We start from the raw sequence: 113,197 nt of genomic DNA, 5'->3' as shown, positions 1-113,197 counted from the left end.
GGCGGTTCTGGTCGGCGGGCGCGGCGTTCACGCGGCAGGGCTCCTGTTGAGTTGGTTCGGCGGGAGGTCAGGGGGCGTACGGCATCGGCGCGTGCGCCGTCCACGGGTCGGTGACCCGGGTGGAGACGCGGGTCTCCAGCGGCCAGCCGCGGCTCTCGGCGCGGCCGGTGAGCTCGCGGGCGGCGAGGGTGAGCCAGGGCCACTCGGTGGCCCAGTGCGCGGCGTCGACCAGGGCGACCGGGGCCGCCTCGGTGGCTTCGGAGGCCGGGTGGTGCCGCAGGTCGGCGGTGACGTACGCGTCGACACCGGCCTTGCGGGCCTCGGCCAGGAAGGAGTCGCCGGAGCCGCCGCAGACCGCGACCCGGCGGACGGGCCGCTCCGGGTCGCCCGCGGCGCGCACGCCCGCGGCGGTGGCGGGCAGTCCGGCGGCGACCTGGGCGGCGAACGCGGCCAGTGTCATCGGCTGCGGGAGTTCGCCGATCCGGCCGCTGCCGCGGCGGCCCGCCGGGTCGGTCGGGTCGGCCACCAGCGGGCCGGTGACCTTCAGGCCGACGGCCTCGGCCAGGGCGTCCGAGACGCCGGGGTCCGCGTGGTCGGCGTTGGTGTGCGCGACGTGCAGGGCGATGTCGTGCTTGATCAGGGTGTGCACCACCCGGCCCTTGAAGCCGGTCGCGGCGACCGTGGTGGTGCCGCGCAGGTAGAGGGGGTGGTGGGTGACCAGCAGGTCGGCGCCCCATTCGACGGCCTCGTCCACCACCGCCTGCACCGGGTCGACGGCGAGGAGCACCCGGCGCACCGGGGCCTCGGGGTCGCCGCAGACCAGGCCCACCGCGTCCCAGGACTCCGCCCACTGCGGGGGGTAGACCTCTTCGAGCACGGCGATGACGTCGGAGAGTTTCGGCACCTGTCGAGACTACCGCGTGCCGCGGCCGGGCCCGGTCCCGCTCCCGGCGGGCGGACCGGGCCCGGCCGTCGTACACGTGCACGTCAACCCGGCGGACGGGGGCCCGGCGGGCGTCCCGAGGGCGCTCCGACCGGCCCCGGGAGCGGAAACGGCCGGTGGCCGCGCGGGGGGCCCTGGTCACACGCCCCGGGGCGAACGCATTCGAAAACGAAACCGGATCACCCTTACGGGTGAAGTGACCCGGCCGGTGTTGAGTCACACCCTCCCCGAAAGTAACTTCTAGTCCTGCGAACGAGAGTTGCCTCGACCAGGGGGGTCGAAAAAGGCGACCGGCCGGAATTCCCGCGTCACGGCGCGTGGAACCCCACGCGGAGGGCGTGGAATTCGGCGGGCGCCGCCGAGGCTCTCGTGACTTCCGCAGACCGTTCGGTCGAGTCCACCGCGAAGGGGTGTGAAGCAGATGGGGGCGGGCACACCGCTGCGCAGGACAGGGGGGCCGGGTCCGGTCGACGACGAGCCGGGTGTGGACGGCACGTTGGTGGAGGTGGCGCGGGCGGCCGTGACCGGCAGCAGGGCCCGGGGAGGCGGCGGCGACTGGACGGTCGCGGTCGAGGGCTTCTGGTGCACGGTGCGGCCGCCCGGCCGCGAGCTGCCCGCCCAGGGCTGGAAGCTGCACGTCAGCGCGGCCTCCTCGGTGGCGGTCGAAGTGCTGTCCGCGGTCGCCGCGGTGGTCGCCGACGACCCGTGCGCGTTCAAATTTACCGCCGACCGGCAGAAACTCCACGAAATCAATTCCCGGAACAGCGAACGGGGATCGTCCGGGAAATTCGTCACCGTCTACCCGAACGACGACGAGCAATTCCGGCGGCTCGCCGAGGAACTCCACCTCGCGACCGCGGGAATGCCCGGTCCGGTGATTCTCTCCGACCGTCCGTACCGCCCCGGCAGCCTGGTGCACTACCGCTACGGCGCGTTCGCCGGGCGGTCGGTGCTCGGCAACGACGGCGCCTACCGCTCGATGCTGCGCGCCCCCGGCGGCGCCCTGGTCGAGGACGTCCGCACCGCCGCCTACCGCCGCCCGCCCTGGGTGGTCGACCCCGTCGAGGGGGCGGGATCGACCACCGCGGGAGCGCACGCCGCGGGAGCGGGACCAGGAGCGGGAGCGGCGGTCGGCGGCGCACCGGCCACCGTCGGCACCGGGCGGCCGACGGCCGTCCGGGTGCCCGCCCAGCCCGGCCCCGGCGCCCGGCGCTCCGGCGGCGTGCTGCTGGACGGCCGCTGGGCGCTGACCGCCGCGCTGCGGCACAGCGCCAAGGGCGGGGTGTTCCTGGGCAGCGACCGCACCACCGGCGCGGAGGTGGTGGTCAAGCAGGCCCGGGCGCACATCGAGGTCGACCGGGCCGGGACGGACGCCCGCACCGCCCTGCGGCACGAGGCCGAACTGCTCGACCGGCTCGCCGACAGCGGCCTCACCCCCCGGGTGCACGCCCTGGTCGAGCAGCAGGACTCGCTGTTCCTGGTCCAGGAGCGCGTCCCCGGCCAGGCCCTGGGCAGCTGGGTCGCGGCCCGGCTGCGCCGCGACGGCACCCCGGACGTCCGCTGGGCCGAGGCCGGTCCGCTGGCGCTCGCGCTGCTCGACCTGGTCGAGCGGGTGCACCGCCGCGGGCTCGTCCTGCGCGACCTCTCCCCCGGCAACGTGCTGGTCGCCCCGGACGGGAGCGTCCGCCTGGTCGACCTCGAACTCGCCGTCCCCGCCGGGGTGCTGGCCGGTTCCGCGGGCACCCCCGGCTACCGCGCACCCGAGCACTCCGGCCCGCACCGCACCGGACGGGCCGCCCGCAGCACCGACCTGTACGCCCTCGGCGGCCTGTACTTCCTGCTCGCCACCGGCCACGACCCGCTGCTGCCGGACGACCTGCCGCAGGCCCGCCCGGTCGCCGACCGGCTGGGCCGCTGGCTGGCACTGGCCGCCCGCGAGGGGGAGACCGCCCGCCGGCTCGCCCCGCTGGTGCTCGGGCTGCGCGCCGAGGCCCCCGACCGGCGTTGGAGCCTGGAACGCGTCCGCACCGCGCTCGCCGCCGAACCGGCCACCGCCACCGCGTCCGACACCGCCGCCGCGCCCGTCGCCGCACCGCCCGTCGCCCCGTCCGCACTGGACCGGCTGCTGCACGACGGCCTGCACGACCTGGCCCGCAGCGCCACCCCGCAGCGCCGCGACCGGCTCTGGCCGACCGTCCCGAACGGCCTGCTCACCGACCCGTGCAACGTCCAGCACGGCGCCGCGGGCGTCCTCGCCCTGCTCGCCCGGGCCGCCCTCGCCCCGCTGCCCGACCCCGTCCGGGAACGCGCCCGCAGCACCGCCGCCCTCGCCACCACCTGGATCGAACGCCGCTGCGCCGCCGAACCCGTGGTCCTCCCCGGCCTGCACTTCGGCCGGGCCGGAACCGCCTGGGCCCTGTTCGACGCCGCCGACGCCCTCGGCGACCCCGGCCTCGCCGAACGCGCCGCCGGACTCGCCGCGAAACTCCCGCTCGACTGGCCCAACCCCGACGTCTGCCACGGCGCCGCCGGAGCCGGCCTCGCCCAGCTCCGCGCCCACCGCGCCACCGGCGCCCGCACCTACCTCGACCGCACCGCCCGCTGCGTCCGGCACCTGCTCTCCGCCGCCCGCGAGGAACCGTACGGGACGGTCTGGCCGGTGCCCGCCGACTTCGACTCCGCCCTCGCCGGGGCCACCCACCTCGGGCACGCCCACGGCGTCGCGGGCATCGGCACCTTCCTGCTGGCCGCCGCGACCGCCCTCGCGGACAGCGGCGACCCCTCGTTCGCGGACACCGCGGCGGGAGCCCGCGCCGCCGCCGACCGCGCCGCCCGCACCCTGGCCGCCACCGCCCGCCACGAAGGTCCCGCCGCGTGGTGGCCGCAGAGCCACGGCGACCCCGACCACGTCCGCCTCGCCCACTGGTGCAGCGGCTCCTCCGGGGTCGGCACCTTCCTCGTCCGGCACTGGCTGGCCACCGGCGACGGGACGTCCCGCCGACTCGCCCTGGCCGCCGGCCAGGCCGTCCTGGACGCCCGCTGGCACGGCGGCGTCAGCGCCTGCCACGGCCTGGCCGGGAACGGCGAGTACCTCCTCGACCTCGCCGACGCCACCGGCGAGGCCCGCTTCCGCCGGGGCGCCCACGAACTCGCCGCCCTGATCGCCGCCCGCACCTCCCTGCGCGAGGGCCTGCTCGTCCTCCCCGACGAGACCGGCACCACCGCCACCCCCGCCTACGGCACCGGCACCGCGGGCCCGCTCGCCTTCCTCCTCCGCCTCCGCCACGGCGGCCCCCGGATGTGGCACGCCCCCGCACCGGCCCCGCCGGCGGCCCCGTCAGCGCCCCCGTCAGGGGCCCGGGGAACGGCGGGTCCGGGCTGCTGACGGCCGGAGCCCACCGAAGGTCCGAGCTGCTTCGGACCGTGGTGAGGACCGTGGTGACAGCGCCCGGAACCCATGCGCGCCCGTGAGCAGCCCCGGCCCGCCGCCCCCGGCCCCCGATCGTTCCGACCCGTCTGCCGAAAGGTGGTCCCCGATGAGCACGCAGACCGTGCACCTCGCGTTGCGGCGGCTCAGCTTCACCTTCGCCGGCGACGGCTCGCACGCCGCGTGCCTCGCCGCCGGGGCCGACGGCGGGTGGTACGCGGAGAGCTGGCGCCTCCCGGCGGACGGTCCGGCCGTGCCGACCGCGCTGCCGTCCGAGGAGAGGCTGCGGGCGCAGCTGCTGGCGCTGCCGGACGGCCGGGTGCTGGTGTGCCGGCACGACGGGGACCGGCACGCACTGGTGCTGCTGGCGGCCGGGGAGCCGGAGGTGCCGTTGGCGGCGTTGCGGCTGCCGGGGCTGCGGATGCTGGCCGTGCCGGGCGGGGCGGCGGGCGGCGCCCCGGTCGCGGTGCTGCTGGGGACGGACACCCGTCCGGTGACGACGGTGTGGCTGCTGGCGGCGGACGGGTCGGCGCCGCGGGAGGTCGCACAGCTGCCGGGGTTGCACGGCGGCGGGGTGTGGCTGGACGCGGCGGGGCGGCTGCTGGCGCTGGACCGGGTGGTCGGCGGGATGGTGAAGACCGTCGTGCTGGATCTCGAACTGGGCACCACCACACCGCTGTTGGAGTTGGGCGAGAGCAGCAACGACCGGCTGGTGCTGTTCGATCCGGCGACCGGTTTCGGGATGCTGCGCAGCGACGCGCCGGGGGTGGACCGGCTCGGCTGGGCGCTGATCGGCGGCGGCGAGCCGGTGCGGTTCCCGGACTGCCTGCACCAGCCGGGGCGGCTGCTGCGCCCGGTGGCGGCGGCGCCCGGCCTGGCGCCGGGCGCGGAGCCGCAGGTGGTGCTGCAGGTGGACCACGGGGCGGCGTCGGCGCTGGTGCTGTGGCGGGCGGGCGAGAAGCAGGTGCGTCCGCTGCCGGTGCCGCCGGGCCGGTTGGGGGCGGTGGGGCACTGGTCGGCGGCGGGGCTGCGGATGCCGTACTCGGCGCCGGACCGTCCGGCGGCGCTGGCCACGCTGGACGTGGCGGCGCTGCTGGCGGCGGAGCCGCTCCCGGCGGGCGTTCCGGTGGCGCTGCCGCTGCCGCTGGCACCGCTCAACTCCCCGTCCCCGCCGCCGTCCCCGCAGTCCTCACAGCGCACGTCCCCGGCGGGCTCGGCGTCCCCGGCGGGCTCGGCGTCCCCGGCGGGCTGGCGGCTGGACGGGTCGGCGGAGCCGGGGGACGGCGGCCGGTGGCGGTCGGCGCAGTGCCTGGAGCTGGCCGGTCCGGCCGGTCCGGTGGAGGCGGTGGTGTACGGCGGCGAGTCGTGGCTGTCGGCGCCGCACCTGGTGCTGGCCCTGCACGGCGGTCCGGCGGACGCCTGGCGGCTGGAGTTCGACCCGGCGCTGCAGCGGATGTCGGCGGACGGGCTGGCGGTGCTGGCGCCGAACCAGCGCGGTTCGACGGGGTACGGGCCGGAGTTCGCGATGGCGATCCGCGGCGCGTGGGGCGGGCCGGACCTGGAGGACGTGCTGGCGCTGCTGGAGGGCGTGGCGGGGCAGCGGGCGGCGCTGGGGCTGGAGCCGCCCGCGCTGTTCGGGGTGAGCTACGGCGCGTTCCTGGCGCTGCTGGCGGCGGCGCACGCCCCGGTGGGGTCGGTGGCGCGGTGCGCGGTGGTGGCGCCGTTCCTGTCGGGCGGGCGGCTGCTGGCGGAGGCGGCGGCCCCGGTGCGGGCGCTGACCACCCGGCTGGGCGGCGACCGGGAGCTCGACGACGCCCGCGGTCCGCGCGACGTGCTGCGGGTGGCGCACCGGCTGCACGCGCCGCTGCTGGTGGTGCACGGGGACCGGGACGAGGTGGTGCCGGTGGGCCAGTCCCGTGCGCTGCGGCACGAGTTGCTGCGGCTGGGGCGGGTGGAGGGCGTGGACTTCCGGTACGTGGAGGCGGCGGGAGCGGGGCACGAGGTGCTGGCCGAGGAGGGGGCTGCGGCGGTGCACGAGCTGCTGGCGGGCTTCCTGCGCACCGGCCGTCCGACCTGACGGCCCGGTCGTCGAACGCACAGACTTCCCGGCGCCCCGTGCGTGCGGGAGACGGACCTGCGGCGGTGCGCCGTCGCAGTCGCCGGGCGCGTCCGCGTCCGGTGGAACCCCCAGGGAGGGAAACACCATGGAGAACACGTTCTCGTTCGAGACCGACCTCGCGGCCCTGCAGGAGCTGCCGGAGCTGGAGACCGTGGAGCTGGGCGGCCACGGCGGCGGGTGCCAGTACACCTGTCTGATCCTGACCTGCCTGATCTTCACCGTCAGCTGACGTCGGGGCGCCTCGCCCGGGCCGTGTCCGTCCCCGTCCGCGGGGGCGGGCACGGCCCTCCCACCTGCCCGTCCCACTTGTAGACCAGGAGTTGCCGTGCGTGGGTGGTCGGTCGCGCTGACGGTGTCGGTGCCGCTGGAGGCGGCGGCGACGCTGGCCCTGCCGGGGGTGGCGGGGGTGGTGCTGGACGCGGTGCTGGCGGGCCGTCCGGCGGGGTGGGCGGTCGGGGGGCTGGCGGCGCTGCTGGCGGTGGGGGCGGCGGCGTCGGCGCTGGCCGCGGTGGCGGGTCCGGCGTGCACGGCGGCGGACACGGTGGCGTTGCGCGGGTCGCTGGTGCGGCGGGTGCTGTGGCTGCGTCCGTTCCCGTCGGCGGTGGAGCGACTGTGCGGGGAGCGGCCGGGTCCGGGTGACCTGACGGCCCGGCTGGTGGGTGCGGCGGCGGACGCGGGGGCGGTGCGGACGGCCCGGCTGGCGGCGGTGACGGCGCTGGTGACGTCGGCGGGGGCGGTGCTGGGGCTGGCGGTGCTGTCGCCGTGGCTGGCGGCGGCGTTCTTCGCGGGGGTGCTGCCGGGGGTGGTGCTGGTGCGGTTGTTCATGCGGACGGCGGAGGACGTGTTCGTCCGCTACCAGGAGGCGCAGGGGCGGTTGGCGGACCGGCTGGCGGACGCGCTGACGGGGGTCCGGACGGTGCGGGCGGCGGGGGCGGAGCGGCAGGAGGCGGCGCGGGTGCTCGGCGTGCTGCCCGAACTCGGGGAGGTGGGGCGGGCGTTGTGGCGGGCGCAGCGCCGGACGGTGGGTCAGGTGACGCTGCTGGTCGCGGCGGTGGAGCTGACGGTGCTGGGGACGGCGGGGCAGTTGGTGGCGGCGGGGCGGCTGCCCGCGGGGGCGTTCGCGGCCGCGGCGGGGTGGGCGGCGTTGGGGCTGGGGTTCTTCGAGCAGGTGGAGGCGCTGGTGGGGGTGGCGCACGCGCGGGCCGGGTCGGCCCGGGTGCGGGAGGTGGAGGAGCTGCCGGGGCCGGGTGCGGGTGGGCGTGAACTTCCGGACGGGCCGGGCGAGTTGGTCTTCCGTTCGGTGCTGGTGCGGGACGACGAGGGGGCGGTGGTGTTCGGCCCGGTGGAGCTGACGGTGCCGGGCGGGGCGACGGTCGCGGTGGTGGGGCGCTCGGGTGCGGGCAAGTCGCTGCTGGCCGCACTGGCGGGCGGGTTGCGGCTGCCGGACGGCGGCGAGGTGCTGGTCGACGGGGTGCCGGTGGCGGCGCTGTCGGTCGCGGAGCGGCGCCGCGCGGTCGGTTACGCCTTCGAGCGCCCGCTGCTGATCGGGCCGTCCCTGGACGAGGCGCTGGAGGGCGCGGACCCGGCGGCGCTGGCGGCGGCCCGGGCGGACGGCTTCCTGGCCCGGCTGCCGCACGGCGGCCGTACGCCGGTGGGTGAACTCCAGCTCTCCGGTGGCGAGTTGCAGCGCCTGGGGCTGGCCAGGCTGCTGGCCGGGAACGCCCGGGTGGTGGTGCTGGACGACGCGACGTCCAGCCTGGACGCGGCGACCGAGCACCAGGTGGACCGGGCCCTGCACGAGTCCACCCGGGGCCGCACCCGCCTGGTCGTCACCCACCGCGCGGCGGTCGCGGCCCGGGCCGAACGGGTGGTGTGGCTGGACGGCGGCCGGGTCCGCGCGGTCGGCACCCACGCCGCGCTGCTCGCCGACCCGGCCTACCGGGCGACCCTGTCGGGCGCGGCCCCGGACGGGCGGCGGGACGGGGGACGCCGGGGGCCCGGGGAACGGCGGGCACGGGCCCGCTGACGGTGCGCTGCCGTCGGGCGCCGACGGCTTCGGGTTCCGTGCCCCGGGCGTCGGCGGCACGGGCCCGCCGTTCCCGCGCCCCCGAAGGGGCTCGCGGGCGTCAACACACAGCTGGGAGGAGCGGTTTCGTGGGGCGGCATCGGCGGGCGCCGGGCGGGCGGGGGCTGCGGGAGTTGGCCGCGGTGGTGCCGCGGCGGGCGGTGTGGCGGTTGGCGGGGTGGTCGGCGGTGGAGGCGCTGCCCGCGCTGTGTTCGGGGCTGCTGGTGGCGGCGGCCGCGGACCGGGGGTTCCTGGCGGGGCGCCCGGGGACGGGTTTCGCCTGGCTGGGGGTGCTGGGGGCGGTGACGGCGCTGCGTGCGCTCGCGGCGCGGGCGGTGTTCCCGCACCTCGCGGAGGTGGTGGAGCCGCTGCGGGACGCCCTGGTGGCGCGGGTGGTGCACGGGGCGCTGTCGCGGCCGGATCCGGACGGCCCGGCGGAGATCGCCCGGATCACCGAACAGGTGGAGTCCGCCCGGCAGTTGACCGCCACGCTGCTGCGCAGTGCGCGCGGGGTGGGATTCGGGCTGGTGGCGGCGCTGCTGGGGCTGGGGCTGCTGGCCCCGCCGGTGCTGCCGCTGGTGCTGCTGCCGCTGCTGCTGTCGGGGGTGCTGTTCGTCCGGCTGCTGGGGCCGCTGGTGGCGCGCCGCCGGGCGGTGGTGCTGGCGGACGAGCGGATCGCGGCCGAGGCGGGCCGGGCGTTCGCCGGGCTGCGGGACGTGGCGGCGTGCGGGGCGCAGCAGCGGGTGTCGGCGCACCTGTCGGCCCTGGTGGAGGCGCAGGGCGAGGCGCTGCGGTCGGTGGGTCGGGCGGCGGCGGCCCGGTCGCTGACGGTCGCGGTGGGCGGGCGGCTGCCGCTGCTGGCGGTGGTGTGCGCGGCGCCGTGGCTGGTGGGCCGCGGCTGGCTGACGGCCGGGCAGGTGCTCGGCGTGGCGACCTACCTGCTGCAGCAACTGGAGCCTGCGGTACGGGCGTTGGCGGGCATGCTGGGCAGCTGGCTGCTGGACCTCGCGGTGGTCCTGGACCGGCTGACGGCCGCCTGCCCCGCGCCACCGCCCGCTCCCGTCCCCGCGCCCGCTGCGGCCTCTGCGGGGGCCGCGGAGGCCGCGAGGGCCGCAGGGGCCGCGGGCGGCGACGGTTCGTTGCGCGTCGAAGGGTTGCGGTTCGCCCACCCCGGGAGCGCCGAACCGGCGCTGGAGGGCGTGCAGTTCGAACTCCACCCGGGCGCGCACCTGGCCGTGGTCGGCCCGAGCGGCACCGGCAAGTCGACGCTGGCGGCGCTGCTGGCCGGGGTGCTCAGCCCGGACGCGGGCCGGGTCCTGCTCGGCGGCCAGGACGCGGCCGCGCTCCCCGCCCCGTCCCGGGCCGCCCGGCTGGCGCTCGTCCCGCAGGAGGCGTACGTCTTCGCGGGCACCGTCCGGGAGAACCTGTGCTGGCCGTCCGGGGCGCACTCGGACGCCGAACTCGCCACCGCCGCCCACCGGGTGGGCTCCGCGCGCCTGCTCGCCCGCCTCGGTGGCCCCGACGGCCGGATCGCCGCCCCGGCCGCCCTGTCCGCGGGCGAGCGCCAACTCCTGGCCCTGACCCGGGCGTTCCTCTCCCCGGCCCCGGTCGTCGTCCTGGACGAGGCCACCTGCCACCTCGACGCGGAAGCCGAACTCCGGGCCGAGGAGGCGTTCGCCGCCCGTCCCGGCACCCTGGTCGTCATCGCCCACCGGATCGGCTCGGCGGCCCGCGCCGACCGCGTCCTCCTCCTTGACGCCCCCGGCCCGCTCCTCGCCTCCCACGCCGACCTCCAGGTCCTCTCCCCCTTCTACCGCGCCTGCTCGGGGGGCTCTTCGGCGGACGAGCACGCGCCGTCAGGGGCCCGGGGAACGGCGGGCCCGAGCCGCTGACGGCCGGAACCCACCGGAGGTCCGTGCTGCTTCGGGCCGCGGCGGCAGAGCCCGGAGCCACCGCGCGCAGCAGCGGTGGACCGCCGACGGGTTCGGTAGGCTCCGCCGGTGTTCGGCCGTTGTCGTGGTTCCCCACGGGCCACCGCGAGGACGGCCGGTTGCGTGCTGCCCGGGTTCCTTCGGCGGCACGGCCACTGACCGTTTCCTTCGCACGGAGAAGACCGACCTGATGTCCGAGTCCATCGACGACAGCACCGAGCACGGCCACCGCACGCCGGGCGCCGACGAGACCGCCGACGGCGGGGCTCACGGACGGCACCGGGGCACCACCGCCGGCGACGACGCCCCGGAGGCGGACCCGCACGGCCGCCACCGCCGCTGACCGTCCCGCAGGCCGTCCCGCAGGCCGTCCCGCCAGCCGTCCGCAGGGCCTCGCGGGAGGGACCGCACCGCACCGGTCGGCGCCCCGGCCCCGTCACCGTCCTGACGGGGCCGGGGGCGCCGCGCGTCAGTCGGTGAGCAGGACGGTCCGCAGCGCCTCCCCGGTCCGCATCTGGGCGATCGCCTCGTTGGCCCGGGCCAGCGGCAGCTGGTGGGTGATCATTCCGGCGAGGTCGAGTCGTCCGGCCCGCCAGAGGTCGATCGCGAGGCCGACGGTGCGGCGGACGTCGCCGCCGCCGTACATCGAGGGCAGCAGGCGCTTCTCGTTGAAGAAGAGTTCGCCCATGCTGAAGGAGACCTTGTCGTCCTGGGCGCCGGCGCCGATCACCACCACCGCACCGCCGCGGCGGGCCGCGTCGTAGCCGGCCCGGACGGTGGCGGCGCGGCCGACGGCCTCGAAGACGTGGTCGTAGCCGCCGGCGGGCAACTCGCGGGCGGCGTGCTTGAGTTGTTCGGGGGCGATGGCGTCGGTGGCGCCGAAGCCGAGGGCGCGTTCGCGGCGGGAGGCGACCGGGTCGACGACGGTGATGCGGGCGGCGCCGCTGATCCGGGCACCCTGGACGGCGGCGATGCCGACGCCGCCCGCGCCGATCACGGCGACGGTCGAACCGGCCTCCACCCGCGCGGTGTTGACGACGGCGCCGAGTCCGGTGGTGACGCCGCAGCCGATCAGGGCGGCGAGTTCGTGGGGCAGGTCGTCGGGGACCGGGATGACGGCGTCGGCGGCGACGACGAGTTCCTCGGCGAACGCACCGGTGCCGTAGAAGCCGTACGCGTCGGTGTCGCCGCTGATCCGGAAGGCGGGGGTGGTGAGGCGCCGGATCGAGGCGGTGCACAGGTGGGTGCGCCCGGCCCGGCAGGCGGGGCAGCGGCCGCACGGCGGCATCCAGCAGAGCACCACCCGGTCGCCGGGGGCGAGGCCGGTGACGCCCGGGCCGACCTCGACGACGTCTCCGGCGCCCTCGTGGCCGGGCACGAAGGGGGCGGGTTGCGGCAGGACCCCGGCCATCGCGGACAGGTCGGAGTGGCAGAGGCTGGCGGCCCGCACCCGGACCCGGACCCGGCCGGGCCCGAAGCCGACGGCTTCGACGTCGTCGCGGACGTCCAGGGCGTCCTGTCCGGTCTGCTGCAGGATCGCTGCGCGCACGGGCTGCTCCCGGGGTGTTCGGCCGCCGGTGACGGCGGGATGTTCGGCCGCCGGTGACGGCGGGATGTTCGGCCGCCGGTGACGGCGCCCGGTGGAACGCGTTCCACCACGGCCGCCCCTGTATAGCGCATCCCCCGCACCCGCCGAGCGGTTCGGACGCAAACCCGCTTCCCCGGGCCCGTCGGCTGTGGCAGGATCCGCCGCCGTGTCGACTGCCGAAACCCCGGCCTCCGCGGCCCCCGCCGCCCCGGCCCCCGCCGCCCCGGCCCCCGCCGTCCCCGTCCAGGCCGCCCCGGCCGCCGAGCGCTGCCCGCAGTGCGGTGCGCCGGTGGCCCCGCAGGAGCGCTTCCCGACCTGGTGCCCGTCCTGCGAGTGGAACCTGCTGCCGCCCGAGCCGTCCCTCGACGGCCTGCCGCCGCGGGCCCGGCGCCGGGCCGAGCGGGAGAAGCGGCGCGAGGAGAAGCGCCGCCGTGAGGTCAGGGCCCGCACCGAGGAGGTGTTCCGGCTGGTCGCGGAGGGCGGGTCCGACCTGGAGCACGGCGCGTCGGTGGGCGCGTTCCTGCTCGCGGGGGCGGTGCACCTGGTGTCGCTGGCGGTGCTGCTGACCGGCGTGTCCCTGGTCGCGGGGTGGCCGCTGGGCGGCTGGCCGGCCCGGGTGCTGGGCGTGATCGCGCTGGCGGTGGCGTTCCTGCTGCGTCCGCGGCTGGGCCGCCCGGAGCGCTCCGGGGTGCTGACCCGGGAGGCCGCGCCGACCCTGTACGGGCTGGTCGACCTGGTCTCGGCGGAGTTGGGCGCGCCGAAGGTGGACTCGATCGTAGTGACCTCCGCGTTCAACGCCTCCTTCGGCACGTACGGGCTGCGCCGCCACCGGCAGTTGGAGATCGGCCTGCCGCTGTGGACGGTGCTCACCCGGCAGCAGCGGGTCGCGCTGCTCGGGCACGAGATCGGGCACTGCGTGAACGGGGACTCCCGGCGCGGCGTGTGGACGGGTTCCGCCGTCAACGCGCTGGACGAGTGGTACGTGCTCACCTACCCGGCGCGCGACAACGAGACGAATGCCAACCTGTTCGTCGCCATCGCCTCCACCGTCACCGTCCTGGTGCTGGGCGTGCTCAACCTCGGGGTGCGGGCGCTCAGAGGGCTGATGCACCGCCTGCACCTGCGCAGCGGGCAGGCCGCCGAGCACCGGGCCGACCTGATGGCCGCGCGGCTGGCGTCCCCGCGGGACGCGCGGGGCATGCTGGTGGCGCTGTTCAACAAGCCCACGCTGGACGTGGTGCTGACCCGGCAGCGGGCCCTGCCCCGGGCCGGCGGCCGGGCGGCGCGGGCGGCCGGGCCGCTGCCGGGGCTGTGGGAGGCGCTGGCGGAGGCGGCCCGGTCGGTCCCGCCGACCGAGGTGGAGCGCCGGGTGCGGCTGTCGGAGCGGGAGGTGTCCACCACCGACGCCTCGCACCCGCCGACCTACCTGCGGCTGCGGCTGCTGGCCTCGGCTCCCCCGGCCGACCGTCCCCCGCTGGTGCTGGACGCCGGACGGGACGCCCTGATCGAGGCGGAGCTCGCGCCGAGCCGGCGGCGGGTCGCCGCCGCACTGCTGTAGCCGCCCGCACGGCCCCGCCGCGAGCCGCACGGCCCGCGGCGGGGGCGTTCCTACCATCCAGTAGGGTCCTGGGGCAGCCACCCCCGGCCCGGCAGGAGCGCCCGATGACCGACCCCACCCCCGCCGCCGCGTCCGCGCAGCCCGTACCGGACCCGCAGGTCCTGGCCGCGTTCCGGGCCGCGACCGGTTTCATGCCGGAGGACGAGGGCCTGGCCCTGTACGCGGCGGCGCTCGACGCGGCCGGACGCACCGGGCTGCCGCTGCTGGAGATCGGCACGTACTGCGGGCGCTCGGCGATCCTGCTGGCGGACGCGGCCCGCCGGGCCGGGACGGTCGCGCTGACCGTCGACCACCACCGCGGCTCGGAGGAGCAGCAGCCGGGCTGGGAGTACCACGACCCGTCGCTGGTCGACCCGGAGGTCGGCCTGATGGACACCCTGCCGCGGTTCCGCCGCACCCTGCACGCGGCGGGCCTGGAGGAGCACGTGGTCGCGCTGGTCGGCCGCTCGCCGCAGGTCGCGGCGGTGTGGCGGGGCCCGCTGGCCCTGGTGTTCGTGGACGGCGGGCACACCGACGAGCACGCGACCGGCGACTACGAGGGCTGGGTGCCGCACCTGGCCGCGGACGGCCTGCTCGTGGTGCACGACGTCTTCCCCGACCCGGCGGACGGCGGCCAGGCGCCGTACCGGGTGTACCTGCGGGCGCTCGCCGAGGGCTTCGAGGAGGTGTCGGTGACGGGCTCGCTGCGGGTGCTGCGCCGCACCGCCGCGGCCTCCGGCTGACCCGTTCCGGCCCCGATCCGGCCCGCACCCGACCCGCGCCGGACCCGTCCGTTCCCGTCCGGGAGCGAAATTCCCGGGCCCGGAGGGGAACGATCAACGCCGCTGCAGCGTCGTCCCCACCGCGACGCGTTGCCGGTCCGCCGTGACCGCGCGCACCGGCGGCCGGTACGGTGTCGGCGGCAGACGACGAACGGTCCGGACGGGGAGCGGCCCGTGCGGAGCACCGGCACCGGTCAGTTGGGGGCGAGGGCAGGGCATGACGGAACAGGGCAGCGCCGCGAGGGCGGTCTGGGACCCGACCGCGAACAACGGTGCGGGCGGCTGGGTCCGTCGGCCCGTGGCGGCCGACCCGGCTGCGGCGGGGCCGCCCACCACGGCGATCCCGCTGCCGCCGATCCCGTCCGGTCCGGCGGCCCCGGCCGCGCCCGTCCCCCCGCAGAGCGGCCAGCAGCCGCCCGCCGCCCCGTCCCCGCAGCAGCAGCCGGCCCCGCCGCAGGCGCCCCAGTCGCAGCCGCAGCCGCAGGGCTACGGGTACCCGCAGCCGCAGCCCCCGCAGACCTTCGGCGGCCAGCAGCCCGGCTTCACGCCGCCGCCCGGCCCGCCGCAGGCTCCGCAGCCGCAGCCGCAGGGCTACGGGTACCCGCAGCCGCAGTCCCCGCAGACCTTCGGCGGGAACCAGACCTTCGGCGGCCCGCCGCCGGGCTTCGGCGGTCCTCCGCCGGGTTTCGGCGGCCAGCAGCAGCCGGGCTTCACCCCGCCGCCCGGCCCCGGTGACCAGAGCTTCGGCGGGAACCAGACCTTCGGCGGCCAGCAGCAGCCGTTCAACAACGGCCCGGGCGGCTACGGCGGCTACCAGGAGCCGGAGTTCGACTACGAGGACGACCCGCGCCGCCGCCGCACCCCGCTGCTGATCGGCGTGGCCGCGGGGCTGGTGCTGCTGATCGGCGGGGCCGTGGTGCTGGTGCTGCAGAACAGCGGCTCGAACGACTCCCCGTCCGCCAAGGGCAGCGCCAACCCGACGGCGGCGCAGCCGAGTTCGGGGAAGAGCGGGACGGGCACCGGCAGCCAGGACGCTTCTCCGGCGGCGTCCGCGTCGCCGTCGGCCTCGGCGTCCGCGTCGGCCTCGCCGTCGGCGGGCCCGGAGGCGCAGGCGCAGGCGAAGGCGCTGGACGCGCTGCTGAGCGAGGGCGAGGGCGCGAAGGCCCCGATCGGCAACGCGGTGGCGAAGGTGCGCAGTTGCCCGGCGAAGGCGGAGGTCGACGGCGCGGCCCAGGTGTTCGACACCGGCGCGCAGCAGCGCGACGCGCTGCTGACCAAGCTGGCCGACCTGAAGACCGACAGCCTGCCGGGCGGCGACGCGGCGGTGGCTTCGCTGCGGACGGCCTGGCAGACCTCGGCGGACATCGACCGGGCGTACGCGGCCTGGGCGCGCACCGTCTCGGAGAAGGGCTGCACCAACAACCAGGCGCCCACCACCGCCGACCTGGCCCGCGCCAACGACCTCAACCCGAAGGCCACCCAGTCGAAGCAGGACTTCGCGGCGAAGTGGAAACCGATCGCCCAGGCGTACGGGCTGACGCCCCGTACCGGGGACAGGATCTGAGGAACACGTGACTGGCCGTACCACCCCGTACCGCGACCGCCCCGACGGCCCCGAGGAGCCGGACCCGTACGCCGGTCCGTACGCCGACCCGGCGCGGCGGCCCGCCCGCTGGCGGCCGGCCGCGAAGGCGGCGGCCGTGGTGCTGCCGGTGTGCCTGATCGGCTGGCTGGGCTGGCAGGCCGTGGCCAACAGCTCGCGGGACGTCACCTCGACCGCCTCGGCGCCGCGCACGCCGAGCTACGCGGAGGGCGACCGGGTGGGCGGCGCGGCCGAGGACGACGGCTCCCCGGCTTCCCCGCCCGCGGGCCCGTCCGCGGCAGGCCCGGGAGCGGTCCCGTCCCCGGCGGCCGCGGCCCCGCAGAGCGGGGGGTCGAAGCCGCTGGCCGGGCGGACGGTGCTGCTCGACGCGGGCCACAACACGGGCAACGCCGGGCACACCGCCGAGATCAACCGCACGGTGGACATCGGCAACGCCCGCAAGGAGTGCGACACCACCGGCACCTCGACCGACGCGGGCTACCCGGAGGCCGAGTTCACCCTGGACGTGGTGCACCGGGCCCGGCAGATCCTCCAGGACCGGGGCGCGACCGTGGTGCTCACCCAGGACGGCGACCGCCCCTGGGGGCCGTGCATCGACGAGCGCGCCCGGATCGGCAACGACGCGAAGGCGGACGCGGCGGTCTCGGTGCACGCGGACGGCGCGCCGGCCTCCGGCACCGGCTTCCACGTGATCATGCCCGCCCGGGTGGTCGCCGGTCCGGCCGACACCTCGGCGATCGTCGACCCCTCGCACCGGCTGGGCGTGCTGCTGCGCGACGCCTTCAGGGCGGGCACCGGGGAGCCGTACTCCAGCTACATCGGCCAGCAGGGCCTGGACACCCGCAGCGACCTGGGCGGTCTCAACCTGTCCAAGGTGCCGAAGGTGTTCATCGAGTGCGGGAACATGCGCAACTCGGGCGACGCCCGGCGGATGACCGACCCGCAGTGGCGGCAGAGCGCCGCCCAGGCCCTGGCCGATGCCCTGACCAGCTATCTCACCGGGTGAGCCGACCGGCCCGCCCCCACCTCCACCCCGATTCCCGGCGCCCCCTCCCGTACCGATTCGGTGCGGATCCGGAGGGCGCCGTGCACGCGGCGTCGCCTTGGCTCTAGGCTTTTGCCCCGTCGTACCGACCCGGTACCACGGGGGCCCGGTCAACCGCCCGCCGACCACGACTACACCAATGAGGGGAACGTCAGTGAATCTGCGCGCTCTCACCAGGGGAGACGCCGCCGTCGCCGGTGCGGCCGTATTGCTCCTGATTTCGTCCTTCCTGCCCTACCGGAGCGCGGACTGCGGTTCGTACTGCCGGGGCAACGACTCCTTCAACTCCTGGAAGTCGGACTACTTCCCGATCCTCCAGTCGGTCTTCCTGCTCGGGATCATCGGCGCCGTGCTGATCGTGGTCGCGGCCCTGCAGAAGGCGACGCTGGGCAACAAGGAGTTCGTCGGGCTGCGCCTGGACCAGTGGGGCAAGGCCTCGGTCGTCATCGCCCTGTGGGGCATGCTGTGGTCCTTCGGCGGCCTCAGCGACACCGGCATCAACTACGGCGGCGGTGCCTGGCTCGGCCTGGTCTCGCTGCTGGTGATGGCCGGCGTCGTGATCGCGGGCGGCGCGCTGCCCGCGCTGCAGGCCCCGCTGAGCAGCGGCACCCCGGCCGTCGGCCAGCAGTACCCGCAGTACGGCGGCCAGCAGCAGCCGGGTGCGCCCGGCTACGGCTACCCCGGCGCCCAGCAGCAGCCGTTCCCCGGCCAGCCGCAGCCCGAGCAGGGCGGCGCCCAGCCGTTCGGCCAGGCCCAGCCGGCCCCGGGCGGCTACGGCTTCCCGCAGGCCGCCCAGGCCGCCCCGTCCCCGGCCGCCGCTGCGGCCGCGCCGCTGCCCACCGCGGTGCAGCCCGCCGTCCAGGAGCAGGTCCCGGCGCAGGGCGGCGCCCCGTTCGCCCCGTTCTGGTTCGCCGTCCCGGCGGTCCGCCAGCTCGCCAACAAGGACAACCCGGCCGCCCCGGCGGTCGGCGAGCTCGTCCCCGGCACCTGGTACCTGGCCGTCGACCAGCGCGGCAGCGCCCTGGTCGCCCAGCTCCCGGACGGCACCCACGGCGTCCTGAACGACACCACCGGCATCCAGCGCGGCTGACCCGGTGCACCGCACGGAGCGGTGAGCACAACGGCGAAGGTCCGCCCCGAGGAGGGAACCCCCCTCCCCCGGGCGGACCTTCGCCGTCCTCCCCACCCACCCCGAACGCCCCACCAGGGGCGCGGGGAACTGCGCACAGCGGAAGACACCGAACGCGAAGGTCCGCCCGAGGAGGGAACCCCCTCCCCCGGCGGACCTTCGCGTTGCGTCCCCGCCCCACCGGGCGGCCCGGGCGGCCCGGGCGGCCCGGGCGGCCCGACGCCGGAACCGCTAGCAGCAGTCGTTGACCACCAGCCCGCCCGGCAGGTGCTCGCCGCCGAAGACGCTGACCGTCGCGTGGTCGCCGCCGAGGGCCGCGACGGCGAGCAGCAGCGCACCGGCCGTCCAGGTGGTGCGCTCCTCGGGCCAGATGGCGTGGTCCTCGTAGACGTAGCCGGTCCAGTAGGAGCCGTCCCGGTGCCGCAGGTGCTGGATCCAGCGGAGGATCTCGACGGCCCGGTCGGACTGCCCGGCGGCCCACAGGGCGAGGGCGAGTTCGGCGCTCTCGCCGCCGGTGACCCAGGGGCGGTCGCTGACGCAGCGGACGCCGAGGCCGGGGACGACGAAGCGGTCCCAGTCGGCGGCCAGGCGCCGCGCCGCGTCCTCGCCGCGCAGGGCGGTGCCGAGGACGGGGTAGTACCAGTCCATGGAGTAGCGGTCCTTGTCGAGGAACCGCTCGGGGTGGTGGGCGATGGCGTGCCGGAGGCGTCCGGCGGCGAGCTCCCAGTCGGGTTGCGGCCGGTCGAGGTGGTCGGCGACGGCGAGTCCGCAGCGCAGGGCGTGCAGGATCGAGCAGGAGCCGGTGAGGAGGGCGTCCTCGGCGGCCGTGCCGTCCTCGTCCTGGCGCCAGGCGATGGCGCCGCCGGGGAGGCTGAGCCGGACGGTGTGGTCGAGGGCGCGGCTGACGGTGGGCCAGATCCGTTCGAGGAAGCGGTCGTCGCCGGTGGCCAGGTGGTGGTGCCAGGCGCCGACGGCGACGTACGCGCAGAAGTTGGTCTCGCGGGCGCGGTCGGTGGCGGTGCCGTCGGCGGTGCCGGGCTGTCCGTAGGCGTAGGCGGCGTACCAGGAGCCGTCGGGGTTCTGCCGGTCGGCGAGCCACTGGTAGGCGGCTTCGGCGGCGGCGTGCTCCCCGGCGGTGTCGAGGGCCATGGCGGCCTCGGTGTGGTCCCAGGGGTCGAGGTGGCCGCCGTGGAACCAGGGGATCGCGCCGTCGGGCTGCTGGTGGGCGAGGATCGAGCGGACGGTGTCGGCGGCCTGCGCGGCGTCCAGGACGCCGTCGAGCAGCAGGGCGGCGGGGACGGCGGCCGTCACGCGCCGCTCCCGGGCAGGTGGGGCTTGCTGGCGTAGACGACGAAGGACTTGCCGAGGACGGGGTTGAGGGCCTTCTCGGCGGCCCTGGTGAGGGTGGAGATGACGGGGGTGCCGACGATGTCCCAGACCAGCAGCTGGTGGTAGGCGCGCACCGGCAGGGCCTTGTCGTTGTCGACGCCGACCGCGCACTTGATCCACCAGTAGGGGGCGTGCAGGGCGTGCGCGTGGTGGGTGCCGTACGGGGTGAGGCCCGCGCCGCGGACCTTCTCGACGAGTTCGTCGCCCTTGTAGATCCGGATGTGGCCGCCCTCGACCTCGTGGTACTCGTCGGACAGCGCCCAGCAGATCTTCTCGGGCAGGTAGCGGGGCACGGTGACGGCGAGCAGTCCGCCGGGCTTGAGGACGCGGACCATCTCGGCGAGGACGCCCTCGTCGTCGGGGATGTGCTCCATCACCTCGGAGATGATGATCCTGTCGAAGGTGGCGTCGTCGAAGGGCAGGTTCAGCGCGTCGCCCTCCATCGCGGTGGCGCTGGCCCCGGCGGGGGCCTCGCCGGCCTGCTCCATGGCGGCGAACCACTTGCGGACCTCGGCGATCTCCTCGGCGTTCCGGTCGAGGGCGACCACGTTGGCACCGCGCCGGTAGCACTCGAACGCGTGCCGGCCGCCGCCGCAGCCCAGGTCGAGCACCCGGTCGCCGGGGGCGAGCGGGAAGCGGGAGAAGTCGACGGTCAGCACTGCGGGGCTCCCATTCGCGGAGGGGGTGGTACTTCGGAGTTGACGGTTCGTCACCCGACGAAGTGTCGTCGGCGCGACGCCGACCGGCACGACGCCGGGCGGCGGACGGCGGACGCCGACCGGCGCGGCGTCAGCCGACGTAGCGCCAGCCGGGGCCGGACCGGGCGGCGGCACCGGCGCCGGTGGCGATCGCGGCCCGGTAGCGCTCGACGGTGAGTTCGGCGGCCCGGGCCCAGGTGAACCGGGCCAGCACGCGTTCGCGCCCGGCCGCGCCGAGCCGGGCGCGCAGGTCGGGGTCGTCCAGCAGTCGGCCGAGCGCGGCAGCGAGCGCGCCCGCGTCGCCGGGCGGCACCGCGAGGCAGGTCTCGCCGTCCGGTCCGGCGACCTCGGGGATGGCGCCGCCGGTGGTGGCGACCAGCGGGGTGGCGGTGGCCATCGCCTCGGCGGCGGGCAGCGAGAAGCCCTCGTACAGCGAGGGGACGCAGGCCGCCTCGGCGGAGCGGTACAGGTCGACGAGGTCGGCGTCGCTCAGCCCGGTGCGGAACTCGATGTGCTCCTCCAGGCCGAAGCGGCGCACCGCCTCGGTGACCGGCCCGTCCTCCTTCTGCGGCTTGCCGACCACGACCAGGTGGGCGTCGCGTTCGGTGCGGACCTTGGCGAGCGCCTCGACCAGGTGCACCAGGCCCTTGAGCGGGACGTCGGCGCTGGAGGTGGTGACGATCCGGCCGGGGACGCGGGCGACGGCGGCGGAGGGCGACCACAGGTCGGTGTCGGCGCCGACCGGGACGACCGAGACGGCGCCGGGCGCGGTGCCGAGGTGTTCGGCGATCTCGGCCTTCGAGCTCTCCGAGACGGTGAGGACGTGCTCCAGCCGGGCGGCGACCCGGCGCTGCATCCGGGTGAAGGCGTACCAGCGGCGCTTGCCGAGCCGCTCCAGCCGGGTGCGGGCCGCGTCGATCTCCAACTGCCGGTCCACGGTGACGGGGTGGTGGACGGTGGTGACCAGCGGGAAGCCGTGCCGGGCCAGGCCGAGCAGGCCGTAGCCGAGGGTCTGGTTGTCGTGGACGACGTCGTAGCGGCCCTTGTGCCGGGCCAGGTGGGCCCGGGCGCGCAGCGAGAAGGTCAGCGGTTCGGGGAAGCCGCCGGTGCGCATCACCGCGTACTCCAGCAGGTCCACCGGGCCGCGGAACTCGGCGGCGGCGGGGGTGCGGAACGGGTCGTCGGCGCGGTACAGGTCGAGCCCGGGCAGTTCGACCAGGCGGACGGTGCCGGGGCCGTCGACCTGGTCGAGCACCGGGTACGGCTGGGCGCCGATCACGTCGACGTGGTGGCCGAGCCGGGCCAGTTCGCGCGACAGGTGGCGCACGTACACGCCCTGACCACCGCAGAACGGGTCGCCGCGGTACGACAGCAGGGCGATCCGCAGCGGCGGCGGCGACACAGCGGTCATCCCCAGTCCCCTTCCTCGCTACTCACCGGGACCGGCGACGGAGGCGGCCGCCGACCGGTAAAGTAGATCACGTTTCACAGTGGTGCGGGCTCGTCGTTGGAGAAAGTGAACAACGAGGGACCTCGAAGATTACCGGCCCGTAGCTTGTCGTCAGGAGCCGCGGCGGGTGATTCGCACCACGCCGTGCCCGCCTCCCCGCGACCTCGTTCCTGGAGCGCCCGTGACCGCCACCGCCGCCGACGGGCCGCTGACGCCGCGCCAGGCCGAGCGCCGCCGGGGCATCCTGCGCTCGGCCACCGCGCTGGCCGAGCGGGGCGGCTACGAGGCGGTGCAGATGCGCGAGGTGGCGGAGGGCGCGCAGGTCGCGCTCGGCACCCTGTACCGGTACTTCCCGTCCAAGGTGCACCTGCTGGTCGCGGTGATGCGCGAGCAGTTGGAACGCCTGCACGAGCAGGTGCGACGCCACCCCCCGGCCGGGCCGGACCCGGCGGCCCGGGTCGCCGAGGCGCTCACCGCCGCCTTCCGCGCCATGCAGCGCGAACCCCGGCTGGCGGAGGCCATGGTGCGGGCGCTGTCCTTCGCGGACCGCTCGGTGGGCTCCGAGGTCGACGAGGTCGCCCAGGCCACCGGCGCCATCGTGCTGACCGCCGCCCGGCTGCCCGGGCCGCCCACCGCCGAGCAGCAGGCGGCCCTGCGGGTGGTCGGCCACACCTGGCACGCCACCCTGCTGGCGTGGCTGTCCGGCCGGGCCTCGCTGGCCGAGGTCCGGGCCGACCTGCACACCGCCGCCCGGCTGCTGGAGCCCGTCGCCGCGGTCCCCGCCGCCCGGCCGGAACTGCAACCCGTTCCACCACCTGCCGCCGGGGTGTCCGGGGCCGAGGGCTAGAGTCTTGGGGTCGCGGCCCGGCCCGCCGGACCGCGCGACAACTCCACATCCGCCTCCGAGGCCGGGGGAAGCCGGTGCGATTCCGGCGCTGACCCGCAACCGTGAGCCGCCCCCGCGGGGCGCGGCGCAGTCGGACTGCCCGGCCGGAGGCGAGCGGCCCTCATCCGTCGTGGGTCTACGGGCGAAACCGGGGTGTGCCCCGGCCCGCTGCGACCGCTCACCGAAAGGCTTCCCCCCTCATGCCGACCGCTGCCCGCCTGGGCGCCGCCGCGCTCGCCGGCGCCCTGCTCGCCGGTGCCGCCGCCGCGCCCGCGCTCGCCGACACCGCCTCCCCCGCCCCGTCCACGGCCTCCGCCGCGTCCTCCGCCACCCCCTCCTCGGGCGTGCCCGCCGGGCTGTACGGCAAGGGCGACCCGCAGTACGACGGGGTGTGGCGGCAGTCGCTGGCCCTGATCGCGCTCCGGCAGGAGCAGGTCGAGCCCGCCGAGGCCGCCGTGCAGTGGCTGCTCGGCCAGCAGTGCGAGGACGGCGGCTGGCCGTCCTACCGGGCCGAGGGCACCCCGTGCACCCCCGCCACCGAGGACACCAACGCCACCTCGATGGCCGTCCAGGCGCTCACCGCGCTCGGCGGCCACCAGCAGCCCGTGACCCGCGCCACCGACTGGCTGCGCGCCCACCAGAACCCGGACGGCAGCTGGGCGTACAACCCGGGCGCGCCCGGCGACGCCAACTCCACCGCGGTCGTCCTCAACGGCCTGCTCGCGGCCGGCCTCGACCCGGCCCAGGTCGCCGTCGGCGGCCACAGCGGCTGGGACGGCCTGGCCTCCTTCCAGCTCGGCTGCGCCACCGCCGCCGACCAGCGCGGCGCCTTCCTCTACCAGCCCGCCGCGGGCGTCCCCGCCGCCGCCGACACCATCGCCTCCGCGCAGGCCCTGCTGGCCGCCGCGGGCGGCCACCTGCCGGTCACCACCACCGACCGCAGGGACGCCCCGCCGAAGGCCCTCGCCTGCGACGGCGGCCAGGCCGCGGGGCCGGTCGCCCACGCCGACTCCGCCGAGGCCGACGCCGCCTGGCTCACCGCCCGCCTCGCCGCCGACGGCCAGCGCCTGCTCGCCAAGACCCCCGGCTCGGACACCGCCGCCCCCGCGTACGACTCCACCGCCTGGACCGTCCTCGGCCTGGTCGCCGCCGGGCACTCCGCCGAGGCCGCCAGCGCCGCCGACTGGCTCGCCGGGAACGCCTTCCCCTGGGCCGCCCAGGGCAAGGACGGCACCAACCCGGCCGCCACCGCCACCCTGGTGCTCACCGCCCGCGCCGCCAAGCTCGACCCGTACAACTTCGGCGGCGCCAACCTGGTCCAGCTGCTGATCGCCTCCGGGCCCGCGCCGAAGTCCGCCCCCGCGGTCGGTGACCCGCAGGCCACCCGCGCCCCCGGCTCGGCGATCACCGAACCCGACGAGAACAGCGGCTTCTCGGCCGGCTGGCTGATCGGCGTCGGCCTCCTGGTCGGTGTCGGCGCGGGCCTGCTGCTCAGCCTCAACCGCCGCCGCCACAAGCCGGCCTCCCCCGCCGACGCGCCCGCGGACGGCACCTCCGGCGACCGGCCGGAGCAGGACCGATGACCGGCCGGGCCCCTCGCGCCCGTCTCCTCCTGCCCGCCCCCCGCGTCCGTCTCCTCCTCACCCTCCTCGCCGCCTGCACCGTGCTCCTCGGCCCGGCGGCCGGAGCCTCCTCGGCGGCCGAGTACCGGTACTGGTCGTTCTGGAAGGGCGGCGCGGACGGCTGGGCCTACCAGCAGGTCGGCCCGGCCGGGAACGTCCCGGCGGACGGGGCGGTGGACGGCTGGCGTTTCGCGCTGAGCCCGGACGGCGGCCAGGACGCCCCGCGGCCCGGCCCGGCCCCCGACTTCGCGGCGGTCTGCGCGGACACCGCGCCCGGCGGCGGCCACAAGCGGGTCGCCGTGGTGCTGGACTTCGGCACCGCGCAGGACGCCCCGGGCGGCGAACAGCCGCCCGCGGTCCGCTCGGTGTGCGCCTCGGTGCCGACCGCGGCGAACTCCGCCGAGGTGCTGGCCGCGGTCGCCGCGCCGCTGCGCTACGACTCCGGCGCGATGCTGTGCGCCATCTCGGGCTACCCGCACGCGGGTTGCGGCGAGCAGGTCGCGGCAGGCGCGAACGCCGGTTCCACCGGCGGAAGTTCGGGTGGCAGCACCTCCAACAGCGGCCCGTCCCTGGGCCTTTACGCCGGTGTCGGCGCGGTGGTCCTGCTGGGCGCCGGAGCCGTCTGGCAGGCCCGTCGCCGCCGCACCACCCGCTGACCGTGTCCGTCCACCGCCTGCTCCGCGCAGCCCCCGCCCCCGCCGACTCCACTCTCCCGCACGCCCGTTCGGCCGCCGCGCACAGCCGGGCGCTGGCCCGGCAGCTGCACCCGGGGGCGTGGTGGCTGTGGTCACTGGGCCTGGCCGCGGCGGCCAGCCGGACCACCAACCCGCTGCTCCTGCTGCTGATCCTGGCGGTGGCGGGCTACGTGGTCGCGGCCCGCCGCGGCGACGCCCCGTGGTCGCGCTCCTACGCGGCGTTCCTGCGGCTGGGCCTGCTGGTGCTGGCCGCCCGGATGGTGTTCGCCGTACTGCTGGGCTCCCCGGTCGGCGGCACCCACGTGCTGTTCACGCTGCCCCAGGTCCCGCTGCCCGCGTGGGCGCAGGGCGTGCGGCTGGGCGGTTCGGTGACCCTGGAGGGGGTGCTGTTCGCGCTGTACGAGGGGCTGCGGCTGGCGGTCCTGCTGGCGTGCGTGGGGGCGGCCAACGCGCTGGCCTCGCCGTCGCGGCTGCTGCGCTCGCTGCCCGGGGCGCTGTACGAGGCGGGCGTGGCGGCGGTGGTGGCGATGACCTTCGCGCCGAACCTGGTGGCGGACGTCCGGCGGCTGCGCGCGGCCCGGCGGCTGCGCGGGCGCTCGGACCGGGGGGTGCGGGCGGTGCTGTCGGTCGGACTGCCGGTGCTGGAGGGCGCGTTGGAGCGTTCGGTGGCGCTGGCCGCGGCGATGGACACCCGCGGCTTCGGCCGCACCGCCGCCGTCCCGCGCCGACTGGTGCGCACCGCGGGGGCGTTGACCCTCGCGGGACTGCTGGCGGTGTGCTCGGCGACGTACGGGCTGCTCACCCCGGGCGCCCACCCGTGGGCGCTGCCGGTGCTGCTGGCGGGGGCCGGTGCGGCCGCCGCGGGCCTGGTGCTGGGCGGCCGCCGCACCGTGCGGACCCGCTACCGGCCGGACCCGTGGGCACTGCCGGAGTGGCTGACGGCCGCCTCGGGGACGCTGGTGGCGGCCGTGCTGATCTGGTACGCGGGCCGCTGGCCCGGGGCACTGGCCCCGAGCGTCGTCCCGCCGACCGCGCCGTCCCTGCCGCTGCTGCCCGCGCTGGCCGCCCTGGTCGGCCTGCTGCCCGCCTTCGTCACCCCCGAGCCGCCCCGGAGCACCCGGTGATCACTTTCGAGCAGGTCGGCGTGCAGTACGCCGACGCTTCCGCCCCGGCCCTGTCGGGTGTCGAACTGACGGTCCCCGAGGGCGAGTTGTGCCTGCTGGTCGGCCCGTCCGGCTCCGGCAAGTCGACGCTGCTGGGCACCGTCTGCGGGCTGGTCCCGCACTTCACCGGCGGCACCCTGACCGGCCGGGTCACGGTCGCCGGGCGGGACACCCGCACCCACCGGCCGCGCGACCTCGCGGACGTGGTCGGCACCGTCGGACAGGACCCGGCGGCGCACTTCGTCACCGACACCGTCGAGGAGGAACTCGCCTACGGCATGGAGTCGATGGGCCTGGCCCCGGCCGTGATGCGCCGCCGGGTCGAGGAGACGCTCGACCTGCTGGGCCTGGCCGAGCTGCGCGGCCGGGCACTGTCCTCGCTGTCCGGCGGGCAGCGCCAGCGGGTGGCGATCGGCTCGGTGCTGACCGTCCACCCGAAGGTGCTGGTGCTGGACGAGCCGACCTCGGCGCTCGACCCGGGCGCCGCCGAGGAGGTGCTGGCCGTGCTGCAGCGCCTGGTGCACGACCTGGGCACCACCGTGCTGCTGTCCGAGCACCGGCTGGAGCGGGTCGTCCAGTACGCCGACCGGGTGCTGCTGCTGCCCGGCCCGGGCGAGCCGCCGGTGCTCGGCGACCCGGCCGCGCTGATGGCCCGCTCGCCCGTCCGGCCGCCGGTGGTCGACCTGGGGCTGCTGGCGGGCTGGACGCCGCTGCCGCTCACCGTCCGCGACGCCCGCCGCCGCGCGGCCCCGCTGCGCGCACAACTCCCGCCGCCCGCGCCGCAGTCGGCGCCCGCACCGGCCGAACCGGTCGCCACCGCGAGCCGCCTGGTGGTCTCCCGGGGGCGCGTCCCGGCGCTGCGCGGCGTCGAACTCGCCCTCGTCCCGGGGCAGATCACCGCGCTGATGGGGCGCAACGGCGCCGGGAAGTCCACCCTGCTCGGCACCCTGGTCGGCCTGCACGCCCCCGACTCCGGCACCGTCCGGGTCAACGGCCTCGTCCCGCACAGGTCCCGCCCCAAGGACCTGATCCGCTCCGTCGGTCTCGTCCCGCAGGACCCGCGCGACCTGCTGTACGCCGAGACCGTCGCCGAGGAGTGCGCCGCCGCCGACCGGGACGCCGACGCCGAACCCGGCACCTGCCGCGCCCTGTTGGCCGCCCTGCTGCCCGACGTCGCCGACGACCGGCACCCCCGCGACCTCTCCGAGGGCCAGCGCCTCACCCTCGCCCTCGCCGTCGTCCTGACCGCCCGCCCGCCCGTCCTGCTGCTGGACGAGCCCACCCGCGGCCTCGACTACGCCGCCAAGGCCCGCCTGGTCACCGTCCTGCGCGCCCTCGCCGCCGACGGCCACGCCGTCCTGCTGGCCACCCACGACGTCGAACTCGCCGCCGAACTCGCCCACCGCACCGCCGTGCTGGCCGAGGGCGAGATCGTCGCCGACGGCCCCACCCCCGAGGTCGTCCTCGCCTCCCCGACCTTCGCCCCGCAGACCGCCAAGATCCTCCCGCCCTACCTGACCGTCCCCGAGGTCGCCGCCGCCCTCGACGCGGAGCCGCCCCGATGACCCGCCCCTCCCCTCCCCCGCCCTCACCGTCCTGCCCGTCCTCCCCTCCCGCCCTCGACCGCCCCGTCCCGCTCGGCCGCCGCTCCGCCCTGCTGCTCGCCCTGGTCTCCGCGATCGGCGCCGCCGCCTTCGGCTGGCCGCTGCTCGCCGCCCGCAGCTCCGACCTGGTCGGCCACTCCGCCGACGCGCCCTGGCTGTTCGCCCTGCTGATGCCGCTGCTGCTGGCCGTCGCGGTCGCCCAGCTCTCCGAGAACCGCGACGCCACCGGCGCGCCCGGCCTCGACGCCAAGGCCGTCGCCATGCTCGGCGTCCTCGCCGCGGCCGGTGCCGCCCTGCGCCCGCTCGGCGGTGGCACCGCGGGCCTGGAGCCGATGTTCTTCCTGATGGTCCTCGCCGGTCGCGCCCTGGGCCCCGGCTTCGGCTTCGTCCTGGGCGCGCTCGCCATGTTCGCCTCCGGCCTGCTCACCGGCGGCGTCGGCCCCTGGCTGCCGTTCCAGATGCTCACCATGGGCTGGGTCTGCCTCGGCGCGGGCCTCCTCCCGGGCGCCGCCCGCCTGCGCGGCCGCGCCGAACTGCTCCTCCTCGCCGCCTACGGCGTCCTCGCCTCCGTCGGCTACGGCACCGTCATGAACCTCCAGGGCTGGCCCTACATCGGCGGCCTCGGCCTGTCGATCTCCTTCGTCCCCGGCGACCCGCTCCCCGCCAACCTCACCCGCTTCGTCCTCTACTGCCTCACCACCTCGCTCGGCTGGGACCTCTCCCGCGCCGTCCTCACCGCCGTCCTCTGCCTCACCGTCGGCGGCGCCCTGCTGCGCACCCTGCGCCGCGCCACCCGCCGCGCCGCCTTCCGCTGAAACGGGAGCGGGACCGGCCTCCCCGCGACCGGTCCCGCTCCCCCGCGCCCTCCGCTACGCCTTCGGGCCCGCCTGCTGCACCACCTCGAACGACCACACCTGCGACCCGCTCGCCGCCGGCCGCGGCCGCTCGCCCCCGCCCTGGTGCGCCTCCTTCATCGGCCCCTCCATCCACGCCCGGAACGACTCCTCGTCCCGCCACCGCGTGTACACCAGGTACTGGTCCGTCCCCTCCACCGGCCGCAGCAGCTCGAACCACTCGAACCCGTCCGACCCCTCCACCGCCCCGGCCCGCGAGGCGAACCGCTGCTCCAGCACCTCCCGCTGCTCCGCGGGAACCGTCAGCACGTTGATCTTCACTACGCTCATGCCCCCATCCTCCCCCACCTCACGCCCGCCGCCCCGGACCCCGGCCGCCCGGGGTCAGGCGGTGCGGCCGGAGAGGGCGAGGGCCCAGGTGAGGCAGCCGAAGGCGGCGGTGGAGGCGAGGGCGCGGACGAGGTTCCAGCGGACCCAGACCTCCTCGAAGGCGGCGCGGACGGCGGCCGGGTCGGTGAGGGAGTCGGGGGAGCCCGCGGCGGCGAGCCGGTCGTTGAGCGGGACGTTGACCGCCCCGGTGACGACCAGCACCACGAGGTGGAGGACCGCGGCGGCGGCGATCCACAGCAGGACGGTGCGGTCGCCGCCGCGCCACCGGAGCAGGCCCGCGGCGACGGTCAGCACCAGCGCGCCGAGGAAGCTGAGCATGAACCAGCCGTTCAGGATGGCCGTGTTGATGCGCTGCATGGTGTCGACGAACGCCCGGTCGCCGACCTGCGCCAGGCCCGGCATCACCGAGCAGGCGTAGGAGTAGAAGAGTCCGGCGCCGAGCCCGGTCAGCAGGACCGCGCCGACCAGCGTCACCGTACGGAGAACTGCCATGGCGGGAACCCCCGTTCGTGTCGTCATGACCTCCAGTCAATCCGTCCGCCGGGCCAGGATCCATGGCCCGGGCGCTCGTTGGCATGCGCGAGCGTCCACCGCCCGGCCCGCTCCCGCGCCCCGGCCGTCTACCCTGGCGGGCATGGACGCGCTCACCGCCCTGCTGACCGGTCCGCGGGCCCGCGGGGCGTTCCTGCTGCGGTCGGTGTTCGACCCGCCGTGGTCGCTGCGGATCGAGGACCGGGCGCCGCTGACGGTGCTGACCACGGTGCGCGGCAGCGGCTGGGTCGTCCCGGACGGCGCGGAGCCGGTGCCGCTGCACCCCGGCGACCTGGTGATCGTCCGCGGCCCCGAGCCGTACACGGTGGCGGACCCGCCGCGGACCCCGCCGCAGGTGGTGGTCCACCCCGGGCAGGTGTCCACCACCGTCGACGGCGAGCGGATGTGCGAGACGCTCGACCAGGGCGTCCGGACCTGGGGCACCGGCCCGGACGCGGCGACGGTGCTGCTCAGCGGCACGTACCAGTTGCACGGCGAGGTCAGCGGACGGCTGCTGCGGGCCCTGCCGCCGGTGCTGCGCCTGGACGCCGCGGAGTGGGGCTCGCCGCTGGTGGCGCTGCTGGAGGCGGAGATCGGCCGGGACGAGCCGGGCCAGGACGCGGTGCTGGACCGGCTGCTGGACCTGCTGCTGATCTCCGCCCTGCGCTGCTGGTTCGCCCGCGCCGCCGACCGGGCCCCGGCCTGGTACCGGGCCCACTCCGACCCGCTGGTGGGCCGCGCCCTGGGCCTGCTGCACGCCGACCCGGCCCGCGCCTGGACGGTGCACGAGCTGGCCGCCGAGTGCGGGGCCTCCCGGGCCGCCCTGGCCCGGCGCTTCACCGAACTGGTCGGCGCTCCCCCGATGGCGTACCTCACCGACTGGCGCCTCGCCCGCGCCGCCGACCTGCTCGCCGAACCCGACGCCACCCTGGCCGCGGTCGCCCGCCGGGTCGGCTACGGCAGCGGCTTCGCCCTGAGCGCCGCGTTCAAACGGGTCCGGGGCGTCAGCCCGCAGCAGTACCGCGAGCGGGCCGGAGCAGCGACGGACGCCTGAGGTCCGACCGCGGCGACCCGCCCGCAGCCCGGCACCCGAACACGGCGAACGGCCCCGACGCGGCGGGAACGGCCCCGGCTCGGCGGGAACCCCCGCGGTCGCGCCCCCGACCACGGCCGGAAAACCGCCGAAACTCCGGCATACCGGGCGGGAAGCGGGCCCGGCCCAGGGCGTCCCTGTTGCCCCGGGGCGTGCTCCTGCATAATCACCCCGTTCGATTCCGACCCGAGGAGGACCGGCCCATGCCGGCAGAGCGCTGCCCCCGCTGCGGCACCGCACGCACGGCCGGTAGCTGCGCGTGCAACGCCGCCTCCCCGGTCGAGGACACCGCGGTCCTGCCCCACCTGGAGGGCCCGCCGCTGGTCCGCCCGTACGTGGCCGGGGCCTCCGTGGTGGAGCCCGGCGACCCGGCGGCCGACCCGTTCGCCACCCGGGTCGGCCCGCCGCCGGTGCAGCCGGTCGCCCCGCCGCCCGTCGCGCCGGCCCCCGCCGCCGCTCCCCCGGTCGCCGTGCCGACCACCGCCCCGCAGCCGCCCGCGGTGCAGCCGATCACCGGCCCGCCCGGCGCCGCCGGTCCGCCGCCGCCGGGCCGGCCCCCGCACGTCCCGCAGGCCGCCAGCCCGTTCGGACCGCCGCCGGACGTCCCGCCGCAGCCCGCCGCCCCGGCCCAGGCGCACCCGGACACCGCCGCGACCCAACTGCTGCCGCCCGTCCCCCCGCAGGACCTCCCGCCGCAGGGCGCCCCGGGCCGTTTCGTGCCGATCCCGCCCCCGGACCGGCCCTCGGACCAGCCCCCGGCCCAGGCGCCCGCCGAGCAGACGATGCCGCTGACCCTGGGCCCGGTCGTGGCACCGCCGCCGCCCTCCCCGATCGCGGCCTCGTACCCGCCCGTCACCGCGGCTCCGTCCGGAGCGGGGGAGGCCGAGGACGCGACCCAGCTGATCGACCTCGACGGCTACGACCGGGCCCGGGCCACCGCGTCCGACCACCAGCACGCCCCGCAGCCCGCGCAACCCCCGCAGTCCCCGCCCGAGGACGAGGACGGGCGGTGGCCCGCGGCGCCCGGCGCCGACCTCGGCATGTTCACCTTCCGCGAGGACGACGCGGACGGCCCGGTCAGCCGGGCCGACCGGCGCGAGCGGCGCCGGCAGAGCGCCGACCGCCGTCGGCTGGTGATCGCGGGCGGTGCGGTCGGCGTGACCGCACTGGGCGCGAGCCTGGCGATGCTGCTGGCGTCCTCGCCGTCGCCGGTCGACCACGCGCTGCCCGCGCCGACCGGCCCGGCGGTGTCCTCCCCGGCCGAGGTGTCGCCGGAGCCGACCGGCCCGGCCCCGACCGCCGTCTCCTCCGCCCCGACCGCGGAGCCGAGCGCGTCGCCGTCCCGCACCACGGCCCGCCCGACCCAGGCGGTGACCACCAGGGCCGCAGCTCCCCCGAGCAACGAGGCCCCGGCCGCGCCGAGCAGCCCGGCCGCCCCGTCCAGCACCCCGCCGCCGACCGGCAAGGTGCTGAAGTTCGGGGACACCGGCCCGGAGGTGACGCAGATGCAGCAGGCGCTGATGGCCTACCGGTGCAACCGGATCGGACCGCTGACCATCGACCGCACCCGCAACGGCCAACTGGGCTTCGGCGACTGGACGCGCCAGGTCCTGCAGGGCGTCCAGCAGGACCTGTTCGGCAACGGCAAGCCGCGGCAGCAGTACCAGGACGGCGTCTACGACGCGGCCACCCAGGCCGCGCTGGCCCGGACGCCGCAGGGTCCGGACTGCTGAAACCCCGGCCCCGCCGACCGGTTCCGCCGATCGGTTCCGCCGATCGGTGGGCGGCCGGTGGGCGACCGTCAGCCGGTGACCGCCTTGAACAGGCTCCACCCCGCCAGCACGATCATCGCCAGCGCGGCGACCCGCACGATGACCTTCATCGGCACGTGCCGCAGCAGCTTCTGCCCGCCGACGATCGCGAGGCCGCCGACCGCGCACAGCGCCAGCCAGGCACCGAGGCCGACGGCCAGCGGGTCGTCGTACTTGGCGGCGAGGTTGGCGGTCATGATCTGGGTGAGGTCGCCGAACTCGGCGACCGCGACGATGGCGAAGCTGGTCCCGGCGACCTTCCAGAAGGAGTGGTTCGCGGGCTCCCGGCCCTCGGCGCCGTCGTCCTCCTCCTCCTTGTGCCACAGCAGCATGGCCGCGCCGCCCAGGAAGAGCAGCCCGGTGATGCCCTCGACCCAGCGCTGCGGCAGCAGGGCGAGCAGGCTGCCCGCGACCAGGGCGAGGCCGACCTGGAGGGCGAACGCGGCGGCGATGCCCGCGAAGACGTAGCCCGCGCGGTACTTGGTGCCGAGGACCAGGCTGGCCAGGGCGGTCTTGTCCGGGAGTTCGGCGAGGAAGACGATGCCGAACGTCAGCGCGGCGATGGTCAGGCTGTTCATCGGTGGTGGGGTCTCTCCGTCTCGGGGCCACCGACCCCGGAGCCACCCGCAGCAGGGGACGCCTCGGCCCGGCAGCACTGGTTCATGGTCACAGCACTGCGGCCGAAGGTCTCGCCGACACCCCGCAGGGTGCCCCGGGCGCCGGGCCGTCCCGCGAGGGGCCGGCCAGCATGTCGACGGTCCGGTGGAGGGCTACTCCCCTTCAACAACGCGCAGAGCCTACCGGACGCCGGGAGCGGCCCCCACCAGCCCCCGCCCGACCAGTTCCAGCACCGCCGTCACCGCGACCGCCTCCACCGCGAGCAGCGCCACCAGCACGAACAGCTGCACCGCCCCGGCCTGGACGGGCGTCGCCCCGCCGAGCAGCATGCCGACGAACGCGCCGGGCAGGGTGACCAGGCCGACGGTGCGGGTCTGGTCGAGGGCGGGGACGAGCGAGGTCGCGGCGGCGGTGCGGCAGATCTCCAGCCGGGCGTCGCGCTCCTCGAAGCCCAGCGCCAGCGCGGCCTCCACCTCGCCGTGCCGCAGCCGCAGTTCGTCCAGCGCGCGGCGCCCGGCCAGCGAGGTCGCGGTGAGCGCCCCGCCGATCAGGATCCCGGCGACCGGGATGACGGTGATGCCCTTGGCGGGCAGCAGCCCGGTCGCGGCGAGCAGCAGCAGGACGGGCAGCACCCCGGCGGCGATCGGCACCGCCGCCCACGCCCACTCCCACCTCCCCGCGGAACCCCGCCCCGCGGAGCCGCTCCCCCGCCCCTCGCCGATCCGGCCCTCGCCGATCCGTCCCTCGCCGATCCGCCGCCCGGCGGTCCGCACCGCGACGGCGAACATCAGCAGCACGAACAGCGCGGACGTCCACAGCGAGCGCACCACCCAGGCGATCACCAGCGCGACCAGGGCCAGTTGGACGGCCGCCCGCAGCCCGGCGCGCAGCACCGCCCGCCCGTGCCCGAGGCCGCCGCGTCCGGCGACCAGCGCGGCGACGGCGAGCAGCAGCGCGCAGGCGACGCCCAGCGCCGGGGTGACCGGCAGCAGTGGGGCGCCGCCCGCGGCGAGGGAACGGCTCATCGCGGCCTCGGACCCGACGCCGTTCCCCGGTCCGACCGCGGCCTCAGATCCAACTGACGAACCACATCCGGGCGTGCCAGTCCGACATCGGGATCACCTCCGCGGTGTACAGCGGGAGGAAGAACGCGAAGCACCCCATGACCGCGAGCACGACCAGCCCGGCCCCGGCCGCGCCCCAGCGCCGCCGGGCCGGTGTGCTGCCGGCCGGGCCGAGCATCGCGCCGAGCATCTGGGCGACGGCCAGGCACAGGAACGGCACCAGCACGACCATGTAGAAGGAGAAGACGGTGCGCTGCTGGTACTGGAACCAGGGCAGGTACACCGCGGCGACCGCGGCGAGGATCGCGCCGGAGCGCCAGTCCCGCCGGAAGAACCAGCGGTAGAGCGCGTACGCCAGCGCGAAGCAGGCGGCCCACCACAGGAAGGGGGTGCCGAGCGCGAGGATCTGGCTGGCACAGCCGTCGGGCGCGGTGCAGCCCTTCTCGCCGGTCTTCAGCTGCTCCCAGTACATGGAGACCGGGCGGCCCTGGACCAGCCAGCTCCACGGGTTGGACTGGTAGGTGTGCGGGGAGGTCAGGGTGGTGTTGAAGTGCCAGATCTCGGAGTGGTAGTGCCACAGGCTGCGCAGCGGCGCGGGCACCCAGCCGAAGGCCCCGGAGCGCCCGTCCGCCCAGTGCCGGTCGTAGCCGCCGTCGGTGGCCAGCCAGCCGCTCCAGGACAGCAGGTAGGCGGCCAGCGCGGCGACGGGCATCGACAGCGCGGCGGGCCACAGGTCGCGCCGGAGCATCGAGCGCCAGGGCCGGCGGGCACCGGCGGCGCGGCGTCCGGCCTGGTCCCAGAGCAGGACGAGGACGGTGAACACGGCGAGCACGGGCGCGCCGGTCCACTTGACGGCGCAGGCGGCGCCGAGCAGGACGCCCGCGGCGAGCCGCCAGGGGCGCAGGCCGAGGCGGACCTCGTCGGCGGCCCGGCCGCCCTCGGCGCGGGCGGCGCGCAGCAGGTCGCGGGTGCGGTCGCGGTCGACGAGCAGGGCGCCGAAGGCGGCGAGCACCAGGAAGGCGGAGACGCCGTCGAGCAGGCCGACCCGGCTCATCACGAACTGCAGGCCGTCGACGGCCAGCAGCAGTCCGGCGACGCAGCCGATCAGGGTGGAGCGGAACAGGCGGCGGCCGATCCGGGCGACCATCAGCACGCTGAGGGTGCCGAGCACGGCGACGGCGATCCGCCAGCCGAAGGGGTGCAGGCCCCAGAAGTGGGTGCCGAGGCCGATGACCCACTTGCCGAGCGGCGGGTGGGCGATGAACGCGGCGGCGTGGCTGAGCGGGACGACCTGCGGGTCGCCGAGGATCAGCTGGTTGGCGTTGTCCGGCCAGGCGGACTCGTAGCCCTGCTGCCACAGGGACCAGGCGTCCTTGGGGTAGTACGTCTCGTCGAAGACGAAGGCGTGCGGGTACCCGAGGTTCCACAGCCGCAGCACCCCGGCGAGGACGGCCACCGCCAGCGGGCCCCACCACCGGTACCTGTCCTTCGCCGGTGCGGCGTGCACCGTCTCCCGCTCCTGCCGCCGCTCCGCTACCGCCAGCGCCATGCCCTCCCCGTTCGACCGCAGTTGACGACTTGTCCGCAATGTCCGCATCCTAGCCTGCACCCGCGGGCGCCCGCGGGTGCCGGTGCAGGGCGCCCGGAGCATTCTCCCCCGCGCGCCCTCCCCCGTTACGGTTGACCCTCGACCAGGTCGAGGGACCAGGGTCAACCCCGTGGAGAGCACCATGCGCAGCATCGGCGAGATGGCCCGGGCCAGCGGCCTGAGCCCCGGCACCCTGCGGTTCTACGACGGCGCGGGCGTCTTCGTCCCGGCCGAGGTGGACCGGCACACCGGGTACCGCTGGTACGCGGACGAGCAGCTGCCGGACGCCCGGCTGCTGGCCCGGCTGCGCCGGGTCGGGATGCCGCTGGCCGGGATCAGCCGGGTGCTGACCGGCTCCCCGGCCGAGGCCCGGGCCGAGCTGGACGCGCACCTGCGCCGCCTGGAGGACGGTCTGACCGACGCCCGCCGGGAGCTCTCCACGGTCCGCGCCCTGCTCGACTCACGGGAGTTCCCCATGCCGCCCACCCGCCTGACCGTCCCCGCCCCCGCGCTGGCCGCCGCCCTGGACGCGGTGCGCTTCGCCGCCCCGGCGGACGCCGCGCTGCCCGCCGTCGCCGGGATCTTCCTGGACGCGGAGGACGGCGCCCTGCACCTGGTCGCCACCGACCGCTACCGCCTGGCGGTCGCCGACTGCCCGGCCGCCCTGGACGGCCCGCCCGTCTCCGCCCTGCTGCCGACCGCCCTCGCGGACGCCGCCCGGGCCCTGCTCGGCGACGCCGAGGAGGCCGAACTCATCGTCGACGGGAACCGGTTCACCATCCGCGCGGCCGGTCGCGCCCTCTCCGGCGAACGCGTCGAGGCGGACTTCCCGGACTACCGCCGCCTGCTGCGCCTGGAGCCCACCCACCGCATCACGCTGACCGCCGCCCAGCTGCGCGCCCTGCCCGAGGACACCGGCGCCGACACCCCCACCGCCACCCTGACCGCCACCCCGGCCGACGCCCTCCCCGACGCCCCCGCCCCCACCGACCTGCTGGTCCACGTCAACCGCGACTTCCTCCTCGAGGCCGCCGGCAGCGCCGAACAGCTCGTCCTCGAACTCGGCGGCCCGATCGGCCCGCTGGCCATCCGCTTCCCCGCCCGCACGGACACCTTCTCCCTGCTGATGCCGATCGCCCGTTGACCGGACGCGGGCGCGGACGGCCGGGTACGGTCGGCGCCATGACCGCCGTCGACTGGCCCGCCGTCCGCACCCGCGTGCTCGCCCTGCTGGAACGCGACCCCGAACAGGGCCCCACCGCACCGCCGTTGTCCGCGCAGCAGGTCGCCGAGGCGGAGGCCGACCTCGGCGCCCCCTTCCCGCCCGACTACCGCGACTACCTGCTGCACGTCAGCGCGGGCGGCTGGTTCCTCGACGAACTCCACCGCACCGAACACGGCTGGGGCTGGGGGGACAACCAACGGGGAGACCTGACCCGGCCGTTCCCCGGCCCCTCGAACGAGCCCGACCCCGACGCCGCGCCTCCGCCGGGCGGGTGGATGGCCTGGGAATGGGCCCGGATCGCGGGCCTGGCGCTCATCGCCGAGCGCGGCTGCGGGACGGCCGTGGGCCTGGCGTTCACCGGCCCGTGGCGCGGGACGGTGTGGATGGACAACCGCCCCGCCTGCGACGAGATCCACCCGTTGCTCACCGCGAACGACCGCGAGGCGACCTTCACCGAGTGGCTGCTCGACTGGCTCGCCCACATGGAGGAACTCGCCGGAGCCACCCCCGAGCAGCGCGGCCGGATCGCCTACTGCTGGCACATGGGCGTGGAGACCCCGATCGACTGGTGCCCCTCCCCGAGCCTGCGGGGCCCCCGCAAGCACTGAGGGGCCCCCGAACCCGCGCTACGCCGCCGTCTGCAGCTCCCGCGCCGCCCGCGGCTCGCGCTGCGCGACGGCCAGCACCCGGACGTTGTCCTGCGCGGGCGTGAGGTGCTCGCGCAGCCGGACCGCGAGGGCGACGATCAGCAGCGTGCACAGCGCCATCGCGGCGAGGTACAGCGGCCACGTCCCCGAACCGACCAGCAGCACGCCGACCGCGGGGCCGACCGCGACCGCGATCTGCTTCACCAGGGCGTACCCGGCGTTGTAGGTGCCGAGCAGTCGGCTGGGCGCGAGGTCGGCGACGATCGGGCCCATGGTGGGGGCGAGCAGCGACTCGCCGACGCCGAACAGGGCGTAGACGGCGACGATCGCCACCGTCGCGGCCACCGCCTCGGTGCGGATCAGCCCGGCGACCACGGCCATGCCCCAGGCGCCCAGCCAGACCAGCCCGGCGGCGGCCATCGCGGTGGTGCGGCGGCGGCGCTCGGTGATCCGGACGACGAACATCTGCAGCAGCACGATGGTCAGCGCGTTGGCGCCGATGGCCAGGCCCAGGGTGGACGGCGCGGTGCCGACGGTGTCGGTGGCGAACGCCGCGACGCCGGACTCGAACTGCCCGTAGCAGGTGAAGAAGATCAGCCCGGCGAGGGCGCACAGCCGCAGCATCGCCTTGTCGGCGACCATCGCCCGCAGCCCGCCGCCCCTGCCGGTCGCCCCGGCGGGGGCCGGTTCGACGGCCGCCGGGGGCATCTTCGCGGTGCCGGTGACGGCGGCCAGGCCGAGGAAGGTCAGGGCCTCGATGGTGAACAGCCTGGTCAGGCTGGCCGGGTCGGAGGTGTCGACGATCTGGCCGCCGACCAGGGCGCCGATGCCCATGCCGAGGTTGACCAGGGTGAACTGGAGCGCGAAGGCGCGGGAGCGCTCGGTGCGCCCGGTGCAGCGGACGATCATCGTGGCGAGCGCGGGCTGGCAGGTGGTGACGCCGGCGCCGAACAGGAAGGAGGAGAGCAGCAGCCCGGCGGTACCAGCGGCCTGCCCGAAGGCGAACGCGCCGACGGCGGCCATCGCGGTACCGGCCAGCAGCACCGGCCTGGGCCCGTACCGGTCGATGCCGCGGCCGGTGAACGGCAGCACGGCCAGCGCGGCGAGCGCGAACACGGTGAACACCGCGCCCGCGGCCGCGGCGCCGAGGCCCCGCACCTGGTCCACGTACACGAACATGTACGGCAGGGTGAAGCCGCTGCCGAAGGCGCTGAGCGCGTTGCCGATCTGGACGCGGCGCAGTCGGCCGCCCCACTCCTTCACTGCACACCCCTTTTCGTGCGTCGGGCCGGGCGACTCGCCTCGGCCTTTACTCCGTAAGATTTCAGACCTAAAGTCTTACCATCCGAAGCTTAAGTCGTCAAAGGCTTAACGGCTGCACCCTGCGTGGGAGAATGACCGCATGAGCACACGCAGAGCGGAGCCCCCGACCGCCACCGAGCTCGGCATCGCCGAACAGGTGGCCGTCTACCAGCGGGAATTCCCCACCGTGGACCCGCAGGTGGAGACGATCGTCTCCACCCTCTCCCGGCTGGCCCGCCGGATGAACGTGGCGTACGGCCGCCAGCTGGCCACCCTCGGCATCACCTCCGCCGAGTGGGAGGTGCTCAAGGCCCTGGTGTTCGCGGGCGCCCCGTACCGGCTGGGCCCGGGCGAGCTGGCCAAGCGGCTCGGCCTGACCCCGGCCGCGATGACCCACCGGATCGACCGGATGGTCGCCGAGGGCCTGGTCACCCGGGACCGCGACGAGGCCAACCGGGTCCGGGTGATCATCGAGCTGACCGCCGAGGGCCGCGACAAGTGGCTGGAGCTGATGCGGATGGCCGCCGTCTTCGAGGCCGACCTGCTCCAGGACGTGACCGGCGAGGCCCGCCCCGAACTGGCCGCCGCGTTGACCAGGATGCTGCGCCGGATCGAGGAGACCCAGCCGGACGCCCTGGGCCGCACCGACGACCTGACCTGCTGACCGGCCGACCGCACGCACCGCCCGGCCCACCGCCCGGCCCGCCGCCCGGGAAAAGCGGACGAGGGGCGCGAGGAGAGAGATCTCCTCGCGCCCCTCGCGGGGTTCAACTCAGCCGATCAGTGATCAGCAGGCGCCGTTGTCGGTCCAGACGCCCCACTGGCCGCTCAGGCTCGGGTCCTCGTTGGTGGTCCACCACTTGTTGGTGTAGTAGTGGCCCTTCCAGGAGACCTTGGTCGGGGTGGCGTACACGGTGGCGGCGTTCCAGCTCGGGGCACCGGAGCAGGTGCCGGTCGAGGCGGAGGCCGAGGCCGACGGGGAGGCCGACGCGGAGGTCGAGGCGGAGGCGGAGGCCGACGCGGACGGGCTGGCCGACTGCGAGGCGGAGGCCGAGGCCGACGGGGAGGCCGACTGGGTCGGGGCGGCCGGGCAGGACGCGGCGGAGCCGTTGGTGGCGGTCACCGTCTTGTCGAACAGCGCGGTCTGGGTGCCCAGGTCGTACATCGAGAACATGAACGAGCCGCCGAGGCCGTTGCAGTGCGCGTAGTCGAGCTTGGCCTGGATGGACTGCGCGTTCTCGCCGGACCAGAAGGTGGTGCCGTCGTAGAAGTAGGCGGCCTTGGCGGCGTCGTCCCAGTAGGTGTAGCTGGGGTTGTCGACGAAGCCGTTCAGCTCCTTGTACATCTTGATGCCGGCGACGCCGCCGGAGTAGGTGCCGCCCGGGGCCGGGGCGGACGCCTTCTGGAACAGGCCGTGGGTGGTGCCGGCCGAGACGCCGGTCCAACCGCGGTAGTAGAACGGGATGCCGACGTTGATCTTCTTCGCCGGGAAGCCGCCGGGGATGCCGTACTGCGGGTCACCCACGGTGTACGCCTTGACCGCCGCGTCCACCGAGTACTTGCCGTTGCCGCCCGGGACGGGGTTCATCGGGTCGTTCGGGTTGGTGTAGATCGGGGCCTGGTGGTTGGTCGGGCCCTGGGCCTCCCAACCGCCGTGCATGTCGTACGTCATGATGTCCAGGAAGGTCAGGTACTGACCGATCTTGTCCGTCTCGACGTTCTTGATCTTGTCCTGGCCGGCGCCGACGGCGGCGGCGAGGCCGTAGGTGCGGCCGTCCACCTTGGTCTGGGCGTCCAGCTGGCTGCGGAACTCGGCGAGCAGCGCGGTGAAGTTCTGCTTGTCGTTGGGCGAGGCGTGGTTGCCGGTGTGGCCGCCGCCGCCCGGGTACTCCCAGTCCAGGTCGAAGCCGTCGAAGATGCCGGCCGCGGTGCCCGGGCCGCCGTAGCCGCCCTCGACGGGCAGGTTGCCCTTGATGAACATGTCGACGCAGGAGGAGACGAACTTCTTGCGCGCGGCGTCGCTGGCCGACACGTCGGAGAAGTACTTCGAGTAGGTCCAGCCGCCGATCGACATCAGGACCTTGAGGTTCGGGTTCTTCGCCTTCAGCTTCTTCAGCTGGTTGAAGTTGCCGACGATCGGCTGGTTCCAGGTGTCGCCCACGCCGTCGACCGAGATGTCGGCGCCGAAGCTCTTCTGGTAGTCGGCGAAGGAGTCGCCCGCGCCGTCACCGGCGTTGGGGTCGTCCTCGTTCTGCGACGCGGCCTTGTTGGCCTCGAAACAGGTGCCGTTGGTCGGGTGGATGTTCGCGAAGTCGTAGATGATGTAGTCGAGCTTCCCGGCGGCGCCCGTGTCCTGCATCGTCTTGAGGTAGTACGCGTTCGAGTAGATCGACCACTGGTCGAAGTACGCGACCTTGATGCCGCCGCTGGTGGCCGGGGCGCCGGTCGAGTTGGTGGGGGCCGCCTGGGCGGTGCCGCCGGTCAGCGCCAGGGTGCCGCCGAGCAGCAGGGAGGCCGCGGTGCCGGCCGCGAGGGCGGCCCAGCTCTTCGGCCGCCGCCGCGAAGGCGACGGGGAGGAAACGGAACGAAGCATGGCTGCGTGACTCCTGGTTGTGGGGGTCCTGTCAAGACCGGGCACGAACCGTGCGAGGTGGGGTCACACGGCCTGGGCATGACAGGGGAATCGAGCTTTGGCCTGCACAAACACCAGGTGCGGGTAAGCCGAACCGGCGCCGGTGGTGTAGACCACCGGCGCCGGCCCAGGGGCTCCCTGCACCTGCCAAGTAAAATGGACTAGACCAACTCGGCCGTCAAGAGCGGGATCTGACGCTTACGCCACGCTTAAGGTTCGGTGTCCGGTCAGTACCGCAGCGCGTTGGCCACCACGGGAGTCACGCTCCCCTCCAGCGAGCGGTTGCTCTCCGCCGTGGCCTGCGCGGACGCCCCCGCCGCCACCTCCGGCACGTTCACCACCACCGCGTCGAGCAGGTTCCCCGACGCGTCGTCGAAGTTGACCTGAATCGTGTACTTGCCGGACTGCGAACCGTGGTTGGTGACCGTCAGCGGCACCGACAGCTTCCCGTCCGAGCCGGTGGTGGCCTTGCCGAGCTCCACGTCGTCCTTCGCGTCCAGCCCGCCCTTCACGCTCGCCAGCGCCGAGGAGGCGGCGGCCTGCGCCGAGGCGCCCAACGAGGCGGCGGCCGAGCCGATCGCCGCCGTGGCCGAGGAGGCCGCCGAGGCCACCGCCGACTTCGCGCCCTCCAGCGCCGAGGACGCCGCCGGGGACGGCGAACCGTCCGAGGAGCAGCCCGCCAGGGCCGCGCCGCCCAGCAGGACGGCGGCCGTCCAGCCCGCGGCCGCCCGCATCGATCGCTTCATCAGTGGTGATCCCTTCGCTCGTGAACGTCCGTGGGTGCTCGTGGGAGCGGTGTGCAGCCGGGCGGGACGGGTGGCCACGGGCGGGCTCAGGAGAGCCCGGTGCCGTCCTCCCGGGCCGCCTCGTCCGCGGCCCGCGCCTCCCGTCGGCGCACCTCGTCCTGGCGGCGCGCCACCACCGCGGCGGCGCCCACCGCGCTCGCCGCGAAGGCCAGCGCGCCCAGCCACGGGCGGGCCAGCCGGTGCCCCAGCGCGGCGTCCAGCGAGTAGCGGCCCGCCCCGGCCACGCCCAGGGCCAGGCCGCAGGTGCCCAGCAGGGCCGGGTACTCGTAGCCGCCGCCGTGCGCGAAGAAGCCCGCGGGGGCGTGCACCGCGATCGCGCCCGCCATCGTCCCGGCGACGACCGCGCCGGCCGCGGGGGTGGCCAGGCCGACCGCGAGCAGCGCGCCGCCGCCCGCCTCGCCCAGGCCGGCCGCCCGCGCGCTGCGCTCGCCCGGCAGGAAGCCCATGTGCTCCATGGCCTGCGCGGTGCCCTCCGGTCCGGCGCCGCCGAACCAGCCGAACAGCTTCTGCGTCCCGTGCGCGAACAGGACACCGCCGACGGCCGCGCGCAGTGCCAGCAGACCGAGATCCTTGCGGTGCAGACTGGTCATGGTGTTGCCCCTGGTGTGGAAGAGAAGACTTAGGGCCCATCCCAGCGTGCGCACCGGCCCCGCTCGACCCGGCGAAGCCATCCGGGCGACGCGCGCAAGCAGACAGGAGGACCGATGCCCACCGCACCGAAGCCGCCCGAGTACGTCCTGCACGGCGAGCGGGTCGCCGACGAGCCCTCGTTCTGGGCGGAGCTCGGCCGCGCCGTGCAGGCCCCCGACGGCTACTACGGCCGCAACCTGGACGCCCTGGCCGACTGCCTGCGCGGCGGCTTCGGGCCCGAGCCGCCGTTCGTGCTGGTCTGGCAGCGGGCGATGGTCTCGGCGCAGGCCCTGACCCGCCGGGTGACCGGCCCGGACGAGGAGGAGCGCTCCTACTTCGACGCGCTGCTCGACGTGCTGCGTCAGGGTGGCGTCACCGTCCGGCTGCGCTGACGGCCCATCATGGGCGCATGTCGGCGATCAACCTGAGCACCGTCTTCGTCACCTTCTTCGCCGTGGTCGGCCCGCCCAAGGTGCTGCTCGCCTTCGCGCAGCTCAGCCAGAGCCGCACCCCGGCCGAGCTGCGCAGGCTCACCCTGGTGTCCTCGCTGGTCGCGGCCGTGGTCGGCCTGGTGCTGGCCTACAGCGCGGACTTCATGGCCGCGCTGTTCCACATCTCCGACCAGTCGCTGCAGATCGCCGGCGGGGTGATCTTCTTCATCTACGCGGTGGCCCTGGTCCTGGGCGTCCACCTCGGCGGCGCCAAGGAGGACGCCCACCTCGCCAACCCGCTGGCCGACGGCATCCGCGAACTGCTGCTGCCGTACGTGGCCAGCCCGCTGGCGATCACCGCGCTGCTGGTCGAGTCGCTGACCAGGGACACCCTGGGCTGGCACTCCACCGTCGCCGCCATGTACGTGGCGGTGATCGCGGTGGACTGCCTGTGCGTCCTGCTGCTGGCCCCGCTGCTGCGGGCCAGCCGGCGCACCTCGCTGGAGGTGCTGTCCCGGCTGCTCGGGCTGCTGCTGGCGGCGGTCGGCGTGGAGATGGTGCTGTACGGGCTGGAGAGCCTGGGCGTGCACCTGGCCGAGCCGAAGAACGGCCACTGACGCGCTCAGGGGCTGAGCGGCCGCCAGGGCACCGGGCTGGAGAGGATCATCGAGCTGGTCGGCTGCCCGTAGCCGCCGAGCCGGTCGGTCAGCCGCTCGAACGAGGGCATGTCCGGCACCCCGACCAGCAGCACGCAGCACGCCCCGCCGGTGACCCGGTGCAGTTGGAACACCTCCGGCCAGTCGGCCACCTCCGGGTCGCGCAGCAGGCAGCGCACCCCGTAGCACTCCACCGTGACCAGCGCCATCACCGCCGCCCCGGCCTTCGCCGGGGCCAGGTGGGCGTGGTAGCCGGTGATCACGCCGTCCGCCTCCAGGCGGCGCACCCGCTCGGCGACGGCGGGCGGGGAGAGGTTCACCCGGCGCGACAGCTCGTTGTACGACAGCCGCGCGTCGGCCTGCAGTTCGGCCAGCAGCAGGCGGTCCACCGCGTCCACGGCAGCTCCTTTGCGTTCGTCAGGCGATCGGGCCCCAGCGCCTTGCGATCGGCAGGCCGGTGCCCCCATCCGGGCTACGACGCCCATTCAAGAGCAGGCCGCCGGGACGCACAATGGTGTCCGCCCGCCGCACCCCGGGCGGGCGGACCAGAGGAGGTACCGGCCATGACCGGCCAGACCCACCGCCCCCACCTGCGGTTCGACCCCGAGCAGGGCCCCGGCGCGGCCACCCCCTACGCCCGGTACGTGCACCTGGCCGAACTGCACGCGCTGCAGCAGCCGCGCAGCACCGAACCCGCCGAGTACTCGTTCATCGTCACCACCCAGGTGATGGAGCTGCTGTTCGACCTGCTGCACCACGACTGGACCGCCGCCCGCACCGCCCTGCGCGCCGACGACCTGGACGCCGCCCTGGCCGCGCTGCGCCGCGGGCAGCACACCCAGGACGTGCTGATCGGCTCCTGGGACCTGCTGGCCACCATGACGCCCGCCGAGTTCGGCGCCTTCCGCCCGGCCCTCGGCGAGGCGTCCGGCTTCCAGTCCTCGGCCTTCCTGCGGCTGGAGTTCCTGCTCGGCAACCGCAGCGAGGGCCTGCTGGAGATGTACCGGGACTCCCCCGCCGAGTACGACGAGCTGTTCGCCGCCCTGCGCACCCCCGGCCTGTACGACGAGGCGCTGGGGGTGCTGGCCCGGCGCGGCCTGGCGATACCCGCGAAGCCGGTCACCGCCCGGCACCGCCACGACGAGGCGGTCGAGGCCGCCTGGCGGGCCGTCTACACCGACCCGGGGCTGGCCGACCTGGTCCGGCTCGGCGAGGCCCTGCTGGACATCGCCGAGCGGGTCACCCGCTGGCGCCAGCGCCACTACTCCGCCGTCAAGCGCACCATGGGCGGCAAGCCGGGCACCGGCGGCTCCAGCGGCCTCAGCTGGCTCAAGCAGTCCGCCGACCAGGACGTCTTCCCCGAACTGTGGGCCGTCCGCAACGACCTGTGAAGCCCGGCCCCGGCCCCGCGCCGCACCGGCCTCCGACCCCCGGGAGCAATGCCGTGACCCCCACCCGCGAGCAGTGCGCGGCCCGCGACGCCGCCGACCCGCTGCACGCCCTGCGCGCCGAGTTCGACCTCCCCGCCGGGGTGCTCTACCTCGACGGCAACTCGCTCGGCGCGCTGCCCCGCCGCACCCCCGGCCACCTGGCGAGGGTGCTGGCCGAGGAGTGGGGCACCGGGCTGATCCGCTCCTGGAACGAGGCCGGCTGGTTCCACCAGCCCGGGCGGCTCGGCGACCGGCTCGGCACCCACCTGCTCGGCGCCGCGCCCGGGCAGGTGGTGGTCTGCGACTCCACCTCGGTCAACCTGTTCAAGGTGCTCGGCGCGGCCCTGCGGCTGCGCCCCGGCCGCCCGGCGCTGCTCGCCGAACGGCACGCCTTCCCCACCGACCTGTACATCGCCGACGGCCTGAGCTCCCTGCACCCCGGCGCCCGGCCGGTGCTGCTGGACTCCGCCGCCCGGCTGGACGCCGTCCTGGACTCCGAGGCCGCCGTGGTGCTGCTCTCGCACGTCGACTACCGCACCGGCGAACTGCTGGACATGGCGGCCGTCACCGAGCGGATCCACGCCGCCGGGGCGCTCGCCGTCTGGGACCTGTGCCACACCGCGGGCGCGCTGCCGATCCACCTGGACGCGGCGGGCGTCGACTTCGCCGTCGGCTGCGGCTACAAGTACCTCAACGGCGGGCCGGGCGCGCCCGCCTTCCTGTACGCCGCGGCCCGCCACCAGGCGGACGCCCGGCAGCCGCTGACCGGATGGTTCGGGCACGCCCGACAATTCGACTTCGAGCCCGGCTACCGGCCCGCCGAGGGCGTCACCCGGTTCCTGACCGGCACCCCGCCGATCCTCGGACTGGCCGCGCTGGAGGCCGCACTGGAGGTCTGGGAGCTGGCCGACCCGGCCGCCGTCCGCGCCAAGAGCCTCGAACTGTCGGACCTCTTCCTGGAGTTGACCGCCGACCTGGACGTCGAACCGGTCACCCCGCGGGAGCACGCCCGGCGCGGCAGCCAGGTCGCGCTGCGGCACCCGGACGGCTACGCGGTGGTCCAGGCGCTGATCGCCCGCGGCGTGATCGGCGACTTCCGCGCCCCCGACCTGATGCGCTTCGGCTTCACCCCGCTCTACCTCTCCCGCACCGACGTGCACGACGCCGCGACCGCCCTGCGCGAGGTGCTGGCCAGCGGCGAGTGGCGCGCGGAGCGCTTCGCCCGCCGCGGCGAGGTCACCTGACGCCCCGGAACACCCTGCGCCGCAGCAGGACGCAGCAGGACGGCCGGGGCCCCGCGGGGCTCCGGCCGTCCTGGGTCCTGGCTGCTAGCTGTGGCGTCCGCGGGCGCGGCGGGCCAGCGCGATCACGCCGCCGCCCAGGCCCAGCAGCACCGCGGCGGCCCCGGCCGCCGGGGCGACCAGGTCACCGCCGCCGGTGTTCGGCAGCGGCGGGCCCGCCGGGGTGGAGGAGGAGCCGGTCGGCACGGGCGTGCTCCCGCTCGGCGAGGGCGACGGGGCGGGGCCGGTGCTCCCGCTCGGCGACGGGGACGGCGACGGGCTGGGGCTCGGGCTCTCGCTCCGGGACGGGGAGGGGCTCGGGGAGGGGCTGGTCGACTCGCTCGGCGAGGGCGACGGGCTCGGGGAGGGGCTGGTCGACTCGCTCGGCGAGGGCGACGGGCTCGGCGACGGGCTGGTCGACTCGCTCGGCGACGGGGAGGGCGTCGGGCTCTCGCTGCAGTCCGGCAGGTCGCCGTTGAACGGGTAGTTGTGGATCTCGGTGCCCGCGCTGCCCTGCTGCTGCAGGTTGCCCGCCAGGTAGACGCGGCCGTTGGTGCCCGGGTTGGACAGGATCGTCGTGCTGTCCGGGTTGCCGGTCATGATCGAGCCCTGCCACTGGGCGGTGCCGATCACCGACACGTTCGTCGCGGTCGGGAAGTTCCACATCAGGTTCGGCCGCAGCACCGTCAGCGGGTCGTCGACCGCGCCGCTGCCGCTGCTGGTGTTGACCGTGACGTTGCTGCCCGTCATGTTGACGATCACCGTGGCGCCGGCCGGGACGTTGGCGAACGAGAGCAGCCGGATGCCGCCGTCGGTGCCGATGTTCCGGTCGTAGGTGAAGACCTGCCGGGCGCTGGTGCCGTCGCCGGTGAAGGTGACGGTGGTGCCGTCGTCCACCACCGTGCCGGTGGCGGTCTGCCGGGCCATGCAGGCCGAGTCGTTCTCGATGACCGTCCGCAGCGGCTTGAACTGGTCGATCCGGGTCGGGTCCTGGATCGCCTGGCCGTCCGGGGTGATGTCGTAGGCGCCGGTCAGCGTGGTGCCGTACACCAGGTTGCCCCACAGGGCCTTCGGCGGGTTGACGAAGAAGTCGGTGCCGCCGATGAACAGCCGGCTGGGGTTCTCCTGCGAGTTGTCCATGGCGACCGAGCCGCCGACCGTGACGTGGTCCGAGCCGTTCGGCGGGGTGACCATCGAACCGACGCCCACCACGCCCATGTTGAACGCGCCGCCGCTGGCCTTGTTGATGTCGAGGTTGCCGAGGACCGCGATCTTGCCCTCGGCCTCGGCCGCGTTCTGCCGCACCAGGTAGTTGCCGCCGACGAAGACGTTGAGCGAGGCGTCCGCGCCGTTGAACGGGCCGGTGTGCGGCGGGTCCCACTGGCTGGGGCAGTTCGGACCGGAGCAGGGGCCCAGGGGCGGTGCCATCTGGGCGGCGTCGCCGGCCGTGACCAGGGTGATCAGCGGGGCGGCGGCGAGTGCCGCCACCACCGCGAGGCGGAGCAGTGGGTTCTTGCCACGGACGCCGTGTCGCACGGACACCCCTCTCGTTGACGGTGGGTCAGCAGGCAGCAGACCCGGCCAGCAAAGAGGAAGCGCCCGCGCCGTCCCGCAGGGTGGGACGCCGACGCGCTAGAAAATCATTCGAACGGACTATTACGGGCTACTTTGGTCCGACAGCCGTGAGCCCGCCCGTCACCGGGCCCGCCCGGAAGAGGGAGAACCGTGCCGAACCCCCCGTTCGCCGTGCTCGCCACCACCGCCGAGGTGCTCGCCCGGCCGGACGCCGACGAGCGGCTGCTCACCGCGTTCGAACGCGAGCGGCTGCAGCGCTTCCGCCGCCCGGCCGACCGCGAGGACTACCTGGCCGCGCACCTGCTGGTCCGGTACTGCGCGGCCGCGCAGCTGGGCACCGAGCCCGCCGCGCTCGCCTTCGGCCAGCAGTGCCCCGGCTGCGGCGGCGCCGGGCACGGCCGCCCCCACCTCACCGACCGGCCCGGCACCCACCTCAGCCTCTCCCACACCAGCGGCGTCATCGCCGCCGCGGCCGCCCCCGTGCCGGTCGGCGTCGACGTCGAGCACCTCGGCCCGCGCAGCACCGACCCGGCCGCCCTCGGCCACGTCCTCACCCCCGCCGAGGCCGCCCTCGTCCAGGGCCACCCCGATCCGACCGCCGCCTTCCTGCGCCTGTGGGTCCGCAAGGAGGCGATGATCAAGCTCGGCCGGGCCACCCTCGACACCCTCGCCTCGCTCGACCTCTCCCACCTCCCCCTCGACCCGCTCGCCGACCACCGCGACGGCGAGCTGCACTACCTCGAACTCACCACGCCCGGCGCCGTGTTCACCGCGGCCGCCGAGCTGCCCGTCCGGCTCGTGCAGCTCGCCGAGCTGTAGCGGCGGGGCCGCTCAGCGGTGGCGCTCCGGGCCGGCGGCTCCGGCACGTCCTTGGCGGAGCGGCCGTGACGTACACGGCGGCGCCGCGTTGGACGGCGATGCCGCGGCCGCCCGCCCCGGGTGCCGCCCGCGGACCGGGGCGGCCTCGTCGGCGGGCGAGGGGCGTGGTGCGTCACGGGCGGACCTCCCGGGGCGCGGGAGGGGGCGTCCCCACGCTCGCCGACGCCGTGGACGGCGCCCGCCGCGGCGGGCGGCGGCGGCCGTCACACCTGCCGCAGCACCGCCACGAGTTCGGCGTGCACGCCGGGGGCGGCGGCCAGGAAGGAGGCCGCGGCGGGCGTCCACGGGGCGCCCTGCGCGTCGCTGACCGTGGCCCCGGCCTCGGCGGCGAGCAGCGCGCCGGGCAGCAGGTTGGCCGGGTCGGCGCCGTACTGCCAGAACGCGGTGAGGTGGCCGGAGCCGACCTGGGCGACCTGCAGCGCGGTCGGGCCGAGGTTGCGGACGGCCGCCGCGTGCGGCAGGACGGCGGCCAGCGCGGCCCCGGCAGCGCGGCGCGCGGCCGGGTCGCGGGCGACCTGCGGGGGGTGCGAGGCGGCGACCACCGCGGTGGCCAGGACGCGCGGACGGGGCGCGCAGCGGCGGCCGTTCAGCCGGGCGCCGCCGCCGAGCAGCGCGGTGTGGGTGGCGCCGAGCAGCGGGGCGTGCACCACGGCGAGGACGGGGGCGCCGTCGCGCAGCAGGGTCGCGGTGACCGCCCAGTGCGGCAGCGCGCTCAGGTACTGGACGGCGCCGTCGGTGGCGTCGCACAGCCACCACTCGCCCTCCCCGGGCACCTCGCGGGCCCACTCGTCGTCCAGCCAGCCGGCCCGCGGGCGCAGCGCGGTGAGGCGTTCGCGCAGCATCCGGGCGGCGGGCCGGTCGACGGCGTCGAACGCGGCACGCGCCTCGGCGGGGGTGGCGGCGGCCAGCGGCTCGGTGCCCTGCCGCTCGGCCAGGTGGCGGCCGACGTCGCGCACCGCCCGTTCGACGGCGTCCAGCAGTTCGGCGTCCAGCAGTTCGGCGTTCGGCAGTTCCTGCACGGGGGGTCCTCCTTCGTTCCGGTGGTGGTCCAGGAGTACCGTCGGGGCGGCGCTCCGGGACGTCCCGGGGCCTGGAGCGACGGAGATCGGACACCATGGACACCGAGGCGACGGATCCCGCCACCGTGCTGGACGCGCTGGACCGGCAGCTGGTGCACGCCCTGCAGGTGGACGGGCGGGCCGAGCCGGGGCGGATCGCCGGGGTGCTGGGGGTCTCCGCGCGGACGGTGACCCGGCGGCTGGGGCGGCTGCTGGGGACGGGCGCCGTCACGGTGGTGCGGATGCCGGACGCCCGGGCGGCCGCGCTCGGCGCGCTGCTGCTGCGGGTGCGGGTGCTGCGCGGGCGGGTCGACGCGATCGCGCTGGCGCTGGCCGCGCAGGAGGCGGTGCCGTTCGTCGACGTGATGCTCGGCGGGCAGGAGGTGTCGGCGGTGGTGCTGGCCGACGCGACCGCCCGCGACCGGCTGCTGCACGGGCGGCTCCCGGCCACCGACGCGGTGCTGGAGTCCACCGCGCACGCCGTGCTGCACCTGTTCGCGGACGCCTCCGCCTGGCGCTGCGGCGCGCTGACGGCCGATCAGGAGGCCGCGCTGGCCCCGCCGCCGCCCGCCGGGTCCGGGGCGCCGCCCGCCCTGGACGCGCTCGACCACCGGCTGCTGGACGCGCTGGGCGTCGACGCCCGCCGCTCGCACGCCGCGCTGGCCGCCGCGCTGGCGGTGCCCGAGTCGACCGTCCGCCGCCGCCTGCTCCGGCTCGACGCGGGCGGGCTGCTGCGCACCCACGTCAGCGTGGACCCGCGGCTGCTCGGCGTCACCGTGGACGCCAACCTGTGGCTGGACGTCGAACCCGGGCGCCTGGCCGCGACCGGCGAGGCGCTGGCCCGGCACCCGCAGGTGCACGGGGTGCTGGCCACCAGCGGGCCGAGCAACCTGATGGCCGCCGTGTTCTGCCCCGACCACGCGGCGCTGTACCGGTTCCAGACCGAGGTGCTGGGCCCGCTCGGGGTGCGGCGGGTGGAGACCGCGATCGTGGCCCGCGCGGTCAAGCGGGCCGGGGCCCGGCTGCGCCAACTGCCCGGCTGAGCGCCGCTGTCAGCGGGGCGCGGCAGACTGGAGGCATGTGCCGAAGCATCAAGACGCTCCGCCCGCCGATGACGCCCGACGCCACCCCCGAGGACGTGCACGCGGCGGCGCTCCAGTACGTCCGCAAGATCTCCGGGTTCCGGGTGCCCGCGGCGCACAACCGCGAGGCGTTCGACGCGGCGGTGGCCGCCGTCGCGGCCGCCACCGCCCAGTTGCTCGCCTCGATCGAGGTCCGCGGGGTCACGCCCCGTTCGTCGACCCCGGCCGGATGACCATCAGCACCAGGACGACCGCCCACAGCAGGTTGAACACGCCCGCCGTCATCGGCAGCGTCCTCAACTTCCCGGTGGCGCGGGCCGTTTCGGCGTCCCGGTCCTCGGTGGCGTCCAGCGCGTCGACGGTCGCCTGCTGACCGGGCAGCACGACCAGCAGCAGCACGCCCGCCGCGAGGGCCGTCAGCACGATCGAGGTGATCAGCCAGGCGTTGCCCAGCACGCCCATCGCCTGCGCGGTGCCGATGCCCAGCACCGGGACGCCCAGGCCGATCAGCGCGTACACGTTGCTGATCCGGTGCAGCAGCCGCACCGACGCCTGCGCGCCCGCCTGTTCCGGCCCCGCCGCGAGCGCGGCCCTCGCCTTGCGCGGGAACATGCTCACCGCCACCGCGACCGGACCGATGCACAGCGCGACGACCAGCAGGTGCAGACTCAGCAGGAACTTGGCCATCGCCGGCGCGACCCTTCCACCACAACGGAACCTCGACGGCCGCCACGCTAGCAGCGCTTATCCCGGCGCCCGACGGCGCGAGCCCGCCGTGCCCGCCGCTCGCCCGGGGCCGCGCCCGGGCGAGCGGCGCCGACCTGCAGCCGGCCGACCGCCCGGACGCGGCGCCCCCGGGCGGGCGCTACGGGCGGGGCAGCACGCAGCCCGTCCGGGTCAGGTCGAGGACGTTGCCCGGGGCGAAGCAGTTGGGGATGGTGTAGGTCTCCTGGGCGTAGCCGATGCCGGGGTGGATCGTGACGGTGCCGTTCTGGTCGACCTCGCAGGGGTTGTTCAGCGTGCAGGTCTGGCCGTCCTCGTTCAGCGTGTTGTTCACCGCGACGACCTGGCCGCTGGTGGCGTCGACCACCGGGGAGCCGGAGGTGCCGCCGATGATGTCGCAGCCGGAGGTGTAGCGGAGCGAGTCCTTGAAGGTCCAGCCGCCCTCCTTGAGCCGGTAGGCGAAGCCGTCGACGCTGCAGGAGTAGATCTTCTTCCAGTAGCCGGAGACCACCTTGATCGAGCTGCCGGCCACCGGGTGGGTGGTGGACATGGTCAGCGGGGATATCCCGTAGCGGCTCTTGATCGTCGCGTAGCTGGTGCTCAGCCGGTAGAGGGTGACGTCGGTGTCGGTCATCGTCGAGTACAGGACCCGGTTGGCGCGCACCGTGCCGAGGTTGCCGCCGGTGGAGCTGAGCAGGGTGAAGCTGCGGGTGGAGGCCTGGTTGGTGATCACCTGCCCGGCGGCGGGCATGCCGCTCTCCAGGCAGTGGCCGTTGGTGAGGATCAGCCCGGGGTCGCTGTCGACGGAGGTGGGCATCCGGACGAGGGAGCCGGAGCAGTTGCTGAGCGCGACCGTCCCGGCGAAGTTGACCGTGGCGGCGGACGCGGGGGCGGCGGTGACCAGGGCGGTGGCCCCGGCGAGGGTGAGCGCGCAGAGCGCGCCGGTGAGCGGCTTCTTCATGAGGGTGCCTCTCGGGGGTGTGGGGGTACCACTGGGGGTTCCACTGGGGTTCCCCTAAGTTGGCGCGCCCATGACACCGTGTCAAGGGTGCGGCCCCGGAGCCCGTCCCTCCCGACGGAGCGTCAACTCGCCTGCCAGTGGCGGCTGCCCAGGTTGATCAGCCGCAGCTGGGTCCGCACCGTGCGCGCGATCGCCGCCCGCTCCTCCGCGTCCGCCTCGACCAGCGCCAGCGCAGTGGAGACCATCCGGTCCACGTACAGCTCCGCCAGCATCCGGCGGTCGGCCGCCGACCAGGCGGCGGTGTCCGGCTGGACGGCCAGCAGATCCGCCAACTCCTCGGCGAACCGCGCCAGTTCGGCGGCAACGGCGTCCCGGACGGACTTCACCCCGCCGTGCCGCTCGCGGGCCAGGAAACGGAGGTACGCGGGGTGCTCCGCCACGTGCGCGGCGATCACCTCGACCGAGCGGTCGATCAGCAGCTCGGGCTCGCCGCTGCCCGCGAACACCGCCCGGACCATCACGTGCAGGTTCGCCAGCGACTCCTCGACCAGCACCACGCCCAGCTCCGCGAGGTCCGCGAAGTGCCGGTAGAACCCGGCGGGCGACAGCCCCGCGGCCCGGGTCACCTCGCGCACCCCCAGGCCGCTCAGGTTCTGCTGCTCCAGCAGCCCGAGGGCGGCGTCCAGCAGGGCGCGGCGACTGGCCTGCTTCTGCGCCTGCCGGACACCGGCGGCGGGAGCAGGGGCGGGGGCGGGGTCAGGGGCGGGGGCGGGGTCAGGGCGGCTCGTCACGGGGTTCAGTAAACAGTCGTTTGCCGAATCTGGCCAGCCCCACTAGAGTACTGACCGGCATTCAGCGAACACTCGTTCACCGAACTCGGAGGTGCCACCGTGCTGCTCGTCGCCCTGATCGCCCTCGCCCTCGTCACCTGGTCCATCACCCACCTCGCCGCCCCGGCCCTGCTGGCGAGCCTCCTCGTGCTCGCGCTCTGGCTCACCGGCAGGGCCCTGCACCCGCGTTCTAGGCGTTGAGCGGGCGGATCGCGGTCGGGGCGTCGCCCGGGGCGGTGGCCAGCTCCTCCCACTCCACGACCTTGTCGATGTCCGCGGCGGCCATCGAGATGTTGGTGACGCGCTCCAGGATCGCCTCGACCACCACCGGGACGCGGAACTCGGCGGCCAGCTTCTTGGCCTCCTCGAACGCGGGCAGCAGGTCCTCGGGTCGGGTCACCCGGATCGCCTTGCAGCCCAGGCCCTCGGCGACCCGGACGTGGTCGACGCCGTAGACGCCCAGTTCGGGGGCGTTGACGTTCTCGAACTCCAGCTTGACCTGGAAGTCGATGTCGAAGTTGCGCTGCGCCTGCCGGATCAGCCCCAGGTAGGAGTTGTTGACCAGCACGTGCACGTACGGGATGCGGTGCTGGGCGCCGACCGCCAGCTCCTCGATCATGAACTGGAAGTCGTAGTCGCCGGAGAGCGCGACCACCTGCCCCTCCGGGTCGGCGGTGGCGACGCCGAGGGCGGCGGGGATGGTCCAGCCGAGCGGGCCGGCCTGGCCGCAGTTGATCCAGTGGCGGGGCTTGTAGACGTGCAGCATCTGGGCGCCCGCGATCTGCGAGAGGCCGATGGTGGTGACGTACCGGGTCTCGGGGCCGAAGGCGCGGTTCATCTCCTCGTAGACGCGCTGCGGCTTGAGCGGCACGTCGTCGAAGTGGGTCTTGCGCTGCAGCGCGGCCCGCCGCTCCTGGGTGCCGGCGGCCCACTCCCGGCGGTCCTTGAGCCGTCCGGCGGCGGCCAGTTCGCGGGCGACCTCCAGCAGCAGGACCAGGGCGGCCCGGGCGTCCGAGGCGATGCCCAGGTCGGGGGCGAAGATCTTGCCGATCTGGGTGGGCTCCACGTCGATGTGGACGAACTTCCGGCCCGCGGTGTAGACGTCCAGGCCGCCGGTGTGGCGGTTGGCCCAGCGGTTGCCGATGCCGAGCACGAAGTCGGAGGCGAGGAAGTTCTCGTTGCCGTAGCGGTGCGAGGTCTGCAGGCCGACCATGCCCGCGTTGAGCGCGTGGTCGTCGGGGACGACGCCCCAGCCCATCAGCGTCGGGACGACCGGGACGCCGGTCAACTCGGCGAACTCCAGCAGCAGTTCGGAGGCGTCCGCGTTGATGACGCCGCCGCCCGCCACGATCAGCGGCCGCTCGGACTCCTGGAGCAGCGCGATCGCCTTCTCGATCTGGACCCGGTTGGCGGCGGGCTTGTAGACCGGCAGCGGCTGGTACGCCTCGGGGTCGAACTCGATCTCGGTGAGCTGCACGTCGATCGGCAGGTCGATCAGGACCGGGCCGGGCCGGCCGGAGCGCATCAGGTGGAAGGCCTGCTGGAACACCCCGGGGACCTGTGCGGCCTCCAGCACGGTGGTGGCGGCCTTGGTGACCGGCTTGGCGATCGAGGCGATGTCGACGGCCTGGAAGTCCTCCTTGTGCAGCCGGGCGACGGGCGCCTGGCCGGTGATGCACAGGATCGGGATCGAGTCGGCGGTCGCCGAGTACAGGCCGGTGATCATGTCGGTGCCGGCCGGACCCGAAGTGCCGATGCAGACGCCGATGTTGCCCGCCTTCGCCCGGGTGTAGCCCTCGGCCATGTGCGAGGCGCCCTCGACGTGCCGGGCCAGGGTGTGCCGGATGCCGCCGGAGGCCTTGAGCGCGGCGTAGAAGGGGTTGATCGCGGCGCCGGGCACGCCGAACGCCACCTCGACGCCTTCGAGCTTGAGGATCTCCACGGCCGCGCGGGCGGCTGTCATGCGGGGCATCGGCTACTCCTACCGTCGACGCTTCTTCCACGATACGGAAGAATAGTTTTGTAATGCGAAAGCAAGCTAAGACGGCCGCGCCGGGGCCGTCAAGGTAGGTTTCAACAAAACGTTGCAGATCTGCCCGCCGAGACCGGCGGGCCGCCCCACCCGGCTGTCCGTTTTTCACCAGGACCTGTCGGCCCGGCACCTCGCCCACCTGCCCGCACCCACCGTACGGTCGAGCTGTCGACCGAAAACGCCAAGCGGCGAACCCACCAGAGGAGACACGACCACGATGAGCACCATCACCCTGTACGGCGCCACCGGCACCATCGGCTCCCGCGTGCTGGACGAGGCGCTGCGCCGCGGGCACACCGTGACCGCGGTGGTCCGCGACCCCGCGAAGCTGACGTTCACCCACCCCGCGCTGACCGTCGTGACCGGCGACGTGCTGGACCCGGCCTCGGTGGCCGACAGCGCCAAGGGCGCGGACGTGGTGGTCAGCGCGGTCGGCGGCGGCGACGGGCCGGGCCACCAGGCGCTGATCGAGCCGTCCTTCGAGTCGCTGGTGGCCGGGCTGCGCACGCTGGGCGCCGACGCGCCGCGGCTGGTCACGGTGGGCGGCGCGGGCTCGCTGCGCACCCCCGACGGCAAGCAGGTCTGGGACGCCGAGGGCCTGCCGGAGTTCCTGCTGCAGATCATGCACGCGCACGGCGACGCGCTGGACTACCTGCGCACCGTCACCGACCTGCGCTGGACCAACCTCTCCCCCGCGGGCACCATCGCCCCCGGCGAGCGCACCGGCACCTACCGCACCGCCCTGGAGGACCTGCTGATCGGCGCGGACGGCGAGAGCCGGATCTCCACCGAGGACTACGCGGTGGCGCTGCTGGACGAGGTCGAGGACCCGAAGCACATCGGCGAGCGCTTCACCGTCGCGTACTGAGCCCGCCACGGGACGCCGAAGGGCCCGGACCGCAGGTGCGGTCCGGGCCCTTCGCTCCTCCCCGGCTCAGTCGGGGATGACCAGGGCGGGGGTGTCCCGGGTGAGCACCTCGCCGCGGAAGAACGCCGGGCTGCGGCGCATCATCACGGCCATCACCACCAGGCCGAGGGCCAGCAGCCCGGCCCCGACCACGAACACCGAACCGACGCCGAACACCGAACTGCCGCTGCCGTACGAGGGGTCGACCATGTCGACCAGCGACTTGCCGAAGATCGCGGCCAGGGTGAGGCCGCCGAGCAGCGGGAAGACGCACTTGAGCAGCGCGTCGCGGACCGAGCGGCGCAGGTCGCGGCGGAAGTACCAGGCGCAGGCGAACGCGGTCAGCGAGTAGTAGAAGCAGATCATCAGCGTCAGCGCGGCGATGGTGTCGGCCAGCACGTGCGAGCTGACCAGGGTCATCACGGTGTAGAACGCGCCGGTGCCGACCCCGGCGGTGACGATCGCCCGGCCCGGGGTCCGGTGGCGCTCGTTGACGGTGGTGAAGGAGGCGGGCAGCGCCTCGTACACGCTCATCGCCAGCACGGTGCGGCTGACCGGGATGAAGGTGGTCTGCAGGCTCGCCGAGGCGGAGGCCAGCACGGCGACGAACAGCAGCACGCCCAGGCCGGTGCCCATCACCGGGCCGGCCAGCACCGCCAGCACGTTGGAGGAGGTCTCGGGGTTGCCGAGGCCGGTGCCGGTGGTGCCGACGCCCGCGTACATCTGCACCGCGACGGCGGTGAACAGGTAGGAGCCGACCAGCACCGCCATGGCCAGCATCGCGGCCCGGCCGGGGGTCTTCTCGCTGCCGCCGGTCTCCTCGTTGGCGCTCAGGCAGGCGTCCCAGCCCCAGTACATGAACAGCGACAGCGACAGGCCCGCCACGAAGGAGGTGAAGGAGCTGGCCTGGAACGGGTCGAGCCAGCTCCAGGAGAAGTCCAGCGAACCGGCCGCGCCGTGGCCGGCGGCCTTGACGATCGCCATCACGCCGAACAGGCCGAGGACGGCGAGCTGCAGCCCGACCAGGGCGTACTGGACGCCCTTGGTGGCGGTCATGCCGCGGTAGCTGATCATGGTGGCCACCGCGATCAGCGCCAGGCAGGTGGCCACGTGGACCAGCTTGTTCCCGTTGAGCGCGGCGACCGAGTCGCTGCGGGTGATCTCGCCCAGCAGCAGGTACAGGTACTCGGTGGCGACGCCCGCGAGGTTGGACAGCACGATGATCGTCGCGATCACCAGCCCCCAGCCGCACATCCAGCCGACCTTGGGGCCGAACGCCTTGACCGTCCAGGTGAACGAGGTGCCGCTGTCCGGGATCTCCTTGTTCAGCTCCCGGTAGGCGAAGGCCACCAGCATCATCGGCAGGAAGCCGGCCAGGAAGAGCGCCGGCATCTGCAGGCCGACCGCGGCCACCGTGGTGCCCAGGGTGGTGGTCAGGCAGTACACCGGGGCGACGGTGGACACGCCGATCACCGCGTTGCCGAGCAGGCCCACCGAGTTGCTGTCGAGGCCCTTGGAGCGGACGCCCCCCGAGGGTTGGGCGCCGGGGGCTTCGTCGACGCCCGGGCGGTTGTGGAGCTGAACCATGCCGGAACCGTAGCTCCCACTGTTTCCGCAGCGAGCCCAGGTCGAAGCCGGGGAGAAACCTGGGTTTCATCGAAGTGATACGGTATCTTTCCGTTGATTGCATGATCTTTTGACGCTATAAGCCTTCGTTTCGGCCTTGCGGGCCGCTCCTCACTCGGGGACGAAAACCGCACATCACCCGGTTTCCGCCTTTTCGGGCACGAGTATGAGAAACGCCACATAGCCCCTCGAACCGGAACCGGTCGTTCGGGCACCTCTGGTTCCCCCGGCCGCGGCGCCCTATCGTTCCCCCGTCGATCCGGGGAGGGGACCTGCATGGCCGGCACACTGGCGTCCGACACCGAGACCCGCACCGTCCGGGCCGGGCGCCCGGGCGGACCGTCCGGGCCCGGGCCCGTCCGCTGCTCCGTCGGCGACCTGCTCCTCGCCGACCTGCCCGTCTCCGTGGTCCTCTTCCACGCGCAGCCGCTCGACCCCGACGCCCTCGCCGCCGGACTCGCCCGCGCCCTGGAGCGGCTCCCCGAGTTCGCCGGACGGCTGCGCACCGACGACCGCGGCGACCTGTGGATCGACCCCGACGACAGCGGCGTCCCCTTCACCGTCGCCGACGCCCCGTACACCCTCACCGAGGCCCTCGACCGGATGGTGCTGCCCAACAGCGGCCTGGTCGACCACGTCCGCGCCGCCGAGGCCCGCCGCGCACCGCTGCCGCTGCTCACCGTCCGGCTCAACCGGCTCGCCGACGGCACCTGCGCGCTCGGCGTCTCCTGGCACCACGCCGTCGGCGACATGCAGACCTTCGCCCTGCTGGTGCGCACCTGGTCCGCCTGCACCGAGGGCACCGAACCGCCCGAACCCGTCCGCGCGCCCGACCGCGACCTCCACCTCGACGCCCACCTCCCCGCCGCGGACTGCGGCACCCCCTCCCTGCGCCTGCCCGACCCGGCCGAGGCCGCCGAACTGCGCCGCGCCGTCGCCGCCGCCGGGCTCGCCAACCGCACCGTCCAGATCTGGTTCTCCCCCGCCGAGACCGAGCGCCTGCGCGCCGCCCACAGCGCCGAGGCCGGGCGCCGCCTCTCCACCAACGACGCCCTCTGCGCCCACCTGCTGCACGTCCTGCGCGAGGTCGACGGCGCGGGCGACGAGGAGCAGACCCTCACCGTGCCGGTCAACCTCCGCCGCGTCCTCGGCCTGCCCGACACCACCCTCGGCAACCTGCTCGGCGAGATCCGCCTCCCCTACCGGCCCGGCACCCCGCCCGCCCGGTACGCCGCCGAACTGCGCACCGCCGTCGAGGAGTTCACCGAGAAGCACCTCAGCGTCCGGAGCAACCTGCGCTTCCTCGAACGGATCGGCCGCGACCGGGCCGCCGCCTGCCTCCCGGTCGGCTTCGACCCGTCCCGCCGCACCCTCACCCTCTCCAACTGGTGCCGCCTCGGCCTCCAGGACCTCCCCCTCGCCGGGCAGCGCCCCCTCGCCTTCAGCCCCGCCGCCACCCTCCAACTCCCCTGGACCTCCTGGCTCGTCGAGGGCCCCCGCGGCGAGGGCCACCTCTACACCCTCGTCCTCCCCGCCCGCACCGCCGCCCGGCTCCGCGGCGCGGCCGCCCTGCTCCACCCGCACCGCACCCCCGCCGACCCGGGCCCGGCCGTCGCCCCGCGCAAGCTCCTCTGACCCCGTCCGCCGCTCACCGCGCCCGCCCCTCACCGCGCCGCCGAGCCTCCAGCGCCCGGTCGACCGCGTCCAGCGCGACGTCCCACGGGTAGGGGGCGGCCGCGCCGGGCTCGTTCGGGACGAAGGCGCCCTCGCCGAACAGGACCTGGACGCCCGCCTCGCGCAGCGCGGCCAGGCTGCGCGGGAACTGGGGGTGGGCGGCCAGGGCCGTGTTCACGCAGGGCATCAGCAGGACCGGGACGCCCCTGCCGACCGCCTCCGCCGCGTAGCCCGCCACCCAGGACGACGTCAGGCCCAGCGCCAGGGCGTTGACCGAGTTGAAGGTCGCCGGGGCGAACAGCACCGCGTCGGCGGGCGGCAGCACGTCCGGCTGCCCCGGCCGCCGGTACGCGGACTTCACCGGATGCCCGGTCAGCTCCTCCACCTCAGGCACCTGCGCCGCCAGCCACTCCCGCGCCACCGGCGTCAGCCCCACCGCCACGTCCCACCCCCGCCCCAGCCCGGCCCGCACCGCCCCGCCGATCCCGGACACCACGCCCGCCCCCGACCCGAACAGGTACACCACCGGCCGCCCGGCCCCCGCGTCTGCCATGCCGCCATGCAACCGGCTCCGCCCCCGCCCGCGCAACGCAAGAACCTGGAACTCCTTGCCCGGAAGGCGGTCGAAGCCCGTGCTCCACCAGTGGTCCTCCTCGCTGACTGCCAGGGGACCGCGCGCTTCGAGGTACGTGCGGAGTCGTTCGGTGCCACCGTCGTGCCGACGAGCATCGCGGAGTGCCCCCGAGCTGTGGGCCCTCGGTGGTCACCGGCGGTTCGGACCGATGGCATCCGCCTCGGGACGTTCCGGGTCACCGACGCGCGCCGCAGGCGCACCACAACGTCGAAGGCCCCTTCCCCCGAGGGGTGAAAGGGCCTCTGACCTGCATCTCCAGTGTGGGCGCAGACGGTTTCGAACCGCCGACATCCGCCTTGTAAGGGCGGCGCTCTACCGCTGAGCTATGCGCCCTCGCCGAAGTGGACCGGCGCGGCCGGTCACACGACGAGTGGACAGACTACCCGGTCCGGGGAGTGCTGTGCCGCCCCTGTCCGACGGGGGAGACGGACGGGGGGTGCCGGGTGGGGCGGGTGATCGGCAAGAATGGCGGAGGAAGCGGCGGGACGGATCCGGAGCAGGGAGCGCGTGGTGAGGGTGGCCGGCGGCGGTGGCGGGGGTCGGGGCGGCTGGTGGGGCGGCGGCCGCCGGGACGGCGCGCGCGCGGACGCCAGGGCGGCCCGGGAGGCGGCCCAGGAGTCGTTCTACGAGCTGGACTCGGCCCAGCGCGACGCGCTGCTCGCCGTGGAGACCGTGAAGTCCGCGGGCGAGCCCGCCACCGCCCGCCGGGTGGAGCAGGAGTTCGCGGACCTGACCGCCCGGATCGACCAGGTCACCGTCGCGTACCTGGGCGCGCTGGACTCGGTCGACCTGGAGTCCGCGGAGGCCGACCCGGGGGCCGTCGCCCGGGCCAGGCAGCAGCTCGACCAGGCCAAGCGCGAACTGGACGCCAAGCGCGCCGAGCTCGGCGCATTCGTCGGCCGCCTGCAGCCGGTCCTCGACCACGCCGAGGCCCAGCTGATCCGGGTCACGCCCGCCGTCGAACGGGCCAAGCAGGCGCTGCTCGCGGCGACCACCGCCCTGGAGCAGGCGCGCGGCGCGGGCCTGCGGGCGGACGACCTGGCGACCCGGCTGGCCGAGCTCGCGCCCGAGCTGACCAGGCTGAACCAGGGCGTCTCCCAGCACGGCGTGCCCGCCACCCTGCAGCGGGCCGAGGACGTCGCCCGGCGGGCCGAGGCCGTCCGGGCCGAGGCCGCGCAGCTCCCGGAGCGGGCCGCGGAGATCGACCGCCGGATCGCCTCGCTGCGCACCCGCATCGACGCCCTGGAGAACCGGGCCCACACCGTCGACCCGGCGCTCAGCGAGCTGCGCCGCCGGTTCTCGACCGCCTGCTGGCAGGACCTCCAGCAGGTGCCCGCGCAGACCGCCGACGCCGTCCGCACCGCCCGGGCCAAGCTGACCGAGGCGGGCCGGGCCCGCGACGAGCAGCGCTGGGCGGACGCGACGGCGGCGATCGGCACCGTGCGTGCGCTGCTGGACACCGCGGGCGGTTCGGTCACCGCGGTCAACGAGCGGCTGCAGCAGCTCAACGAGGTGCAGCACGACCCGCACCGGGAGATCGAGCGGGCCCGGTTCGCGATCCGCGACGCCCAGCGCCTGGCGATGGCCGGGCGGCAGGCCCCCGACCCGCGCCACGCCGGGCCGCTCGACGCCGCGGTGGGCCGCCTGGACCGAGCCGTCGCCGCGCTGGAGGAGTCCGGTCGGCACCCCGACTACTGGCGCTTCCTGACCGAACTCGCCGCCGTCCGGGAGACCGCGGCCGAAGTGGTCACGATGATCCGCGGCCACTGACCCGTTCCCGGGCGACCCCCTGGGTACCCTGCTCGGTATGCCTCGTTACGACTTCCGCTGCCGCTCCTGCGGCGCCACCTTCGAGCTCAATCGCCCGATGGCCCGGGCCAACGACCCGGCCACCTGCCCCGAGGGGCACGCCGACACCGTCAAGCTGCTCTCCACCGTCGCCGTCACCGGCGCGAAGACCTCCGCGGCCCCGGCCGCCGGCGGTGGGGGTGGCGGCGGCTGCTGCGGCGGGGGCTGCTGCGGCTGATACCGGGCGCACGCACCGGGCGGCGACGCGGACGCCCACCGGTCCACGCTCCGGTCGCGCTCCGGACGCGGTGCGGGGCCCGGCCCCTCGGGCCCCGCGTCAGCCGAGGTGCTTGAGCATCTGCCGGAGGATCTCCTCCCCCGCGCCGACCCCGGTCTCGGTGAGCGCGGTGACGCCCTCCGCCGTCCAGCCGGTCTCGGCGAGCTCGCCGTGGCCGGGGCGCCAGGCGAGGTCCGCGGCGAGGAGGAGTTCGGCGTCGAGCAGGGAGTCGCCCGCCGCCAGGACGGTCCCGGCGCCGCTGCGCCGCCGCACCTCCGCCAGGGCGGCGCCCTTGGAGAGCGGGGCGGGGACGGCGTAGACCTTGCGGCCCTGGAGGGAGACCGTCCAGCCGCGTTCGGCGCACCAGGCGGTGAGGTCGTCGACCCAGCCGGGCGGGAGCTCGGCGCGTTCGACGACCAGGTAGACGAAGAGCTCGTCGGCGACGCGCCGCTTGTGGGTCCACTCGGGGTCGGCGGTGAGGGCGAGGTGCTCGACGACCCGGGCGAGCGGGGCGCTCTCCGCGTCGAGGCGGGTGCGGACCTCCCGCTGCCAGTCCTGGTCGGGGCGGCCGTCGACGAGCAGGTGGCCGCCGTTGGCGCAGACCGCGTACGGCGGGATCCAGTCGGCGGTGGGGCCGGGGAGGTGGATCCGCTCGTACTGGGCGCGGGTGCGGGTGGTGACGGGGACGACCGGGGCCCGGTCCGCGATCTCGGCGAGCAGGGCGGCGGCCTGCTCGGTCATGAAGGAGAGCGCCCGGCCGTCGTGCACCTCCACCGCGAGCAGCCGCGGGGCGAGCCGGTCGGGCACGTCCAGGGCGAGGGCGCGGTTGGAGTAGACGAGGGTGCGGTCGAGGTCGCTGGCGACCAGGAACTGCGGCACGGGCGGGGTCTCCTTCGTTCGGGGGCGGGGGTCAGGTGTGGACGGCGGTGCCGTCCGCGCCGGTGGCGCCGCGGGTGTAGCGCGGGTGGATGAGGCCGACGCAGGTGTACGGCAGCTCGTCGGTCTCCTCGACCGGGACGCCGCGCTGCTCGGCCAGCAGCCGGACGTGGTCGAGGTCGGCCCCGGCGCCGCGGCGGGCGAGGATGCGCCAGGGGACGCGGCGCAGCAGGACGCGGGTGGTCTCGCCGACGCCGGGCTTGACCAGGTTGACGCTGTCGATGCCGTACTCGGCGCTGATCCGCTCGACGGCGGCCCAGCCCTCCCAGGTGGGGGTGCGGTCGGTGGCGGCGAGTCGGGCGGTCTCGGCGGCGACCGCGTCGGCCACGGCCGGGAAGGCGGCGGCGACGGCGTCGACGAACTGGCGGGAGACGTCGGCCCCGGCGAGCTCGCGGTAGAACTTGGCGCCGTGGAACTCGTCCGGTCCGATCAGGTCGGCGCGCAGCACGGTGCGGGAGACCAGGCCGGAGACGGTGGAGTTGAGGCAGGCGGAGGGGATCAGGAAGTCGTCGCGGGTGCCGTAGGTGCGCACGCAGCCGCCGGGGTCGGCGAGGACGGCGAGCTCGGGGTCGAAGCCGGTGCCGGCCAGGGCCTGTTCGAGTTCGCGGGTGATGGCGCCCTTGCCCGTCCAGCCGTCGACGAAGACGACGTCGGCGGGGCGGTGGTGGGCGGCGAGGTGGCGCAGGGCGACCTGGTCGATGCCGCGGCCGCGGACGATGGAGACGGTGTAGTGCGGCACGTCCAGGCCGTGGGCGTGGGCGAGCCACCGGCGGATCAGGATGCCGACGGGGGTGCCGGCCCGGGCGAGCGAGGCGAGCACCAGCTGCGGGCCGCGTTCGCGCAGCAGCGTCTCGGCGACGGTGCCGACGGCGGTGGCCAGGCGGGTCGCGGAGGCGTCGAGGGCGGTGTGGAAGAGCTGCTGGTAGGCGGCGCTGGGCTGGTACTCGACGGGCAGCGACTCGGCGTAGTGGGCGCCGCCGGACTGCACGGCCTCCTCGCGCTCCTCGGTGGGCGCTTCGAGGTGGACGTCGGAGAGGTCCTTGAGCAGCCAGGTGACGTCGGCGGCCGGGTAGCTGGAGAAGGCCGGGCCGTGCAGCGGGCGGGCGGTGGGCGGGGCGGTGCGTGCGGTCATGCTGGGTGCCTTCGACGGGTACGGGGTCATGCTCGGGCAGCGGGGCGTCGGGCGGGTGGCGCGGGACGGTACGACGGGAGAACGGCGAGCACCACCCGGTCGGTGGTGGTGCGCAGGGCGGGCAGCAGGGCGTCGGGGCCGTGGTGCAGGGCGGGGGTGTCGGCCGGGTCGTCGACGACCAGGACGACGGTGTCGAAGCGGCGGGCGGGGTCGGCGCCGGGGGCGACGTTGTAGGCGTAGCGCTCGGTGGAGCGGTCGGCGGGGGCGTCGTGGGCGGTGAAGGCGAGCCGGGTGCGGATGGCGTAGCCGGGGTCGTCCAGGGCGAACACCGGGGAGCGGGTGGTGGTGGAGAAGCGCACCTCGGCGTCGGGCAGGGCCTGCTGCAGGGCTCCGGCGAGCCTGAGCGGGGCGTACATGAGCTCCTCGCAGCCGAGCACCAGGACCCGGCCGGGGCGGGGGCCGACGGCGGCGGCGAGGCGGGCGCCGAGGGCGGGCAGGACGGCGTCGAGGCGGCGGCGGTGGGCGGGGGTGAAGCCGTGGCGGCCGCCGTCGGGCAGGTCGGCGGGCCAGGGCAGGTCGAGCCGGGTGAGCTCGCCGGGCGGGCCGGTCGGGGCCGGTGGGGCGGGGGCGGCCGCGATCAGCTCCCCGGCCCGCTCCAGCACGTCCGTCGGCAGTTCGACGCCGCCCGCGGCGGTGGCGACCAGGTCGAGGCGGGCGCCGAGTTCGGCGGCGGCGACGCGCAGGCGCTCGCGGTCGGCGGGGGTGCGCAGGTCGACCAGGGCGACGGCGACGTACCGCTCGCGCGGGTGGGCGGCGTGCAGGGCGCGGATGGTGTTGATGACGGTGGTGCCGGTGGAGAACTCGTCGTCGACCAGCACCAGCGGGCCGTCCCCGGCCAGCAGCAGCGGGTCCTCGGGGAGCAGCAGGTGGCTGGTGGCGTGCGAGTGCTCCTCCTCGAAGCCGCCGACCGGGGCGACGCCGGGGACGGGGCGGCGGGTGGAGTGCAGGTAGGGGGCGTCGAGGCCGTCGGCGACGCTGTGCCCGAGGGCGGTGGCGGTCTCGGCGTAGCCGAGCACGACGGCGTGCGCGGCGTCCTCGGGGCCGAGCAGTTCGGCGACCCGGCGGCCGAGGTCGAGCCCGGCGCCGTGCACCGTCGCGGGCCGCTGCGGGACGTGCTTGCCCAGCACCCGGGAGACCAGCAGGTGGGCGCGCTTGGGGTTGACCCGCAGCGCGAGGCCGATCAGCCCGGCCAGTTCGGGCCCGCCGGTCAGGCGCAGGCCGAGCCGGTCGGTGACCCACTGGCCCGGCCAGGGTTCGGCCCCGACGGGCCCGGGGGTGGCGGTGGCGGTGGTGTCGGCGGTCATCGGGGCTCCTCTCGACGAGCGAGGCGGCGGTACGGGCGGGCGGTGCGAAGGCGGCGCGGAGGCGGGGCGGACGGTACAGGTGGTGCAGGTGGTGCCAGTGGGACGGACGCGACCGCACGGCCGTGCGGTTCGATGTCGAGCGTACGGGGCGTCCCGGGGCACCCGGATCAGCCGACCGGCCAGGAAGACGGCGCCGTCCGACCGACCGGCCCATCGGCCGATCGGTTGACCCGCCGTCAACGACCGCCCGCGCCGGGGGCGTTCAGCCGATGCAGGCGGACAGCAGCTCCGCGAAGGTGACCTCGGGCCGGGCGACGCCGAACACCTCGGCGCGCAGCAGCACCCGCTCGGCCCAGGCCCGGTGCGGCTTGGCCTCGTTCATCTTGTTGGTGTAGGCGGAGCGGCTGACCCCGCCGCCGCCGCGGTGCTGCTGCAGGATGTCCCGGGCGTCGCAGAGCTCCTCGTGGGTGACCACGGACAGCGCGTGCACGGCGGCGACGTGGCTGGGGTGGATGCAGGTCTTGCCGAGCAGCCCGTTGGCCCGGTCGAGTTCGATCTCCCGGATCAGCCCGTCCAGGTCGTGCTCGATCAGCCGCTGGCGGACCCGGTCGGCGGGCGGGGTGACCTCGGTGAACGGGGTGCGGCGCAACTGGGGCTTGAACATCCGCTCCTGGAGCGGGAAGTACTCCCAGACCGGCCCGGTGACGGTGTGCCCGGTGCCGTCGGCCCGGCCGAGCACGTTGACCACGTCCCCGATCACCCCGGCCACCAGGGCGACGTCGTAGGCGGTCAGGTCGGGCGAGCGGCGCAGCCCGTACGCGGAGCACAGGTCGGTGACGCCGAGCCGGACGGCCAGGACGCGGGCGCGGTGCTTGTCGAGCAGCCGGGCGATGCCGTGCAGCTGCTCGCGGCGGCTCTCCAGGTGGGCGAGTTCGGGCGATTCGAGCACCGGCATGACGAACAGCCGCTGCCCGCTGCGCTCCTCGGCGGCGGTCAGCGCCTCCAGGAAGGGCAGGCCGCTGTCCTCGGTGAACTTGGGCACCACGAAGCCGCTGAGCAGCCGCAGCGCGGGGCCGAGCCGCCGGGCGAGGTCGGTGATCTGCTCGGCGGCCCGGACCCGGACGAACAGCAGCGGCAGTTCGGCGTCGGCGCCCTGCTCGGCGAGGTCGGTGAGCTGCTCCACCAGGTTCCGCTCGGCGCCGTCGACCTCGTGGTCGGCGATCGCGTCCTCCAGGCAGAGCACCATGGAGACCACGCCGCGGGCGGCCTGCCTGCGGACGTCGCGGGCCAGCGTGGGCCGGGTGGCGGGGCTGTAGAGCGTGGCGCCGAGGGCGGTGGCGAGGACGGCCGCCTCGCTGTCGCGGTCGAAGGCGGCGGGCTGCTCGTGAAAGAGCCGACTGCGGACGTCGTCCGCGAGATGCCCGAAGTGGCGCAAGGTGCTCTCCCGCTGTGGTCTGGTGGGCCCGCCGGGGCGGGAACGGCTGACGCCTCTCTGTCCATGGGACGGTCGGCGCCGCCGGAAAGTTCGCCGGGACGCCGGCGCCGTCGTGGAGGTGGGGAGCACCGGGGCCGTTGGCCGCTTATCGTACGACCGGATGACCTCGACGAAAGAGTTCGAAACATCGAATTCTCGCAAGATTGTCGGCCCCGTCATCAGCCGCCCCGCCACGCCGCCGCGCCCCGCGTTGTCCCGGGCCCCCGACAGGCGGCAGGATGGTGCGCCATGACGCACGTGATGGCCAAGGGCGCCAACATCCCGCTGACGGTTCCCGCCGTCCGTGCCGTCCTGCAGTGGACGGACACCCCGGGCATCCCGGACGTGGACGCCTCGGCGCTGCTGCTGACCGAGCGCGGCAAGGTCCGCGACGACTCGGACTTCGTGTTCTACAACCAGCCGCGGCACCCGTCCGGCCTGGTCCGGCACCTGCCCAAGCAGGTCGCGGACGGGTCGGTGCTGGACGGGCTGGAGATCGACCTGGCCCAACTGCCCGCCGAGGTCGACCGGGTGGTGCTGGCCGGTTCCGCGGAGGGCGGCGCCTTCCCCGCCGTGCCCGACCTGCGGGTGCTGCTGTTCGACGCGGCCGCGCCCGCCGGGGCGCCCGCGCTGGCCGAGTTCGTGGTCGACGAGGGCGAGCAGGTGACCGCGCTGGTCGCCGCCGAGCTCTACCGGCGCTCCGGCGGCTGGAAGTTCCGCGCGGTCGGCCAGGGCTACGCGGACGGGCTGGTCGCGCTGGCCACGGACTTCGGCATCGCGGTCGAGGACGCGGACGACGACGACCGGGGCGGCTCCGCGGTCGACCTGACCGACCACAGCGGGGACCCGCGCGTCCCCGCCCGGGCCCCGCAGGCCCGGCCGCAGCAGCCCGCGCCGCTCCCGGTCGACGAGGACGACTGGACGATCGCCCCGGCAGCACCCCTGCCGACCCCGGCCCCGGCCGCCGAACAGCCCGCCCCCGAGCCCCAGCAGGCCCGGCCCGCCCAGCCCCCGGCCGCACCGGTCACCGCCCCGCCGCCCCCGCCCGCGCTGCCGCCGACCGTCCACCACGCCCAGCAGGCCGGCGGCTACGGCTACCCGCAGCAGCAGCCGGGCTACGGCTACCCGCCGCCCCAGCAGCCCCCGCACCAGCCCGGCGGTTACGGCTACCCGCAGCCCGCCGCCGCCCCGGGCTACGGCTACCCCCAGCAGCCCCCGGCGCAGCCCCAGCCGCAGCCCCAGGGTTACGGCTACCCCCAGCAGCAGCCCCCGGCCCAGCCGCAGCCCCCGCAGCCCCGGCCCCCGCAGCAGCAGTCCGGTCCGCCGTTCGCGCTGCCGCCGCAGGGCCCGCAGTTCCAACCCCGCTGACCCCGGGCCCCGCCGCCGTCCGCTCCCGCCCCCGCCGTCCGTCCGCCGCTGCCGATCACCGGTCACCGGCCGGGCCGGTGCGTCAACTCCCGGGCTCGGCGGGGGCGGCGGGCGTCTTGTAGCCGCGCTCCCACTGCATGCCGAAGCCGTACAGCCGGTCCAGGTCGGACTGGAACCCGTGCACGTACCGCACCTCGCGCCGGATCGTCAGCTTGCCCTCGCCGTCGTTCTCGATCAGCACCACCGCGCACGAACGGGCCGCCGGGGCGCGCTCGTCGAGCTTGATCTCGATCCGCGGACCGCTCTGCGGGACGATGGTGACCACGGCGTGGGTGCGGTCGAAGGCCGGGGTGTCGTCGTAGATGTAGACGAAGATCAGCAGCCGCTTGAACTGGTCCTTCTTCTCCAGGTTGATGTGCATGGTCTCGCCGGAGGGCGCACCGGACACGTCGTCGCCGGAGAGCTTGATGTAGGGCGGCCGGTTGAGGTCGCCGAACAGCCGGCCGAGCGGTTGCACCACGCCCCGGGTGCCGTCGGCGAGTTCGTACATGCAGGCCAGGTCGAGGTCGACGCTCACCGGTGCGGACCCGGCGGTGGCCGGGGCCAGCGGGCGCAGGATGCGCGGGTCGAAGAAGCGGCGCAGCGCGCTGCCCGCGCCGGGGGCCTCGGCGGTGCGGGTCGACCAGTGCAGGTTGATGTACAGGTAGCCGGTGGTGGCCGCGGAGCCGGTGATGGCGTGCTGCGGATGGGACTTGGTCAGCGTGACCTTGAACTGCCCTCCGGTGTCGAAGCTGTCGTTGCGGTCCCCTTTCAGGAACTCCCACACCGAGACCATCGTGTCCTCCCCCAGCACCGGTACCTTCTCGAACTCTCCCATACCCACCCGGCGGGTCCTGAGTCAACGTCAGGAGCCCGGCGCGCCCCGCTGGCAGAGGGTTCGTCACTCCCGTACGATGCCTGCCCCCCGGACGCGATATCGTCTCTCCGCACAGGTGTACCGTGCGTCACCTCTCTTCCCCCTGCCCTGCGGAAAGCCGAGGCCCTCCCCGCGATGAACCTCTCCTCCATACAGCTGGTCTGGGCCGTGGTAGGCGGTGCAGCCCTGCTGTTCACCGCCATCCTGGTGGCCTTCCTGCGCTTCAAGAACAACAAGTCGACCGACGGCACCTCGACCGGCGACTCCTGGGAGCGCAGCGAGGAGCGCCGCCGCCGCAAGGAGGCCATCTACGGCGGCGCGTCGTACGTGCTGCTGTTCTGCTGCGCCGGCGTGGCCGCCGCGCTGTCGTTCCACGGCCTGGTCGGTTTCGGCCAGCAGAACCTGAACCTGTCCGGCGGTTGGGAGTACCTCGTCCCGTTCGGCCTGGACGGCGCCGCGATGTTCTGCTCGGTGCTCGCCGTCCGCGAGGCCAGCCACGGTGACGCCGCGCTCGGTTCCCGCATGCTGGTGTGGCTGTTCGCGGTCGCCTCGGCCTGGTTCAACTGGGTGCACGCGCCGCGCGGCGGTGCGCACGACGGCGCCCCGCAGTTCTTCGCGGGCATGTCGATCTCGGCGGCCGTGCTGTTCGACCGGGCGCTGAAGCAGACCCGCCGGGCCGCGCTGCGCGAGCAGGGCCTGGTGCCCCGCCCGCTGCCGCAGATCCGGGTGGTCCGCTGGCTGCGCGCCCCGCGCGAGACCTACGCGGCCTGGTCGCTGATGCTGCTGGAGAACGTCCGCAGCCTGGACGAGGCCGTCGAGGAGGTGCGCGAGGAGCGCCAGGCGAAGCTGGACGCGAAGCTGCGCGCCCGCAGCGCCGACCGCCGCGAGCGGGCCGAGCTGAAGGCGATCGCCCGGCAGGGCGGCGTGCTGGCCCGGGCCCGGCACGCCCGCCAGGTGCCCGCGCTGGCCGCGGCCGGCAGCGACGCCCCGTCCACGACGGAGCCTGCCCTAGCCCCGGAGGAGACCACCCTCGACCGGGTGAGCGCCTCCGCCCTGGAGCCCGCCGCCCTGAACGCCGGCCGCCGCCCCCGCGCCGCCGTCGAGTCCACCAGCAGCTCCTCCTCGTCGAGCAGCAGCGACGGTTCCTCCTCGTACGGTTCCTCGTACTCCTCCCCGTACTCCTCCAGCGTCGACCTGACGATGGACGAGGACACCCTGTCGATGCCGAAGCTGGACTCGCTGGAGCGCAAGCTCCGGGCGATCGAGCAGCAGCTCGGCTGAGCAGCGCCGCACGCAGCGAGAGAGCCGCGCCCGCCGGGGAATCCCCCGGCGGGCGCGGCTCTCGGCGTTCGCGGCGAGGACGGGCGCTAGCCCTCCGCGCCCGCGCCCTCCAGCGCCTGCTGGCGCTTGTTGCGGACCATCGAGGAGGCCAGGGCAGCGCCGATGAAGGCGACGCCGATCAGGCCGGTGACGATCTCCGGGATGTGGTACTTGATCGAGGCGAGCAGGATCAGCGCCAGCGCACCGATCGCGTAGTGCGCGCCGTGCTCCAGGTACACGTAGTCGTCCAGGGTGCCCTTGCGGACCAGGAAGACCGTCAGCGACCGGATGTACATGGCGCCGATGCCGAGGCCCAGGGTGATCTGGAAGATGTCCTGGGAGATCGCGAACGCGCCGACCACGCCGTCGAAGGAGAAGGACGCGTCGAGGACCTCCAGGTAGATGAAGAGGAAGAACGCGGCCTTGCCGCCGACCTGGACGATCGACTTGCCGGTGCGCTCGGCCTCCTCCTCGGCCTCCTGCTGCTCCTCCAGGCCGGACTCGAAGACCTCGGAGAGGCCGTTGACGGCGAGGTAGGTGGCCAGGCCGCAGAGACCGGCCAGCAGCACCGTCTCGGCGCGGTCACCGGCGAAGAAGCGGGAGGACAGGGCGAGCACCACCAGGGCGATGACCGAGGAGAGCGCGTCCAGCCTGCCGATCTTCTCCAGCGGCTTCTCCAGCCAGCGCAGCCAGTTGAAGTCCTTCTCCTCGAAGATGAAGTCGAGGAAGATCATCAGCAGGAAGATGCCGCCGAAGGCCGCGATGGCCGGGTTGGCCATGTCCAGGTACTCGGCGTAGGTGTGGCCGTCGTGGGTCTTGCTGGAGTCGAGCGCCAGCGAGATGACGGTGCCGGGGCTGAGGTGCGCGGTCAGGCCGACGACCAGCAGCGGGAAGACCAGCCGCATGCCGAAGACCGCGATCAGCACGCCGACCGTCAGGAACAGCTTCTGCCAGAAGGCGTTCATCCGCTTGAGGACGGTCGCGTTGACGACGGCGTTGTCGAAGGAGAGGGAGATCTCGAGGATCGAGAGGATCAGGACGACGCCGAATCCTTCGGCCCCCCAGATCAGGCCGGCGGCGATCAGGCCGGCGATCGTGATGGCGAAGGACCATCCGAACGTACGGAGGAACACGGGGTCAGCTACCTTTCTGGCTGCCGGAATCGACCCGTTCCGGACTTGACTGTGGTGCGGTTACTGGACGTTGACGCCGAAGTCGAGCGCGATGCCCCGCAGGCCGGAGGCGTAGCCCTGGCCGACCGCCCGGAACTTCCACTCGCCCTGGTAGCGGTACAGCTCGCCGAAGATCATGGCGGTCTCGCTGGACGCGTCCTCGGAGAGGTCGTAGCGGGCGATCTCGCTGCCGTCGGCCAGGTTGACCACCCGGATGTAGGCGTTGGAGACCTGGCCGAAGCTCTGCAGCCGGGCGTCGGCGTCGTAGATGGAGACGGCGAACACGACCTTGTCGATCTGCACGGGCACCAGGTCGAGGTGCACCTGCACGACCTCGTCGTCGCCGTCCCCGTCGCCGGTGAGGTTGTCGCCCTGGTGCTCGACCGAGCCCTCGGGGCTGCGCAGGTTGTTGTAGAACACGAAGTACTCGTCGCCGATGACCCGGCCGCCGGAGCACAGCAGCGCGCTGGCGTCCAGGTCGAAGGGCGCGCCGGTGGTGGACCGGGCGTCCCAGCCGAGGCCGATCTGCACCTGCGTCAGGTTCGGCGCGGCCTTGGTCAGCGAGACGTTCCCGCCCTTGGCGAGGGTGACGGACATCGGACTTCCTCCCAGCTCCCGTCTCCGGGGCTCCCGGGGTGTGCACCGCTGGTCTGCCGTCGACCGCCCGGGAGGGCCGACGGGGCGCGCCCGGCGGACGCACCCCAAGAGATCTACGCCCCCGAGCGGCCGTGCAGTGCTGCACACCCGACTGAACTTCCTGAACTCCGTTCCCCACCCGGCCCGGTCGTCCCGCCGGACGGCGGCGGACCACCCCGTGCGCGCACCCGGCCGGTGTGCGGATCGTGGCCGAATCTATCAAGCGCCCACGGCCCGGCCCGCCGCCCGCGCCCCGGCCCGGAGCGGCCGGAGGGCGGCCGGAATCCCGCCGGAACCCGGCCGGTACGCTGCCGGGACCGCCGGACGAACCATCGCGCGGCACCACGTACACGGACGAACAGAGGGAGCACGGTAGCGATGCCGTTCGAACCGCTCGACCGCACCGACCCCGAGTCGGTCGGCCCCTACCACCTGCTGGCCAGACTCGGCGTCGGCGGCATGGGCCGGGTGTACCTGGCCCGCTCGGCCGGCGGCCGGACGGTCGCGGTCAAGGTGGTCCGCGCCGACCTCGCCGGGGACGCCGACTTCCGCGAGCGCTTCCGCCGCGAGGTGTCCGCCGCGCGGTCCGTCGGCGGCACCTTCACCGCGCCGGTGGTGGACGCCGACCGGGACGGCGAGTCGCCCTGGCTGGCCACCGCGTACGTGCTCGGCCCGGCGCTGGACGACGCGGTGCGCGGCCACGGGCCGCTGCCGGTGGAGACCGTGCGCACCCTCGGCGTGGGCCTGGCCCAGGCACTGTCCGCGATCCACGCGGCCGGGCTGGTGCACCGCGACCTCAAGCCGTCCAACGTGCTGCTGGCCGCCGACGGCCCCCGGGTGATCGACTTCGGCATCGCCCGGGCGCTGGACGGCGACCGGATGACCTCCACCGGCGTGGTGGTCGGCTCGCCCGGGTTCATGAGCCCCGAGCAGGCCGCCGGACGCCGCCTGGGCCCGGCGGGCGACGTGTTCTCGCTCGGCTCGGTGCTGGTCTACGCCGCCACCGGCCACGGCCCGTTCGACCACGCCGAGGACGGCGGCTCCCCGTCCGCGGCCTCGCTGCTGTACCGGGTGGTGCACGACGAGCCCGACCTGTCCGGGCTGCCCGAGCAGCTGCGGCCCGCGGTGGCCGCCTGCCTGGCCAAGGACCCGGACGCCCGCCCGACCCCGGCCGAACTCGGCGCGCTGCTGGGCGAGCCGGTCGCCCCGGCCCGCTCCGGCTGGCTGCCGGTCGCGCTGGCCTCGGACATCGCCACCCACGCCGCCGAGGTGATGGACCTGGAGGCCCCGGTCCGCCCCGCCGACCCGCGGCGGGCCGCCGCCGCCGCGCCCGCCGTCCCCACCCCCACCGAGGTCTCCCCCGCCGAACCCCGCCAGCCCGCAGAGCCCGCCGAGCCCGCCGACCGCGGCACCGTCCGCCTGCGCGCCACCGACGCCCCGCCGCCCGCGCGCCCGGCACCCACGCACCCGGCGGCCGGGGCCGCCGCGGTGGCCGGGCACCCCACCGCGCCGATCGGCGCCGCCCCGGCCGCCGGGAGCCCCCGCCCGTCCCGCCGGGCGCTGCTGCTGGGCGGCGGCGCGGTGGTGCTGGCCGGTGCGGGCGGCCTGACCGCCTGGGCGCTGGGCGGCTCGAAGCAGGACCCGGCCCCGCAGCCGGCCCCGCCGACCGGCGGCACCGCCTCCCCGGCCGCCGCGTCGAGCGCCGCCCCGAGCCGCGCCCCCGGCATGCCCCCGGCCCCGCTGTGGACGTACCGGACCGAGGCGAGCAACGCCGGCAGCCTCGGCATGGCCTTCTCCCCCGGCCTGCTGCACCTCGGCAACGCCGACCTGATCGCGGTGAACCTGGCCGACGGCAAGGAGAAGTGGATCACCAAGGACGCGATGGCCTACAACCTGGCCTGCGCGGGCGGCACGATCAGCTACGGCACCGTCGCCGACCTGATCACGGTGGACGCCGCCACCGGCACCGTGCTGTGGAAGTACCGGGCCGAGCGCGGCAAGCCGAACGGCACCCAGATCGCCTCGGACACGGTGCTGAACGCCGACGACCGCGCCGTGTACGCGATGTGCTCCTACCTGCAGATGGACGACAAGGGCATGCCCGACATGGGCGCCAGGACCGGCAAGGGCATCATGGCGCTGTCCCGCAAGGACGGCTCGATGCTGTGGAACCAGCACCGCCAGCAGACCGCCGACTACACGGTCAGCTCCGACCTGACCGCCGACACCCTGCTCTACACCGACAGCAAGGAGAACCTGGTCGCCCGCTCGCTGGCCGACGGCACCCAGACCTGGTTCGCCACCACCAACTCCCGCTCGGCGTACCAGCCGGTGCTGCAGGACGGCCTGGTGTTCTGCTCGGTCGACCCGAACGGCATCCAGGGCGTGCGGGTCGCCGACGGCAAGCAGGTCTGGGCGAAGACCTCGGACCGCTCGACCCGGATGTGGTACTCGGCGCCCGCGGCGGGCAAGCACGTCGTGTACTCGATCCTCGGCGGGATGACCCTGACCTACCAGGGCACCACCTACACCCCGACCGCCCCGACCCGGGTGGTGGCCTTCAACGCCGCCGACGGCGCCGAGCTGTGGCACCTGGAGCTGCCCACCGAGGTCTCGATGGACACCAACCCGGTGCTGGTCAGGGACACCCTGTTCGTGCCCACCGCCGACCACGGCATCTACGCCGTCGACGTGGTGAACCACAAGGTCCGCTGGGTCTTCCAGACCAACGCGGGCGCCGAGCTGCCCTGGCACCTGGCGGCCGGCGAGGACCTGCTGATCGCCGTCCAGGGCAACCAGGTGATGGCCCTGCCGCCCGAGTGAGAAGCGCGGGAACGCGACGGGCCGGGGCCGCGAACGGCCCCGGCCCGCGCCGGACGTGACGTCCGGTCAGACGTTGACGCCGAAGTCCTGGGCGATGCCGCGCAGGCCGGAGGCGTAGCCCTGGCCGATGGCGCGGAACTTCCACTCGGCGCCGTTGCGGTAGAGCTCGCCGAAGACCATCGCGGTCTCGGTCGAGGCGTCCTCGGAGAGGTCGTAGCGGGCGATCTCGGCGCCGCCCGCCTGGTTCAGCACCCGGATGAACGCGTTGCGGACCTGGCCGAAGCTCTGCTGCCGGTTCTCCGCGTCGTAGATCGACACCGGGAAGACGATCTTGGCGACGTCGGCCGGGACGGCGGCCAGGTTCACCTTGATCTGCTCGTCGTCGCCCTCGCCCTCGCCGGTGAGGTTGTCGCCGGTGTGCTCGACCGAGCCGTCGGCGCTCTTCAGGTTGTTGAAGAAGATGAAGTCGGCGTCGGAGCGGACCCTGCCCTGCTCGGTGCAGAGCAGCGCGCTGGCGTCCAGGTCGAAGTCCGTGCCGGTGGTGGTGCGCACGTCCCACCCGAGGCCGACGACCACGGCGGTCAGGCCGGGCGCCTCCTTGGTGAGCGAGACATTTCCGCCCTTGCTCAGGCTGACACCCACGTGGTCCTCCAAGAAGTCGGGTTCCCGATCCGTCAACGGCCCGATCGTAGTGCCGGGTTCCCGGCCCGCGGCGGCGACTCGGCCCGGCGGGCCGACGGAAGAATTCCGCCGACCCGCCGCGGGCGTCCGCGGGAGCGTCAGAGCGCGCCGAGGGCGGCCAGGTACTCCTGGGTGTCGCGGGCGTCCGGCAGCCCGTTCACGATGCTCCAGCGGACGGTGCCCTCCTTGTCGATGACGAAGGTGCCGCGCACCGCGCAGCCCTTCTCCTCGTTGAAGACGCCGTACGCCCGGGAGACCTCGCCGTGCGGCCAGAAGTCCGACAGCAGCGGGTACTCCAGGCCCTGCTGGTCGCCGAAGACCCGCAGCGAGAACGGCGAGTCGTTGGAGACCGCGAGCACCTGCACCTCGTCGTTCTGCAGGCGCGGCAGCTCCTTCTGGATCTCGCAGACCTCGCCGGTGCAGACGCCGGTGAAGGCGAACGGGTAGAAGACCAGGACGACGTTCTTCTCGCCGCGGAAGTCGGACAGCTTCACGGACTCGCCGTGCTGGTTCTTCAGCTCGAAGTCCGGGGCCTGGGTGCCGATCTCGATGCTCATGAGGGGGCCTTCCTGCCTCAACGGTGGTGCGGTCGCCACGATCCTCCCATCCGCCCGCTCCCGCTCGGCCGTCCGGGTGAGCGGGCCCGGCCGTCCGGGGCCCCTGTTCGCTCCGGGTGAACGGAGCGGACCGGACCGGAACGACGACGGGCCCCGTCGGCGGGTTCGCCGACGGGGCCCGTCGCGGGTCCCGGTCCGAAGGTCAGCGCTTGCCGGCCTTCGTGGCCTTCGGGGTGGCCAGGCGGGTGCCCGCCCAGTCCTTGGCGATCGCCACCGAGCTGGTCTGCGAGAGACCGGCGGTCTTCGCGGCGTCGGCGATCTCGTGCGCCTCCACGTGCCCGTCGCGGCCGGTCTTCGGGGTGAGCAGCCAGATCAGGCCGCCCTCCGCCAGGTACTCCAGGGCGTCGACCAGGGCGTCGGTGAGATCCCCGTCCTCGTCGCGGTGCCACAGCAGGACGCCGTCGGCGACGTCGTCGTAGTCCTCGTCGACGAGTTCGGTGCCAGTGATGTCCTCGATGCCCTCGCGGAGCTCCTGGTCACTGTCTTCGTCGTACCCGAGCTCCTGGATGATCTGGCCCTCTTCGAAGCCGAGACGAAGCGCCGGGTTGGACTTGTCCGCGGGGTCCGCGGTCGCGCTCACGGGAATAACCTCCAGTATTCGGCCCGGCGTCCATGCCGGGGCTGTGGCCGTAGTCCACACGGGAGCGGCGGTTCGCGCAAGTACCCGACCCCCGATCCCACCCAAAGGTTGACGTGTCGCGGGGCGACACGCCGCCCACTGTGGTGGTGAACACACCCGTATGTCCCTGTCCGTACCGACAAGGATGCTTCGTCTCGTACCCCCGTGCAGCCCGTTCACCCGCCGTACGCCTGCCCGAGATGCGAACGGCATTCGGGTCCGGGCAGGGTGCGGGCGTAAAGTCTCCTGTTGGCCCTCATCCCGACCGGCCGCCATCGTCCGGCCGGGGTCCCAGGTCGGACCACCTCCTGACCGTCCCGTCCACCAGGCGGAACGGTTACCGATCGGTAGAGATGACGGATCTCCGAACGCGGTAGCACGATGGAGGCGGCGCGACAACTCAGTTTCGACCGACAGTGAAGGAACAGCGTGGCTTCCGGATCCGATCGCAACCCGATCATCATTGGCGGCCTCCCGAGCCAGGTCCCGGACTTCGATCCCGAGGAGACCGCGGAGTGGCTGGAGTCGCTTGACGCTGCCATCGACGAGCGGGGGCGCGAGCGTGCCCGCTACCTGATGCTGCGGCTGATCGAGCGCGCCCGCGAGAAGCGCGTAGCCGTGCCCGAGATGCGCAGCACGGACTACGTCAACACCATCGCCACCAAGGACGAGCCGTTCTTCCCCGGCAACGAGGAGATCGAGCGCAAGATCCTCAACGCGACGCGCTGGAACGCGGCCGTCATGGTCTCCCGCGCCCAGCGGCCCGGCATCGGCGTCGGCGGCCACATCGCCACCTTCGCCTCCTCCGCGTCCCTGTACGACGTGGGCTTCAACTACTTCTTCCGCGGCAAGGACGCCGACGGCGAGTCCGGCGACCAGGTCTTCTTCCAGGGCCACGCCTCGCCGGGCATCTACGCCCGCGCCTTCCTGCTGGACCGACTGACCGAGCAGCAGCTCGACGCGTTCCGCCAGGAGAAGTCCAAGGCGCCCTACGGCCTCTCCAGCTACCCGCACCCGCGGCTGATGCCGGACTTCTGGGAGTTCCCGACCGTCTCGATGGGCCTCGGCCCGCTCGGCGCGATCTACCAGGCCCGGATGAACCGCTACCTGGAGCACCGGGGCATCAAGGACACCTCCGACTCGCAGGTGTACGCCTTCCTCGGCGACGGCGAGATGGACGAGCCCGAGTCGCTCGGCCAGCTCTCGCTGGCGGCCCGCGAGGGCCTGGACAACCTGACCTTCGTGGTGAACTGCAACCTGCAGCGCCTGGACGGCCCGGTCCGCGGCAACGGCAAGATCATCCAGGAGCTGGAGTCGCAGTTCCGCGGCGCCGGCTGGAACGTGATCAAGCTGATCTGGGACCGCTCCTGGGACCCGCTGCTGGCCCAGGACCGCGACGGCGTCCTGGTCAACAAGCTGAACACCACCCCGGACGGCCAGTTCCAGACCTACGCCACCGAGTCGGGCGCGTACATCCGCGAGCACTTCTTCGGCGGCGACCTGCGCCTGCGCGCGATGGTCGAGAACATGACCGACCACCAGATCCAGCACCTGGGCCGCGGCGGCCACGACCACCGCAAGGTCTACGCCGCGTTCAAGGCCGCCCGCGAGCACAAGGGCCAGCCGACCGTCATCCTGGCGCAGACCGTCAAGGGCTGGACGCTGGGCCCCAACTTCGAGGGCCGCAACGCCACCCACCAGATGAAGAAGCTGACGGTCGAGGACCTGAAGCGCTTCCGCGACCGGCTGCACCTGCCGATCACCGACAAGCAGCTGGACGAGGGCTACCCGCCCTACTACCACCCGGGTCGCAACTCGGAGGAGATCCAGTACATGCACGACCGCCGGCAGGAGCTCGGCGGCTACGTGCCCACCCGCAAGGTGCGTCCGCGCAAGCTCGAACTGCCGGGCGACGACGCGTACAAGGCGGTCAAGAAGGGCTCCGGCAACCAGACCATCGCCACCACCATGGCGTTCGTCCGGGTGCTCAAGGACCTGATGCGCGACAAGGGCATCGGCAACCGCTTCGTGCCGATCGCGCCCGACGAGTACCGCACCTTCGGCATGGACTCGCTGTTCCCGTCCGCCAAGATCTACAACCCGCTCGGCCAGACCTACGAGTCGGTCGACCGCGAGCTGCTGCTGGCGTACAAGGAGTCCCCGTCCGGCCAGATGCTGCACGACGGCATCTCCGAGGCCGGCTGCACCGCCTCGCTGATCGCGGCCGGCTCCTCGTACGCGACGCACGGCGAGCCGCTGATCCCGGTGTACGTCTTCTACTCGATGTTCGGGTTCCAGCGCACCGGCGACCAGTTCTGGCAGATGTCCGACCAGCTGGCCCGCGGCTTCGTCATCGGCGCCACCGCCGGCCGCACCACCCTGACCGGCGAGGGCCTGCAGCACGCCGACGGCCACTCGCACCTGCTGGCCTCCACCAACCCCGCGGTGGTCGCCTACGACCCGGCCTACGGGTACGAGATCGCGCACATCGTCCAGGACGGCCTGCGCCGCATGTACGGCTCCTCCGCCGAGCACCCGCACGGCGAGGACGTCTTCTACTACATGACGGTCTACAACGAGCCGATCAAGATGCCCGCCGAGCCGGAGAACGTCGACGTCGACGGCATCCTCAAGGGCCTCTACAAGCTCAAGGACGGCGAGGGCGGCCAGATCCCGGCCCAGATCCTCGCCTCCGGCGTGGCCGTGCCGTGGGCCCTGGAGGCCCAGCGCGTCCTCGCCGAGGAGTGGAACGTCAAGGCGGACGTCTGGTCGGCGACCTCCTGGAACGAGCTGCGCCGCGACGCCGTCGAGGCGGAGGAGTTCAACCTGCTGCACCCCGAGGAGCCGCAGCGCGTCCCGTACGTGACCACCAAGCTCTCCGGGGCCGAGGGTCCGTTCGTGGCCGTCTCCGACTGGATGCGCGCCGTCCCGGACCAGATCTCCCGCTGGGTCCCCGGCCAGTACCAGTCCCTGGGCGCCGACGGCTTCGGCTTCGCCGACACCCGCGGCGCGGCCCGTCGCTTCTTCCACATCGACGCGCAGTCGATCGTCCTGGGCACGCTCACCGAGCTGGCCAAGCAGGGCAAGATCGACCGCTCGGCGCTGAAGGAGGCGATCGACCGCTACCAGCTGCTCGACGTGGCGGCGGCCGACCCGGGCGCCGCCGGCGGCGACGCGTAAGCACCGCCTAGCGCGAAGGTCCGCCCGGGGCAGGGATTTTCCCCCCGGGCGGACCTTTCCGTTCGTGCGTGGCCGCTCGCGCAGTTCCTCGCGCCCCTGACGGGCGCGGAGGTTCCACTGCTCCGCTCTCACCCCGCGCCCCGCAAGGGGCGCGGGGAACTGCGCGAGGAACCCCTGAGACAGCAGGATCCGCCCGGAGGAGAGGACTCCCTCTCCGGGCGGATACGCGTTGCGTGTCAGATGTGGACCGCGGGACCCGCCTCGTTCGCTCCGCGCTTGGTGAGCAGGCCCAGGCCCGCCGCCGCCAGGGCGACGACAGAGGCGACCACGAAGGCCGTGCCCATGCCGCTGACGAAGGAGGAGTGGACGGCGTCCGCCACGGTCGGCGGGACGTTCGGCGGGGCGATGCCGAGCTGGGCGAGCTGCTCGAGCTGCTCGCCGTCCGGGCCCGCGGGCAGCGGCTGGCCGGTCGCGGCCTGCCAGTTGCCGGGCAGCACGTCGGTGACCTTGGAGGCCATCACCGCGCCGAGGACGGCGGTGCCGAGGCTGCCGCCGACCTGCATCGCGGCCTGCTGCAGGCCGCCGGCCACGCCGGACAGCTCCAGCGGGGCGTTGCCGACGATGACCTCGGTGGCGCCGACCATGACGGGGCTGAGGCCCAGGCCCATCAGGACGAACCACAGGGCCATCACGCCGTTGCCGGAGTGGATGTCCAGGGTGGACATGCCGAGCATCGCCGCGGTGGTGAAGAGCATGCCCGCGACGATCGGGATGCGCGGCCCGATCTTGCCGATCAGGAAACCGGCCACCGGCGCGCCGACGATCATCATGCCGGTCATCGGGAGCAGGTGGACGCCCGCGTCGACCGGCGCCATCCCGTGCACGTTCTGCAGGTAGAAGGTGACGAAGAAGATGCCGCCGAAGAAGGCGAAGGCCATCAGCACCATCAGCAGGGTGCCGGCCGAGAGCGGCACCGAGCGGAACAGCGAGAGCGGGATCAGCGGTTCCCTGGCGTAGTTCTGCCAGACCGCGAAGAACACCAGGGCGAGCAGCGCGCCGCCGAGGAACAGCAGGGTGGCCGGGTCGGCCCAGCCCCAGGTCGGGGCCTTGATGATGCCCCAGACCAGCATGAACATCGCGCCGGAGAGCAGCACGATGCCGGGGACGTCGAAGGACTTGGCGGCGTTCTCGGCCCGGACGTCCTTGAGGATCAGCAGGCCCAGGACCAGGGCCATGACGCCGACCGGGACGTTGATGAAGAACACCGACTCCCAGTTGACGTGCTCGACCAGCAGGCCGCCGACGATCGGCCCGGCCGCGGTGGAGGCGCCGATGACGCCGCCCCAGATGCCGATGGCCATGTTGAGCTTGTCGGCGGGGAAGGCCCCGCGCAGCAGGCCGAGCGCGGCGGGCTGGAGCAGCGCGCCGAACAGGCCCTGCAGCACGCGGAAGAGGATCACCTGCTGGATCGATCCGGCGAAGCCGATCGCGGCGGAGGTGGCGGCGAAGCCGACCGCGCCGACCAGGAAGGTGGTCTTGTGGCCGAACCGGTCGCCGATCTTGCCCGCGGTGATCAGGAAGACCGCGAGGGCCAGCAGGTAGCCGGAGGTGACCCACTGGATGTCGGCGGGCGAGGCGTGCAGGTCCTGCTGGATGGCCGGGTTGGCGATGGCGACGACGGTGCCGTCGAGGGCGACCATCATGACGCCGACGGCGACGGTGAGCAGCGTCAGCCAGGGGTGGCCCCGGAGCCTGCCGCCCGCGGCCGGGGCCGCTTCCTTGTCGAGTACTACGGACTGGCTCATGTCTCGGGAGCTCCCCGTTCGTGTGGTGCGGCCGGGCCGCGCTGGAACGAAAGGCGGCGGTGCCCGGCCCTCACGCCCGTCCCCACGAGCTCCACGACGAACGGGCACCGCCCTCGCGGAACATTATGTCAGCCGCTGACATTCGACAAACGGTGACTCCTGTCACCTGCTGCCATCTAGCCACCGCGGCGCTATCGTTGGCCCCATGGCCACCCCCACCACCGCCGCCGACCCGCAGTCCGTCGGCCTGCGCGAACGCAAGAAGCGGCGCACCCGGGACGCCCTGGTCGACGCCGCCCACCGGCTCTTCCTCTGCCACGGCTACGGGCGCACCACCGTGGACGAGATCGCCTCCGAGGTGGAGGTCTCCCAGCGCACCTTCTTCCGGTACTTCGCCAACAAGGAGGAAGTCGCCCTCGCCGTGCTGGCCGAGGCCGAGGCGGCCTTCCTGGAGTTCCTGCGCGCCCGCCCGGCCGAGGAGAACCCGCTGGAGGCGATGCGCGGCGCCGTCCGCGAGGTCTGGCAGGCCGTCGACCGCGGGCAGGGCGGCGGGCCGGACAGCGGGCCGGCCGCGCTGGAGCTGTTCGAGCTGATCGAGTCCACCCCGACGCTGCTCGCCGCGCACCTGCGGCACTCCATCCAGCAGGAGGTCGAGGTCGCCCGGATCCTCGCCGACCGCGAGGGCCTCGACCCGGCCGTCGACCTGCGCCCCCGGCTGCTCGCCGCCGTGTTCGGCACCGTGGTGCGGCTCTCGCACCTCTCCTACGCCGCCGACCCGGACGCCCACCGGCACTCGATGGACGGCATGCTGGCCCTGATCGAGCGCCACTTCGACCAGCTGGGCCCGGCGCTGGCCGGCTCCTGGCGCTGACCCCCTACCGGGGTAGCACCCCGGACGCGCTACCGCAGGGTGAGGACACCGGCCCGCCCCCGTCCTACCCTCGGCCCGGTGACCCCCTGGAAAGAGTTCCTCCGCGCCCTCACCGAACCCCTCGACGACCACCGCCCGCCGCTGGCGACGGCCCGTCGCAGATGGGTCCGGATGCTCCCGTACGCGCTGGTGCTGACCGCGGTGGCCGCCCTGCTGCCCACCGGGATCGTGTCGCTCACCCGGTTCTACGGGGTGGGGCCCTCGCTGGCCACCGCGCTGGCCGCGGTGCAGTCCGGGGCGCTGGTCCTGGCGCTGACCCGGCCGCTGCTGGCCTGGCAGCTGGTCGCGCCGTCGGTGCTGGTCGGCGCGGCCGTCACGCACGGCGCCGCCGCCGAGCAGCCCTGGCCGTGGCCGGTGACCACGCTGCTGTCGTACCTGTTCCTGATGGTGCTGCTGGCGGTCCGCGAGCGCGGTCGCACCCTGCTCGCCGTCTGGGTCGTCACCTTCCTCGCGGGCAGCCTGAGCTGGACGGTCTTCAACGCGCACTTCGACGGCACCTCGGTGGTGGTCGCCGCGCTGTCCGGGGCGGTCCTGCTGCTCGGCTGGAGCCTGCGCGGGCGCGGCGAGGCCCAGCGGCTGCTCGCCGAGCAGGAGCAGATCTCCGGGACCGAGCGGGCCCGGCGCACCCTGCTGGAGGAGCGCGCCCGGATCGCCCGCGAGCTGCACGACGTGGTCGCCCACCACATGTCGGTGATCACCGTCCAGGCGGACAGCGCCCCGTACCGGATCGAGGGCCTGCCCCCGGCCGCCGTCGAGGAGTTCGGGCAGATCGCCGCCGCCGCCCGCGGCTCGCTCGCCGAGATGCGCCGCCTGCTGGGGGTGCTGCGGGCCGACGGGGGCGCTCCCGACAAGGCGCCGCAGCCCGGGCTGGCCGACCTGCCGAAGCTGCTGGCCACCGCCGGGCAGGCCGGGGTGCGGGCCGAACTCGCCGTCGCGGACGGGGTGGCGGCGCTCGGGCCGGTGCCGGACGCGGTCGCGCTGTCCGCGTACCGGATCGTCCAGGAGGCGCTGGCCAACGTCGTCCGGCACGCCCCCGGCGCCACCGCCGAGGTCCGGCTCTCCGCCGCGGACGGCGCGCTCGCCCTGTCCGTCCGCAACGGTCCGCCGCCCGGCCGGTCCGCCGCCGTGGAGACCTCCGGCGGCACCGGGCAGGGTCTCGTCGGAATGCGCGAGCGCGTCCGCCTGCTGGCTGGCACCCTGGACACCGGCCCGACCGCCGACGGCGGCTACCGGGTGAGCGCCGTCCTGCCGCTGGACGGCACCGGCCCGGGCCCGGGCACCGGCACGGATCCAGGGGAGAGCACCGCATGACCATCCGCGTCCTGATCGCCGACGACCAGGCGATGGTCCGCGCCGGGTTCGCCGCCCTGCTCAGCGCCCAGAGCGACATCGACGTGGTCGGCGACGCGGCCGACGGCCGGCAGGCCCTGGAGGTCAGCGGCCGCACGCACCCCGACGTGGTCCTGATGGACGTCCGGATGCCCGAGATGGACGGCCTGGAGGCCGCCCGCCGCCTGCTCGACCCGCCGCCCGGCGCGGTGCACCGGCCGCGCGTGCTGATGCTCACCACCTTCGACGTCGACGACTACGTGTACGAGGCGCTGCGGGCGGGCGCCAGCGGCTTCCTGCTCAAGGACGCCCCGCCCGCCGACCTGATCGCCGCCGTCCGGGTGGTCGCCGCGGGCGACGCGCTGCTCGCGCCCTCGGTGACCCGCCGCCTGATCGCCGACTTCGCCCGCCACCGCCCCGCGCCGCGCCGCGACCCGCGGCTGCGCCTGAACGGACTCACCCCGCGCGAGACCGAGGTCCTCGAACTCATCGCCCGCGGCCTGTCCAACCAGGAGATCGCCGCCCACCTCGTGCTGGCCGAACAGACCGTCAAGACCCACGTCGGCCGCATCCTCGCCAAGCTCGAGCTGCGCGACCGCGCCCAGGCCGTCGTCCTCGCCTACGAGAGCGGCCTGGTCCAGCCCGGCGCGCAGTAGGGCGCACCGCCTGCCCCTCCGGTATGACCCCGGGGTTGGCTCCGCGGGGTGACGCCCCCGCGCCCGTCCCGTTCCTACCTTCCTCCCCGTTGCCGAACGAGCGGAGGAGGAGCGGATGTCGTCGCGTCTGCGTCGTGGGACGGCCGTGGCCGGGCTGGTGCTGGCCGCGGTGCTGGGGGTGGGGTCGTGGGCGTCGCCGGACGCGCAGACGCCGCTGACGGGGCCGCCGCCGGGGGCGGCGGCTTGGACGGCGGACACCACGCTGGGGGTGCGGCTGCCCGACCCGGGGAGGGCCTCGCCGGAGGAGGTCGCCGCGTTCTTCGCGGGCCTGCCGCCGGCGCAGCGCGAGTCCCTGGCGGTGCGCCACCCGCAGGTGGTGGGGAACCTGGACGGCGCCCCGGTGGCGCTGCGGCTGCGGGCCAACGCGCTGGCCGTCGAGGAGGAACGGGACCGGCAGCGGGCCCGGGCCGGGGACGCCGCGCTGCCGTCCGCGGAGCGCGCCGCGGCCGCCGCGGGGGCCGACCGCTACGCGGGGCTGGCGCAGCGCCGCCTGCTGGCGTTCGACCCGCGCGGGCGGGGCCAGGTCGCCGAGGTGTTCGGCGACCTGGAGCACGACGGGCGGGCGGCGGTCCTGGTGCCGGGCTCGGACGTCGACCTGGCGACCTACGACCGCCCCTCGGCCACGGGGTACGACACGCCCGCCGGGATGGCCCGGGCGCTGCGCGCGGCCGGGGGCGACCGGGTCGCGGTGGTGGTCTGGGTGGGCTACACGACGCCGGTCGGCCTGGGGGTGGACGCGGCCCGGGAGGAGCTCGCCGAGGCGGGCGCGCGGCGACTCGACCGGCTGGTGCGGGGGTTGGCGCCGGTGACCGGCCGGGTCGAGCTGTTCTGCCACTCGTACGGGTCGGTGGTGTGCGGGCGCTCGGCGCCGGACCCGGCGCTGGTCGCGGGGGTGGTGGCGGTGGCCTCGCCGGGGATGGGCCTGGAGCGGGCGGACGAGCTGCGGGTGCCGGTGTGGGCGGTGCGCCGCAACGCCGAGGACTGGATCGGCGACGTGCCGAACGTCTCGCTGCTCGGCTTCGGCCACGGCGCCGACCCGACCTCGGGCGGCTTCCGCGCCCGGCTGCTGCCGTCCACCGGTTCGCACGGCCACAGCGGCTACTTCGCGCCGGGTTCGGCCTCCCTCGCGGCCTTCGCCGCGCTCGCCCTCACCGCCACCGCCTGACCTCCCGTCAGCGACTCCTGGAGACCTCCGTGACGACCTCCCTGACCCGACTGCGCCGCGCCGCCGCGCAGGTCGACGCGCAGACCCCCGCCACCCGCGACCGCGCCCTGGACGGGCTGCGCGCCCTGGCCCTGCTGTCCGTCCCGGTGGGCCACTGGCTGCTGGGCGGGTTCGACTCCTCCGGCGGGGTGCTGCACAACGCCAGCCCGCTGGGGGCGCTGCCGTTCATGGCGCCGCTGAGCTGGCTGCTGCAGATGCTGGGGGTGTTCTTCCTGGTGGGCGGCCGGGCCTCGGCGCTGTCGCTGCGCCGGGCGGCCGACCGCGGGGTGCCGGTGCGTGCGTGGCTGCGCGGCCGGGTGCTGCGGCTGGTGCGCCCGGTGCTGGGGGTGGCGGCGGTGTGGGCGGCGCTGGTGCCGCTGCTGCACGCGCTGGGCGTGCCGGACGCGACGGTGCGCACGGGCGCGGTGCTGATGGTGCAGCCGCTCTGGTACGTCGCGATGTACCTGGTGCTGACCGTGCTGACCCCGCTGTGCGTCAAGTTCGGTGCCTGGTCCCGCGGTTGGGGCTCGGCCGGACTGATGGCGGCGGTCGCGGCGGTGGACCTGCTGCGGTACGGGCCGTGGGGCGCCTCGATGCCGGGCTGGCTGAGCCTGCTGAACCTGCTGCCGGGCTGGCTGTTCGCGTACCAGCTGGGCGTGGACTGGGCGCACGGGCGGCTGACCCGGGCGGGGGCGAAGCTGCTGGCACTGGGCGGGGCGGCGCTGTTCGCGGTGCTGCTGCTGGTGTTCCACTACCCGGCGAGCATGGTGGGCGTGCCGGGCGCGGCCCGGACCAACTCGCACCCGCCGTCCCTGCTGGTGCTGGCGCTGGCCTCGGTGCAGGGCGGCGTCGCGGTGCTGCTGAAGGACCGGCTGGGCCGGGCGCTGCGGCGGCCGCTGCTGTGGCTGCCGGTGGTGGTGGTCAACCTGGGGGCGATGACGATCTTCTGCTGGCACCAGAGCGCGATGTTCCTGACGGCGCTGGCGGGTTCGCACCTGGGCGCGCTGCCGGGCCTGACCACCGCCCCGGACTCGGGCGCCTGGGCGCTGGCCCGGCTGGCCTGGCTGCCGGTGTTCGGCGCGGTGCTGGCGCTGATCGGCCGGTGGGCCCGGCGCTTCGACGCCCCGTGGCCGTCCCGGACGTGGCGGGCGGTGGCGGGCGCGGGCGCGGCGCTGTTCGCGGTGTACGCCCTGGGCGCGGTCTGACCCCGCGTCAACTGTCGGCGGCGGCGCCTATCCTGGCGCGCATGGCGAGCTTCGAGGAACTGACCGCGCTGGCCCTGGCGCTGCCGGGCACCCACCAGGAGGAGACCTGGGAGCAGGTCACGCTGCGGGCGGGGCGGAAGATCTTCGCGATGGGCCGGCCGGAGTCGGGCGAGGCGGTCGTGAAGGCCGCCCCGGCCGAGCAGGCCGAGTTGGTCGCGGCCGCGCCCGGGGTGTACTCGGTGGCGCCGTACACCGGCCGGTTCGGCTGGGTGCGGGTGCAGCTGGCCGGGCTGGAGCCGGACGAACTGCGCGAACTGCTCACCGACGCCTGGCGTTCGGTCGCCCCGAAGCGGGTGGTGAAGGAGTACGACGGGTAGCGTCCGGGCGAATGTGACGGGGAACACTGTTTGCGCCCTGCCCGCGGGGTCGGCCGCCCTCTACTCTGGCTGACTAGTAGTTGGCAGTCACGCACCGTCGGGTCAGTCCCGCCGCGCTGTACCGGCCCGAGGGAGTGGACGCCATGCACCGCAGGCGGGTCAAGCGAATCCTGATCGGCGTGTTCGCCGGGTGCGCCGCCCTGGTGGACGCCGGTGCGGCCGCCGCGCAGGCCGCCGCCTCCAACGAGCAGTTGGCGATCACCACCCCGCCCGCGGGCAGCTCCGCCTGGGTCGCCGACCGGACCCTCGGCCGCCCGCTGCCGGACCCGGCCACCGCCGACCCGGCCGCCGTCGCCGCCTTCTTCGCCTCCCTCTCCCCGGCCGAGCTGAACCGGCTGGTGGCCGAGTACCCGCTGGTGGTCGGCAACCTGGACGGCGCCCCGCTGGACGTCCGCTACCGCGCCAACCGGGTCGCGATCACCGCCGAGCGGGACCGCGCCCGGCAGCGCGCCGCCGACACCGGCCTGGACCCCACCACCCGCGCGCTGGCCCTCTCCCGCGCCAACGACTCCGACCGGCTGCTGGCCCCGGGACGGCAGGTCCTGGCCTTCGACCCGCGCGGCCGCGGCCTGGTCACCGAGGTCTGGGGCGACCTGACCTCCGCCGAGCGGATCGCCGTCCTGGTGCCCGGCTCGGACGCCGACCTCGGCCACTTCGACCAGACCGCCGACCCGCTGCGCTCCCCCGCCGGGATGGCCCGCGCCCTGTACGCCGAGGAGCACGCCCAGGCGCCCGGCACCCGCACCGCGGTGATCGCCTGGACCGGCTACGTCACCCCGCAGGGCCTGGGCCCGGACGCGGTCACCTCCCGGCTCGCCGAGGCGGCCGCGCCCCGGCTGACCCGGCTGCTGGCCGGCCTCAGGCAGACCACCCACCCGGACGCGCCGCCCGCGCTGCTGTGCCACTCGTACGGCTCGGTGGTGTGCGGCACCGCCTCGCCCTCGCTGCACGAGGCGCAGCCCACCGACGTGGTGGCGTTCGGCAGCCCCGGGATGGGCGTGGACTCGGCCGCCGAGCTGGGCACCGGCGTCCAGGTGTGGGCGGCCCGCAACCCCGGCGACTGGATCGGGAACGTGCCGTACCTGGAGGTCGGCGGCCTCGGGCACGGCGCCGACCCGACCACCCACGCCTTCGGCGCGGTGTCGATCTCCTCGCTGGGCGCCAGCGGCCACAACGGCTACCTGGCCGAGGGCACCGCGAGCCGGCACAACTTCGCCGCCATCGCGCTGGGCCACTACGGCGAGGTCAGCGGCCCGTCCGAGAGCCAGGGCTGACGCCCTCCGGGGGCGGTCAGACCTCGCGGGCGTCGGCGGTGGAGCTCATGTCGGCGTAGCGGCTGCCGGAGACCCGGGCGGAGATCGGCTCCAGTTCGGCCAGCTCCTCCTCGGTCAGCACCAGCCGGGTCGCGCCCAGGTTCTCCTCCAGCCGGGTGCGCTTGCGGGTGCCGGGGATCGGCACCACCGCGGTCAGGCCGTGCACCGCGGCGCGCTGCTGCACCCAGGCCAGCGCCACCTGCGCGACCGTCGCCCCGTGCTGCTCGGCGATCTTCCGTACCGGGGCGACCAGTTCGGCGTTGCCGGCCGCGTTCTCGCCGCTGAAGCGCGGCAGGTGGCGGCGGAAGTCGCTCGCGTCCAGCTGCCCGGCGTCGGTGACCGCCCCGGTCAGGAAGCCCCGCCCGAGCGGCGAGTACGGCACCAGCGCCACGCCCAGTTCGGCCGCGGCGGGCACCGCGCTGCGCTCCACGCCCCGGGCGAAGAGCGACCACTCGGACTGCAGCGCCGCGATCGGGTGCACCGCGTGCGCCTCCCGCAGCTCGGGGCCGGTCACCTCGGACAGGCCCAGGTGGCGCACCTTCCCGGCCGCGACCAGCTCGGCCATCGCGCCCACCGACTCGGCCAGCGGCACGTCCGGGTCGCGGCGGTGCATGTAGTAGAGGTCGATCACGTCGGTGCCGAGGCGGCGCAGCGAGGCGTCCACCGCCTTGCGGATGTACGCCGGGTCGTTGTTGATCCCCCGGTAGTGCGGGTCGTCGGCGCGCCGCTCGATGGCGAACTTGGTGGCCAGCACGACCTGTTCGCGGTGCGCCCGGACGAACGGCCCGATCAGCTCCTCGTTGGCGCCCGAGCCGTAGACGTCGGCGGTGTCGAAGAGGGTGACGCCCAGCTCCAGGGCCCGCTCCAGGGTGGCCAGCGCCTCCTGGGTGTCGGTCGGGCCGTAGAACTCGCTCATGCCCATGCAGCCCAGGCCCTGCACGCCCACGAGCGGGCCGTCGGTGCCGAGCCGGGTGGTCTCGATGGTGCTGCTCATGCGCTCTTCCTGTCCTGTGCGGAGTGCTGTTCCCGGGTCTCCCCGTCGCCGTCGGCCGGGAGGACGGGCGTGCCGTAGTGCTCGATCTTCAGGTCGATCACGGCGAGCGTGGCGTGCAGGTCGGCGAGCCGCTGCCGCACCTCCTCGCGGTGCGCGACCAGCAGCTCCCGCCGCTGGGCCCGCGTGCCGTCCCCGGCCCGCAGCAGCTCGACGTACCGGACCATGTCGGCCACCGGCATGCCGGTCAGCCGCAGCTTGGTCAGGAACGCCAGCCGGGCCAGGTCCGCGTCGCTGTAGCGGCGCTGCCCGGCGTGCGAGCGGTCGACCGGCTCCAGCAGGCCGATCCGCTCGTACCAGCGCAGCGTGTGCGCGGACAGGCCGCTGACGGCGGCCACCTCGCTGATGCTGTGGCCCGCCGTCCGGTCCGGCCCGGGGGCCGGGGTTCCGAGCGCCCCCGCGCACACTGCCGTTCCCTGCTCGGGCTCTGCCATGGTTTCCGGACCCCCGTCTCGACGACAACGACGACGCTACCGAGTTGGAGCGCACTCCAAGCAAGCCTGGCACGCCACCGGCCGTCCCGGGTCCGGCCCGCTGGGTAGAGTGCGCGCATGCAGAGCTTGCGGATGATCGAGGACTGGCCGGTACCCCACGCCGCGGCGGCGGTGGTCCGCGGGAGCGACGGTGCGCTGCTGGGCGCGCACGGCCCGCAGGAGCACCTGTTCCCGCTCGCCTCGGTGACCAAGCTGCTCAGCGCGTACGCCGTGCTGGTCGCCGTCGAGGAGGGCGTCTTCGAGCTCGACGACCCGGCCGGTCCGCCCGGCTCCACCGTCCGCCACCTGCTCGCCCACACCTCCGGCCTGGCCTTCGACGAGCACCGGGTGATGGCCGAGCCCGGCAACCGGCGGCTCTACTCCAACGCCGGGTTCGACGTGCTCGCGGCCGCCCTGGAGGACGCCTCCGGGATCCGCTTCGACCAGTACGCCGCCGAGGCCGTCTTCCGGCCCCTCGGCATGCACGCCACCCTGATCAACACCGCCCACCGCGCCCCCGCCGGCGCGGGCGGCCTCTCCACCGTCGCCGACCTCGTCCGCTTCGCCGCCGAACTGCAGTCCCCGAAGCTGCTCGACCCGGCCACCCTGCGCGCCGCGACCCGCGAGGTCGCCTTCCCCGGCACCAGCGGCGTCCTGCCCGGCTTCGGCCACCGCCGTCCCAACGACTGGGGCCTCGGCTTCGAGATCCGCGACCACAAGGCCCCGCACTGGACCGGCACCGCCAACTCCCCCGCCACCTTCGGCCACTTCGGCCAGTCCGGCACCTTCCTCTGGGTCGACCCCGCCGCCGACCTCGCCTGCGTCGCCCTCACCGACCGCGACTTCGGCCCCTGGGCGGCCGAGGTCTGGCCGCAGCTCTCCGACGCGGTCCTCGCCGAGAACGCGTAACGCGGAGCGCGGAGCGCGACACCGGGGGCGCGGGGAGCTGCGCGAGCAACCCCGCACCCACCGCGAGGTCGCGAGGCGACGCCGACCCACCGCCCACCCCGCGACCTTGCTGACGTGCGCCTCCCGCAGCGCGCAGTTCCCCGCGCCCCGGGTCTCGCGCCCTCTCAGCCGTACTGCACGGGCGTGTGCATCTCCCAGAGCAGCAGTTCCACCCCGTCCTGCCCCGCCGTCGGGTCCGCGAACGCGTCGCCCGTGATGCGGACGGAGTCGCCCGGCCCCGCCGAGCGCCCGCCGCCCTGCGGGCCCGGGACGGTGCGGTAGCCGACCGAGCCGGAGACGACGTGGACGTAGCGGTAGGGGGCGGCGGGGAGGGCGGGCAGCGGCATCCAGGCCGGGGTGCGGACCAGCCACAGCGCCGCGTCGCCGCGCCGCAGCCGCAGCGCCCGCCCCGCGTCCGCCGCCCGGCCCGAGGCGAGCAGGGTGAGCCCGTCCCCGTCGGGGACCGCCGCGAGGCCGAAGCCGGGCGCGGCGCCGTACTCGTCGGGCTGGAGCCACATCTGGACGAAGGTGACGGGTTCGGTCGCGCCGCCGGCGTTGCGTTCGGTGTGACTGATGCCCGTCCCGGTGGACTGCACCTGCACGGTGCCGCGCCGCACGACGCTCGCGTGGCCCGCGTCGTCGCGGTGGGCGAGGGCGCCGGAGACGACCCAGGTCACGATCTCGGTCTCGCTGTGCCGGTGGGCCTCGTACCCGGCGCCGGGGGCGAGGGTCTCCTCGTTGCAGGCGAGCAGCGCGCCGAAGGAGGTGTTCTTCGGGTCGTAGTGGCCGGCGAAGGAGAAGGCGTGCCGGGTGGTGACGCCTTCGGCGGGTTCCGACAGGTAACGCTCGGCGGCGCGCCGGAGGTCGGCGCGGCCGCGCTCCTTCCGGACGGGGCCGGACGCCGGTTCGATGGTTTCGCACGCGTGCCCGTCGGGGGGCGGAGTTTCCACGCTCACGGGCACCACGGTAGCCGGTGTGACGGGTGCCACCGGACGACATCGGGCCGGGTGTGCACGAGCACCCTCCGGCGTGAGGCAGGCTAGTGCCGTGCCCTCCGCTTCAGCGAAACCCGACAAGTCCTCCGACCGTTCGTCCGAGGAGCGCTCCGCCCCGGAGCGGTCCGCGGAGCGGGTCCAGGAGAAGAAGCCCGCCAAGCGCCCGTCCGGCCCGGGGCGGGCGGCCGCGGTGCCCGGCCGGGGCCGGATGACGGCCGAGGAGCGCCGGTTGGCGGCCGAGCGGGCGGAGCTGCGGGCGGCGACGCTGAAGCGGCTGGAGAAGTCGGCGGGCAAGCTGGCGTCCGCGGCGATCGCCCGGATGGACGACCAGCTGGCCTGGTACCGGCGGATGCCGCCGGAGCACCGCTCGTGGATCGGCCTGGTCGCCCAGGCGGGCATCGCGGCGTTCACCGAGTGGTACCGGCGCCCGGAGGCCTCGCAGGCGATCTCCACGGACGTGTTCGGCACCGCCCCGCGGGAGTTGACCCGGGCGATCACGCTGCGGCAGACCGTGGAGCTGATCCGCACCACCATCGAGGTGATGGAGGAGGCCATCGAGGAGGTGGCCGCGCCCGGCGACGAGGCGGGGATGCGCGAGTCGGTGCTGGTCTACGCCCGGGAGATCGCGTTCGCCACCGCGCAGGTGTACGCGCAGGCCGCGGAGGCGCGCGGCGCGTGGGACGCCCGGCTGGAGGCGCTGGTGGTGAACTCGTTGCTGTCCGGGGACGCCGACGAGGGCGTGCTGTCGCGGGCGGCGGCGCTGGGCTGGGGCCAGCCGAGCCAGGTGCGCGTGGTGATGGGCAGCGCCCCGGACGGGGACAGCGAGCTGGTGGTGGAGGCGATCCGGCGCGCCGCCCGGTACGCGAAGCTGCACGTGCTGACGGGGGTGCTGGGCCGCCGCCTGGTGGTGGTGGTCGGCGGCGACAAGGAGCCGGTGCACGCGGCCCGGGCGCTGATCGGCCAGTTCGCGCCGGGTCCGGTGGTGGTCGGCCCGACCGTCGGCGACCTGCTGTCGGCGACCCGCTCGGCGCACGCCGCCGCGCAGGGCCTGAAGGCGTGCGCGGCCTGGCCGGACGCGCCCCGCCCGGTGCTGGCCGACGACCTGCTGCCGGAACGCGCGCTGGCGGGCGACGAAGTGGCGCGCCGTCAGTTGGTGGAGGAGATCTACACACCCCTGGAGGAGGCCGGTTCGGCACTCCTGGAGACGCTGAGTGTCTACCTGGAGCAGGCGTCCTCGTTGGAGGGCGCGGCCCGGATGCTCTTCGTCCACCCGAACACCGTGCGCTACCGGCTGCGTCGTGTGACAGACGTCACCGGCTATGCTCCGTCAGACGTGCGTTCGGCCTTCACCCTGCGCATCGCCCTTGCTCTGGGGCGTCTCGGCTCCGGGCCCGACCAGGGCTGAGCGGACTGTAGGGACTCCACAAGCCGACGTGCTTTTCTTCGTCATCGTCGCCTACCCGCCCGCGGGCGTCCGGCGAGAGAGGGTTGAACCGTGCTCGTTATCGTCGCCCCTGGACAGGGTGCCCAGACTCCCGGCTTCCTCAACCCCTGGCTCGAACTGGACGGTGCCGCCGACCGGCTGCGCCGGTGGTCGGCGACGGCCGGCCTCGACCTGGTGCACGCCGGCACCGAGGCCTCCGAGGAGGAGATCAAGGACACCGCCGTCGCGCAGCCGCTGCTGGTGGCCGCCGGCCTGGTGACCGCCGCGGCACTGTTCCCGCAGGGCGTGGCCGGTGCGGTCGGCGCGGTGGCGGGCCACAGCGTGGGCGAGATCACCGCCGCGGCGCTGGCCGGGGTGCTGTCCGAGGAGGACGCGCTGGGCTTCGTCCGCGAGCGCAGCCTGGGCATGGCGGAGGCCGCCGCGGCGACCGCGACCGGCATGACCGCGGTGCTCGGCGGCGACCCGGAGGCGGTGCTCGCCAAGCTCGCCGAGCACGGCGTGAGCGCGGCGAACAACAACGGCGGCGGCCAGCTGGTCGCGGCCGGCACGCTGGAGCAGCTGGACGCGCTGAAGGCGGACCCGCCGGCCGGCGCGCGGCTGATCCCGCTGAAGGTCGCGGGCGCGTTCCACACCGCGCACATGGCCCCGGGCGTGGCCCGGCTGGAGAAGCTGGCGCCGACCCTCACGACCGCCGACCCGGCCGTCGCGTACCTCTCGAACCGGGACGGCGAGGTGGTCGGCTCCGGCGCCGAGGTGCTCGCCCGCCTGGTCTCGCAGGTGTCCAACCCGGTCCGCTGGGACCTGTGCATGGAGACCCTGCAGCGGCTCGGCGCGACCGCCGTGATCGAGCTGTCCCCCGCCGGTACCCTCACCAACCTGGTCAAGCGCAACGTCAAGGGTGTCGCCACGCTGGCCCTGAAGACCCCCGCCGATCTCGACAAGGCCCGTGCACTCGTGGCCGAGCACGGCGGCCAGGAGGAGAGCGCATGAGCGCGACCATCAAGCCGGTCACCGGCGCCCGGTTCTCCCGCATCCACGGCGTGGGCGGCTACCGGCCGACCCGGGTGATCCCCAACTCCGAGGTGCTGAACTGGATCGACTCCTCGGACGAGTGGATCCGCACCCGTTCCGGCATCGCCGAGCGCCGCTGGGCCGGGCCGGAGGAGAGCGTCGCCGAGATGTCGGTGCAGGCCGCCGGCAAGGCGATCGCGATGGCCGGGATCAGCCCGGAGCAGATCGGCGGCGTCATCGTCGCGACGGTCTCGCACCTGAAGCAGACCCCGGCGATCGCCACCGAGATCGCCCAGCGGCTCGGCTGCGGCACCGCCCCGGCGTTCGACATCTCGGCCGCCTGCGCGGGCTTCGGCTACGGCCTGAGCCTGGCCGACGGCATGGTGCGCGGCGGCAGCGCCGGGTACGTGCTGGTGATCGGCGTGGAGCGGCTGTCGGACCTGACCGACGTCACCGACCGGTCGACCGCGTTCATCTTCGGCGACGGCGCGGGCGCCGCGGTCGTCGGCCCGTCCGAGACCCCCGGCATCGGCAAGGTGGTCTGGGGTTCGGACGGCTCGCAGGCCGAGGTGATCTCGCAGACCCAGGCCTGGGACACCGCCTTCGCCAAGCCGGACGCCGTCAACGGCACCGGCGAGGAGGTGAGGTGGCCGGCCCTGCGGATGGAGGGCCAGACGGTCTTCCGCTGGGCGGTGTACGACATGGCGAAGGTCGCCGAGCAGGCCCTGGAGGCCGCCGGGATCACCGCCGACCAGCTCGGTGCGTTCATCCCGCACCAGGCCAACATGCGCATCATCGACGCCATGGTCAAGAAGCTGGACCTGCCCCCGAGCGTCCCGGTGGCCCGCGACATCGCGGAGACCGGCAACACCTCCGCCGCGTCGATCCCGCTCGCCATGGAGCGGATGCTGGAGCGCGGCGAGGCCAAGAGCGGCGACTTGGCGCTGATCATCGGCTTCGGGGCGGGTCTGGTGTACGCCGCCGCAGTCGTTACGCTCCCCTAGGCGTTTTTCTCCGCCCCACCCCTGGAAACCCGCGTCGGTCCGCCGGACCGGACGCTGTCAACACCGAGAAGGAGCAGCCGACATGGCTACCCGCGAAGAGGTTCTCGAAGGTCTCGCCGAGATCGTGAACGAGATCGCCGGCATCCCCACCGAGGACGTCGCGCTCGACAAGTCCTTCACCGACGACCTGGACGTCGACTCGCTGTCCATGGTCGAGGTCGTCGTCGCCGCCGAGGAGCGCTTCGGCGCGAAGATCCCGGACGACGAGGTCAAGAACCTCAAGACCGTCGGCGACGCGGTGGACTTCATCGTCGCCAACGCCTGACCTGCGGTCAGACCGCCCGGTCGGGGCGCGCCCGGCGCGCCCCGACCGGTCCCCTCCCCTCCGGCCCCCCGGTCCTCCCCTCAGATGTGAGAGAAGAAGAAACCAGTGACTGCTGAAAACCGCACCGTGGTCGTCACGGGTATCGGCGCCTTCACGCCGCTGGGCGGCGACGCCGCCACTTTCTGGGAGGGCCTGCTGGCCGGCAAGTCCGGGGTCCGCGCCCTCACCGAGGACTGGGCGGCCGAGCTGCCCGTCCGGATCGCCGCCCGGGTCGCGGTCGAGCCCGGCGAGATCCTGCCCCGCCCGCTGGCCCGCAAGCTGGACCGCTCGGCGCAGTTCGCGCTGATCGCCGCCCGCGAGGCCTGGAAGGACGCGGGCTACGAGGCCCCGGCCACCGACGACGCCAACCCGCTGGCCCCCGAGCGCCTGGGCGCGGTCATCGCCTCCGGCATCGGCGGCGTCACCACCCTGCTCGACCAGTACGACGTGCTCAAGGAGCAGGGCGTCCGCAAGGTCTCCCCGCACACCGTCCCGATGCTGATGCCCAACTCCCCGGCGGCCAACGTCGGCCTGGAGGTCGGCGCCCGCGCGGGCGTGCACACCCCCGTCTCCGCCTGCGCCTCCGGCGCCGAGGCGATCGGCTACGCGATCGAGATGATCCGCACCGGCCGCGCCGACGTGGTGGTGGCCGGCGGCACCGAGGCCGCGATCCACCCGCTGCCGATCGTCGCCTTCTCCAACATGATGGCGATGTCCAAGAACAACGAGGACCCGGAGCACGCCTCCCGCCCGTACGACAAGGGCCGCGACGGCTTCGTCCTCGGCGAGGGCGCGGGCGTGGTCGTGCTGGAGTCCGCCGAGCACGCGGCCGCCCGCGGCGCCCGGGTCTACTGCGAGGCCGTGGGCCAGGGCCTGTCCTCGGACGCCCACCACATCGCCCAGCCCGAGCCGACCGGCGCCGGCGTGGCCCGCGCCGTCGACGACCTGTTCGCCCGCAACGACCTGGACAAGTCCGAGGTGGTGCACGTCAACGCGCACGCCACCTCGACCCCGCAGGGCGACACCGCCGAGATCAAGGCGCTGCGCCGGACCCTGGGCGAGCACCTCGACCACGTGGCGATCTCCGCCACCAAGTCGATGACCGGCCACCTGCTCGGCGGCGCGGGCGGCATCGAGACCGTCGCCACCGTGCTCGCGCTCTACAACCGGATCGCCCCGCCGACCGTGAACGTGGTCGACCTGGACGACGACATCGACGCCGACATCGTCCGCGACGAGGCCCGCAAGCTGCCGGTCGACGGCCGCATCGCCGCGCTGAACAACTCCTTCGGCTTCGGCGGCCACAACGTGGTGCTGGCCTTCCGCACCGTCTGACCCGCACGACGCCCCGGAAGGGGGCCCGGGGTTCGCACCCCGGGCCCCCTTCCGCGTTCACACCACCTGGTGCAGCCAGCGCACGGGCGCGCCCTCGCCCGCGTACCGGAACGGCTCCAGCTCGTCGTCCCAGGGCTTGCCGAGCAGCTTGGCGATCTCCGCCTCCAGGTCGCCGCCCTCGCTGCGGGCGCGCAGCAGCACGGCGCGGAGCCGGTCCTCGGGGATCAGGATGTCGCCGTGGAGGCCCGTGACGGCGTGGAAGATGCCGAGCGCGGGCGTGGAGGAGTACCGCTCGCCCTCCGCCGTGGCGCAGGGCTCGCTGGTCACCTCGTACCGCATCAACTGCCAGCCGCGCAGCGCGGAGGCGAGCTTGGAGGCGGTGCCGGGCTCCCCCTGCCAGGAGAGTTCGGACCGCCAGTGCCCCGGCGCGGCGGGCTGCCTGATCCAGTCGAGGTTGATCCGCACACCGAGCACGCCCGCGACCGCCCACTCGACGTGCGGGCACAGCGCGCGGGGCGCGGAGTGGATGTAGAGCACACCACGTGTCGTCACCGGGACCTCCTGGCTGTGGACGAGGGTCGCCTTCCCCAGCTGCCTCGTGCCGTCACCGGTGGGTACCGGTAGGTGCTGACCACTTGCTACCCCGTGAAGCTCAACTTACTCGACATTAGGTCATCAAATCGAGCAAAACGGACAAGCTTTCCCCCCATGCTAGTCGCTTCCTCCGAGAGGTCTACCCCCACGGCCCCCACCTCCCCCGAACGGCCGCACGCGTGCGCCCCCGCCGGGAATCGCGCTCCGGCGGGGGCGGACTGACGGACCGGCAGCCGACCCGGGGTCAGACCTTGACGACCATCTTCCCGGTGTTGGCGCCGCGCAGCATGCCGAGGAACGCCTCGACGGCGTTCTCCACGCCCTCGACCACGGTCTCGTCCGAGCGCAGCTCGCCGCTGCGCAGCCAGCCGCCGACCTCGGCGAAGAAATGCCCGCGCAGCGCGGCGTGGTCGCCGACGATCATGCCCTGCAGGCGCAGCCGCTTGCCGATGGCGAGCGCCAGGTTGCGCGGCCCGGTGGGGGCGGAGGTGTCGTTGTACTGGGCGATGGCCCCGCACAGGGTGACCCGGCCGTGCACGTTGAGCGCGCCGATCGCGGCCTCCAGGTGCTCGCCGCCGACGTTGTCGAAGTACACGTCGATGCCCTCGGGCGCGGCCTGGGCGAGCTGCTCGGCGACCGGGCCCGCCTTGTAGTCGAAGGCGGCGTCGAAGCCGTACTCCTCGACCAGGGTGGCGACCTTCTCCGCGGAGCCCGCCGAGCCGACGACCCGCTTCGCACCCTTGAGCCGGGCGATCTGGCCGACCAGCGAGCCCACCGCACCGGCCGCGCCGGAGACGAAGACGGTGTCGCCCTCCTTGAACGAGGCGACCTCCAGCAGCCCGGCGTACGCGGTCAGGCCGGGCATCCCGAGGACGCCCAGGTAGGCGGAGAGCGGGGCGAGCCCGGGGTCGACCTTCACCGCGTGCGCGGCGTCCAGCGTGGCGTACTCGCGCCAGCCCAGCCCGTGCAGCACGGCGTCCCCGACCGCGAAGCCCTCCGCCGCGGAGGCCACCACGTACCCGACCGCCCCGCCGTCCATCGGCGCGCCGAGCGCGTACGGCGGGACGTAGGACTTCACGTCGTTCATCCGGCCGCGCATGTAGGGGTCGACGGAGAGGTAGGCGTTGCGCACCGTGATCTCGCCCGGGGCCGGGCGGCGGACGGGGGCCTCGACCAGGGCGAAGTCCGCCGGGTCGGGCCAGCCCTGCGGGCGGGCGGCCAGGTGCCACTCGCGGCCGGTGGCGGGGACGTCCTGCTCTGCTGCCATCAGATGCTCCTCAGGGTGAAATATTCACTAGCTAAAGCAATCGTGGGGATGAAAGGTTCAGGTTGTCAAATGTTCAGCTAGACTCGGGAGCATGGCGCAGCGGGAGGAGCAGGTCATGGCGGAGCAGACACCGACTGTCGACCCGATCACGCTGGAGGTCGTCGACCTGATGGCGCGCCTGGTCGGCCTCTTCCACCGCGAGTACGAGGAGGCCGCGGCCGCCCGTTCGCTCACCGGCGCCCAGGCCAAGGTGCTGGCGCTGCTGCGACGCGGCCCGATGCCGATGCGGCACATCGCGCAGACCCTCGCCTGCGAGCCCTCCAACATCACCGGCATCGTCGACCGGCTGGAGGGCCGCGGCTTCGTCACCCGCGAGTCCGACCCGCAGGACCGCCGGGTCAAGCTGGTCGTCGCCACCGACGCCGGGCGCTCCGCCTCCGCCGAGCTGCGCGAGTCGCTGAACTTCGCCCGCGAGCCGCTGGCCGCCCTGGAGGGCGAGGAGCGCGCCCAACTGCGCGACCTGCTGCGGCGGATGCTCGACTCCACCGGTGCGGGCACCGGCCCCAGCAGCGGTGACGGTGGCGCCGGGGGCGCCGCGAAGGCCGGCGGGGGCACCGCGAAGGCCGGCTGAATCGCCGTCGGCACCGGGGCCCGCGGCTCCTCCGCGGCCCGGTTCGAAGAAACTCTCGAAAAAGATGGTTCGCTTGTAACCATTCCGTGCGTCGAACCGTCCAAGTAGTGACGAGTACCGATCCGCAGTGCGGCGGGTCGGTCCAGTGCCTGCCCTCGGGCACCAGTTCCCGCTGCGCGCAGAGAGACGCCCGACCGATGACCGACGCCACGCAGGACGCCGCCCCGGCCCGCTCCCGCGGCCGCCGAATAGCCCGGACTCTCGGGGCCACCGCCGCCGCGCTGGTCGTCGCCGCGGCCGGCACCGGCGCCTGGTACTACCAGCGGCTGGACCGCAACATCACGACCTTCGCCCCCGAGGGCATCGCCTCCAGCCGCCCCCCGGTCGCCACGCCCGCGCCCACCGGCGGACGGCCCGTCAACGTCCTGCTGCTCGGCTCCGACACCCGCGAGGACGGCAACAGCTCGCTGGGCGGCGGCGACGAAGGCGTCGGCCACTCCGACACCGCGATCCTGCTGCACGTGTACGCCGACCACAAGCACGCGGTCGGCGTGTCCATCCCGCGCGACACCCTGGTCACCGTCCCGCCCTGCCTGCTCCCGAACGGCACGTGGACCAAGGAGCGGGCCAACCAGATGTTCAACTCGGCCTTCACCGTGGGCGAGTTCAAGAACGGCAACCCGGCCTGCACGCAGAACACCGTGGAGACCCTGACCGGGCTGCGGGTCGACCACACCCTGGTCGTCGACTTCAAGGGCTTCGCGGCCATCACCAGCGCCGTCGGCGGCGTGGACGTCTGCGTCCCCAACGACGTGGACTCGTACGGCATCCACCTCGCCAAGGGGCGGCAGACCGTCTCCGGCCAGCAGGCCGTGGACTACGTCCGGGCCCGGCACGGGATCGGCGACAACTCCGACATCGGCCGGATGCTCCGGCAGCAGGCGTTCATGTCCTCGCTGATCAAGAAGGTGCAGGAGAAGGGCTTCGACCTGTCCACCCTGCTGCCGCTGGCCGACGCCGCCACCAAGTCGCTCACCGTCGACCCCGAGCTCGGATCGCCCTACAAGCTCGCCGAGTTCGCCCAGTCCCTGCAGGACATCCAGCTCTCCGACATCCAGTTCGTCACTCTCCCCTGGCGCTTCCAGGGCGAACGCGTCGCCGTGGTCGAACCCGACGCGAGCATCCTGTGGGACCTGCTGCGCCAGGACCGCACCCTCGACGGCCGCAGCACGGACACCGGTGCGGGTGCGGGTGCCGGTGCCGTCCCGAGCACGAGTCCGAGCACGAGCCCCGGTGCCTCCCCCGCCGCGACCGGCGGCGCCTCGGCCACGGCCACGGCCTCGGCACCGGTAGCGACCTCGGCATCGGGGAGCGCGGGCGCCGACGCCTCCGGCCGGGCCGACCGCACCCTGCTGGACGTGCCCGTCACCGTGCACAACGCGGCCAAGTCGGGCGGCCTGGCCGGGCGCACCGCGCTCGGCCTGCGCGGCAACGGCTACACCGACATCACCATCGGCCCCGACACCCCGACCCGCCGCACCACCCTGATCGAGTACGCCCCCTCCCGGCGGGCCGCCGCCGAACGCCTCGCCCAGCTCTACCCCGGCGCCGAACTGCGCTCCACCGCCGACGTCGACGGCATCGTGCTGACCCTCGGCCAGGACCGCGCCCTCACCAACGTCCCCGAGGCGGGCGCGGGCGCGGGCGGCAGCGCCTCCCCCGACGCCCTCCCCTCCGGCATCCCGTCCGGCATCGCCGACAACACCCGGCCCGCCGACACCGACCTCTGCAACGACCTCAGCTTCGGCTGACCCGTCCGCCGCCGGAACCGACCGCCCCGGGGCCCACTGCCCCGGGCTCACCGTCCCGGGGCCCGCCGTCCCGGGGCCCGCCGTCCCGGGGCCCGCCGGTCCGTTCCGGCGGTCTCACTGCACCGGGTCCGGAACCCCCGTCACCACCACCGTCACCCGGCGGCCGCGCAAGGCGCCCGCCCGCAGCAGCCCGTACGCACCCCACAGCGCCTTGGCCACGTAGCGGCGCTCCACCGGGACGCCGTACGCGCCCTCGAACCACCGGGCGAACCGTTCCAGCTCCGGCGGAACGCGCCCGTAGCCGCCGCCGTGCCACTCGTGCGCCAGCCGCCAGTTGGCGAACTCGCGGCCGTACCCGGCCCGGTGCAGGGCCGTCACCTCCCCTTCCAGGTAGCCCTCCCCGCGCAGCACCGCCACACCGAGCGCCCGCGGGCCGTCGGGCAGCCCCGCCGCGATCCCGGCCAGGGTGCCGCCGGTGCCGACCGCGCAGCACACCACGTCCCGCGGGCCGAAGTCCGGGTGCTGGTCGGCGAGTTCCCGGGCGATCAGCGCGGCGCCGCGCACGGCGAGGCCGTTGGAGCCGCCCTCGGGCAGCACGTAGTACCCGGCCCGGTGCTCGTGCCGCCCGGAGGCCGCCTCCCGGTAGGCGGAGCGCTCGACGAACTCCAGCACCATGCCGTCCCGTTCGGCCTGCGCCAGCGACCAGTTGCGCGGCCGCCCGGCGAGCTCCGCGCCGCGGATCACGCCGGTGCTGGCCAGCCCGAGCCCGTGCGCGGCGGCCGCGACCGCCCGCACGTGCGTGGAGTACGCCCCGCCGTAGGTGAGCAGCCCCCGGGCGCCCTCGGCGAGGGCCCGCTCCAGGTTCGGGGCGAGCTTGCGCCACTTGTTGCCGGGGACCGTCGGGTGCGCCAGGTCGTCCCGCTTGAGCCACAGCTCCGCGCCCGCCGCGGCGAACTCCGGGTCGTCGACCACGGTCAGGGGCGTGGGCAGGTCGGCGGGGAGGAGCATCCGCCCACCCTAGGGCGCGTATCTGGTGGTGATCAATTTGCAGGTCCTGCCCTCGCTGTGGTCCCGGTCCGGCAGATCGTGTTGTGCGAAGTGAATGCAACTGGCCAACGCCGAGCGGGAGTTGATCGAGCCGTACCTGCCGGTCGGTGAGTACGGCCCGTACCCCGAGCGGCTACGTCGGCAGTTCGAGGGCGTGATCCGGCGGTTTCGGACGGGCGGCCGGTGGCGGGAGGTGCCGGGCGAGTTCGGTGCCTGGTCGACGGTCCACGACCGCTTCCGGCAGTGGCGGGACGCCGGAGTGTTCGAGGCCCTGCTGGAGGGTGCGATCCGAAGACCGCCCTGCTCGGACGGTCCAGGGGCGGTCAGACCAGCAAGGTCCACGTCGCCGGAGACAAGGCCTACTCGTCCCGCGGCCACCGCGCCCACCTGCGCAAACGCCACGTCAAAGCGGTCATCCCGGAGAAGAGGGAGCAGGCCGCCAACCGGAAAAAGAAGGGCAGCGGCGGCGGCCGCCCCGTCAGCCACGGCACCGAGCCCTACAAGGACCGCAACACCGTCGAGCGCCTGATCAACGAACTGAAGGCCTGGCGGGGCATCGCCACCCGATCCGACAAGACCCCGGAAAGCCACCTCGCCGGCCTCCGCCTCCGTGGCGCGACGATCCAGATCGAGGACCTCACCCGAACTCATTGATCACGACCAACGACGCTCCCCAGGGCGCTCTCATTGCGGCGTGAAGGGGAACAGGAACGCCACGGTGCCGCCGGCCAGCAGCAGTGGCAGTCCACCGATGGTGAGGGCACCGATCTTGAACAGCACGGGGCCCCACGCCAACTGTGAGGAGCCTCGCCAGGGCTTCTTCGGGTCGTAGGTGACACGGATCCGCGGTCCGCGGTTCTTTCCCCGATGGCTGCGCTCAACGCCGTCGGCGCCGGTGAACCTGTACCAGGCCGCCCCGTCCCTGGTTCTGAAGTCGAACGTGGCGGACACGGTGATCCCGCGGCGCCTCAGCGCGAGGTGGAGCAGCGTGTCGTGCACCGCGACGAGCAGCATGAGCAGGCCGATGGTGAGTGGCACCGCCCCGACGACCACGAATACAACGTCCGGCCCGTGGGTGGCACCGACCCAGATCGTGTACCCGAGGTACGCGAGAATGAGGGCGCCGATGATCGCCAGTCGCAGTCGTACCACCGGCTCCGGCTTGTCCTTCTCCGGCTGCTTCAGGGCAGTAACGGTGACCCGGGCACTCCCGGCCGGATCCCGCTGCTCGGGCAGTGCGGCGGTCAGTGCGGTCACGAACGCGGTGGCGGTGGTCGCGTTGCCGCCGTCCACCCGGTACACGACTCCGTCGGTAAGCACGATCTCGACGTCCCGCCCGCCGCCGGTCCGGGTCTCCTGGATCACTGCGAGCGGGATCTCGGTGCGGGAGCCGTGGTCGACCAGCCGAAGGCCGTCGGCGTCGAAAACCGTCTCGGCCTCGGCTCCGAGAAGTACCTGCGCAGAGACCATGTGCGTCCGCCCCCCGGGTATGACGTGGTGTGATCCTTGTCGTGCTTTCCGGGAACCTACCGCGCCCCGGCGGGGTGTGGCGCCAGTGGGCCGGGAGTTCTCACGGAGGCCCCCGGCCGGTGGCCTTGTCGGCCTCCACCTCCGCGCCGCGGTGATCTGGCTCCCACCCCTCACCCGAAGCACTCATTTGATCACCATTGGATACGCGCCCTGGTGCCGCGTCAGGCCGCCTCTGTCGTCGAGAAACGCTCCCCGGCCCCGAGGAGGGCTGGGGGCACCCCCTCGGTGCGTGCCGTCGGCGTGCCGGGGTCGCGACGGGCGTCGCGGCGGGCGAAGGTGGTCCGGCACGGCAGCAGGGCCTCCCGCTCCGCCCGGTGCGGCCCGGCTGCTCCCCCGGTCTCAGAGCACCGCCACCCCCAGCGGTCGGTGTCCGGCCTCCAGTCGGCGGGTGGCTCCGCTGTCGAGGTCGACCAGGGTGATGCCGTCCCAGTAGCCGTCCCGGGTGAAGCCGCCGGTGACGTACGCCGTCCGTCCGTCCGCCGATATCGCCACGTTCTCGTGCGGGGCGTCGAGCGGGTACACCCGTTCGCTCCCGTCGGGATGGCGGACCGTCAGGCTGGGCCCCCGGTCGGCCCCGGTGATCGGGCCGGAGCCGACCACCAGCAGCCGCCCGTCCGGGGCGAGGGTGGCACCGTGCTGGTGGGTGTCGGCGGTCATCGGCTCGATCGCCACCTCCCCCGTGGCCGGGTCGACCACGGCGAGGCGCTCGCCCTCGAAGGGCAGCAGCAGCCTGCCGTCACCCGGCCGGACCACCGCGTAGTGCGGTTTCAGCCAGGAGCCGAGCCCGCCCTCGGTGCCGTACGGCGCGACCTGGATCCGCCGGGTGGCCAGGCCGTCCGCCGCGACCACCGTCACGTCGAAGGAGTCGTGGCCGGTCGCGTAGACCTGGCGGCCGTCCGGCGAAACGTCGACGTCGAAGGGCCGTCGGCCGACCGGGGCCACCCCGGTGACCTCGCCCTTCGCGGTGTCGACGACCTCCAGCACGCCGGAGTGCCCCGGCACGTTCACCCCGACGTACAGCCGGGTGCCGTCCGGCGCCAGGGCCAGGCCCATGGCGCCGCCCCGGTACTCGCCCGTCCCGACCGGGCCGGTGTCGGTGCGCAGCGGGACGGTGCGGAGCAGGGTGCGCGCCCGGGTGTCGACCTCGGCGACGCCCTCCGCGGTGCTCACCCAGGCCCGCCCGTCCGCCCCGACCGCCACCGCGTACGGGGCCGTGCCGACGCGCACCGAGCCGATCGCCCCGTGCGCCGGGTCGACGAAGGTCACGCTGTCCGCCCCGAAGTCGGCCACCAGCAGCGTCCCGGCCGGGGTGGGCACCGGGGTGGGCGTGGCGGGCAGCGGGGTGGGCGTGGCGGCGCCGGAGGGGCCGCCGCCGTCGGACGGGGCGGGGTCGGGGTGGCGGCCGCGCTGCCGCTGCCGCCGGGGTCGGCGCAGCCGGCCAGCAGGACGGCCAGCAGCGGCGCGGCCACCGACAGCAGCGGGCCGGTGCGCCTGCGGCGGGTGGTCATCGGGCTGCTCCGTTCTCCCGGTCGAATCGGGCCTCGGCCTCCCGCAGGAGTGCGGCCAGCGCGGCGAAGCCGCGTCGTTCGGCGTGCTGCCGGGCCGTGACGCCGTCGGCGTCGGCGAGCCGCGGGGAGGCGCCCGCGGCCAGCAGCAGCCGGACGACCTCGGCGTGCGCGCGGCCGCCGTCGCCGAGGATCACGGCCTCCAGCAGGGCCGTCCAGCCGAGCCGGTTGACGTGGTCGACGTCGATGTCGGTCTCCGCCAGCACGGCCCGCACGTAGGCGACGTGGCCGCGTTCGGCGGCGGGTATCAGGCTGACCCCGCCGAAGCGGTTGGTCAGCCCGAAGTCCGGCCGGGCGGGCAGCAGGGCGCGCATCATCGGCACGCTGCCGGTGACACCGGTGACCAGCCAGGGGCTGTCCTCCCGCTCGTCCTGCGCGTCCGGGTCCGCCCCGGCGGCGACCAGGAGTTCGGCGACGGGGACGTGGTCGGCGAGCGCGGCGAGCAGCAGCGCCGTCCGCCCGTGCGGGTCGCGCGCCTCCGGGGCGGCGCCGTCCGCGAGGGCGGCCCGGGCGGCGGCGAGGTCACCGGTGCGGGCGGCGGTGAGCAGGCGTTGGTCGGTCGCGGTCATCGCGGTCCTCCTCCTGAGGGACGGCAGGGACAGCACGGAATGCCTCAACGGGTGCGGGGGCGAGGGGCTGGTGGCGGGAACGGGCCGGGGTCGGGGACGGGGCGGGACAGGCCGGGGGTGGGCGGGTCTGCTTCCCCCACTCCATATTTGCCCCGCGTACCGCCCCGCTCCGTCGGCGGAACGGTCAGACCCGGCGAGCATTCCGGTGGACCCCGGCATCATCCGATCGGTCGATGCGCGATCACTCCGGAGCGCGTTCCCGCAGCTCAGCGCCGCTCGCGGGCCCGGCGGAACGTTCCCCTCCCGGCCGCGCACCCCGCCCCGAAGTCCCCGGACGAGCCCGCCGACAACCCTCCGACCCCGGGCGAGGTCGGCACCGGCACCGGCACCGGCACCGGCACGAAGCCCGCACCCCAGCGGGCCGAGGCGCTGGACGCGCGGCACACCGTCGCCGTCGGGGCGCCGGAGAGCGGCGCGAGCTGCCGCGTCGTCAGGTTCGCCCGGTGGCGCACCGCCACCAGCGGCCCCGTTCCGCCAGCGGCAGGCACCGCGGTCTGCCGCCACCGGGCCCGTTGCCGCGCCGCTCGTGCACCGCCCCGCCGGGCCCTCGCACTGCCGCGTCCGCGGCCCCGCGAACCTCGCCGCCCCGCTGTTCGGAGCCTGGGTCTCCGGCGTTGCGGAGGTGGCCGGGTGACCTCGCGTCAGCCCGGGTGGAAGGCGATCCGGACGTTGGCGTCCACCGGAAGGATCAGCACGTTGCCCTCCTTCCACGTCCAGTCGCGCGGGATCAGGAACATCCGGTCGTTCGCCTGCGCCAGCAGCCGCAGCCCCCGGTAGCGGTAGCGGAACCTCTGCCCCGCTCCGGCGTCCGGCAGCGCCCGCTCGTCCACGCCGGCCCACTGCAGGTAGAGGCGCTCGGTGGTGTCGAGGACGACCGCCGGGCGCAGCGCGAGGTTGCGGGCGAGCCACTCGGCGTCACGGTGCCCCTTCTGGTGGGCGAAGCCGCCTGCGGTCCAGAACGAGCAGAGCACGATCAGCGCCACGCTGATGCCGAGTGCCGCCCGCTCCCCGGTCAGCGGGTAGGCGGCACCGGCCGCCCGTACGGCCAGCAGCCGCGCCAGCACCACCAGCAGCAGCGCACCGCCCAGCAGTAGCGGGGTGCCCGTGGGGCCCGCGTCGATGACCTCGAAGCCTGCGAGGAACCCGAGCACCGCGAGCGGGACGGCGGGCAGCGCGACGATCCGGCAGGCCCGGCGGACGGCCCGGCGCCCCTCCGCGCCGCTGCGGACGGTCCGGGTGGCCAGGTGGTAGGCGATCGCGACCACCAGGGCGCCGCACAGCAGGACGCCGGCCGGGAGGTAGAGCGCGGCCGAGCTACGGAGCAGGAGGTCCTGGCCGGAGAAGCCGATGGTGGCGGAGTCCACGCCGAAGTAGCTGTAGAGGGAGTCGGTGTAGGCGTAGCCGAAGAAGAGCAGCAGGGCGGTGATGAGCGTGGTCGGCGCGATCCAGGAGGCGATCAGACCGATCCAGCTGCGCCACGAGCGACCTTCCGGCTGCGGCGGGCCGGGCTGCTCCGGACCGGGCGGATCCGGTTCGTCGGGTGGGTCGCCGGACGGCCGCTCGTCGGTAGTGCTCAGCGGGGGCTCGCGGACTCGGGGAGCGGGACGGGCTGCTCGGACGCTCCGCTGTCGGACGTACCGCTGTCGGGAGTACCACTGTCGGGAGTACCGCCGTCGGGAGTACCGCCGTCGGTGGGGCCGTTGCTGGGTTCGTCGGTGCCGCCGCCGTCGGGGGAGCCCTCGGGGACGTCGACCGTTCCGGCCGCGGGGCCCCGCCTGCTCGCACCGTTGACGGTGACGGTGACGCAGATCGTGCGGCTGCTCCCGGCCGGCGGCCTCGGCCCGGCGAGGGTGAACTCGGCCGTCTCGGGCGTGGTGCCGCCGACCACGCTGACCTCCCGGCTGGCCGGGCTGGCGGGCGCGGACTCCTTGCCGCCGGTGCAGTCGGTGACCTGGCTGATGGTGGCCGTGAAGGTCTCCTTCCGCGGACTCGACAGGTCGATCCGGGCGAGGCTCCACGTTCCGCTGGCGTTCGCCGAGACCTGGCCGGCCGCGTTGAACCCGCCCTGGTTCCCGCCGGCCTCGGTCCGGCTGTCGTCGGGCTGCTCCCCCGAGCCCTCCGTCGGCGGCGAGGCCCCGAGGTCGCCACCGGACTGCGCGGCCGAGGACGTCGCCCCGGATCCCGAGTCACCGCCGCCACCGCAGGCCGCGAGGACGGGTACGAGCAGTGCGGTGGCCAACCGGCGGGCGGTTCTGCCGACGGTCGGGCGGGACGTGGGGCGCGGTGTCCGGGGCATGCGGTCTCCATCCGGGCGGCGGGACGAGAACAGGGCCGGAGCGGCCTGGCCGAACGCTACCCGTTCGCACACGGCCCGACTGTCCGCCAGCCGGGTGGCAGCCGGCCCGGGCGGCACCCGCTCCGGCGGTCCATCACCCGACCGGGCGCGACGACCGTGAGCCGACGTGCTGATCGGCCGGTCCGGCCGGGGCCGACCCGCCGTCGCCCGACCCCGTCCGTACTCGACGGCGGGGAAGCTCATCGCCGGACTCGACGACGCACCGGTCCGGGCGGGGGGTCTTCGCCGCGCCGCCCGTCGGACCGCGGTCACACCTGCCGGTGGCCGCTGTCGGCGACCGGGTCGGTGAAGACGTCCGCCGGAAAGGAGGTGTCGTCCGCCGGACGGGACGCAGCGCCCTTGCTCCGGCCTCCCGTGACGGGGCGTCATGTCGCCGCTCCGGCCGTGCGCGCTCTGCTGCGCCGTGTCCACCAGAAGTCCACTGGAGGGTGAACTTTCGGGCCGGAGGAGGGCGAGCAGCGGGCCGGTGCTCTACGATTTGCGTGACCCGTCCGGCGTTTCGCCTGGTCAGAGGGTCCATTGGCTGACGGGCGGTCAGCGGCCGAGGTAGGGCGGGTGGGACTCGAACCCACGACCAAGGGATTATGAGTCCCCTGCTCTAACCGGCTGAGCTACCGCCCCCCGACTCGACCCGCCGGGGCCGACGACGCGGTCCTGGCAGCAGCAGACGGCCCCTCAGGGCCGCCCCCGGCAGCATAGCCGGTCGATCACCCGTGGTGCGCGCCGGGGGCGCATCCGGGTACGCACGGCCCGGCGCCCGTCCGCACCTTGGCGGTCCGGTGGCGGGGCCGTGCTGCGGCGGGTGAGGCTGGACCGTCGGGTTGGCGCGAGCGGGAGCGGGTGGCCGGGATGAAGCGGTCCACGGGTGCGACGGCGTTGACGACGGCCCCGGCCCTGGCGGCGACCGGCTGCGGCTCCGCCGGGGACGGGGCGGAGGCCCCCACCGGTTCCGCCTGCGGTTCCGGCGCCGCGGCCGCGCACGGCCGGAGCCGGGAACGGCTGCGCCCCGCCGCCGACCGGCACCGGGGCACCGGCCGCACGGCCGGACCGACGCCACCGAACGACCGGGTCGGTGCGGAGTTCGCGCACGGCGCGGACGGCGACCCCTCCTGCACCACCGGCGTGGTCGACGACCCCGGTTCCGGCGGCAGCCCCTGGGCCACCCGCCTCGGCCCGCGGCCCCGCCCCGGCACCGTGACCGGCGGCCGCCGGGAGGGCGGTGGCACCGCGGGCACCTCCTCCAGCAGCCACTTCGGCGGACAGGTCCGGACGCTCCACCAGCAGGCGTCCGGCGGCCCGTGACCCCGCCCCGGGCCGCGCACCGGGCCCCGCGCCGGACGGTGGTTGCCCGGTCCGCACGGGCCCTGGTAGATCTTGCTACGACCGCCGCCCGGCGCCCCGGGCGGGCCGCCGAGCAGAAGCGAGCCGCGGTGCCGCGCACCTCCCTCCGATCCGGCCCCCCGTCCCCGGCCACCGCGGCCGGGGTGCTGGTGCTGCTGCTGGCCGCGGCCGTGACCGGCTGCGGCTCCGCCGAGCAGGCCGGCGCGCCGGAACAGGCGGTCGCCGACCCCGCCCCGTCCGGCCCGGCCACCGACCGGGTCGGCGCGCTGTTCGTCGAGGACACCGGCGGCGCCCGGGTCTGCACCGCCAGCGTGGTGCACAGCCCCGGCCGGAACCTGCTGATCACCGCCGCCCACTGCGCGGCCCCCGAGGGCGTCCCGCTGGACGACCTGGTCTTCGCCCCCGGCTACCGCAACGGCCTGACCCCGCACGGGACCTGGCCGGTCACCGCGGTGACCGTCGACCCCGCCTGGGAGGGCGGGCAGGACGAGGACGACGACGTCGCCTTCCTCACCGTCGGCCCGCTCGACGGGCGGCAGGTCGAGGACGAGGTGGGCTCCGGCGCGTTCGCGGCCGGCCTCGGCACCGGGCAGGAGGTCACCGTCACCGGATACCCCAACGCGGGCGAGGCCCCGATCACCTGCCGCACCCGCACCTCGGCGCGCAGCGCCACCCAGCAGCGCTTCGACTGCGCCGGGTTCACCGACGGCACCAGCGGCAGCCCGTGGGTCACCGACGCGGGCCAGGTGATCGGGGTGATAGGGGGTTACCAGGCGGGCGGCGCGAGCCCGGACACCTCGTACAGCGTGGCCTTCGACGCGCACGTCGCCGACCTGTACCGGCGGGCCGCCGCCGACTGAGACCAGGGGACGCCGGGACGCCGGGCGGGCGGCACCGGGGCGCGGGCAACACGAAGGCCCCTCGGCATCGCCGAGGGGCCCTCGCTCCGTGCTCGTCACCGTGACTTCCGGTGAAGCTCCCCCAATTGGACTCGAACCAATAACCTGCCGATTAACAGTCGGCTGCTCTGCCAATTGAGCTATGGGGGACCGCGCTCCTCCAATTGGACTCGAACCAATAACCTGCCGATTAACAGTCGGCTGCTCTGCCAATTGAGCTATGGAGGATCGTGCTTCCGCTCCGACCACCCCGGTCTCCGGATCGCTCCGGGGGCCTCGGTGCTCGCTGCGGGACATACATTAGCGCACTCAGGGGGGTGTTCCGCCAATCGCTTTCCCGGCGGCCTCCCCCACCTCGGGCGCCCCGCCCCCGCCCCGGCCCGGCCCGGCGCGCCCCGCGTGCGCCCCGCGGTGCGGACGGGGATGCTGGTGCACGGCGGCCCGACCGCCCGGGCCCGCCACCGGCCGGGTGGTTCACGGCCCGGCCGGACGGGTAGACGCGGCACACAATCGCGCGACGACGAAGGGTGGAACCAGGGCATGTGGAAGGTGTCGTTGATCGTGGGCCTCGGGATCGGGTACGTCCTCGGTACCCGGGCCGGGCGCGAACGTTACGAGCAGTTGGCCGGTGCGGCCCGGCACGTGCGGGAGAACCCGCGGGTGCAGGACGCCGCGGGCAAGGCCAAGCAGCAGGCCGGTGCGGTCGCCGGGAAGGCCGCCGGGGCGGTCGCCGACAAGGTCGGCGAGAAGCTGCCGCACGCGCTGACCGAGCGCGTCCCGTACTTCGCCAAGCAGCACGGCGAGGACGACGGATGGGGCACCGTCCACCCCTGACAGTGATGATGTGACTGGTGGTTCTGCTGATGAGCCTGACCCGCCCCCTGACTGACGCCTCGGGCTGTCCTGTTTGGGATTTGTCGGCTCATCAGCAGGCCATCACGCACGCGGCCGGAC

General features: G+C 74.9%; 100 protein-coding genes, 4 tRNA genes and 3 pseudogenes (1 of these 107 cut by a window edge). 57 read left to right on the top strand and 50 right to left on the bottom strand.

What is annotated here, in order from left to right; translation table 11 throughout:
• Window positions 1-31, bottom strand: partial view of a zinc ribbon domain-containing protein gene (locus QSK52_RS23510; protein ID WP_285738117.1) — the 5' portion only. 713 nt of this gene lie to the left of the window's left edge; only the first 31 of its 744 coding nucleotides appear in the window; it begins with the start codon at window positions 29-31; its stop codon lies off the left edge, out of view.
• Between the two features lie 36 nt (window positions 32-67).
• Window positions 68-904 carry a Nif3-like dinuclear metal center hexameric protein gene (locus QSK52_RS23505; RefSeq protein WP_285738116.1) on the bottom strand — a complete coding sequence of 279 codons (837 nt, stop codon included), beginning with the start codon at window positions 902-904 and terminating at the stop codon, window positions 68-70.
• A gap of 523 nt (window positions 905-1,427) precedes the next feature.
• On the opposite strand from QSK52_RS23505, the gene lanL reads away from it, so the two are divergent.
• The 6 genes from lanL to QSK52_RS23475 all read left to right on the top strand — a co-directional run bounded on the left by lanL (window position 1,428) and on the right by QSK52_RS23475 (window position 10,828).
• Window positions 1,428-4,328, top strand: coding sequence for a class IV lanthionine synthetase LanL (lanL, locus tag QSK52_RS23500; protein ID WP_285738115.1), 2,901 nt, complete (start codon window positions 1,428-1,430; stop codon window positions 4,326-4,328).
• Window positions 4,329-4,479: 151 nt separating this feature from the next.
• Complete coding sequence (locus tag QSK52_RS23495) at window positions 4,480-6,447, top strand: alpha/beta hydrolase family protein (RefSeq protein ID WP_285738114.1); 1,968 nt, start codon at window positions 4,480-4,482, stop codon at window positions 6,445-6,447.
• Between the two features lie 127 nt (window positions 6,448-6,574).
• Window positions 6,575-6,718: a VenA family class IV lanthipeptide gene (locus QSK52_RS23490; RefSeq protein ID WP_285738113.1), complete on the top strand. Its 144-nt coding sequence runs from the start codon at window positions 6,575-6,577 to the stop codon at window positions 6,716-6,718.
• 96 nt (window positions 6,719-6,814) lie between these two features.
• The gene (locus QSK52_RS23485) at window positions 6,815-8,515 is read left to right on the top strand and encodes an ATP-binding cassette domain-containing protein (RefSeq protein ID WP_285738112.1); all 1,701 of its coding nucleotides are present in this window, start codon (window positions 6,815-6,817) and stop codon (window positions 8,513-8,515) included.
• A 128-nt stretch (window positions 8,516-8,643) separates the two neighbouring features.
• Window positions 8,644-10,446 (top strand): ATP-binding cassette domain-containing protein, encoded by a 1,803-nt coding sequence (locus tag QSK52_RS23480; protein WP_285738111.1) that lies wholly within the window; start codon window positions 8,644-8,646, stop codon window positions 10,444-10,446.
• Window positions 10,447-10,675: 229 nt separating this feature from the next.
• Window positions 10,676-10,828 (top strand): hypothetical protein, encoded by a 153-nt coding sequence (locus QSK52_RS23475; protein WP_285738110.1) that lies wholly within the window; start codon window positions 10,676-10,678, stop codon window positions 10,826-10,828.
• A 126-nt stretch (window positions 10,829-10,954) separates the two neighbouring features.
• Here QSK52_RS23475 and QSK52_RS23470 read toward each other — a convergent pair whose 3' ends face one another.
• Window positions 10,955-12,034 (bottom strand): Zn-dependent alcohol dehydrogenase, encoded by a 1,080-nt coding sequence (locus tag QSK52_RS23470; protein ID WP_285738109.1) that lies wholly within the window; start codon window positions 12,032-12,034, stop codon window positions 10,955-10,957.
• A 205-nt stretch (window positions 12,035-12,239) separates the two neighbouring features.
• Between QSK52_RS23470 and QSK52_RS23465 the strand changes: the two genes are divergently transcribed.
• From QSK52_RS23465 to QSK52_RS23445, 5 genes are all read left to right on the top strand, one after another.
• Window positions 12,240-13,631, top strand: a complete 1,392-nt coding sequence (locus QSK52_RS23465; RefSeq protein WP_285738108.1) for a M48 family metalloprotease — start codon at window positions 12,240-12,242, stop codon at window positions 13,629-13,631.
• A 104-nt stretch (window positions 13,632-13,735) separates the two neighbouring features.
• Complete coding sequence (locus QSK52_RS23460) at window positions 13,736-14,413, top strand: class I SAM-dependent methyltransferase (RefSeq protein WP_285738107.1); 678 nt, start codon at window positions 13,736-13,738, stop codon at window positions 14,411-14,413.
• Window positions 14,414-14,669: 256 nt separating this feature from the next.
• Window positions 14,670-16,016, top strand: a complete 1,347-nt coding sequence (locus tag QSK52_RS23455) for a hypothetical protein (protein WP_285738106.1) — start codon at window positions 14,670-14,672, stop codon at window positions 16,014-16,016.
• A gap of 7 nt (window positions 16,017-16,023) precedes the next feature.
• A complete protein-coding gene (locus tag QSK52_RS23450; protein ID WP_285738105.1) occupies window positions 16,024-17,061 on the top strand; it encodes an N-acetylmuramoyl-L-alanine amidase in 1,038 nt (345 codons plus the stop codon).
• Between the two features lie 247 nt (window positions 17,062-17,308).
• Window positions 17,309-18,190: a hypothetical protein gene (locus tag QSK52_RS23445; protein WP_352230301.1), complete on the top strand. Its 882-nt coding sequence runs from the start codon at window positions 17,309-17,311 to the stop codon at window positions 18,188-18,190.
• A gap of 270 nt (window positions 18,191-18,460) precedes the next feature.
• On the opposite strand, the gene QSK52_RS23440 is transcribed toward QSK52_RS23445, so the two are convergent.
• From QSK52_RS23440 to QSK52_RS23430, 3 genes are all read right to left on the bottom strand, one after another.
• A complete protein-coding gene (locus tag QSK52_RS23440) occupies window positions 18,461-19,540 on the bottom strand; it encodes a prenyltransferase (protein ID WP_285738103.1) in 1,080 nt (359 codons plus the stop codon).
• A complete protein-coding gene (locus tag QSK52_RS23435) occupies window positions 19,537-20,277 on the bottom strand; it encodes a class I SAM-dependent methyltransferase (RefSeq protein WP_285738102.1) in 741 nt (246 codons plus the stop codon). The genes QSK52_RS23440 and QSK52_RS23435 overlap by 4 nt, the downstream gene beginning before the upstream one ends.
• Before the next feature lie 130 nt (window positions 20,278-20,407).
• Window positions 20,408-21,727, bottom strand: a complete 1,320-nt coding sequence (locus QSK52_RS23430) for a glycosyltransferase family 4 protein (RefSeq protein WP_285738101.1) — start codon at window positions 21,725-21,727, stop codon at window positions 20,408-20,410.
• Between the two features lie 220 nt (window positions 21,728-21,947).
• Here QSK52_RS23430 and QSK52_RS23425 point away from each other — a divergent pair, with 220 nt between their 5' ends.
• The 6 genes from QSK52_RS23425 (at window position 21,948) to QSK52_RS23400 (ending at window position 28,551) form a co-directional block, all read left to right on the top strand.
• Window positions 21,948-22,613 (top strand): TetR family transcriptional regulator, encoded by a 666-nt coding sequence (locus QSK52_RS23425; protein ID WP_285738100.1) that lies wholly within the window; start codon window positions 21,948-21,950, stop codon window positions 22,611-22,613.
• A gap of 239 nt (window positions 22,614-22,852) precedes the next feature.
• Complete coding sequence (locus tag QSK52_RS23420; protein ID WP_285738099.1) at window positions 22,853-24,235, top strand: prenyltransferase/squalene oxidase repeat-containing protein; 1,383 nt, start codon at window positions 22,853-22,855, stop codon at window positions 24,233-24,235.
• Window positions 24,232-24,930 carry an SCO2322 family protein gene (locus QSK52_RS23415; protein ID WP_285738098.1) on the top strand — a complete coding sequence of 233 codons (699 nt, stop codon included), beginning with the start codon at window positions 24,232-24,234 and terminating at the stop codon, window positions 24,928-24,930. Before QSK52_RS23420 ends, QSK52_RS23415 begins: the two co-directional genes overlap by 4 nt.
• A 2-nt stretch (window positions 24,931-24,932) precedes the next feature.
• On the top strand, window positions 24,933-26,093 hold the full coding sequence (locus tag QSK52_RS23410; protein ID WP_435053332.1) for an energy-coupling factor transporter transmembrane component T: 1,161 nt from the start codon (window positions 24,933-24,935) through the stop codon (window positions 26,091-26,093).
• Entirely contained in the window at window positions 26,090-27,697 is a 1,608-nt protein-coding gene (locus QSK52_RS23405; protein WP_285738097.1) for an ABC transporter ATP-binding protein, read from the top strand. The genes QSK52_RS23410 and QSK52_RS23405 overlap by 4 nt, the downstream gene beginning before the upstream one ends.
• Window positions 27,694-28,551, top strand: a complete 858-nt coding sequence (locus QSK52_RS23400; protein WP_285738096.1) for an ECF transporter S component — start codon at window positions 27,694-27,696, stop codon at window positions 28,549-28,551. Before QSK52_RS23405 ends, QSK52_RS23400 begins: the two co-directional genes overlap by 4 nt.
• 54 nt (window positions 28,552-28,605) lie before the next feature.
• Here the strand turns inward: QSK52_RS23400 and QSK52_RS23395 are convergent, their stop codons facing one another.
• On the bottom strand, window positions 28,606-28,920 hold the full coding sequence (locus tag QSK52_RS23395) for an antibiotic biosynthesis monooxygenase family protein (protein ID WP_285738095.1): 315 nt from the start codon (window positions 28,918-28,920) through the stop codon (window positions 28,606-28,608).
• A gap of 54 nt (window positions 28,921-28,974) precedes the next feature.
• Complete coding sequence (locus QSK52_RS23390; RefSeq protein WP_285738094.1) at window positions 28,975-29,472, bottom strand: DUF1772 domain-containing protein; 498 nt, start codon at window positions 29,470-29,472, stop codon at window positions 28,975-28,977.
• A gap of 142 nt (window positions 29,473-29,614) precedes the next feature.
• Between QSK52_RS23390 and QSK52_RS23385 the strand changes: the two genes are divergently transcribed.
• Both QSK52_RS23385 and QSK52_RS23380 read left to right on the top strand, forming a co-directional pair.
• Window positions 29,615-30,565 (top strand): AraC family transcriptional regulator, encoded by a 951-nt coding sequence (locus QSK52_RS23385; RefSeq protein WP_285738093.1) that lies wholly within the window; start codon window positions 29,615-29,617, stop codon window positions 30,563-30,565.
• A gap of 242 nt (window positions 30,566-30,807) precedes the next feature.
• On the top strand, window positions 30,808-32,337 hold the full coding sequence (locus QSK52_RS23380; protein WP_285738092.1) for a hypothetical protein: 1,530 nt from the start codon (window positions 30,808-30,810) through the stop codon (window positions 32,335-32,337).
• Between the two features lie 68 nt (window positions 32,338-32,405).
• On the opposite strand, the gene QSK52_RS23375 is transcribed toward QSK52_RS23380, so the two are convergent.
• The 3 genes from QSK52_RS23375 to QSK52_RS23365 all read right to left on the bottom strand — a co-directional run bounded on the left by QSK52_RS23375 (window position 32,406) and on the right by QSK52_RS23365 (window position 35,646).
• Window positions 32,406-32,993 carry a TMEM165/GDT1 family protein gene (locus tag QSK52_RS23375; protein ID WP_285738091.1) on the bottom strand — a complete coding sequence of 196 codons (588 nt, stop codon included), beginning with the start codon at window positions 32,991-32,993 and terminating at the stop codon, window positions 32,406-32,408.
• A gap of 219 nt (window positions 32,994-33,212) precedes the next feature.
• Complete coding sequence (locus QSK52_RS23370; RefSeq protein ID WP_285738090.1) at window positions 33,213-34,058, bottom strand: ABC transporter permease; 846 nt, start codon at window positions 34,056-34,058, stop codon at window positions 33,213-33,215.
• Between the two features lie 43 nt (window positions 34,059-34,101).
• The gene (locus tag QSK52_RS23365) at window positions 34,102-35,646 is read right to left on the bottom strand and encodes a dolichyl-phosphate-mannose--protein mannosyltransferase (protein ID WP_285738089.1); all 1,545 of its coding nucleotides are present in this window, start codon (window positions 35,644-35,646) and stop codon (window positions 34,102-34,104) included.
• A gap of 169 nt (window positions 35,647-35,815) precedes the next feature.
• On the opposite strand from QSK52_RS23365, the gene QSK52_RS23360 reads away from it, so the two are divergent.
• Window positions 35,816-36,829: a MerR family transcriptional regulator gene (locus QSK52_RS23360; RefSeq protein ID WP_285738088.1), complete on the top strand. Its 1,014-nt coding sequence runs from the start codon at window positions 35,816-35,818 to the stop codon at window positions 36,827-36,829.
• 38 nt (window positions 36,830-36,867) lie between these two features.
• Complete coding sequence (locus QSK52_RS23355) at window positions 36,868-37,518, top strand: SMI1/KNR4 family protein (RefSeq protein WP_285738087.1); 651 nt, start codon at window positions 36,868-36,870, stop codon at window positions 37,516-37,518.
• A gap of 18 nt (window positions 37,519-37,536) precedes the next feature.
• Here the strand turns inward: QSK52_RS23355 and QSK52_RS23350 are convergent, their stop codons facing one another.
• A complete protein-coding gene (locus QSK52_RS23350; RefSeq protein ID WP_285738086.1) occupies window positions 37,537-38,820 on the bottom strand; it encodes an MFS transporter in 1,284 nt (427 codons plus the stop codon).
• A 139-nt stretch (window positions 38,821-38,959) separates the two neighbouring features.
• Here QSK52_RS23350 and QSK52_RS23345 point away from each other — a divergent pair, with 139 nt between their 5' ends.
• A complete protein-coding gene (locus tag QSK52_RS23345; RefSeq protein WP_285738085.1) occupies window positions 38,960-39,523 on the top strand; it encodes a MarR family winged helix-turn-helix transcriptional regulator in 564 nt (187 codons plus the stop codon).
• A gap of 123 nt (window positions 39,524-39,646) precedes the next feature.
• Here the strand turns inward: QSK52_RS23345 and QSK52_RS23340 are convergent, their stop codons facing one another.
• The 3 genes from QSK52_RS23340 to QSK52_RS23330 form a co-directional block, all read right to left on the bottom strand.
• Entirely contained in the window at window positions 39,647-41,452 is a 1,806-nt protein-coding gene (locus QSK52_RS23340; RefSeq protein ID WP_285738084.1) for a glycosyl hydrolase family 18 protein, read from the bottom strand.
• A 266-nt stretch (window positions 41,453-41,718) separates the two neighbouring features.
• The gene (locus tag QSK52_RS23335) at window positions 41,719-42,237 is read right to left on the bottom strand and encodes a hypothetical protein (protein ID WP_285738083.1); all 519 of its coding nucleotides are present in this window, start codon (window positions 42,235-42,237) and stop codon (window positions 41,719-41,721) included.
• A gap of 86 nt (window positions 42,238-42,323) precedes the next feature.
• A complete protein-coding gene (locus tag QSK52_RS23330; protein ID WP_285738082.1) occupies window positions 42,324-42,887 on the bottom strand; it encodes a DoxX family protein in 564 nt (187 codons plus the stop codon).
• Window positions 42,888-43,001: 114 nt separating this feature from the next.
• On the opposite strand from QSK52_RS23330, the gene QSK52_RS23325 reads away from it, so the two are divergent.
• Both QSK52_RS23325 and QSK52_RS23320 read left to right on the top strand, forming a co-directional pair.
• Window positions 43,002-43,319 carry a barstar family protein gene (locus QSK52_RS23325; protein WP_285738081.1) on the top strand — a complete coding sequence of 106 codons (318 nt, stop codon included), beginning with the start codon at window positions 43,002-43,004 and terminating at the stop codon, window positions 43,317-43,319.
• 17 nt (window positions 43,320-43,336) lie between these two features.
• Window positions 43,337-43,975 (top strand): MarC family protein, encoded by a 639-nt coding sequence (locus QSK52_RS23320; protein ID WP_285738080.1) that lies wholly within the window; start codon window positions 43,337-43,339, stop codon window positions 43,973-43,975.
• Between the two features lie 5 nt (window positions 43,976-43,980).
• Here the strand turns inward: QSK52_RS23320 and QSK52_RS23315 are convergent, their stop codons facing one another.
• Window positions 43,981-44,412: an Lrp/AsnC family transcriptional regulator gene (locus QSK52_RS23315; protein ID WP_285738079.1), complete on the bottom strand. Its 432-nt coding sequence runs from the start codon at window positions 44,410-44,412 to the stop codon at window positions 43,981-43,983.
• Between the two features lie 165 nt (window positions 44,413-44,577).
• On the opposite strand from QSK52_RS23315, the gene QSK52_RS23310 reads away from it, so the two are divergent.
• Window positions 44,578-45,405: a tryptophan 2,3-dioxygenase gene (locus tag QSK52_RS23310; protein WP_285738078.1), complete on the top strand. Its 828-nt coding sequence runs from the start codon at window positions 44,578-44,580 to the stop codon at window positions 45,403-45,405.
• Window positions 45,406-45,458: 53 nt separating this feature from the next.
• Window positions 45,459-46,688, top strand: a complete 1,230-nt coding sequence (kynU, locus tag QSK52_RS23305) for a kynureninase (RefSeq protein WP_285738077.1) — start codon at window positions 45,459-45,461, stop codon at window positions 46,686-46,688.
• 84 nt (window positions 46,689-46,772) lie between these two features.
• Here kynU and QSK52_RS23300 read toward each other — a convergent pair whose 3' ends face one another.
• A complete protein-coding gene (locus tag QSK52_RS23300; protein ID WP_285738076.1) occupies window positions 46,773-48,260 on the bottom strand; it encodes a choice-of-anchor A family protein in 1,488 nt (495 codons plus the stop codon).
• Between the two features lie 189 nt (window positions 48,261-48,449).
• On the opposite strand from QSK52_RS23300, the gene QSK52_RS23295 reads away from it, so the two are divergent.
• A complete protein-coding gene (locus tag QSK52_RS23295) occupies window positions 48,450-49,118 on the top strand; it encodes a 4'-phosphopantetheinyl transferase family protein (RefSeq protein ID WP_285738075.1) in 669 nt (222 codons plus the stop codon).
• Between the two features lie 263 nt (window positions 49,119-49,381).
• On the opposite strand, the gene QSK52_RS23290 is transcribed toward QSK52_RS23295, so the two are convergent.
• Window positions 49,382-50,197 (bottom strand): inositol monophosphatase family protein, encoded by an 816-nt coding sequence (locus tag QSK52_RS23290; protein ID WP_285738074.1) that lies wholly within the window; start codon window positions 50,195-50,197, stop codon window positions 49,382-49,384.
• Window positions 50,198-50,292: 95 nt separating this feature from the next.
• Between QSK52_RS23290 and QSK52_RS23285 the strand changes: the two genes are divergently transcribed.
• Entirely contained in the window at window positions 50,293-51,279 is a 987-nt protein-coding gene (locus QSK52_RS23285) for an Lrp/AsnC family transcriptional regulator (RefSeq protein ID WP_285738073.1), read from the top strand.
• Window positions 51,280-51,314: 35 nt separating this feature from the next.
• Window positions 51,315-51,551, top strand: a complete 237-nt coding sequence (locus tag QSK52_RS23280) for a DUF2277 domain-containing protein (RefSeq protein WP_285738072.1) — start codon at window positions 51,315-51,317, stop codon at window positions 51,549-51,551.
• Here QSK52_RS23280 and QSK52_RS23275 read toward each other — a convergent pair.
• The 3 genes from QSK52_RS23275 to QSK52_RS23265 form a co-directional block, all read right to left on the bottom strand.
• Window positions 51,520-52,005: a hypothetical protein gene (locus QSK52_RS23275; protein WP_285738071.1), complete on the bottom strand. Its 486-nt coding sequence runs from the start codon at window positions 52,003-52,005 to the stop codon at window positions 51,520-51,522. The two genes, QSK52_RS23280 and QSK52_RS23275, sit on opposite strands and share 32 nt — an antisense overlap.
• A gap of 178 nt (window positions 52,006-52,183) precedes the next feature.
• Window positions 52,184-53,002, bottom strand: coding sequence for a S1 family peptidase (locus QSK52_RS23270; protein WP_285738070.1), 819 nt, complete (start codon window positions 53,000-53,002; stop codon window positions 52,184-52,186).
• Between the two features lie 122 nt (window positions 53,003-53,124).
• A complete protein-coding gene (locus QSK52_RS23265; RefSeq protein WP_435053331.1) occupies window positions 53,125-53,793 on the bottom strand; it encodes a TetR family transcriptional regulator in 669 nt (222 codons plus the stop codon).
• A 99-nt stretch (window positions 53,794-53,892) separates the two neighbouring features.
• Between QSK52_RS23265 and QSK52_RS23260 the strand changes: the two genes are divergently transcribed.
• The gene (locus QSK52_RS23260) at window positions 53,893-54,033 is read left to right on the top strand and encodes a hypothetical protein (RefSeq protein WP_285738069.1); all 141 of its coding nucleotides are present in this window, start codon (window positions 53,893-53,895) and stop codon (window positions 54,031-54,033) included.
• Here the strand turns inward: QSK52_RS23260 and gcl are convergent.
• Window positions 54,023-55,804, bottom strand: a complete 1,782-nt coding sequence (gene gcl, locus QSK52_RS23255) for a glyoxylate carboligase (protein WP_285738068.1) — start codon at window positions 55,802-55,804, stop codon at window positions 54,023-54,025. The two genes, QSK52_RS23260 and gcl, sit on opposite strands and share 11 nt — an antisense overlap.
• 277 nt (window positions 55,805-56,081) lie before the next feature.
• Between gcl and QSK52_RS23250 the strand changes: the two genes are divergently transcribed.
• Window positions 56,082-56,732: an NAD(P)-dependent oxidoreductase gene (locus QSK52_RS23250; RefSeq protein WP_285738067.1), complete on the top strand. Its 651-nt coding sequence runs from the start codon at window positions 56,082-56,084 to the stop codon at window positions 56,730-56,732.
• A 66-nt stretch (window positions 56,733-56,798) separates the two neighbouring features.
• Here QSK52_RS23250 and QSK52_RS23245 read toward each other — a convergent pair whose 3' ends face one another.
• Entirely contained in the window at window positions 56,799-58,358 is a 1,560-nt protein-coding gene (locus QSK52_RS23245) for an APC family permease (RefSeq protein ID WP_285738066.1), read from the bottom strand.
• A 315-nt stretch (window positions 58,359-58,673) separates the two neighbouring features.
• Between QSK52_RS23245 and QSK52_RS23240 the strand changes: the two genes are divergently transcribed.
• A complete protein-coding gene (locus tag QSK52_RS23240; protein WP_285738065.1) occupies window positions 58,674-60,032 on the top strand; it encodes an acyltransferase in 1,359 nt (452 codons plus the stop codon).
• A gap of 13 nt (window positions 60,033-60,045) precedes the next feature.
• Here the strand turns inward: QSK52_RS23240 and QSK52_RS23235 are convergent, their stop codons facing one another.
• Both QSK52_RS23235 and QSK52_RS23230 read right to left on the bottom strand, forming a co-directional pair.
• Window positions 60,046-60,624, bottom strand: coding sequence for a flavoprotein (locus QSK52_RS23235; RefSeq protein WP_285738064.1), 579 nt, complete (start codon window positions 60,622-60,624; stop codon window positions 60,046-60,048).
• 342 nt (window positions 60,625-60,966) lie between these two features.
• Window positions 60,967-61,038 (bottom strand) — tRNA-Val (locus QSK52_RS23230).
• A 177-nt stretch (window positions 61,039-61,215) separates the two neighbouring features.
• On the opposite strand from QSK52_RS23230, the gene QSK52_RS23225 reads away from it, so the two are divergent.
• Together QSK52_RS23225 and QSK52_RS23220 are read left to right on the top strand one after the other, a co-directional pair.
• Window positions 61,216-62,475: a hypothetical protein gene (locus QSK52_RS23225; RefSeq protein ID WP_435053330.1), complete on the top strand. Its 1,260-nt coding sequence runs from the start codon at window positions 61,216-61,218 to the stop codon at window positions 62,473-62,475.
• Between the two features lie 37 nt (window positions 62,476-62,512).
• Window positions 62,513-62,731 (top strand): FmdB family zinc ribbon protein, encoded by a 219-nt coding sequence (locus QSK52_RS23220; RefSeq protein ID WP_285738063.1) that lies wholly within the window; start codon window positions 62,513-62,515, stop codon window positions 62,729-62,731.
• 99 nt (window positions 62,732-62,830) lie between these two features.
• Here the strand turns inward: QSK52_RS23220 and QSK52_RS23215 are convergent, their stop codons facing one another.
• The 3 genes and pseudogenes from QSK52_RS23215 to QSK52_RS23205 form a co-directional block, all read right to left on the bottom strand.
• The gene (locus tag QSK52_RS23215) at window positions 62,831-63,649 is read right to left on the bottom strand and encodes an HAD family hydrolase (RefSeq protein ID WP_285738062.1); all 819 of its coding nucleotides are present in this window, start codon (window positions 63,647-63,649) and stop codon (window positions 62,831-62,833) included.
• A 31-nt stretch (window positions 63,650-63,680) separates the two neighbouring features.
• Window positions 63,681-66,202: pseudogene (locus QSK52_RS23210) on the bottom strand (phosphoribosyltransferase).
• Window positions 66,203-66,464: 262 nt separating this feature from the next.
• Complete coding sequence (locus tag QSK52_RS23205; RefSeq protein WP_285738061.1) at window positions 66,465-67,637, bottom strand: HpcH/HpaI aldolase/citrate lyase family protein; 1,173 nt, start codon at window positions 67,635-67,637, stop codon at window positions 66,465-66,467.
• A 288-nt stretch (window positions 67,638-67,925) separates the two neighbouring features.
• Between QSK52_RS23205 and QSK52_RS23200 the strand changes: the two genes are divergently transcribed.
• Entirely contained in the window at window positions 67,926-69,044 is a 1,119-nt protein-coding gene (locus QSK52_RS23200; protein WP_285738060.1) for a TerD family protein, read from the top strand.
• Between the two features lie 82 nt (window positions 69,045-69,126).
• Here the strand turns inward: QSK52_RS23200 and QSK52_RS23195 are convergent, their stop codons facing one another.
• Entirely contained in the window at window positions 69,127-69,921 is a 795-nt protein-coding gene (locus QSK52_RS23195; RefSeq protein ID WP_435053329.1) for a TerD family protein, read from the bottom strand.
• A 174-nt stretch (window positions 69,922-70,095) separates the two neighbouring features.
• On the opposite strand from QSK52_RS23195, the gene QSK52_RS23190 reads away from it, so the two are divergent.
• Window positions 70,096-71,241 carry a DUF2637 domain-containing protein gene (locus tag QSK52_RS23190; protein WP_285738059.1) on the top strand — a complete coding sequence of 382 codons (1,146 nt, stop codon included), beginning with the start codon at window positions 70,096-70,098 and terminating at the stop codon, window positions 71,239-71,241.
• An 86-nt stretch (window positions 71,242-71,327) separates the two neighbouring features.
• Here QSK52_RS23190 and QSK52_RS23185 read toward each other — a convergent pair whose 3' ends face one another.
• A complete protein-coding gene (locus tag QSK52_RS23185) occupies window positions 71,328-72,413 on the bottom strand; it encodes a DUF475 domain-containing protein (protein WP_285738058.1) in 1,086 nt (361 codons plus the stop codon).
• A gap of 60 nt (window positions 72,414-72,473) precedes the next feature.
• Complete coding sequence (locus QSK52_RS23180) at window positions 72,474-73,049, bottom strand: TerD family protein (protein ID WP_033222315.1); 576 nt, start codon at window positions 73,047-73,049, stop codon at window positions 72,474-72,476.
• 417 nt (window positions 73,050-73,466) lie between these two features.
• Between QSK52_RS23180 and QSK52_RS23175 the strand changes: the two genes are divergently transcribed.
• Entirely contained in the window at window positions 73,467-75,911 is a 2,445-nt protein-coding gene (locus QSK52_RS23175) for a protein kinase domain-containing protein (protein ID WP_285738057.1), read from the top strand.
• A gap of 66 nt (window positions 75,912-75,977) precedes the next feature.
• Here the strand turns inward: QSK52_RS23175 and QSK52_RS23170 are convergent, their stop codons facing one another.
• From QSK52_RS23170 to QSK52_RS23160, 3 genes are all read right to left on the bottom strand, one after another.
• The gene (locus QSK52_RS23170) at window positions 75,978-76,553 is read right to left on the bottom strand and encodes a TerD family protein (RefSeq protein ID WP_285738165.1); all 576 of its coding nucleotides are present in this window, start codon (window positions 76,551-76,553) and stop codon (window positions 75,978-75,980) included.
• A gap of 137 nt (window positions 76,554-76,690) precedes the next feature.
• Window positions 76,691-77,149, bottom strand: coding sequence for a peroxiredoxin (locus tag QSK52_RS23165; RefSeq protein ID WP_285738056.1), 459 nt, complete (start codon window positions 77,147-77,149; stop codon window positions 76,691-76,693).
• Window positions 77,150-77,351: 202 nt separating this feature from the next.
• Window positions 77,352-77,789: a DUF3052 domain-containing protein gene (locus QSK52_RS23160; RefSeq protein WP_285738055.1), complete on the bottom strand. Its 438-nt coding sequence runs from the start codon at window positions 77,787-77,789 to the stop codon at window positions 77,352-77,354.
• A gap of 468 nt (window positions 77,790-78,257) precedes the next feature.
• On the opposite strand from QSK52_RS23160, the gene aceE reads away from it, so the two are divergent.
• Complete coding sequence (aceE, locus tag QSK52_RS23155) at window positions 78,258-81,008, top strand: pyruvate dehydrogenase (acetyl-transferring), homodimeric type (RefSeq protein WP_285738054.1); 2,751 nt, start codon at window positions 78,258-78,260, stop codon at window positions 81,006-81,008.
• Between the two features lie 236 nt (window positions 81,009-81,244).
• Here aceE and QSK52_RS23150 read toward each other — a convergent pair whose 3' ends face one another.
• A complete protein-coding gene (locus QSK52_RS23150; protein WP_285738053.1) occupies window positions 81,245-82,813 on the bottom strand; it encodes an MFS transporter in 1,569 nt (522 codons plus the stop codon).
• Between the two features lie 205 nt (window positions 82,814-83,018).
• Here QSK52_RS23150 and QSK52_RS23145 point away from each other — a divergent pair, with 205 nt between their 5' ends.
• The 7 genes from QSK52_RS23145 (at window position 83,019) to QSK52_RS23115 (ending at window position 89,909) form a co-directional block, all read left to right on the top strand.
• Window positions 83,019-83,684 carry a TetR/AcrR family transcriptional regulator gene (locus QSK52_RS23145; protein ID WP_285738052.1) on the top strand — a complete coding sequence of 222 codons (666 nt, stop codon included), beginning with the start codon at window positions 83,019-83,021 and terminating at the stop codon, window positions 83,682-83,684.
• A gap of 78 nt (window positions 83,685-83,762) precedes the next feature.
• On the top strand, window positions 83,763-85,055 hold the full coding sequence (locus tag QSK52_RS23140) for a sensor histidine kinase (RefSeq protein ID WP_285738051.1): 1,293 nt from the start codon (window positions 83,763-83,765) through the stop codon (window positions 85,053-85,055).
• The gene (locus QSK52_RS23135; RefSeq protein ID WP_285738050.1) at window positions 85,052-85,729 is read left to right on the top strand and encodes a response regulator; all 678 of its coding nucleotides are present in this window, start codon (window positions 85,052-85,054) and stop codon (window positions 85,727-85,729) included. Before QSK52_RS23140 ends, QSK52_RS23135 begins: the two co-directional genes overlap by 4 nt.
• A gap of 115 nt (window positions 85,730-85,844) precedes the next feature.
• On the top strand, window positions 85,845-86,954 hold the full coding sequence (locus tag QSK52_RS23130; protein WP_285738049.1) for an alpha/beta hydrolase: 1,110 nt from the start codon (window positions 85,845-85,847) through the stop codon (window positions 86,952-86,954).
• A 29-nt stretch (window positions 86,955-86,983) separates the two neighbouring features.
• Entirely contained in the window at window positions 86,984-88,198 is a 1,215-nt protein-coding gene (locus tag QSK52_RS23125) for an acyltransferase family protein (protein WP_285738048.1), read from the top strand.
• Between the two features lie 41 nt (window positions 88,199-88,239).
• The gene (locus QSK52_RS23120; RefSeq protein ID WP_285738047.1) at window positions 88,240-88,575 is read left to right on the top strand and encodes an MmcQ/YjbR family DNA-binding protein; all 336 of its coding nucleotides are present in this window, start codon (window positions 88,240-88,242) and stop codon (window positions 88,573-88,575) included.
• A gap of 143 nt (window positions 88,576-88,718) precedes the next feature.
• Window positions 88,719-89,909, top strand: a complete 1,191-nt coding sequence (locus tag QSK52_RS23115) for an alpha/beta hydrolase (protein WP_285738046.1) — start codon at window positions 88,719-88,721, stop codon at window positions 89,907-89,909.
• A 16-nt stretch (window positions 89,910-89,925) separates the two neighbouring features.
• Here the strand turns inward: QSK52_RS23115 and QSK52_RS23110 are convergent, their stop codons facing one another.
• Window positions 89,926-90,942: an aldo/keto reductase gene (locus tag QSK52_RS23110; protein WP_285738045.1), complete on the bottom strand. Its 1,017-nt coding sequence runs from the start codon at window positions 90,940-90,942 to the stop codon at window positions 89,926-89,928.
• Window positions 90,939-91,433 (bottom strand): MerR family transcriptional regulator, encoded by a 495-nt coding sequence (locus QSK52_RS23105; RefSeq protein WP_285738044.1) that lies wholly within the window; start codon window positions 91,431-91,433, stop codon window positions 90,939-90,941. The genes QSK52_RS23110 and QSK52_RS23105 overlap by 4 nt, the downstream gene beginning before the upstream one ends.
• Window positions 91,434-91,550: 117 nt before the next feature.
• On the opposite strand from QSK52_RS23105, the gene QSK52_RS23100 reads away from it, so the two are divergent.
• Complete coding sequence (locus QSK52_RS23100) at window positions 91,551-92,381, top strand: serine hydrolase domain-containing protein (protein ID WP_285738043.1); 831 nt, start codon at window positions 91,551-91,553, stop codon at window positions 92,379-92,381.
• Window positions 92,382-92,545: 164 nt separating this feature from the next.
• On the opposite strand, the gene QSK52_RS23095 is transcribed toward QSK52_RS23100, so the two are convergent.
• Complete coding sequence (locus tag QSK52_RS23095; RefSeq protein ID WP_285738042.1) at window positions 92,546-93,376, bottom strand: pirin family protein; 831 nt, start codon at window positions 93,374-93,376, stop codon at window positions 92,546-92,548.
• A gap of 247 nt (window positions 93,377-93,623) precedes the next feature.
• Between QSK52_RS23095 and QSK52_RS23090 the strand changes: the two genes are divergently transcribed.
• The 5 genes from QSK52_RS23090 (at window position 93,624) to fabF (ending at window position 98,573) form a co-directional block, all read left to right on the top strand.
• Entirely contained in the window at window positions 93,624-94,820 is a 1,197-nt protein-coding gene (locus QSK52_RS23090; protein ID WP_051733198.1) for a PucR family transcriptional regulator, read from the top strand.
• A gap of 90 nt (window positions 94,821-94,910) precedes the next feature.
• Window positions 94,911-95,849: an ACP S-malonyltransferase gene (locus QSK52_RS23085; RefSeq protein WP_285738041.1), complete on the top strand. Its 939-nt coding sequence runs from the start codon at window positions 94,911-94,913 to the stop codon at window positions 95,847-95,849.
• Window positions 95,846-96,874: a beta-ketoacyl-ACP synthase III gene (locus tag QSK52_RS23080; RefSeq protein WP_285738040.1), complete on the top strand. Its 1,029-nt coding sequence runs from the start codon at window positions 95,846-95,848 to the stop codon at window positions 96,872-96,874. The genes QSK52_RS23085 and QSK52_RS23080 overlap by 4 nt, the downstream gene beginning before the upstream one ends.
• A gap of 82 nt (window positions 96,875-96,956) precedes the next feature.
• Entirely contained in the window at window positions 96,957-97,199 is a 243-nt protein-coding gene (locus QSK52_RS23075; RefSeq protein ID WP_033250147.1) for an acyl carrier protein, read from the top strand.
• A gap of 105 nt (window positions 97,200-97,304) precedes the next feature.
• Window positions 97,305-98,573 carry a beta-ketoacyl-ACP synthase II gene (gene fabF / locus QSK52_RS23070; RefSeq protein ID WP_285738039.1) on the top strand — a complete coding sequence of 423 codons (1,269 nt, stop codon included), beginning with the start codon at window positions 97,305-97,307 and terminating at the stop codon, window positions 98,571-98,573.
• 57 nt (window positions 98,574-98,630) lie between these two features.
• On the opposite strand, the gene QSK52_RS23065 is transcribed toward fabF, so the two are convergent.
• Together QSK52_RS23065 and QSK52_RS23060 are read right to left on the bottom strand one after the other, a co-directional pair.
• A complete protein-coding gene (locus tag QSK52_RS23065; RefSeq protein ID WP_285738038.1) occupies window positions 98,631-99,125 on the bottom strand; it encodes a DUF3145 domain-containing protein in 495 nt (164 codons plus the stop codon).
• Window positions 99,126-99,411: 286 nt separating this feature from the next.
• Entirely contained in the window at window positions 99,412-100,434 is a 1,023-nt protein-coding gene (locus tag QSK52_RS23060; RefSeq protein ID WP_285738037.1) for an NADP-dependent oxidoreductase, read from the bottom strand.
• A gap of 115 nt (window positions 100,435-100,549) precedes the next feature.
• On the opposite strand from QSK52_RS23060, the gene QSK52_RS23055 reads away from it, so the two are divergent.
• Complete coding sequence (locus QSK52_RS23055) at window positions 100,550-101,065, top strand: MarR family winged helix-turn-helix transcriptional regulator (RefSeq protein ID WP_285738164.1); 516 nt, start codon at window positions 100,550-100,552, stop codon at window positions 101,063-101,065.
• A gap of 197 nt (window positions 101,066-101,262) precedes the next feature.
• Window positions 101,263-102,876 carry an LCP family protein gene (locus QSK52_RS23050; protein ID WP_285738036.1) on the top strand — a complete coding sequence of 538 codons (1,614 nt, stop codon included), beginning with the start codon at window positions 101,263-101,265 and terminating at the stop codon, window positions 102,874-102,876.
• 114 nt (window positions 102,877-102,990) lie between these two features.
• Here the strand turns inward: QSK52_RS23050 and QSK52_RS23045 are convergent, their stop codons facing one another.
• Window positions 102,991-103,884, bottom strand: coding sequence for a 1-aminocyclopropane-1-carboxylate deaminase/D-cysteine desulfhydrase (locus QSK52_RS23045; RefSeq protein ID WP_285738035.1), 894 nt, complete (start codon window positions 103,882-103,884; stop codon window positions 102,991-102,993).
• 94 nt (window positions 103,885-103,978) lie between these two features.
• Here QSK52_RS23045 and QSK52_RS23040 point away from each other — a divergent pair.
• Window positions 103,979-104,577, top strand: a pseudogene (locus tag QSK52_RS23040) (transposase).
• Between the two features lie 30 nt (window positions 104,578-104,607).
• On the opposite strand, the gene QSK52_RS23035 reads toward QSK52_RS23040, so the two are convergent.
• From QSK52_RS23035 to QSK52_RS23010, 7 genes and pseudogenes are all read right to left on the bottom strand, one after another.
• A complete protein-coding gene (locus QSK52_RS23035; protein ID WP_285738034.1) occupies window positions 104,608-105,393 on the bottom strand; it encodes a hypothetical protein in 786 nt (261 codons plus the stop codon).
• Window positions 105,394-105,792: 399 nt separating this feature from the next.
• Window positions 105,793-106,770, bottom strand: a complete 978-nt coding sequence (locus QSK52_RS23030) for a YncE family protein (protein ID WP_352230300.1) — start codon at window positions 106,768-106,770, stop codon at window positions 105,793-105,795.
• A gap of 187 nt (window positions 106,771-106,957) precedes the next feature.
• Window positions 106,958-107,587: an ankyrin repeat domain-containing protein gene (locus QSK52_RS23025; RefSeq protein WP_285738033.1), complete on the bottom strand. Its 630-nt coding sequence runs from the start codon at window positions 107,585-107,587 to the stop codon at window positions 106,958-106,960.
• A gap of 437 nt (window positions 107,588-108,024) precedes the next feature.
• A pseudogene (locus QSK52_RS39490) lies at window positions 108,025-108,182 on the bottom strand (IS5/IS1182 family transposase); the annotation flags it as partial.
• A 106-nt stretch (window positions 108,183-108,288) separates the two neighbouring features.
• Window positions 108,289-109,011, bottom strand: a complete 723-nt coding sequence (locus QSK52_RS23020; protein ID WP_285738032.1) for a hypothetical protein — start codon at window positions 109,009-109,011, stop codon at window positions 108,289-108,291.
• 209 nt (window positions 109,012-109,220) lie between these two features.
• The gene (locus QSK52_RS23015) at window positions 109,221-109,886 is read right to left on the bottom strand and encodes a hypothetical protein (RefSeq protein WP_285738031.1); all 666 of its coding nucleotides are present in this window, start codon (window positions 109,884-109,886) and stop codon (window positions 109,221-109,223) included.
• Between the two features lie 664 nt (window positions 109,887-110,550).
• Window positions 110,551-110,624 (bottom strand) — tRNA-Ile (locus QSK52_RS23010).
• Between the two features lie 228 nt (window positions 110,625-110,852).
• Here QSK52_RS23010 and QSK52_RS23005 point away from each other — a divergent pair.
• On the top strand, window positions 110,853-111,305 hold the full coding sequence (locus tag QSK52_RS23005) for a hypothetical protein (protein WP_285738030.1): 453 nt from the start codon (window positions 110,853-110,855) through the stop codon (window positions 111,303-111,305).
• Window positions 111,306-111,433: 128 nt separating this feature from the next.
• Entirely contained in the window at window positions 111,434-112,204 is a 771-nt protein-coding gene (locus QSK52_RS23000) for a trypsin-like serine peptidase (RefSeq protein WP_285738029.1), read from the top strand.
• A 116-nt stretch (window positions 112,205-112,320) separates the two neighbouring features.
• Here QSK52_RS23000 and QSK52_RS22995 read toward each other — a convergent pair.
• Window positions 112,321-112,393: transfer RNA gene (locus QSK52_RS22995), tRNA-Asn, on the bottom strand.
• Window positions 112,394-112,398: 5 nt separating this feature from the next.
• Window positions 112,399-112,471, bottom strand: a tRNA-Asn gene (locus QSK52_RS22990).
• A 312-nt stretch (window positions 112,472-112,783) separates the two neighbouring features.
• Here QSK52_RS22990 and QSK52_RS22985 point away from each other — a divergent pair.
• A complete protein-coding gene (locus QSK52_RS22985) occupies window positions 112,784-113,077 on the top strand; it encodes a hypothetical protein (RefSeq protein ID WP_285738028.1) in 294 nt (97 codons plus the stop codon).
• The last annotated feature ends 120 nt before the right edge of the window (window positions 113,078-113,197 follow it).

It is taken from the genome of Kitasatospora phosalacinea (assembly GCF_030268885.1).
Taxonomy (GTDB): Bacteria; Actinomycetota; Actinomycetes; order Streptomycetales; family Streptomycetaceae; genus Kitasatospora; species Kitasatospora phosalacinea_C.
This window is presented reverse-complemented; position numbering and strand designations above follow the sequence as displayed.

Bases quoted from the DNA above. Each gene is read 5' to 3' on its own strand.
- QSK52_RS23025 (WP_285738033.1), bottom strand. From the start codon at position 107,587: ATGACCGCGACCGACCAACGCCTGCTCACCGCCGCCCGCACCGGTGAC.
- QSK52_RS23335 (WP_285738083.1), bottom strand. From the start codon at position 42,237: ATGAAGCGATCGATGCGGGCGGCCGCGGGCTGGACGGCCGCCGTCCTG.
- QSK52_RS23045 (WP_285738035.1), bottom strand. From the start codon at position 103,884: ATGCTCCTCCCCGCCGACCTGCCCACGCCCCTGACCGTGGTCGACGAC.
- QSK52_RS23375 (WP_285738091.1), bottom strand. From the start codon at position 32,993: ATGAACAGCCTGACCATCGCCGCGCTGACGTTCGGCATCGTCTTCCTC.
- QSK52_RS22985 (WP_285738028.1), top strand. From the start codon at position 112,784: ATGTGGAAGGTGTCGTTGATCGTGGGCCTCGGGATCGGGTACGTCCTC.
- QSK52_RS23005 (WP_285738030.1), top strand. From the start codon at position 110,853: ATGAAGCGGTCCACGGGTGCGACGGCGTTGACGACGGCCCCGGCCCTG.
- QSK52_RS23330 (WP_285738082.1), bottom strand. From the start codon at position 42,887: ATGACCAGTCTGCACCGCAAGGATCTCGGTCTGCTGGCACTGCGCGCG.
- QSK52_RS23220 (WP_285738063.1), top strand. From the start codon at position 62,513: ATGCCTCGTTACGACTTCCGCTGCCGCTCCTGCGGCGCCACCTTCGAG.
- QSK52_RS23495 (WP_285738114.1), top strand. From the start codon at position 4,480: ATGAGCACGCAGACCGTGCACCTCGCGTTGCGGCGGCTCAGCTTCACC.
- QSK52_RS23175 (WP_285738057.1), top strand. From the start codon at position 73,467: ATGCCGTTCGAACCGCTCGACCGCACCGACCCCGAGTCGGTCGGCCCC.
- QSK52_RS23420 (WP_285738099.1), top strand. From the start codon at position 22,853: ATGCCGACCGCTGCCCGCCTGGGCGCCGCCGCGCTCGCCGGCGCCCTG.
- QSK52_RS23100 (WP_285738043.1), top strand. From the start codon at position 91,551: ATGCAGAGCTTGCGGATGATCGAGGACTGGCCGGTACCCCACGCCGCG.
- QSK52_RS23240 (WP_285738065.1), top strand. From the start codon at position 58,674: ATGGCCGGCACACTGGCGTCCGACACCGAGACCCGCACCGTCCGGGCC.
- QSK52_RS23325 (WP_285738081.1), top strand. From the start codon at position 43,002: ATGCCCACCGCACCGAAGCCGCCCGAGTACGTCCTGCACGGCGAGCGG.
- QSK52_RS23105 (WP_285738044.1), bottom strand. From the start codon at position 91,433: ATGGCAGAGCCCGAGCAGGGAACGGCAGTGTGCGCGGGGGCGCTCGGA.
- QSK52_RS23475 (WP_285738110.1), top strand. From the start codon at position 10,676: ATGTCCGAGTCCATCGACGACAGCACCGAGCACGGCCACCGCACGCCG.
- QSK52_RS23145 (WP_285738052.1), top strand. From the start codon at position 83,019: ATGGCCACCCCCACCACCGCCGCCGACCCGCAGTCCGTCGGCCTGCGC.
- QSK52_RS23395 (WP_285738095.1), bottom strand. From the start codon at position 28,920: ATGAGCGTAGTGAAGATCAACGTGCTGACGGTTCCCGCGGAGCAGCGG.
- QSK52_RS23055 (WP_285738164.1), top strand. From the start codon at position 100,550: ATGGCGGAGCAGACACCGACTGTCGACCCGATCACGCTGGAGGTCGTC.
- QSK52_RS23135 (WP_285738050.1), top strand. From the start codon at position 85,052: ATGACCATCCGCGTCCTGATCGCCGACGACCAGGCGATGGTCCGCGCC.
- QSK52_RS23380 (WP_285738092.1), top strand. From the start codon at position 30,808: ATGCCGGCAGAGCGCTGCCCCCGCTGCGGCACCGCACGCACGGCCGGT.
- gcl (WP_285738068.1), bottom strand. From the start codon at position 55,804: ATGCCCCGCATGACAGCCGCCCGCGCGGCCGTGGAGATCCTCAAGCTC.
- QSK52_RS23235 (WP_285738064.1), bottom strand. From the start codon at position 60,624: ATGGCAGACGCGGGGGCCGGGCGGCCGGTGGTGTACCTGTTCGGGTCG.
- QSK52_RS23060 (WP_285738037.1), bottom strand. From the start codon at position 100,434: ATGGCAGCAGAGCAGGACGTCCCCGCCACCGGCCGCGAGTGGCACCTG.
- QSK52_RS23365 (WP_285738089.1), bottom strand. From the start codon at position 35,646: ATGGCGCTGGCGGTAGCGGAGCGGCGGCAGGAGCGGGAGACGGTGCAC.
- QSK52_RS23035 (WP_285738034.1), bottom strand. From the start codon at position 105,393: ATGGTCTCTGCGCAGGTACTTCTCGGAGCCGAGGCCGAGACGGTTTTC.
- QSK52_RS23130 (WP_285738049.1), top strand. From the start codon at position 85,845: ATGTCGTCGCGTCTGCGTCGTGGGACGGCCGTGGCCGGGCTGGTGCTG.
- QSK52_RS23370 (WP_285738090.1), bottom strand. From the start codon at position 34,058: ATGAGCCGTTCCCTCGCCGCGGGCGGCGCCCCACTGCTGCCGGTCACC.
- QSK52_RS23430 (WP_285738101.1), bottom strand. From the start codon at position 21,727: ATGACCGCTGTGTCGCCGCCGCCGCTGCGGATCGCCCTGCTGTCGTAC.
- QSK52_RS23490 (WP_285738113.1), top strand. From the start codon at position 6,575: ATGGAGAACACGTTCTCGTTCGAGACCGACCTCGCGGCCCTGCAGGAG.
- QSK52_RS23110 (WP_285738045.1), bottom strand. From the start codon at position 90,942: ATGAGCAGCACCATCGAGACCACCCGGCTCGGCACCGACGGCCCGCTC.
- QSK52_RS23195 (WP_435053329.1), bottom strand. From the start codon at position 69,921: ATGGGAGAGTTCGAGAAGGTACCGGTGCTGGGGGAGGACACGATGGTC.
- QSK52_RS23385 (WP_285738093.1), top strand. From the start codon at position 29,615: ATGGACGCGCTCACCGCCCTGCTGACCGGTCCGCGGGCCCGCGGGGCG.
- QSK52_RS23050 (WP_285738036.1), top strand. From the start codon at position 101,263: ATGACCGACGCCACGCAGGACGCCGCCCCGGCCCGCTCCCGCGGCCGC.
- QSK52_RS23460 (WP_285738107.1), top strand. From the start codon at position 13,736: ATGACCGACCCCACCCCCGCCGCCGCGTCCGCGCAGCCCGTACCGGAC.
- QSK52_RS23250 (WP_285738067.1), top strand. From the start codon at position 56,082: ATGAGCACCATCACCCTGTACGGCGCCACCGGCACCATCGGCTCCCGC.
- QSK52_RS23310 (WP_285738078.1), top strand. From the start codon at position 44,578: ATGACCGGCCAGACCCACCGCCCCCACCTGCGGTTCGACCCCGAGCAG.
- QSK52_RS23080 (WP_285738040.1), top strand. From the start codon at position 95,846: ATGAGCGCGACCATCAAGCCGGTCACCGGCGCCCGGTTCTCCCGCATC.
- QSK52_RS23190 (WP_285738059.1), top strand. From the start codon at position 70,096: ATGAACCTCTCCTCCATACAGCTGGTCTGGGCCGTGGTAGGCGGTGCA.
- QSK52_RS23340 (WP_285738084.1), bottom strand. From the start codon at position 41,452: ATGCTTCGTTCCGTTTCCTCCCCGTCGCCTTCGCGGCGGCGGCCGAAG.
- QSK52_RS23115 (WP_285738046.1), top strand. From the start codon at position 88,719: ATGCACCGCAGGCGGGTCAAGCGAATCCTGATCGGCGTGTTCGCCGGG.
- QSK52_RS23275 (WP_285738071.1), bottom strand. From the start codon at position 52,005: ATGGCCAAGTTCCTGCTGAGTCTGCACCTGCTGGTCGTCGCGCTGTGC.
- QSK52_RS23180 (WP_033222315.1), bottom strand. From the start codon at position 73,049: ATGTCCGTCACCCTCGCCAAGGGCGGGAACGTCTCGCTGACCAAGGCC.
- QSK52_RS23150 (WP_285738053.1), bottom strand. From the start codon at position 82,813: ATGAGCCAGTCCGTAGTACTCGACAAGGAAGCGGCCCCGGCCGCGGGC.
- QSK52_RS23245 (WP_285738066.1), bottom strand. From the start codon at position 58,358: ATGGTTCAGCTCCACAACCGCCCGGGCGTCGACGAAGCCCCCGGCGCC.
- QSK52_RS23455 (WP_285738106.1), top strand. From the start codon at position 14,670: ATGACGGAACAGGGCAGCGCCGCGAGGGCGGTCTGGGACCCGACCGCG.
- QSK52_RS23355 (WP_285738087.1), top strand. From the start codon at position 36,868: ATGACCGCCGTCGACTGGCCCGCCGTCCGCACCCGCGTGCTCGCCCTG.
- QSK52_RS23400 (WP_285738096.1), top strand. From the start codon at position 27,694: ATGACCCGCCCCTCCCCTCCCCCGCCCTCACCGTCCTGCCCGTCCTCC.
- QSK52_RS23415 (WP_285738098.1), top strand. From the start codon at position 24,232: ATGACCGGCCGGGCCCCTCGCGCCCGTCTCCTCCTGCCCGCCCCCCGC.
- QSK52_RS23120 (WP_285738047.1), top strand. From the start codon at position 88,240: ATGGCGAGCTTCGAGGAACTGACCGCGCTGGCCCTGGCGCTGCCGGGC.
- QSK52_RS23390 (WP_285738094.1), bottom strand. From the start codon at position 29,472: ATGGCAGTTCTCCGTACGGTGACGCTGGTCGGCGCGGTCCTGCTGACC.
- QSK52_RS23075 (WP_033250147.1), top strand. From the start codon at position 96,957: ATGGCTACCCGCGAAGAGGTTCTCGAAGGTCTCGCCGAGATCGTGAAC.
- QSK52_RS23165 (WP_285738056.1), bottom strand. From the start codon at position 77,149: ATGAGCATCGAGATCGGCACCCAGGCCCCGGACTTCGAGCTGAAGAAC.
- QSK52_RS23090 (WP_051733198.1), top strand. From the start codon at position 93,624: ATGACGGCCGAGGAGCGCCGGTTGGCGGCCGAGCGGGCGGAGCTGCGG.
- QSK52_RS23270 (WP_285738070.1), bottom strand. From the start codon at position 53,002: ATGAAGAAGCCGCTCACCGGCGCGCTCTGCGCGCTCACCCTCGCCGGG.
- QSK52_RS23345 (WP_285738085.1), top strand. From the start codon at position 38,960: ATGAGCACACGCAGAGCGGAGCCCCCGACCGCCACCGAGCTCGGCATC.
- QSK52_RS23200 (WP_285738060.1), top strand. From the start codon at position 67,926: ATGACGCACGTGATGGCCAAGGGCGCCAACATCCCGCTGACGGTTCCC.
- QSK52_RS23280 (WP_285738072.1), top strand. From the start codon at position 51,315: ATGTGCCGAAGCATCAAGACGCTCCGCCCGCCGATGACGCCCGACGCC.
- QSK52_RS23320 (WP_285738080.1), top strand. From the start codon at position 43,337: ATGTCGGCGATCAACCTGAGCACCGTCTTCGTCACCTTCTTCGCCGTG.
- QSK52_RS23285 (WP_285738073.1), top strand. From the start codon at position 50,293: ATGGACACCGAGGCGACGGATCCCGCCACCGTGCTGGACGCGCTGGAC.